The 115,343-nt window shown below is 63.7% G+C and carries 102 protein-coding genes, 2 tRNA genes and 1 pseudogene (2 of these 105 cut by a window edge); 50 read left to right on the forward strand and 55 right to left on the reverse strand.

Features of this window, described 5'->3' with window-relative positions; translation table 11 throughout:
* The 8 genes from KFF05_01380 to KFF05_01415 all read left to right on the forward strand — a co-directional run.
* Window positions 1–280, forward strand: partial view of an ABC transporter substrate-binding protein gene (locus KFF05_01380; GenBank protein UTW53528.1) — the final stretch only. Its footprint begins 1,103 nt before the window's first position; 280 of the gene's 1,383 nt are visible here — the last part of the coding sequence; its start codon lies off the left edge, out of view; its stop codon occupies window positions 278–280.
* Between the two features lie 11 nt (window positions 281–291).
* Window positions 292–1,131, forward strand: a complete 840-nt coding sequence (gene ntrB / locus KFF05_01385; GenBank protein UTW52074.1) for a nitrate ABC transporter permease — start codon at window positions 292–294, stop codon at window positions 1,129–1,131.
* Between the two features lie 34 nt (window positions 1,132–1,165).
* Window positions 1,166–2,080, forward strand: coding sequence for an ABC transporter ATP-binding protein (locus KFF05_01390; protein ID UTW52075.1), 915 nt, complete (start codon window positions 1,166–1,168; stop codon window positions 2,078–2,080).
* A gap of 42 nt (window positions 2,081–2,122) precedes the next feature.
* On the forward strand, window positions 2,123–2,572 hold the full coding sequence (gene cynS, locus KFF05_01395; protein ID UTW52076.1) for a cyanase: 450 nt from the start codon (window positions 2,123–2,125) through the stop codon (window positions 2,570–2,572).
* Between the two features lie 78 nt (window positions 2,573–2,650).
* Window positions 2,651–3,319: a HupE/UreJ family protein gene (locus tag KFF05_01400; protein ID UTW52077.1), complete on the forward strand. Its 669-nt coding sequence runs from the start codon at window positions 2,651–2,653 to the stop codon at window positions 3,317–3,319.
* A gap of 125 nt (window positions 3,320–3,444) precedes the next feature.
* A complete protein-coding gene (locus tag KFF05_01405; GenBank protein UTW52078.1) occupies window positions 3,445–4,413 on the forward strand; it encodes a GTP-binding protein in 969 nt (322 codons plus the stop codon).
* The gene (locus KFF05_01410) at window positions 4,410–5,516 is read left to right on the forward strand and encodes a WD40 repeat domain-containing protein (protein ID UTW52079.1); all 1,107 of its coding nucleotides are present in this window, start codon (window positions 4,410–4,412) and stop codon (window positions 5,514–5,516) included. Before KFF05_01405 ends, KFF05_01410 begins: the two co-directional genes overlap by 4 nt.
* A gap of 48 nt (window positions 5,517–5,564) precedes the next feature.
* Entirely contained in the window at window positions 5,565–5,834 is a 270-nt protein-coding gene (locus KFF05_01415; GenBank protein UTW52080.1) for a hypothetical protein, read from the forward strand.
* 231 nt (window positions 5,835–6,065) lie between these two features.
* Here the strand turns inward: KFF05_01415 and KFF05_01420 are convergent, their stop codons facing one another.
* Window positions 6,066–6,656 carry an ANTAR domain-containing protein gene (locus tag KFF05_01420; GenBank protein ID UTW52081.1) on the reverse strand — a complete coding sequence of 197 codons (591 nt, stop codon included), beginning with the start codon at window positions 6,654–6,656 and terminating at the stop codon, window positions 6,066–6,068.
* A 392-nt stretch (window positions 6,657–7,048) separates the two neighbouring features.
* Here KFF05_01420 and KFF05_01425 point away from each other — a divergent pair, with 392 nt between their 5' ends.
* Window positions 7,049–8,758, forward strand: coding sequence for a sensor histidine kinase (locus tag KFF05_01425; GenBank protein ID UTW52082.1), 1,710 nt, complete (start codon window positions 7,049–7,051; stop codon window positions 8,756–8,758).
* 9 nt (window positions 8,759–8,767) lie between these two features.
* On the opposite strand, the gene KFF05_01430 is transcribed toward KFF05_01425, so the two are convergent.
* Window positions 8,768–9,670, reverse strand: a complete 903-nt coding sequence (locus KFF05_01430) for an NAD(P)-dependent oxidoreductase (GenBank protein ID UTW52083.1) — start codon at window positions 9,668–9,670, stop codon at window positions 8,768–8,770.
* Window positions 9,671–9,761: 91 nt separating this feature from the next.
* Between KFF05_01430 and KFF05_01435 the strand changes: the two genes are divergently transcribed.
* Entirely contained in the window at window positions 9,762–10,721 is a 960-nt protein-coding gene (locus KFF05_01435; protein ID UTW52084.1) for an AEC family transporter, read from the forward strand.
* On the opposite strand, the gene KFF05_01440 is transcribed toward KFF05_01435, so the two are convergent.
* The 4 genes from KFF05_01440 to KFF05_01455 all read right to left on the reverse strand — a co-directional run bounded on the left by KFF05_01440 (window position 10,718) and on the right by KFF05_01455 (window position 19,306).
* Window positions 10,718–13,495: an ATP-dependent DNA helicase gene (locus KFF05_01440; protein UTW52085.1), complete on the reverse strand. Its 2,778-nt coding sequence runs from the start codon at window positions 13,493–13,495 to the stop codon at window positions 10,718–10,720. The genes KFF05_01435 and KFF05_01440 overlap by 4 nt on opposite strands.
* 105 nt (window positions 13,496–13,600) lie before the next feature.
* Window positions 13,601–17,308 (reverse strand): methionine synthase, encoded by a 3,708-nt coding sequence (gene metH, locus KFF05_01445; protein ID UTW53529.1) that lies wholly within the window; start codon window positions 17,306–17,308, stop codon window positions 13,601–13,603.
* Between the two features lie 13 nt (window positions 17,309–17,321).
* A complete protein-coding gene (gene metF / locus KFF05_01450; protein ID UTW52086.1) occupies window positions 17,322–18,308 on the reverse strand; it encodes a methylenetetrahydrofolate reductase [NAD(P)H] in 987 nt (328 codons plus the stop codon).
* Complete coding sequence (locus KFF05_01455; GenBank protein ID UTW53530.1) at window positions 18,308–19,306, reverse strand: metalloregulator ArsR/SmtB family transcription factor; 999 nt, start codon at window positions 19,304–19,306, stop codon at window positions 18,308–18,310. The genes metF and KFF05_01455 overlap by 1 nt, the downstream gene beginning before the upstream one ends.
* Before the next feature lie 1,490 nt (window positions 19,307–20,796).
* Between KFF05_01455 and KFF05_01460 the strand changes: the two genes are divergently transcribed.
* Both KFF05_01460 and KFF05_01465 read left to right on the forward strand, forming a co-directional pair.
* Window positions 20,797–22,089 carry a hypothetical protein gene (locus KFF05_01460; protein UTW53531.1) on the forward strand — a complete coding sequence of 431 codons (1,293 nt, stop codon included), beginning with the start codon at window positions 20,797–20,799 and terminating at the stop codon, window positions 22,087–22,089.
* Window positions 22,090–22,364: 275 nt separating this feature from the next.
* A pseudogene (locus KFF05_01465) lies at window positions 22,365–23,203 on the forward strand (DMT family transporter).
* A gap of 51 nt (window positions 23,204–23,254) precedes the next feature.
* Here the strand turns inward: KFF05_01465 and ettA are convergent.
* On the reverse strand, window positions 23,255–24,934 hold the full coding sequence (ettA, locus tag KFF05_01470) for an energy-dependent translational throttle protein EttA (protein ID UTW52087.1): 1,680 nt from the start codon (window positions 24,932–24,934) through the stop codon (window positions 23,255–23,257).
* 203 nt (window positions 24,935–25,137) lie between these two features.
* Between ettA and KFF05_01475 the strand changes: the two genes are divergently transcribed.
* Window positions 25,138–26,034, forward strand: coding sequence for a hypothetical protein (locus tag KFF05_01475; GenBank protein ID UTW53532.1), 897 nt, complete (start codon window positions 25,138–25,140; stop codon window positions 26,032–26,034).
* A gap of 46 nt (window positions 26,035–26,080) precedes the next feature.
* On the opposite strand, the gene KFF05_01480 is transcribed toward KFF05_01475, so the two are convergent.
* Complete coding sequence (locus KFF05_01480; GenBank protein UTW52088.1) at window positions 26,081–26,992, reverse strand: aldo/keto reductase; 912 nt, start codon at window positions 26,990–26,992, stop codon at window positions 26,081–26,083.
* A 5-nt stretch (window positions 26,993–26,997) separates the two neighbouring features.
* Window positions 26,998–28,467, reverse strand: a complete 1,470-nt coding sequence (locus KFF05_01485) for a CBS domain-containing protein (GenBank protein UTW52089.1) — start codon at window positions 28,465–28,467, stop codon at window positions 26,998–27,000.
* 767 nt (window positions 28,468–29,234) lie between these two features.
* Here KFF05_01485 and KFF05_01490 point away from each other — a divergent pair.
* The 3 genes from KFF05_01490 to KFF05_01500 all read left to right on the forward strand — a co-directional run bounded on the left by KFF05_01490 (window position 29,235) and on the right by KFF05_01500 (window position 32,322).
* Window positions 29,235–31,211, forward strand: a complete 1,977-nt coding sequence (locus tag KFF05_01490; GenBank protein ID UTW52090.1) for a sodium:solute symporter — start codon at window positions 29,235–29,237, stop codon at window positions 31,209–31,211.
* Between the two features lie 161 nt (window positions 31,212–31,372).
* Window positions 31,373–31,690 carry a hypothetical protein gene (locus tag KFF05_01495; protein ID UTW52091.1) on the forward strand — a complete coding sequence of 106 codons (318 nt, stop codon included), beginning with the start codon at window positions 31,373–31,375 and terminating at the stop codon, window positions 31,688–31,690.
* 8 nt (window positions 31,691–31,698) lie between these two features.
* Window positions 31,699–32,322, forward strand: coding sequence for a tetratricopeptide repeat protein (locus tag KFF05_01500; GenBank protein UTW52092.1), 624 nt, complete (start codon window positions 31,699–31,701; stop codon window positions 32,320–32,322).
* 57 nt (window positions 32,323–32,379) lie between these two features.
* On the opposite strand, the gene KFF05_01505 is transcribed toward KFF05_01500, so the two are convergent.
* Both KFF05_01505 and KFF05_01510 read right to left on the reverse strand, forming a co-directional pair.
* On the reverse strand, window positions 32,380–32,580 hold the full coding sequence (locus KFF05_01505) for a hypothetical protein (GenBank protein UTW52093.1): 201 nt from the start codon (window positions 32,578–32,580) through the stop codon (window positions 32,380–32,382).
* A gap of 116 nt (window positions 32,581–32,696) precedes the next feature.
* The gene (locus KFF05_01510; protein ID UTW52094.1) at window positions 32,697–33,212 is read right to left on the reverse strand and encodes a hypothetical protein; all 516 of its coding nucleotides are present in this window, start codon (window positions 33,210–33,212) and stop codon (window positions 32,697–32,699) included.
* Between the two features lie 169 nt (window positions 33,213–33,381).
* Here KFF05_01510 and KFF05_01515 point away from each other — a divergent pair, with 169 nt between their 5' ends.
* The gene (locus KFF05_01515; protein ID UTW52095.1) at window positions 33,382–34,158 is read left to right on the forward strand and encodes an SDR family oxidoreductase; all 777 of its coding nucleotides are present in this window, start codon (window positions 33,382–33,384) and stop codon (window positions 34,156–34,158) included.
* Between the two features lie 12 nt (window positions 34,159–34,170).
* On the opposite strand, the gene KFF05_01520 is transcribed toward KFF05_01515, so the two are convergent.
* Together KFF05_01520 and KFF05_01525 are read right to left on the reverse strand one after the other, a co-directional pair.
* Entirely contained in the window at window positions 34,171–35,181 is a 1,011-nt protein-coding gene (locus KFF05_01520) for a D-2-hydroxyacid dehydrogenase family protein (GenBank protein ID UTW52096.1), read from the reverse strand.
* Window positions 35,182–35,219: 38 nt separating this feature from the next.
* Window positions 35,220–37,553 (reverse strand): aconitate hydratase, encoded by a 2,334-nt coding sequence (locus tag KFF05_01525; GenBank protein ID UTW52097.1) that lies wholly within the window; start codon window positions 37,551–37,553, stop codon window positions 35,220–35,222.
* A 170-nt stretch (window positions 37,554–37,723) separates the two neighbouring features.
* Between KFF05_01525 and KFF05_01530 the strand changes: the two genes are divergently transcribed.
* A complete protein-coding gene (locus KFF05_01530) occupies window positions 37,724–38,659 on the forward strand; it encodes a LysR family transcriptional regulator (GenBank protein UTW53533.1) in 936 nt (311 codons plus the stop codon).
* Here the strand turns inward: KFF05_01530 and KFF05_01535 are convergent.
* Window positions 38,640–40,058 carry an L-serine ammonia-lyase gene (locus tag KFF05_01535; protein UTW52098.1) on the reverse strand — a complete coding sequence of 473 codons (1,419 nt, stop codon included), beginning with the start codon at window positions 40,056–40,058 and terminating at the stop codon, window positions 38,640–38,642. The two genes, KFF05_01530 and KFF05_01535, sit on opposite strands and share 20 nt — an antisense overlap.
* A 54-nt stretch (window positions 40,059–40,112) precedes the next feature.
* Window positions 40,113–41,036, reverse strand: coding sequence for a LysR family transcriptional regulator (locus KFF05_01540; protein UTW52099.1), 924 nt, complete (start codon window positions 41,034–41,036; stop codon window positions 40,113–40,115).
* 166 nt (window positions 41,037–41,202) lie between these two features.
* On the opposite strand from KFF05_01540, the gene KFF05_01545 reads away from it, so the two are divergent.
* The gene (locus tag KFF05_01545) at window positions 41,203–42,087 is read left to right on the forward strand and encodes a CoA ester lyase (GenBank protein ID UTW52100.1); all 885 of its coding nucleotides are present in this window, start codon (window positions 41,203–41,205) and stop codon (window positions 42,085–42,087) included.
* Window positions 42,077–43,306 carry a CoA transferase gene (locus KFF05_01550; protein ID UTW52101.1) on the forward strand — a complete coding sequence of 410 codons (1,230 nt, stop codon included), beginning with the start codon at window positions 42,077–42,079 and terminating at the stop codon, window positions 43,304–43,306. The genes KFF05_01545 and KFF05_01550 overlap by 11 nt, the downstream gene beginning before the upstream one ends.
* 6 nt (window positions 43,307–43,312) lie before the next feature.
* On the opposite strand, the gene KFF05_01555 is transcribed toward KFF05_01550, so the two are convergent.
* Window positions 43,313–44,338, reverse strand: coding sequence for a lipid A deacylase LpxR family protein (locus KFF05_01555; protein ID UTW52102.1), 1,026 nt, complete (start codon window positions 44,336–44,338; stop codon window positions 43,313–43,315).
* Between the two features lie 337 nt (window positions 44,339–44,675).
* On the opposite strand from KFF05_01555, the gene KFF05_01560 reads away from it, so the two are divergent.
* The 4 genes from KFF05_01560 (at window position 44,676) to KFF05_01575 (ending at window position 48,972) form a co-directional block, all read left to right on the forward strand.
* On the forward strand, window positions 44,676–45,137 hold the full coding sequence (locus KFF05_01560; protein ID UTW52103.1) for a hypothetical protein: 462 nt from the start codon (window positions 44,676–44,678) through the stop codon (window positions 45,135–45,137).
* A 59-nt stretch (window positions 45,138–45,196) separates the two neighbouring features.
* The gene (locus tag KFF05_01565; protein UTW52104.1) at window positions 45,197–45,646 is read left to right on the forward strand and encodes a YaiI/YqxD family protein; all 450 of its coding nucleotides are present in this window, start codon (window positions 45,197–45,199) and stop codon (window positions 45,644–45,646) included.
* Between the two features lie 117 nt (window positions 45,647–45,763).
* Complete coding sequence (locus KFF05_01570; protein ID UTW52105.1) at window positions 45,764–47,731, forward strand: metallophosphoesterase; 1,968 nt, start codon at window positions 45,764–45,766, stop codon at window positions 47,729–47,731.
* On the forward strand, window positions 47,728–48,972 hold the full coding sequence (locus KFF05_01575; protein ID UTW52106.1) for a CoA transferase: 1,245 nt from the start codon (window positions 47,728–47,730) through the stop codon (window positions 48,970–48,972). The genes KFF05_01570 and KFF05_01575 overlap by 4 nt, the downstream gene beginning before the upstream one ends.
* Here the strand turns inward: KFF05_01575 and KFF05_01580 are convergent.
* Complete coding sequence (locus tag KFF05_01580) at window positions 48,969–49,919, reverse strand: 3-hydroxyacyl-CoA dehydrogenase (protein UTW52107.1); 951 nt, start codon at window positions 49,917–49,919, stop codon at window positions 48,969–48,971. The genes KFF05_01575 and KFF05_01580 overlap by 4 nt on opposite strands.
* 133 nt (window positions 49,920–50,052) lie before the next feature.
* On the reverse strand, window positions 50,053–50,790 hold the full coding sequence (locus KFF05_01585) for a FadR family transcriptional regulator (protein UTW53534.1): 738 nt from the start codon (window positions 50,788–50,790) through the stop codon (window positions 50,053–50,055).
* A 260-nt stretch (window positions 50,791–51,050) separates the two neighbouring features.
* Here KFF05_01585 and KFF05_01590 point away from each other — a divergent pair, with 260 nt between their 5' ends.
* The 5 genes from KFF05_01590 (at window position 51,051) to KFF05_01610 (ending at window position 56,448) form a co-directional block, all read left to right on the forward strand.
* Window positions 51,051–52,010, forward strand: coding sequence for a TAXI family TRAP transporter solute-binding subunit (locus tag KFF05_01590; protein ID UTW52108.1), 960 nt, complete (start codon window positions 51,051–51,053; stop codon window positions 52,008–52,010).
* A gap of 141 nt (window positions 52,011–52,151) precedes the next feature.
* Complete coding sequence (locus KFF05_01595) at window positions 52,152–54,149, forward strand: TRAP transporter permease (GenBank protein UTW52109.1); 1,998 nt, start codon at window positions 52,152–52,154, stop codon at window positions 54,147–54,149.
* Complete coding sequence (locus tag KFF05_01600) at window positions 54,149–54,379, forward strand: hypothetical protein (protein ID UTW52110.1); 231 nt, start codon at window positions 54,149–54,151, stop codon at window positions 54,377–54,379. The genes KFF05_01595 and KFF05_01600 overlap by 1 nt, the downstream gene beginning before the upstream one ends.
* Before the next feature lie 12 nt (window positions 54,380–54,391).
* Window positions 54,392–55,354 carry a hypothetical protein gene (locus tag KFF05_01605; GenBank protein UTW52111.1) on the forward strand — a complete coding sequence of 321 codons (963 nt, stop codon included), beginning with the start codon at window positions 54,392–54,394 and terminating at the stop codon, window positions 55,352–55,354.
* Window positions 55,351–56,448 carry a malate/lactate/ureidoglycolate dehydrogenase gene (locus KFF05_01610; GenBank protein ID UTW52112.1) on the forward strand — a complete coding sequence of 366 codons (1,098 nt, stop codon included), beginning with the start codon at window positions 55,351–55,353 and terminating at the stop codon, window positions 56,446–56,448. Before KFF05_01605 ends, KFF05_01610 begins: the two co-directional genes overlap by 4 nt.
* A gap of 9 nt (window positions 56,449–56,457) precedes the next feature.
* Here the strand turns inward: KFF05_01610 and KFF05_01615 are convergent, their stop codons facing one another.
* The 14 genes from KFF05_01615 to KFF05_01680 all read right to left on the reverse strand — a co-directional run bounded on the left by KFF05_01615 (window position 56,458) and on the right by KFF05_01680 (window position 68,220).
* Window positions 56,458–57,180: a Crp/Fnr family transcriptional regulator gene (locus KFF05_01615; protein UTW53535.1), complete on the reverse strand. Its 723-nt coding sequence runs from the start codon at window positions 57,178–57,180 to the stop codon at window positions 56,458–56,460.
* Between the two features lie 57 nt (window positions 57,181–57,237).
* Window positions 57,238–57,864: a c-type cytochrome gene (locus KFF05_01620; protein ID UTW52113.1), complete on the reverse strand. Its 627-nt coding sequence runs from the start codon at window positions 57,862–57,864 to the stop codon at window positions 57,238–57,240.
* A 22-nt stretch (window positions 57,865–57,886) separates the two neighbouring features.
* Window positions 57,887–58,441: a copper chaperone PCu(A)C gene (locus KFF05_01625; protein ID UTW52114.1), complete on the reverse strand. Its 555-nt coding sequence runs from the start codon at window positions 58,439–58,441 to the stop codon at window positions 57,887–57,889.
* Window positions 58,442–59,059 (reverse strand): SCO family protein, encoded by a 618-nt coding sequence (locus KFF05_01630; protein UTW52115.1) that lies wholly within the window; start codon window positions 59,057–59,059, stop codon window positions 58,442–58,444.
* Window positions 59,060–59,082: 23 nt separating this feature from the next.
* Window positions 59,083–59,940, reverse strand: a complete 858-nt coding sequence (locus KFF05_01635; GenBank protein UTW52116.1) for an ABC transporter ATP-binding protein — start codon at window positions 59,938–59,940, stop codon at window positions 59,083–59,085.
* A complete protein-coding gene (locus KFF05_01640) occupies window positions 59,937–60,635 on the reverse strand; it encodes a hypothetical protein (GenBank protein ID UTW52117.1) in 699 nt (232 codons plus the stop codon). The genes KFF05_01635 and KFF05_01640 overlap by 4 nt, the downstream gene beginning before the upstream one ends.
* On the reverse strand, window positions 60,632–61,552 hold the full coding sequence (locus tag KFF05_01645) for an ABC transporter permease (protein UTW53536.1): 921 nt from the start codon (window positions 61,550–61,552) through the stop codon (window positions 60,632–60,634). The genes KFF05_01640 and KFF05_01645 overlap by 4 nt, the downstream gene beginning before the upstream one ends.
* A 141-nt stretch (window positions 61,553–61,693) precedes the next feature.
* Window positions 61,694–63,058 (reverse strand): ABC transporter substrate-binding protein, encoded by a 1,365-nt coding sequence (locus KFF05_01650; GenBank protein ID UTW52118.1) that lies wholly within the window; start codon window positions 63,056–63,058, stop codon window positions 61,694–61,696.
* A 341-nt stretch (window positions 63,059–63,399) separates the two neighbouring features.
* Window positions 63,400–63,951 carry a TlpA family protein disulfide reductase gene (locus KFF05_01655; protein ID UTW52119.1) on the reverse strand — a complete coding sequence of 184 codons (552 nt, stop codon included), beginning with the start codon at window positions 63,949–63,951 and terminating at the stop codon, window positions 63,400–63,402.
* A gap of 11 nt (window positions 63,952–63,962) precedes the next feature.
* Window positions 63,963–64,706, reverse strand: coding sequence for a GntR family transcriptional regulator (locus KFF05_01660; protein UTW52120.1), 744 nt, complete (start codon window positions 64,704–64,706; stop codon window positions 63,963–63,965).
* A 53-nt stretch (window positions 64,707–64,759) separates the two neighbouring features.
* Window positions 64,760–65,722 (reverse strand): HEAT repeat domain-containing protein, encoded by a 963-nt coding sequence (locus tag KFF05_01665; GenBank protein ID UTW52121.1) that lies wholly within the window; start codon window positions 65,720–65,722, stop codon window positions 64,760–64,762.
* 17 nt (window positions 65,723–65,739) lie between these two features.
* A complete protein-coding gene (locus KFF05_01670; protein ID UTW52122.1) occupies window positions 65,740–65,973 on the reverse strand; it encodes a ferredoxin family protein in 234 nt (77 codons plus the stop codon).
* A 44-nt stretch (window positions 65,974–66,017) separates the two neighbouring features.
* Window positions 66,018–67,757, reverse strand: a complete 1,740-nt coding sequence (locus tag KFF05_01675) for a fumarate reductase/succinate dehydrogenase flavoprotein subunit (protein ID UTW52123.1) — start codon at window positions 67,755–67,757, stop codon at window positions 66,018–66,020.
* Between the two features lie 121 nt (window positions 67,758–67,878).
* Entirely contained in the window at window positions 67,879–68,220 is a 342-nt protein-coding gene (locus KFF05_01680; protein ID UTW52124.1) for a DUF971 domain-containing protein, read from the reverse strand.
* Between the two features lie 227 nt (window positions 68,221–68,447).
* Here KFF05_01680 and KFF05_01685 point away from each other — a divergent pair, with 227 nt between their 5' ends.
* Window positions 68,448–70,316, forward strand: a complete 1,869-nt coding sequence (locus KFF05_01685; GenBank protein UTW52125.1) for a 2-oxoacid:acceptor oxidoreductase subunit alpha — start codon at window positions 68,448–68,450, stop codon at window positions 70,314–70,316.
* A complete protein-coding gene (locus tag KFF05_01690) occupies window positions 70,313–71,368 on the forward strand; it encodes a 2-oxoacid:ferredoxin oxidoreductase subunit beta (protein ID UTW52126.1) in 1,056 nt (351 codons plus the stop codon). The genes KFF05_01685 and KFF05_01690 overlap by 4 nt, the downstream gene beginning before the upstream one ends.
* Before the next feature lie 106 nt (window positions 71,369–71,474).
* On the opposite strand, the gene KFF05_01695 is transcribed toward KFF05_01690, so the two are convergent.
* Complete coding sequence (locus KFF05_01695) at window positions 71,475–72,026, reverse strand: HupE/UreJ family protein (protein UTW53537.1); 552 nt, start codon at window positions 72,024–72,026, stop codon at window positions 71,475–71,477.
* 133 nt (window positions 72,027–72,159) lie between these two features.
* On the opposite strand from KFF05_01695, the gene nikR reads away from it, so the two are divergent.
* Complete coding sequence (nikR, locus tag KFF05_01700; protein ID UTW52127.1) at window positions 72,160–72,564, forward strand: nickel-responsive transcriptional regulator NikR; 405 nt, start codon at window positions 72,160–72,162, stop codon at window positions 72,562–72,564.
* Between the two features lie 19 nt (window positions 72,565–72,583).
* Here nikR and KFF05_01705 read toward each other — a convergent pair whose 3' ends face one another.
* Window positions 72,584–73,303, reverse strand: a complete 720-nt coding sequence (locus KFF05_01705) for an SDR family oxidoreductase (protein UTW52128.1) — start codon at window positions 73,301–73,303, stop codon at window positions 72,584–72,586.
* A gap of 203 nt (window positions 73,304–73,506) precedes the next feature.
* Here KFF05_01705 and KFF05_01710 point away from each other — a divergent pair, with 203 nt between their 5' ends.
* Window positions 73,507–74,487 (forward strand): AraC family transcriptional regulator, encoded by a 981-nt coding sequence (locus KFF05_01710; protein ID UTW52129.1) that lies wholly within the window; start codon window positions 73,507–73,509, stop codon window positions 74,485–74,487.
* A gap of 165 nt (window positions 74,488–74,652) precedes the next feature.
* Window positions 74,653–76,992 carry a ricin-type beta-trefoil lectin domain protein gene (locus KFF05_01715; protein ID UTW52130.1) on the forward strand — a complete coding sequence of 780 codons (2,340 nt, stop codon included), beginning with the start codon at window positions 74,653–74,655 and terminating at the stop codon, window positions 76,990–76,992.
* A 15-nt stretch (window positions 76,993–77,007) separates the two neighbouring features.
* Here the strand turns inward: KFF05_01715 and KFF05_01720 are convergent, their stop codons facing one another.
* Genes KFF05_01720 through KFF05_01735 form a run of 4 tightly spaced genes read right to left on the reverse strand, consistent with a single transcriptional unit; the run spans window position 77,008 to window position 80,536 of the window.
* Window positions 77,008–77,874, reverse strand: coding sequence for an alpha/beta hydrolase (locus tag KFF05_01720; protein UTW52131.1), 867 nt, complete (start codon window positions 77,872–77,874; stop codon window positions 77,008–77,010).
* Window position 77,875: 1 nt separating this feature from the next.
* Entirely contained in the window at window positions 77,876–78,697 is an 822-nt protein-coding gene (locus tag KFF05_01725) for an ABC transporter ATP-binding protein (GenBank protein ID UTW52132.1), read from the reverse strand.
* Window positions 78,690–79,550 carry an ABC transporter permease gene (locus KFF05_01730; GenBank protein ID UTW53538.1) on the reverse strand — a complete coding sequence of 287 codons (861 nt, stop codon included), beginning with the start codon at window positions 79,548–79,550 and terminating at the stop codon, window positions 78,690–78,692. Before KFF05_01730 ends, KFF05_01725 begins: the two co-directional genes overlap by 8 nt.
* Window positions 79,551–79,570: 20 nt before the next feature.
* A complete protein-coding gene (locus KFF05_01735; GenBank protein ID UTW52133.1) occupies window positions 79,571–80,536 on the reverse strand; it encodes an NrtA/SsuA/CpmA family ABC transporter substrate-binding protein in 966 nt (321 codons plus the stop codon).
* Window positions 80,537–80,662: 126 nt separating this feature from the next.
* Here KFF05_01735 and KFF05_01740 point away from each other — a divergent pair, with 126 nt between their 5' ends.
* Window positions 80,663–81,577 (forward strand): LysR family transcriptional regulator, encoded by a 915-nt coding sequence (locus KFF05_01740; protein ID UTW52134.1) that lies wholly within the window; start codon window positions 80,663–80,665, stop codon window positions 81,575–81,577.
* 17 nt (window positions 81,578–81,594) lie between these two features.
* On the opposite strand, the gene KFF05_01745 is transcribed toward KFF05_01740, so the two are convergent.
* The 4 genes from KFF05_01745 to KFF05_01760 form a co-directional block, all read right to left on the reverse strand.
* Window positions 81,595–81,671 (reverse strand) — tRNA-Ile (locus KFF05_01745).
* A gap of 87 nt (window positions 81,672–81,758) precedes the next feature.
* Window positions 81,759–83,768, reverse strand: a complete 2,010-nt coding sequence (rpoD, locus tag KFF05_01750) for an RNA polymerase sigma factor RpoD (GenBank protein UTW53539.1) — start codon at window positions 83,766–83,768, stop codon at window positions 81,759–81,761.
* A gap of 248 nt (window positions 83,769–84,016) precedes the next feature.
* The gene (dnaG, locus tag KFF05_01755) at window positions 84,017–85,858 is read right to left on the reverse strand and encodes a DNA primase (protein UTW52135.1); all 1,842 of its coding nucleotides are present in this window, start codon (window positions 85,856–85,858) and stop codon (window positions 84,017–84,019) included.
* A 184-nt stretch (window positions 85,859–86,042) separates the two neighbouring features.
* On the reverse strand, window positions 86,043–86,498 hold the full coding sequence (locus KFF05_01760) for a GatB/YqeY domain-containing protein (protein ID UTW52136.1): 456 nt from the start codon (window positions 86,496–86,498) through the stop codon (window positions 86,043–86,045).
* A gap of 224 nt (window positions 86,499–86,722) precedes the next feature.
* Between KFF05_01760 and carA the strand changes: the two genes are divergently transcribed.
* The 3 genes from carA to greA all read left to right on the forward strand — a co-directional run bounded on the left by carA (window position 86,723) and on the right by greA (window position 91,757).
* Entirely contained in the window at window positions 86,723–87,907 is a 1,185-nt protein-coding gene (gene carA, locus KFF05_01765; protein UTW52137.1) for a glutamine-hydrolyzing carbamoyl-phosphate synthase small subunit, read from the forward strand.
* 6 nt (window positions 87,908–87,913) lie between these two features.
* Window positions 87,914–91,180, forward strand: a complete 3,267-nt coding sequence (carB, locus tag KFF05_01770) for a carbamoyl-phosphate synthase large subunit (GenBank protein ID UTW52138.1) — start codon at window positions 87,914–87,916, stop codon at window positions 91,178–91,180.
* 103 nt (window positions 91,181–91,283) lie between these two features.
* On the forward strand, window positions 91,284–91,757 hold the full coding sequence (gene greA / locus KFF05_01775) for a transcription elongation factor GreA (protein ID UTW52139.1): 474 nt from the start codon (window positions 91,284–91,286) through the stop codon (window positions 91,755–91,757).
* Between the two features lie 11 nt (window positions 91,758–91,768).
* Here greA and KFF05_01780 read toward each other — a convergent pair whose 3' ends face one another.
* Together KFF05_01780 and KFF05_01785 are read right to left on the reverse strand one after the other, a co-directional pair.
* Window positions 91,769–92,656, reverse strand: a complete 888-nt coding sequence (locus KFF05_01780; protein ID UTW52140.1) for a metallophosphoesterase family protein — start codon at window positions 92,654–92,656, stop codon at window positions 91,769–91,771.
* Between the two features lie 3 nt (window positions 92,657–92,659).
* Window positions 92,660–93,622, reverse strand: a complete 963-nt coding sequence (locus KFF05_01785; GenBank protein UTW53540.1) for a radical SAM protein — start codon at window positions 93,620–93,622, stop codon at window positions 92,660–92,662.
* Between the two features lie 241 nt (window positions 93,623–93,863).
* Between KFF05_01785 and KFF05_01790 the strand changes: the two genes are divergently transcribed.
* Window positions 93,864–93,937: transfer RNA gene (locus KFF05_01790), tRNA-Gly, on the forward strand.
* A gap of 368 nt (window positions 93,938–94,305) precedes the next feature.
* Here KFF05_01790 and fghA read toward each other — a convergent pair.
* The 4 genes from fghA to KFF05_01810 all read right to left on the reverse strand — a co-directional run bounded on the left by fghA (window position 94,306) and on the right by KFF05_01810 (window position 97,560).
* Window positions 94,306–95,160, reverse strand: coding sequence for an S-formylglutathione hydrolase (gene fghA / locus KFF05_01795; GenBank protein ID UTW52141.1), 855 nt, complete (start codon window positions 95,158–95,160; stop codon window positions 94,306–94,308).
* Between the two features lie 61 nt (window positions 95,161–95,221).
* Complete coding sequence (locus KFF05_01800) at window positions 95,222–95,689, reverse strand: MaoC family dehydratase (GenBank protein ID UTW52142.1); 468 nt, start codon at window positions 95,687–95,689, stop codon at window positions 95,222–95,224.
* A 126-nt stretch (window positions 95,690–95,815) separates the two neighbouring features.
* Window positions 95,816–96,454: a tetratricopeptide repeat protein gene (locus tag KFF05_01805; protein UTW52143.1), complete on the reverse strand. Its 639-nt coding sequence runs from the start codon at window positions 96,452–96,454 to the stop codon at window positions 95,816–95,818.
* Entirely contained in the window at window positions 96,451–97,560 is a 1,110-nt protein-coding gene (locus tag KFF05_01810; GenBank protein UTW52144.1) for an S-(hydroxymethyl)glutathione dehydrogenase/class III alcohol dehydrogenase, read from the reverse strand. Before KFF05_01810 ends, KFF05_01805 begins: the two co-directional genes overlap by 4 nt.
* A 686-nt stretch (window positions 97,561–98,246) precedes the next feature.
* Here KFF05_01810 and KFF05_01815 point away from each other — a divergent pair.
* The 7 genes from KFF05_01815 (at window position 98,247) to KFF05_01845 (ending at window position 108,455) form a co-directional block, all read left to right on the forward strand.
* Window positions 98,247–101,594, forward strand: coding sequence for a cadherin-like domain-containing protein (locus KFF05_01815; protein UTW52145.1), 3,348 nt, complete (start codon window positions 98,247–98,249; stop codon window positions 101,592–101,594).
* Window positions 101,595–101,761: 167 nt separating this feature from the next.
* Entirely contained in the window at window positions 101,762–102,616 is an 855-nt protein-coding gene (locus KFF05_01820) for a phytanoyl-CoA dioxygenase family protein (protein ID UTW52146.1), read from the forward strand.
* Window positions 102,617–102,722: 106 nt separating this feature from the next.
* Complete coding sequence (locus tag KFF05_01825) at window positions 102,723–103,961, forward strand: CoA transferase (protein ID UTW52147.1); 1,239 nt, start codon at window positions 102,723–102,725, stop codon at window positions 103,959–103,961.
* 18 nt (window positions 103,962–103,979) lie between these two features.
* The gene (locus tag KFF05_01830) at window positions 103,980–105,182 is read left to right on the forward strand and encodes an acyl-CoA dehydrogenase family protein (GenBank protein ID UTW52148.1); all 1,203 of its coding nucleotides are present in this window, start codon (window positions 103,980–103,982) and stop codon (window positions 105,180–105,182) included.
* 97 nt (window positions 105,183–105,279) lie between these two features.
* A complete protein-coding gene (msrB, locus tag KFF05_01835; protein UTW52149.1) occupies window positions 105,280–105,750 on the forward strand; it encodes a peptide-methionine (R)-S-oxide reductase MsrB in 471 nt (156 codons plus the stop codon).
* A gap of 36 nt (window positions 105,751–105,786) precedes the next feature.
* Complete coding sequence (locus KFF05_01840) at window positions 105,787–106,971, forward strand: GNAT family N-acetyltransferase/peptidase C39 family protein (GenBank protein UTW52150.1); 1,185 nt, start codon at window positions 105,787–105,789, stop codon at window positions 106,969–106,971.
* Window positions 106,971–108,455 carry a RimK family protein gene (locus tag KFF05_01845; GenBank protein UTW52151.1) on the forward strand — a complete coding sequence of 495 codons (1,485 nt, stop codon included), beginning with the start codon at window positions 106,971–106,973 and terminating at the stop codon, window positions 108,453–108,455. Before KFF05_01840 ends, KFF05_01845 begins: the two co-directional genes overlap by 1 nt.
* Window positions 108,456–108,480: 25 nt before the next feature.
* Here the strand turns inward: KFF05_01845 and KFF05_01850 are convergent, their stop codons facing one another.
* The 3 genes from KFF05_01850 to KFF05_01860 all read right to left on the reverse strand — a co-directional run bounded on the left by KFF05_01850 (window position 108,481) and on the right by KFF05_01860 (window position 110,471).
* A complete protein-coding gene (locus KFF05_01850) occupies window positions 108,481–109,263 on the reverse strand; it encodes a glutathione S-transferase family protein (protein ID UTW52152.1) in 783 nt (260 codons plus the stop codon).
* Between the two features lie 42 nt (window positions 109,264–109,305).
* Entirely contained in the window at window positions 109,306–109,743 is a 438-nt protein-coding gene (locus KFF05_01855) for a CBS domain-containing protein (protein ID UTW52153.1), read from the reverse strand.
* A 104-nt stretch (window positions 109,744–109,847) separates the two neighbouring features.
* Window positions 109,848–110,471: a glutathione S-transferase family protein gene (locus KFF05_01860; protein ID UTW52154.1), complete on the reverse strand. Its 624-nt coding sequence runs from the start codon at window positions 110,469–110,471 to the stop codon at window positions 109,848–109,850.
* Between the two features lie 48 nt (window positions 110,472–110,519).
* Here KFF05_01860 and KFF05_01865 point away from each other — a divergent pair, with 48 nt between their 5' ends.
* Window positions 110,520–111,017 carry an ankyrin repeat domain-containing protein gene (locus KFF05_01865; protein ID UTW52155.1) on the forward strand — a complete coding sequence of 166 codons (498 nt, stop codon included), beginning with the start codon at window positions 110,520–110,522 and terminating at the stop codon, window positions 111,015–111,017.
* A gap of 35 nt (window positions 111,018–111,052) precedes the next feature.
* On the forward strand, window positions 111,053–111,925 hold the full coding sequence (locus KFF05_01870) for a TauD/TfdA family dioxygenase (GenBank protein UTW52156.1): 873 nt from the start codon (window positions 111,053–111,055) through the stop codon (window positions 111,923–111,925).
* A gap of 28 nt (window positions 111,926–111,953) precedes the next feature.
* On the opposite strand, the gene KFF05_01875 is transcribed toward KFF05_01870, so the two are convergent.
* Complete coding sequence (locus KFF05_01875) at window positions 111,954–112,514, reverse strand: hypothetical protein (protein ID UTW52157.1); 561 nt, start codon at window positions 112,512–112,514, stop codon at window positions 111,954–111,956.
* 343 nt (window positions 112,515–112,857) lie between these two features.
* Here KFF05_01875 and KFF05_01880 point away from each other — a divergent pair, with 343 nt between their 5' ends.
* On the forward strand, window positions 112,858–113,091 hold the full coding sequence (locus tag KFF05_01880) for a hypothetical protein (protein ID UTW52158.1): 234 nt from the start codon (window positions 112,858–112,860) through the stop codon (window positions 113,089–113,091).
* Window positions 113,092–113,105: 14 nt separating this feature from the next.
* Here KFF05_01880 and KFF05_01885 read toward each other — a convergent pair whose 3' ends face one another.
* On the reverse strand, window positions 113,106–113,609 hold the full coding sequence (locus tag KFF05_01885; protein UTW52159.1) for a hypothetical protein: 504 nt from the start codon (window positions 113,607–113,609) through the stop codon (window positions 113,106–113,108).
* A 98-nt stretch (window positions 113,610–113,707) separates the two neighbouring features.
* Between KFF05_01885 and KFF05_01890 the strand changes: the two genes are divergently transcribed.
* On the forward strand, window positions 113,708–114,487 hold the full coding sequence (locus KFF05_01890) for an SDR family oxidoreductase (protein ID UTW52160.1): 780 nt from the start codon (window positions 113,708–113,710) through the stop codon (window positions 114,485–114,487).
* Between the two features lie 7 nt (window positions 114,488–114,494).
* Here the strand turns inward: KFF05_01890 and KFF05_01895 are convergent, their stop codons facing one another.
* Both KFF05_01895 and KFF05_01900 read right to left on the reverse strand, forming a co-directional pair.
* Window positions 114,495–115,019: a superoxide dismutase family protein gene (locus KFF05_01895; GenBank protein ID UTW52161.1), complete on the reverse strand. Its 525-nt coding sequence runs from the start codon at window positions 115,017–115,019 to the stop codon at window positions 114,495–114,497.
* 113 nt (window positions 115,020–115,132) lie between these two features.
* On the reverse strand, window positions 115,133–115,343 hold the 3' end of the coding sequence (locus tag KFF05_01900) for an SDR family NAD(P)-dependent oxidoreductase (protein ID UTW53541.1). It continues 620 nt past the right edge of the window; only the last 211 of its 831 coding nucleotides appear in the window; the start codon falls outside the window, past its right edge — the gene reads right to left on this strand; its stop codon occupies window positions 115,133–115,135.

Raw genomic sequence — 115,343 nt, forward strand, 5'->3', positions numbered from 1 at the left:
GATCGATTTCGATCCGTTCCCGTGGCACTCCATGGGGGTGTGGATCCTGACGCAGATGAAGCGCTGGGGCTACATCAAGGGCGACGTCGACTACAAGCAGGTCGCCGAAGAGGTCTATCTCGCCACCGATGCGCAGAAGCTGATGGCCGAGATGAAACTGACCGGGCCGTACGGCACGCCGCCGAAAACGACCTACGAAACCTACAACATCATGGGCAAGACGTTCGATGCCGCGAAAGCGGAAGAATACGTCGAGTCCTTCGCCATCAAGAGAACGTAAGGGGCTTATCCATGTCCATGTCGCTGCAATCCCGTGCCATCGTCCTGTCGATCGCGTCGTTTTTCGCCTTCGCCGGTCTGTGGCAACTGTTACTGCCCGCCGGCACGGGATCGGCGGCGGACATGGATCCCGCTTACGCCGCCTTGATGGGGGCTACGGCCAAGGGGGCCTCGGCAATGCCGGGGCCCCTCGAGGTCGGCAAGCAGATCTGGGAGCACGTCCTCAATCCCTTCTACGACGCCGGTCCCAACGACAAGGGCATCGGCATTCAGCTGGGCTATTCCATCCTGCGCGTTCTGGTCGGCTTCGGCTTCGCCGTGGTGGTGGCCATTCCGCTCGGCTTCCTGATCGGCATGTCGCCGCTGTTCTACAAGGCGCTCGATCCGTTCATTCAGATCATGAAGCCGGTCTCGCCATTGGCCTGGATGCCGCTCGCCCTCTACACGATCAAGGATTCCATTATTTCCTCCGTGTTCGTGATCTTCATCTGTTCGGTCTGGCCGATGTTGACCAACACGGCTTTCGGCGTCGCCAGCGTGCGCAAGGAATGGCTGAACGTGGCCAAGACGCTCGAGGTCGGCCATCTGCGTACGGCCTTCCGCGTGATCCTGCCGGCGGCGGCACCCACGATCATGACCGGCATGCGGATTTCCGTCGGCATCGCCTGGCTGGTCATCGTCGCGGCCGAGATGCTCGTAGGCGGTACGGGCATCGGCTACTTCGTGTGGAACGAATGGAACAACCTGTCGATCACCAACGTGATCGCCGCGATCTTCTTCATCGGCCTGATCGGCATGGTGCTGGACCTGATGCTGTCCTACCTGGCGCGTCTCGTCACCTACACCGAATAAAAGAAATAACGGAGCCAAGATGATGTCCGATAGCATGAGCAAATCCCCCCAGCCCCGCATCCGTGTCGAAGGTCTGGCGCAGCGCTTCCCGGCGCCGGACGGATCGGGTGAAACCACCGTCTTCGAGGACATCTGGTTCTCTGTCGAACCCGGCGAATTCGTCTGCCTGATCGGTCATTCCGGCTGCGGCAAGACGACCCTGCTGAACATCCTTGCGGGCTTGGCAACGGCAAGTTCCGGCAACGTCATCGTGTCGGGCCAGGAAGTCACCGGCACGTCGCTTGAGCGCGCGGTGGTATTCCAGAGCCACGCCCTGATGCCCTGGATGACGGTGATGGGCAACATCGCCTTCGCCGTGCGTTCGAAATGGCCGCGCATGGCCAAGGCGGAGATGCTCAAGCATTGCCAGAAATTCATCGACCTGGTGCATCTGACCGGCTCGGAGAATAAGAAGCCGTCACAGCTGTCTGGCGGCATGAAACAACGCGTCGGCATCGCCCGCGCCATGGCGATCGAGCCGCAGATCATGCTGTTGGACGAACCGTTTTCGGCGCTCGATGCGCTGACCCGCGGCTCCCTGCAGGACGAGCTTCTCAGCATCTGCGCCGAGACCGAGCAGACCGTGTTCATGATCACCCATGACATCGACGAGGCGATCCTGTTGGCCGACAAGATCATTCTGATGACCAACGGGCCGGATGCGCGGATCTGCGAGATCGTCGAAAACTCGCTGCCGCGCGACCGCACCCGCGCCAACATGCACACCCAGGCCAATTACTATCCCGTCCGCAACCATCTGATCGAATTCCTGGTCAACCGGTCCGTCGGTTTCAAGGACGAACTGGCCTCCCCCGATTACGACCCCCGGCATCCGCCCGTCGTGCGCCCCACCGTCATCACCGACGAAGCCGGTGAAACCGGCACGGGTGTGCTGCGCGCGCAGGCTTGAACCCAACATACCCAAACGTCATCAACGAAGGAGACCCCTTAAATGACCCGCGCCGAACTGACCGAAAAGATCGTCACCCACAAAATCATGAAAGGCATCAAGTGGGCCGACGTCGCAGAAAAGGTCGGCCATTCCAAGGAATGGGTGACCGCCGCACTGCTGGGCCAAATGTCCATGACCAAGGATCAGGCAACCGCGGCGGCCAACGCCATGGGCTTGAACCTGTCGGAAGAGGAAATCGCCATGCTGATGACTGTGCCGTCGCGCGGTTCGCTCGAAAGCGCGGTTCCGACCGATCCCCTGATCTATCGCCTCTATGAACTGGTCAGCGTCTACGGGACCACGTTCAAGGCCCTGATCGAGGAAGAATTCGGTGACGGCATCATGTCGGCCATCGACTTCGAAATGGACATCGACCGCAAGGCCGACCCCAAAGGAGATCGCGTGGTCATCACCCTGAACGGCAAATTCCTGCCTTACAAAGTCTACTAGAAAACCTGAATAGGCCTCCAACGGCGGAGCCCGTCCGTCACGCAATGAAAATTCATCAGTACAGAGAGGTACCTACACATGATCCGCACCAAACTCACGAACCTGGTTCCGCCGCTGGCGCTCGGCACGGCGGCAGTTCTCGCGGCTGACCCGGCGCTCGCCCACCACCCGCTGGGCGGAGCACCCATGACCACTTTCGCCCATGGCGTGCTGTCCGGCATCGGCCATCCGCTTCTCGGCTTCGACCATTTGTTCTTCGTGCTGCTGGTCGGCATCGCGGCGCTCTATACCGGTCACCGTTTCACGGCCCCCGCCGCCTACATCGCCGCCATGCTGGCGGGTTGTCTGATGATGAGCCTTGGCGTCGGCCTGCCGGCCAAGGAAACCGTCATTGGCTTGTCGCTGCTGGTGCTGGGTACGGTGGTGCTGTCGGGCCGGTCGCTCGGCATCGTCGCGGCGGCCTGCGTGTTCGCGGCCTTCGGCCTGTTCCACGGTTCGGCCGTCGGGGACGCGATGGCAACCCAGGAAGCGGGCGTGGGCGCCCAGGTTCTGGTCGGCTATCTGATCGGCCTCGGCGTGGTGCAGTACGGCATCGCCGTTGCCGCCGGCACGGTTGCCTTGAAGTTGTGGAAGGCAACGGAATCGACGGCCGTCGAAGCCCGCCTGACGGGTGCCGTGGTCGCCGGCATCGGCATGTTCCTGACGTTGGAACATATCGAAGGCGTTCTCGTCGAAGCCCTTCTCTAAGACCAAACCTGAAAGACCGGGGTGCGGCGTGACGGGACAACGCGCCGCCCCGGCCACGGACTGAAATGGAAACGCGGTTCGCCCAAGGGCGGGCGAACCGCTTAGCACAAGGGAGCGCGACCCACATGGAACAGGCAAAGGTGCCCGTGACGCTGATTACCGGATATCTGGGGGCGGGGAAAACCACCCTGCTGAACCGGATCCTCACGGAACAGCACGGCAAGAAATACGCCGTCATCGTCAATGAATTCGGCGAGGAAGGCATCGACAACGAACTGGTCGTCGACGCCGACGAGGAAATCTTCGAAATGAACAACGGCTGCATCTGCTGCACCGTGCGCGGAGACCTGATCCGCATCATTTCGACGCTGATGAAACGCGCGCAGGATTTCGACGGCATGATCATCGAAACCACGGGCCTGGCTGATCCGGCGCCGGTGGTGCAGACTTTCTTCGTGGACGAGGACGTCCAGGCCAAGGTCGCGCTCGACGCCGTGGTCACGGTGGTCGACGCTTGCCATTTCCTGGATGCCGTCGATGAGGAGCACGAGCTGGCCGAACAGGTCGCTTTCGCCGACATCATCCTTTTGAACAAGACCGACCTGGTCGACGCCGACAAGCTGAATGCCGTGAAGGCGAAGATTTCCAGTCTCAACCGGATGGCCAAGGTCATCGAGACGGTGAAAAGCCAGGTGCCGATCACCGACGTGCTCGACCGCGGCGCGTTCGACCTTTCCCGGGTGCTGGAATTCGAGCCGGGCCTGCTGGACGAAGAGGACGACCACGAGCACGACGAGAACATCATCTCGATCAGCCTGAAGACCGACAACCCCATCGAGCCCGAAAAATTTTCCAACTGGATCCGGGGCTTCATCACGGATCGCGGTGTCGACGTGCTGCGCACCAAAGGCATTCTGAACCTGTCCGGCCAGGAAAATCGCTACGTGTTCCAGGGCGTGCATATGGTCATGGACTCCGCCTGGGGTGCCCCCTGGGGCGGCGACGCGCGGTCGTCGCGTCTGGTCTTCATCGGCCGCAACCTGGACGAGGCCGAATTGCGCACGGCGTTCGATAGCTGCACGGTGGCGGCATGATGGGCGCCACCGGGTTTGATCCGGCTGTCCTGGGGATTGCCGGGGCCGGCAATCCGGATGTGGGGGCCCGGATCATTTCACCCTCGGTCAAACTCAGCGAAAGCCAGGCCGTGGGCGTGCATCCGACCTTCACGGTTATCGAGCCGGCGGAAGCCCGTGCCGTTATCGGCTATGGCGACGGCACGATCCGGGGCATCGGGCTGATGCTGGGCGGCGTCCAGCCGTCGGTGCTGGCCCAGGTTTCGGCAACGCCCATCACCGCCGCCGTCGACATCGGCGGCGCGGGCGTGCTGATCGGCACGGACGGGGGCGACCTGTTGCGCCTGGACGGTTCCGACGTCGTCAAACTGGCGGAAACGGGCGGCCCCTGGATCGGTGAGGTTGCCGTGCATTCGGGCAGGGGATTGCGGGCTTTCGCCGCCGCCAAGGCCTTGACCGTTCTGGATGCCGGGGGGGCGGTGGTGTTCGAAGCGGCCGACCACCCTTCGACCGTCGCGGGCCTCTCCTTCTCGCCCGACGGCACGCGGATTGCCGCCGCCCATTACGGCGGAGTCAGCGTGTGGAAATTGACAGAGCCTGGTCAGAAGCCCGTGCGGCTCGACTGGCACGGCTCGCACACGGCCGTTGCCTGGTCGCCGAACGGTCAGTTCATCGTCTCGGCCATGCAGGACAAGGAAATGCATTGCTGGCGCTGGAAGGACAGAACCGGCATGCGGATGTCGGGATATCCGTCCAAGATCCGCGCCATTGCCTGGACCGCCGACGGCCAGTATGTGGCGGCATCGGGCGCCGATACGGTGACGTCCTGGGATTGTTCCGGCAAGGGGCCGTCCGGCAAACCGCCGTTGGAATTCGGCTATGTCTATGACGGTGTGGTGCGTCAGGTCGCGGCCCATCCGGCGGACCACGTGGTCGCCGGCGGCTATTCCGACGGCACGGTTTTGATCGGTGCCATCGAACAGGAGACGGCGATGATCGCCCGGCCCGCCAGCGGCCATGCGGTCACCGGCCTGGCCTGGACCGCCGACGGCGGGATCCTGGTCGCCACGGATGAATCCGGGGCGGTCGCGGTCATGCGCATACTCGAACCGGTGGTGTCCTGATCAAGTGCGATCAGGCGCCTTCCGTTCATGAAACAGGGAGGCACGATCATGGATGACATTCTCGGCCTGTCGCGGGCCAAGCCCGACGGCAGCGGCCAGCGCATCAAGGAGCTTGTCCGCAAGCGCTTCGGCCTGGACGAGGCGGCGACGCTCATGGTGTCCGAACTGCGCTGCCATGAAGACGGCTGCCCCGCCGTGGAGACGGTGATCGCCGTCATGGGGGGTGCCCAGACCAGCCTGACCTGGAAGATCGGCAAGCCCATGGCCCAGGTCGATGCCGGTGACGTTGCCGCGTTGTCGGTGTCCGCGCCGGCCTAGCGGCCCCGCACCGCGGGGACGCGCCACCCAAACTGTCTGCCGCCGATGCCAATCGTCGGTGCCAGTCGTCGATGCCAGTTATCGATGATTGTGGGGAAAAGAGGGGAGGAAGGCGGCGGGTCCCGAGGAGAGTGGCTGTCGATACCGACCCGCCGCCTTCGCTAAGTCCGTCCTTGGGAGGAGGTGGACTTAGAAATCCGTATATCCGGGAAAATCAAAATCGCGCGCGCGTCATCCTTTGCACATCACCAGGTTTTCCGTATCGATGATCTGCTCCGCGACGACCCGCATGGGTTGGGACCGCTTCATGGCCAGTTTTCGAATCTCGTGGTAGGCCGCGTCTTCCTCAAGGCTCCGCAATTTCATGACGATGCCCTTGGCCCGCTCGATGGTAATGCGGTCGGCAAGCTTGTCTTCCTTTTCCTTCAGCCGCTTCTTCAACTCGCGGATGGTCAGGAACTGCGCCCGGGTCCATTCGGCCAGGGTCGGAAAGGATTTCAGCCCCGCGTCCACGGGCAGGTAGGCGTTGACCCCGGCGTGTGATGCCTGGGCCATGATGTCCGGCCGTGCGTCGTCGGCCAGGAACATGACCGGTAGCGGGGCTGATTCGCTTAGGCTCTTCAGGTTTGCGAAGGGGTATTCCTCGGGCTTGGCGACATGTACCACGATCACGTCCGGGGCCGAGTCGCGGGCCTTGTCGGCAAGGGGTTCATTGGGGGCGGCAAGGGCGACCACTTCGTGCATCGCGCCACCTGATCCCTGGGCGTGGGCCACGATGGCCTCCAGCGCGTCGGGGATATCCGTTACCAGCATCACACGCATTGTCGTTTTCTTACTTGCCATTGTTGTTGTTTGTGTCGGGCGTCGGCAGATGTTTGGGCCCGCACTTCGCACATGCAAAAAGCAAGTCCTGTGCCAATTTGACACGGAGACGAATTATCATATTGACGCAATCACTTAGGGGAATTCATCCATATGCGGACAGCGCAGCAGGCTTGTCATTTTTGAATAAAAAATAGGCTGTTATTTTTTGGTGATAAAAAAAAATGCATTAAACGGCAAGATCTATCGTGCGCGGGGGCGCCTGCAAATGGCCCGTAGCTTGCATGATAAGGTGGCATCCTGCCTTGACCGCTGACATTAAGTGTCTCTGTGCAGCCTGCACTTTCGGTCTAGTTAATAATATTTCTCATTTAGGGTAGGTTGATCGAATAATGGTCGCAGAATTTTCCAAAGCGGCCTCGTTGCTGCTGTCGCTTTGCCTACTCTATGCCTTCATCGCGCAACGATGGCCAAACGAAGAGCTGACCGGAAAGATACTTTCCGGATTGCTGTTCGGCGTGATCTGCGTGATCGGCATGGAAGCCCCCGTGACCATCGCCCCGGGCATCATCTTCGATCCGCGTTCCGTCATCATCAGTCTGTCCGGCGTGTTCGGCGGTCCGGTCGGCGGCGCCATCGCGGCGGTTATTGCCGGCGGCTACCGCGCTTATCTGGGCGGCGGCGGCGCACCCGTCGGGGTCGCGGTCGTCGTGACCTGTGTCGCCTTGGGTATCGGCTATCGCGCCGCGTACAAGTCTGGCCGCGTGCCGCTTAACTGGCTGACGCTGCTGGTCTTCGGGCTGATCGTCCATGTCGTCGTCATCGGCCTGTTCACCCAATTGCCGGCGCCCGTTGCCGAAAAGGTCATGCGGACCGTCGCCCTGCCTTTCGTGGTCGCCTTCACGCCGGCGACGATGGTTCTTGGCATGATCCTCGCCTACATCGACGACCGGATCGAGACCCGCAGGGCGCTTGCCGTCAGCGAGGCCCGCCTGCAGTCCGTTATCGACAACGGACCAAACGCCATGACTCTCAAGGACAAGGACGGCAAAATCCTGTTGGCCAATTCGGCCTATGCCGATTGGGTCGGTTTGAAGCCGGCGGCGCTGATAGGAAAGACCATGCGGGACATTTTTCCCGCGGACGAAGCCCGCGTCTTCATGGAAATAGATCGTGAGGTCTTGGCTTCGGGCGAAATCAGCATTCAGGAGGTCGCGCGGACGTTTCCCAAGGCCGGGCTGAGGCAGCTCAGGAACCATAAAATTCCGATCTTGCTCGACGCCGAGAACGACCACGCGTTGATCACCATCATGGTCGACATTACCGAGGAAAGGGCCGTTCAGCAGGAACTGCGCCACGCGTTGGCGCTGGCCGAGGATGCCAACATGGCCAAGACCCAGTTCCTCGCGACCATGAGTCACGAACTGCGGACGCCGTTGAACGCGATTATCGGGTTTTCTGAAATTCTCTACCGGCAATATTTCGGCCCGCCCAATTCCGATAAATATCGCGAGTACGCCAAGGATATCAACGCAAGCGCCGCTTACCTTTTGTCTTTGGTCGAGGACTTGTTGGATATTTCGGCGATCGAAGCGGGGGCGGGATTGCATGACCTGACCGCAGTCAGTATTCCCGACATCGCGGGGGAATGTGTCGATGCGGCCCGTGACCGGGCCTATGAAAAAGACATCGACATCGACATTACCGTGCCGGACGGTTTGCCGATGGTATGGGCCGATGCCCGCGCGGTGAAGCAGGTTTTCCTCAATCTGCTGGTCAACGCGATCAAGTTCACGCCGGCGTCGGGCCGTATCACGATTTCCGCGGCACAACTGGACGGCATGATCGCGGTCATGGTCACGGACACTGGCCCGGGGATCGATGCCGCCCTGATCGACCGTCTTTTGGAACCTTTCTCGACACGCAATCAGAATCCCTTTACCACCGAAAAGGGTTGGGGATTGGGGCTTTCCATCACCAAGTCCTTGGTTGAACAGCTGGGCGGCACCATCCGCATCAACAGCGCCCTGGGCCAGGGCACGACGGTGACCTTCACCCTGCCACTGGCGACCACGGCGAAAGCGGCGATCGGCGCCGCCTAGGGCGTTTCCTTACTTTTCGTTCACCGGCCAGTCCGGGCGGATGGCGCGGATCAGGCCCGCGTGGTCCAGGTCGCCGTCGCCGGCGGCGATCACCCGGTCGTAGAGATCACGGCTGAGCGCCGTCGCCGGCAGTTCGATTCCCAGGTGTTCGGCCAGTTCCATGGCCTGGTCCATGTCCTTGCGCTGGATCGGGCAGCGCGCGCCCGGGGTGAACTTGCCCTCGACCATGCGCAGGCCGTGGACCTCGAGAATGCGCGAGTCGGCGAACCCACCGCCCAGCGCTTCCCGGACCTTGCCCGGATCGACCCCCGCCGCCTGGGCCAGGGACAGGGCCTCGGCCACGGCGCCGATGTTCAGGCCGACGATGACCTGATTGGCGGCCTTGGCGACCTGCCCGGCCCCGGTCGGGCCGACATGAGTGATCTTTCCGCCCAGGACCTGAAGGATCGGCAGGGCGCGGGCGAAGGCATCGTCCGTGCCGCCGGCCATGATGGTCAGGTTTCCGGCCTCGGCCCCCAGGGTGCCGCCGGATACGGGCGCATCCACATAATCCGCCCCCAGTTCTTGCGCCTTGGCCGCCAGCATGCGGGTGACCAGCAGCTTCGATGTGCCCATGTCGACCACCAGCTTGCCCTGCAGGGAGGCCGCGTTGAACACGCCGTCCTCGCCCAGCAGGACCTGTTCCAGGGCCGGGGTGTCCGACAGCATGCAGATGACGACGTCGGATGCCTCCGCCGCGGCGCGGGGGTTGGCCGCCGGGGCCATGCCTTCCCGGGAAAGTTCCTCGATGACGCCTTGCGAGCGGTTGGTGATGACCAGTTTGGCTCCGGCCTGCATCAGGTTTCGCGCCATGGGCTTGCCCATCAGGCCCAAACCGATGAAGCCGATGGTCGTTCCCGCAAGATTGGTCATCCGTAACTCTCCCCTTTATAAATAAAGCCGCACCCGTTATGGGAGGGGCGCCGTTCGCCGGTCAAGCCCCTGCATCCTTTTCGGAGCCTTCATGGAACCCGTCCTCAACGTCGTCCTGCCCGTGTTCGCCATCATCCTGTCGGGATATCTGGCCGGCCGCGCGGGCGTCATGGGGCCGTCCTCGACCGATGCACTCAACCGGTTCGTCTATTACGTGGCGTTGCCGGTTTTGCTCGGCCATTCCATGGCCCGGGTCGATGCCGCGACGATTTTCGACTGGCCCTTCATCCTGGCCTATCTGGGCGGCAACGGGGTGACCTTCGCGGGCGCCTATTTCCTGTCGCGACACGCATTCAAGAACGACATGTCGCAGTCGTCCCTGTTCGCCATGGTCTCCGTCTTCGCCAACACGGGCTACATGGGGATTCCCCTGGCCATCGTCGCCTTCGGGCCTGATGCGGCCCTGCCGGCGGCCATCGCGACCGTGTTCCAGACCCTGGTGTTCATTACCGTGACCGAGGTTCTGATCGCCGCGGGCAAAAGCAAGGGCACGGGCCAGGCTCTGGCGAAAGTGTTCGTCGATTCCCTGTGGGGCCTGATCAAAAGCCCGCTGTTCATCGGCTGCGCCATCGGCATGGCTTGGTCGCTCGGCGGGCTCAAACTGCCGGTGCCGGTCGATACCTACGCCACGGTGCTGGGGGCGGCGGCTGGGCCGGGGGCGTTGTTCGCGCTCGGCCTGTTCCTGGTCGGCAAGCCGATTTCAGAAGGTATGGGCGAGGTTTCGGTCATGGTCGTGATCAAGCTTTTGATCCATCCGGTGGTGACCTGGATGCTCGGCGCCTATGTGTTCGACGTGCGGTTGGATTGGCTGGTCGTGCTGGTCATGCTGGCGGCTCTGCCGACGGGGGCCAGCTGCTTCGTCCTGGCCCAGCAGCAGAACATCTATATCCGCCGGACCTCCGCGGCGACCCTGTTCTCGACCCTCATCGCGGTCGTCACCATCGGCGCGTTCTTCGCCCTGCCGCAGGTCGCGGACATTCTCCAGCCCTAGCCTTGGTCCTGATCCGGCGTATCCGAAAGAAACGCCTTCACCTGCTGCACCGCCTCGCTCAGGCCCAGGCGCTGGATTTCCACGCCGGCAGGAAAGGCGGCGGCCAGGCGCGTCGGCAGGGCGCGGTCCAACATCACGAAAATGCCCCGGTCCCCGGCCCGGCGGATCAATCGCCCGAACGCCTGTTTCAGCTTGAGCCGCGTCAGCGCCTCGTCGAAATCGCGCCCGCCGAAGGCATTGCGCCGCGCCTTGTGCAGGATGTCAGGGCGCGGCCAGGGCACTCTGTCAAAAACAATAAGCCGGAGCGAGCGGCCCGGCACGTCGACTCCGTCACGCACTGCGTCCGTTCCCAAAAGGCAGGCGTTTTCCTCGGCCCGGAAGATGTCGATCAGCGTGCCGGTGTCCAGCGGCTCCACATGCTGGGCGTATAGGGGGATGTCCAGATCCTCAAGCGGCCCGGCAATGCGCTGATGCACGGCACGCAGGCGGTTGATGGCGGTGAACAGGCCGAGCGCCCCGCCGCCGGACGCGATGAACAGTTCGCGGTAGGCGGCGGAAACCTGATCGGCCGAATTGCGGTTCACGTCGCCGACCACCAGCACGCGGGTCTGCTTGCCGTAATCGAAGGGCGAGGGCACGGTCACATGCTGCGCCGGGCGGGTCATGTGAACGGCCCCCGTGCGGGCCGATGCCTGGGGCCAGCCGTCACCGTCCGGGTCGCGGTCGTCGTTGGTGATGTCGCGCAAGGTGGCCGAGGTCACCAAGACGCCGTGGGCTTCCGAGGCCACGTCACGGGTGAAGGGCAAGGTCGGGTCCACGTAATGGCGATGGAAGGCGACATCGACTTCGCGCCCGAATTGACGTTCGACCGCGAACCAGTCGACGAAGGTCTCCGGCGTTTCGCTTTTGAGCGCCTTCAGCATGTCGCGCCAGGCCGCGATCTGGGCCAGGCCCCGGCGTTCCAGGGACTTGGCCACGGCCTCGATTCGGTTGCGGGTTTGGCTGTCCAGGCTGTCGGCCTCGTCGTCCAGCTTACCGGCCAGGCGCTCGATCAGCTCGCCCATGGGCTTGCCCATCTTGGCCAGCGCGCCCTCCAGTTCCCCGGCCGCAGCCAGCAGGCCGTCCGTCGCCGGATGGGGTTCGCACTCCAGGGAATAGCCGGCGTCGGCGTCCTCCGCCCGGGCTAGGACCTGGGCGCGAAGGCGGGCCAGGAAATCCTCCGACGGGCCGCGCGGCCCGGCTTCGATGCGTTGCCGCCAGCCGGGGCCGGGCAGGCAGCGGGCGGCGGCCAAAACGGCGTCCAGGGCGTCCTGGGCCTTGTCGTCGTCGGAAATTAGGTCCTCGATGCGGGCCCGCAGGCCGCGCGATCGCGACCGCTGGCCTTCCTCCGCCCCGACCAGCCAGCGCCTGAGGTCCGCCGTCTCGAACCCGGACAGATGGGCGGAAAAGGCGCCGTCGGCGGCGTTGAACAGATGATGGCCTTCGTCGAACACATAACGCAGCGGCAGGCCGCCGCCGTCGTCGGACCCGATGCCGCCCATGGCCGCCTGGATCATCACCAGGGCATGGTTGGCGACCACGATCTCCGCATGCTTGGCCCGGCGTTGCGATCGTTCGATGAAGCATTTTCCGTAATGGGCGCAGGCGGCATAGACGCATTCACCCCGGGTGTCCGTCAAATCCGTGGTCAGGCCCGTACCCATGAGGTCCGCCAGCCAGGCCGGGAAGTCGCCGCCCACCATGTCGCCGTCGCGGGTCGCCAACGCCCAGCGGGCCAACAGGCCGAGGGCGATTGAGGCCGGACCCGGCATCTGTAGGGAGCGGTTCAACGCTTCCTCGTAATTCAGGATGCAGAAATAGTTTTCCCGCCCCTTGCGCACGACGACCTTCTGTTCCTTCTCCACCGCGTCGGGGTAGAGCCGATCGAGCTCCGCATCCAATTGCCTTTGCAGGTTACGGGTGAAGGTCGAGATCCACACCGTGCCCTGGTTCTTTTTCGCCCAGACACTGGCGGGCGCGATATAGCCCAGCGTCTTACCCACGCCCGTGCCGGCCTCGGCCAAGACGAAGCGCGGCTCCCCCGCCCGGTCGCGGGGCAGGAAGGCGGCGGTGGCGCCGGCGGCGTAATCGGCCTGTTGGGGGCGCTGCTCCGACCCGCGGCCCAACAGGACCGCCAGTTGCGCGCGGGCTTCCGCGGCCGCCACGGGCTGATTGCCGGCCGGCGGCGGCGGGGCCTCGTCCTCCCAATCGGGCAGGCGCTGCCAGATCATCAGGCCCCGGCGGGTCGACGCCGAATGGGGTTCTTCCCCGGCCCCGAGCGCCGCCAGCACGGCGGATGTCCAGGGCCAGCCACCCCGGCCCATGGACCAGGCGATGGCGGCGGTGTCGCCCCGCCCTTCCTGGCCAAGTTCGGTCAGCAGTCGATGGGCGGCCAGGGCCAGCACCTCGGCCTCCGCCTCGTGGCTGGCGGGCAGGGCCAGATTCAGGGCCTCGGCCAGGCCCCGCGGCGTCGGCAGGCAGAACTTGGCCGGGCGGCAGAAGGCGAACAGTTCCAGCAGGTCGAGGGCAGGGATGCTTTGAAGGTTCAGCCGCCTGGCCGTCGCCTTGGCATGGCAGACCATGACGCGGTCGATCTTGCGTACCCGGCGGGATGCTTCGGCCGGTGTCAGGGTCTCGATCTCGCCCTCGGGCGTCAGCCAGGCGGCATGGCGCACGCCGACCACCAGGGCGGGCACGTCGCGAAGCTGCGGAAAGGGGCCGCCGGACGCGGTCACGGTCGGGGCACGCCTTGGGGGCGGGGCGGGGGGTTCATGGCGGGGCGAATCATCGCGCCATGATGCGCCAGGGGCCGATGAAATCCAAGCGGCGGAGACGTCGAATTAGCGGTCGTAGACCAGGTTCGGCGCCAGCCAGCGTTCCGTGGTTTCCAAGTCTTGACCCTTACGCTTGGCATAGTCCTCGACCTGGTCCTTGGAAATCCGCCCGATGCCGAAATATTGGCTGTCCGGATGGGCGAAATAGAAGCCCGAGACGGCGGCCGTCGGCGTCATGGCGAAACTTTCCGTCAGCTCGATCCCGGTGTTCTTTTCCACCTGCAGCAGGTCGAACAGCTTGCGCTTTTCCGTATGGTCGGGGCAGGCGGGATAGCCGGGTGCCGGGCGAATGCCGCGGTATTTTTCGTGGATCAGGTCGTCGTTAGCCAAATCCTCGCCGGGGGCATAGGCCCAGAATTCCTTGCGCACGCGCTCGTGCATGCGCTCGGCGAAGGCTTCGGCCAGACGGTCGGCCAGCGCCTTCAGCAGGATGTCCGAATAGTCGTCGTGATTGGCCTTGAACTCGGCCAGTTTCTTTTCGATGCCGATGCCCGCCGTGACGGCGAAGCCGCCGACGTAATCGGCCTTGCCGCTGTCCTTTGGTGCGACGAAATCGGCGAGGCAGAAGTTGGGCCGCTTGGCGTCCTTCGTCATCTGCTGGCGCAGGAAATTGAGGGTCGTCACGGTCTTTCCGTCGTCACCGTAGACCTCGACGTCGTCGCCGACGGAATTGGCCGGGAAGAAGCCGATCACCGCGCGGGCGGACAGCCACTTTTCGCCGACGATCTTCTGCAGCATGGCGTCGGCGTCGGCCTTCAGATTGCGCGCGGCTTCCCCGACCTTGGGGTCGTCCATGATGGTCGGATAGGTGCCGGCCAACTCCCACGTGCGGAAGAACGGCGTCCAGTCGATGCGCGTGACCAGTTCGGCCAGGTCGTAGTCCTCGAACACCTTAAGGCCGGTGAGGGTCGGTTCGGCCGGCCCGTAGGTCGCCCAATCGCCCTTGAAGGCATTGGCGCGGGCCGCCGCGATGGTGGCCTGATTATCGGCCTTCTTACGGTTGGCGTGTTTGTCGCGGAGCACGTCGTATTCGTCGGAAATCTGTGTGACGAAATCGTCCTTCAGGGTGTCCGACAGCAGGTTGGAGGCAACGCCCACGGCGCGCGACGCATCCAACACATGAATGACCGGCCCGTCGTAGTTGGGCGCGACCTTCACGGCTGTATGGACCTTGGACGTAGTGGCGCCGCCGATCAGCAACGGCAAGGTCAGCCCCTGGCGTTTCATCTCGCGGGCGACGGTGGTCATTTCCTCAAGCGACGGCGTGATCAGGCCGCTGAGGCCGATGATGTCCGCGTTCTCTTCCTTGGCCGTATCGAGAATTTTCTGATAGGGCACCATGACGCCCAGATCGACGACGTCGTAGCTGTTGCACTGAAGCACCACGCCGACGATGTTCTTGCCGATGTCGTGGACGTCGCCCTTGACGGTCGCCATGACGATCTTGCCCTTGGCCCGGGTGTCGCCGGCGGCGGCTTTTTCTTTCTCAAGGTACGGCGTCAGATAGGCCACGGCCTTTTTCATCACGCGCGCCGATTTCACCACCTGGGGCAGGAACATCTGGCCCGATCCGAACAGGTCGCCAACCACGTTCATGCCGTCCATCAGCGGCCCTTCGATGACCTCAAGCGGCTTGTCGAACAGCTGACGGGCTTCCTCGGTGTCCTCGTCGATGTAGTCGGCGATGCCGTTGACCAGGGCATGGGTCATGCGCTCGACCACGGGCTTCTCGCGCCACGATAGGTCTTCCTTCTTGGTCTTGGCCTGGCCCTTCACCTGATCGGCGATTTCGACCAGTTCTTCCTGCGCTTCCTTGCGCCGGTTCAGCACCACGTCCTCGACCAGATTGCGCAGGTCCTCGGGAATGTCCGCATAGACCGTGAGCTGACCCGCGTTGACGATGGCCATGTCCAGGCCGGCCTTGATCGCGTGATACAGGAACACGGAATGCATGGCCTCGCGCACGGCGTTGTTGCCACGGAACGAGAACGACATGTTGGACAGCCCGCCAGACGTATGCGCGTGGGGCAGGGTTTCCTTGATGGTCTTCACCGCGGCGATGTAGTCCTTAGAGAAGTTGTCATGGGCGTCGATCCCCGTGGCGATGGGGAAGATGTTGGCGTCGAAGATGATGTCCGACGGTGGGAAGCCGACCTCTTCCGTCAGGATCTTGTAGCTGCGGGTGCAGATCTCGACCATGCGGTCGTAATTTTCCGCCTGACCCGTCTCGTCGAAGGCCATGACCACCACGGCGGCGCCGAAGCGCATGATCTCCTTGGCCTGTTCGATGAACGGCTCGGGCCCTTCCTTGAGGCTGATGGAATTCACCACCCCCTTGCCCTGCATGCAGCGCAGGCCCGCCTGCAGGATCGTCCATTTCGAGGAGTCGACCATGATCGGCACGCGTGCGATATCCGGCTCGGCAGCGATCAGGTTGAGGTACTTGGTCATCGCCTGCTCGCCCTCAAGCATGGCGTCGTCCATGTTGACGTCGATGATCTGGGCGCCGTTCAGGACCTGCTGGCGGGCGACTTCCAGGGCGTCGGCGAAATTGCCGTCGCGGATCAGCCCGGCGAACTTGGGCGAGCCGGCGACGTTGGTGCGTTCGCCGACGTTGACGAAGCCGGTGACCGCATCAAAGGTCAGCGGCTCCAGACCGGACAGGCGCAACTGGTTATCGTTCTTGATCGGGGTGCGGGGCGTGATGCCCTGGACCGCCTCGGCGATGGCTTGGATGTGGCTCGGTGTGGTGCCGCAGCAGCCGCCGACTACGTTGATCAGGCCCGCGCGGGCGAAATCCGCCAGATGTTCGGCCATATGTTCGGGCGTGTCGTCGTATTCACCGAATTCGTTGGGCAGGCCCGCATTGGGATAGACGCTGACGTAGGTCGACGCGGCGGTCGCGACGGCCTGCACGTGGGGGCGCAGTTCCTCGACGCCGAGCGCGCAGTTGAAGCCGATGGAAATCGGATTGGCATGGGCGATGGAGGTATAGAAGGCCTCCGCCGTCTGGCCCGACAAGGTGCGGCCCGAGGCATCGGTGATGGTGCCGGAAATCATCAAGGGCCAGCGCCGTCCGGTGTCGTCGAAGAACTTCAGGATGGCGTAGATCGCCGCCTTGGCGTTCAGGGTGTCGAAGATGGTTTCCAGCAACAGAATGTCGGCGCCGCCGTCGGTTAGGCCGCGCACGGCTTCCGTATAGGCTTCGACCAGGGCGTCGAAGGTTACGTTGCGGAAGCCGGGGTCGTTGACGTCGGGCGAGATCGAGGCCGTGCGGTTGGTCGGCCCGAGCGCGCCGGCGACCATGCGGGGTTTGTCCGGGGTTTTCGCGGTCCAGGCATCGGCGGCGGCGCGGGCCAGGCGGGCCCCCTGATAGTTCAACTCATACACCAAGGCCTCGGTGCCGTAGTCGGCTTGGGCGATGGAGGTCGCGTTGAAGGTATTGGTTTCCGTGACATCGGCGCCGGCGGCCAGGAACTGGTCATGGATGTCCGTCACCACGTCGGGGCGGGACAGGATCAGAAGGTCGTTGTTGCCCTTCAGATCATGGCCGTGGTCCTTGAAGCGCTCGCCGCGGAAATCTTCTTCCTCCAGCTTGTGGCGCTGGATCATGGTGCCCCAGGCGCCGTCCAACACCAGGATGCGTTCGTTCAGGATATCGCGCAATTCATCGCTGCGGTCCCCGGCCAGATGCCTGGGGAAGCGGTCGGACATGTCGTTCATGGAATCAGCCTGTTTGTTTCTTGTTTGTTTGGTCACCGGCGTCGCTCCCCATCGGATGCTTGGGGCGCACGCCCAGCATGTGACAGATGGCGTAGGTCAGATCCGCCTGGTTCAGGGTATAGAAGTGGAACTGCTTGTCGCCGAAGGCGTGCAGGGTGCGGCACTGTTCGGCGACCAGGGAGGCGGCGACCAGCTTGTGTGTGTCGGGGTCGTTCTCAAGCCCGTCGAATAGATCGCCCAGCCAGCGCGGGATCGTCGCCCCGCAGCGCTTGGAGAAATTCGCGACCTTGGTGAAATTGTGGATCGGCATGATGCCGGGGATGATCGGCACCCAGATGCCGGCGGCCCGCGCCTGATCGACGAAGCGCAGATAGACATCGGTGTCGAAGAAGTACTGGGTGATCGCCTGATCGGCGCCGGCGTCGATCTTGCGCTTCAGGTTGTCCATGTCGGCCTTGGCGCTGCGCGCCTCGGGGTGGACTTCCGGATAGGCACCGACGGAAATGTTGAAATCGCCGATCTGGCGCAGTCCGGCAACCAGATCGCAGGCGAAGGCATAGCCGCCGGCGTGCGGCGTGTAATGGCCGGATGAATCCTGCGGGTCGCCGCGCAAGGCCACGATATGGCGCACGCCCATGTCCCAATAGTCCTGGGCGACGGTGTCGATTTCCTGGGTCGTTGCATCGACGCAGGTCAGATGCGCCGCTGGCAGAAGGTCGGTTTCGTCAAGCAGGCGCTTGACCGTGGCGTGGGTGCGCTCACGGGTCGAGCCACCGGCGCCATAGGTCACGGAAACGTATTTGGGGTTGAGCGGCGCCAGACGCTGGATGCTGTCCCACAGATTGGCCTCGGCGCGCTCGCTCGACGGCGGAAAGAACTCGAACGAAACCTCGACGTCGTCGGGCAGGGCGGCGGCGACGGACCCGCCGGCAACGGCGGCGCGGCCGAAGGCGGCAACCTGGCGCAGGGTATCAGTGGGCGGTTTGGGCATCAGGCTGTATTCTCCAGGGTGCGGCCCGCGGCGGGCTTTGTCAGAACCGGCGCGGCATCGGTGTTGGCGGCGGCGGGGATCTTGACCGCGGACCACAGGGTCACGGTCAGGGGATCGCCGGAAAGATGGCGGATGGCGCGCGGCGTCAGGCCGGCGCTCTTTAACCAGGCTTCGGCCTGGGTATCAGGAAAGCCCAGGCGGCGGTGCTGGTGGTCGCGGCGCAGGGTTTCTTCTTCATGGGGGGCGAAATCGACGATCAAAAGTGTCCCGCCGGGGCGGACCATGGCGGTCGCCGCCTCGATGGCGCGCACCGGATCATCGAGGTAGTGCAGCACCTGATGCAGGGTTACCAGGTCGAAGGTTTCGGCCGGGAACGGCAATTGGGTGATGTCCGCCTGGCGGACCTGACAGTGGCTCAGCCCGGCACTGTCCAGGTTGGCGCGGGCCACGGCCAGCATCTCGCGGGATAGATCGACCCCCTGGGCATGTTCCGTGCGTCCGGCCAACAGTTCAAGAATACGGCCGGTGCCGGTGCCTAGGTCCAGGTGGCGTTCGATGGTTTCGGGGGCAAGGTCGAGGATTGCCTTTTCGACCACGGCGTCATCGACGTGGAGCGAGCGCAACCGGTCCCATTGTCCGGCGTTTTCGCGGAAGTAACGGGCGGCCTCTTCGGCCCGTTCGCGCTTGATCTGCACCAGGCGCTGACGGTCGCGGGCCAGAACCTCGTCGTCAAGCGGGGCAAGATCGACCAGGCGGGCAGCCAAGTCCGTCTGCGGGCCGTCCTGGGCGAGGCGATGGAACACCCAGCTGCCTTCCGGCACGCGGGCCAACAGCCCGGCAGCGGTCAGCACCTTCAGGTGGCGGGAAATGCGCGGCTGGCTTTGGCCCAGGATGCGGACCAGTTCGGATACCGTCAATTCGCCGTCGGCACAAAGCGCCAGAATGCGAAGGCGGGTCGGTTCCGCCGCCGCGCGCATGCCGGCCATGGTGTCATCCAAGGTTCTCATAAGTCGTCATATACATATAAAGATATCTTTATGTCAATTGGAAAACTTGACGTCGTCATCTTTCGTGTGCGGCAGGCGATGGGCGTCGGAAGCCGCCCACGGCGATTCCGCGTTGCGGAATACTCCGTGGTAGGCGTCGGACTCTTTAGTTTGGTATAGTTTTGACGCGGTCGATGATCCGGGGCGGAACCTCGGGCATTGCCTAACAAAACCGCGAGAAGTCGTGGGAGGGCTCGTTCTGGGAGGACAGCCATCACCTTTAGACGATCGGCGGACGCCTGTTGACGGCGGACCGTTACGCGCGCGCGTGGCCCAAGGGCCGGGCCGGGCGGCTGCTGACCTATGGGCCATTCCGGTTTTTGCGGGGCAGCCAACGACCACAAATCACCGAATAAAAACAAACGCGTCGAATACCCAGCACAGGGGGAATCATGAACAATTTACGGATCAGCACGGCGAGCCGGCTGCTGCTCATCGCCATCGTGGTGACGGGCATCATCCAGGTCGCCAACGTGCTCCGAATCACCAATAACGTCGAAACCATCGACGATGCCTGGGTCGAATTTCAGGAAGCACAAAACGAAAAAGTCCGCCTTCTCGGCGATCTTCGCTCGGCCATGGGGTATGGCGGCCTGATCGAGAACTTCAAGGACTACATGCTGCGCCAGACGGACGAGTATCTGGAGAACATCAAGAAGTTCACCGACAAGTCCATGAGCATCATCAAGACCTACGAAGGCCTGGGGCTGAACGACACGGAAACGTCGGCGCTCAGCACGCTCGAGGAAATCGTCACGGTCTATGGCGCGCAGGCGGGCGAGATTGAAACGCTGACTTTCGACGCCGTCGGGGCCGAGGAGATCGACGTCAAGATCCAGATCGACCCGATGCCGGCGCTGGAGGCGCTGAAGGTTCTTGCCCAGGCGGCCGAAGGTAAAAAGAAGAAGGGCGCGAAGAAGACCAAGTCGCAGCTTCTGAATTCGATCCGCGCCCATCTGGGATTCGGTGGCCTGATCCACAATTTCAAGAATCTGGTGATCCGCCGCGATGCGGCCATTGCCGACAAGGTCAAGGCCGACGTCACGGCCATCGCCGCCGACGCGGCGTCCTACAAGGCCCTTGGCGTGTCGGAAAACGAAGGCAAGCTGCTGGACGGCCTGCTCGGCGTCATCGCCGGTTACGGCACGGCGGCCGAGACGGTGCTGGCCCAGGCCGGGCAGGGAAAATCGCCCCAGGAGATCGATCAGGCGTTGAGCATCGACGACAGCGCCCTGACCGGGGCGCTTGAAGGCCTGAAAGCCGAAATCAAGAATCAGCTCGATGCCAAGTCACAAGCGGTCGAGGACACCCTCGAGGGAGTGCGCAGCCTGGTTCAGATCAGCGTGTGGGTCACGGTGGTGATGCTGACCCTGTTGGTCATCGGCAGTTATTGGCTGCTGAATTACCGCGTGCGCGCGCCCATCATGGCGATCACCGGCGCCATGAACGACCTGGCCGGCGGCAATCTGGAAGCCAAAATTCCAGGCCTCGGCGAAAAGACCGAGGTCGGGGAAATGGCCGGCGCCGTGCAGGTGTTCAAGGAGAATGCCCAGGAAGTGAACCGCATGACGGCGGAACGCGAGACCGAGGACCGCCGCAACCGCCGGCGGCTGCGCGGCGAAGTTCTGGCGCTCAACTCGGCGCTGGAAGAAGAGGTCGCCAAGGCGGTCGAACTGGTCAAGGACCGGGTCAACACGGTCGAGAACTCGGCACGGGCGGCGGCGGACCTGTCGCAGTCGGCCCATACCCAGGCCTCGACCGTGGCATCGGCGGCTGAGGAAGCGACGATCAACGTGCAGACCGTCGCGTCGGCGGCGGAGGAACTCTCGGCCTCGATCAACGAGATTTCCTCTCAGGTCGGTCAGTCGTCGCAGATCGCGCGGCAGGCGACCGAGGAAGCCGACCGCACCAACGCCCAGATCCAGGGCCTGGCCCAGGCGGCGGAGAAGATCGGCGAGGTCGTCAGTTTGATCACCGACATCGCCGAGCAGACCAACCTTCTGGCCCTCAACGCGACCATCGAGGCGGCCCGCGCCGGCGACGCCGGCAAGGGCTTCGCCGTGGTCGCAAGCGAGGTCAAGAACCTGGCCAATCAGACCGCCAAGGCGACGGAGGAAATCGGCAAGCAGATCGGCGACATTCAGTCGGCGACGCAGAACAGTGTCGAGGCCATCGCCGGCATCACCAAGACGATCTCGGACATCAACGAGATTTCATCGTCGGTGGCGGCGGCGGTCGAACAGCAGGGCATGGCGACCCAGGAGATCGCCCGCAACGTAGAGCAGGCGGCATCGGGCACCCAGGAAGTGTCGTCGAACATCATCCAGGTGACGGAGGTCGCGGGCCAGTCCGGCGACGCGGCGTCGCAGCAGCTGGAGGCGGCGGCCCAGGTCAAGTCGGGCATCGACCACATGAACGAACGCCTGCTGGAGATTATCCGCGACAGCCAGGATCCGGAATGGGCGGGCCGTCATCCGGTGGGCACCAAGGTCAAGGCGACCGTGGCCGGGGTGGAGCGGGAAACGACGCTGCACAGCCTGTCGAAGGGCGGCGGGATCGTGATCGACCGCGGGCTCCAGGTCGCCGAGGGCGAGATGTTCACCATCGAACTTCCGGGTGTGGGCGCGGTCAAGGCGGCGATCATCGCCAAGACCGAAGATCATACCCATGCGCGGCTTGAATTGGACGAGGACCAGACGGACAGGTTCCGAATATACGTCGACGGTCTGGCGTAGCCGGTTTCTTTTGGCGGGCGTGGGGAGGGTCGCCACGGCCATCATCGACCAGACCGATGTCCACGCTCACCAGCGGCCGGACCCGGACAAGGCCGGGATGGAGAAGCTTACTTCGTTTCTCGCCGAAGTATCCTGGTGGGTTCGTTCTTGCGTTGACGTCGGATCGGGGGGATTGATGGTCGGGAGACCGTGGCGCATCCGCCGCCGCGGGAATTCCCGGAGGATGCGTCATTCCCTATCCAGTCCCCGCGCCGTCGCCGCTTCGCATCGTGCTGATGACGGCCCTGGCCATCACGGCCTTCGCATCGAACTCGCTGATCTGCCGGGCCGCCTTGGGCCGGGGTTGATCGATCCCGCGACCTTCACCACCGTGCGCCTGGTTTCGGCGGCGGCGGTTCTGGCTGTGGTCGTGTTCGTCCGGCGTGGCCATCTGCCGCAACTGGCCTTCGGGGACTGGCGCGCGGCCGGGGCCTTGTTCGCCTACGCGGTGTTCTTTTCCTTCGGCTATGTCCTGCTGACCACGGGCACGGGGGCGCTGATCCTGTTCGGCTCGGTGCAGCTGACCATGTTCGCCTGGGCGTTTTACGAAGGGGAACGGTTCACCGCCTTCGCCTGGGGTGGGCTGGCGCTGGCCGCCGGCGGGTTGGTCTGGCTGGTGTTACCGGGCCTGGAAGCCCCCGATCCCTTGGGCGCGTTGTTCCACACCATCTCGGGCGCGGCCTGGGGCGTGTTCTCGCTGCTGATCCGGGGGGCCAAGCATCCCGTGGAATCGAACGCCGCCAATTTCCTGATCTGCGTGCCGCTGACCCTGGTGGTCAGCGCGCTGTTCTGGGCCGACCTGGACGCCACGGCGCCGGGCTTGGCGCTTGCCGTGCTATCGGGCGGCCTGGCGTCGGGCTGCGGCTATGTCATCTGGTATTGGGTGCTGCGCTATCTGCCGGCGGCCCGCGCCTCGGCGACACAGTTGTCCGCCCCGGCCATCGCGGCCTTGGGCGGCGTGGTGCTGCTGGGCGAGGACCTGACGCTCCGCCTGATCATCGCTTTGGCGGCCATGCTGGGCGGGGTGTTCATTGTTTTGGCGCAAAAAGCACGAGCAGTCCCGCCGGCGGAATGAACGGCGGGGTAATGATCGCGCCAAGCTACTTCCAGCCCGCAGGTTTTGCGGCTAACGCGTCAGCGGCTTGTACTTGATGCGGTGGGGTTCCAGGGCGGCGTCGCCGAGGCGGCGCTTCTTGTCGTCCTCATAGGCCTGGTAGTTGCCTTCGAACCACACCACCTGACTGTTGCCTTCGAAGGCGATGATATGGGTCGCCAGGCGGTCGAGGAACCAGCGATCGTGCGAGGTGATGAGCACGCAGCCGGCGAAATCGCCCAGGCTTTCTTCCAGCGCCATGAGGGTGTCGACGTCCAGATCGTTGGTCGGCTCGTCAAGCAGCAGCACGTTGGCGCCGGACAGCAGCATCTTGGCCAGGTGGACGCGGTTGCGTTCCCCGCCCGACAGCTGGCCGACCTTTTTCTGCTGGTCGCCGCCCTTGAAATTGAACTGCGCGACATAGGCGCGGGACTGCATGGCGCGCTTGCCGAGAATGATCTCGTCGTTGCCGCCGGAAATTTCCTGCCACACGGTCTTGTCGGCGCCGAGGCTGTCGCGGCTTTGGTCGACATAGCCGAGGACCACCGTCTCGCCGACGCGGAGCTCGCCGCCGTCGGGTTTTTCCTGATCGGTGATCATGCGGAACAGGGTGGTCTTGCCGGCCCCGTTGGCGCCGATGATGCCGACGATGGCGCCCGGCGGAATCTTGAACGACAGGTCCTCGACCAGCATGCGGTTGCCATAACCCTTGCGCAGGTGTTCGGCCTGGATCACCAGATCGCCCAGGCGGGGGGCGGGCGGGATGATGATCGACGCCGTGCCCATGGTCTTTTCCTCGGACTTGGCGACCAGATCGTCATAGCGGGCGATACGGGCCTTGGACTTGTCCTGGCGGGCGCGCGGGGACTGGCGGATCCATTCCAGTTCCTGCTTCAGGGTGCGCTGGCGGGCCGATTCCTCGCGTTCTTCCTGGGCCAGGCGCTTCTGTTTCTGTTCCAGCCAGCTGGAATAGTTGCCTTCGTAGGGAATGCCCTGGCCGCGGTCGATTTCGAGAATCCAGCCGGTGACGTTGTCGAGGAAGTAGCGGTCGTGGGTGACGATCATCACCGTGCCGTCGTAATCGGCGAGGAAGCGTTCCAGCCAAGCCACGCTTTCGGCATCCAGGTGGTTGGTCGGCTCATCGAGCAGCAGGATTTCCGGCTTTTGCAGCAGCAGACGGCACAGCGCCACGCGGCGCCGCTCGCCGCCCGACAGCTTGGTCACGTCGGCGTCGCCCGGGGGGCAGCGCAGCGCGTCCATAGCGATCTCGATGGTGCGATCCAGCTCCCATCCGTTCACGGCGTCGATCTTTTCCTGCAGTTCGCCCTGTTCGGCGAGCAGCGCGTTCATCTCGTCGTCGTCCATGGGCTCGGCGAACTTGGCGGACAGTTCATTGAAGCGGTCGACCAGATCCTTGACCTCGCCCAGGCCTGCGGTGACGTTTTCCTCGACCGTCAGTTTGGGGTCGAGTTCCGGCTCCTGCTCCAGATAGCCGACGCGGGCCCCCTCGGCGGCCCAGGCTTCGCCCGAATAATCCTTGTCCTTGCCGGCCATGATCTTCAGCAGGGTCGATTTCCCGGCGCCGTTGGCGCCCAGTACGCCGATCTTGGCGGTCGGCAGGAACGACAGGGTCAGGCCCTTGAGAATCTCGCGCCCGCCGGGATAGACCTTGCGGACGTCTTTCATGACATAGGAATACTGATAACTGGCCATTTTCGGGGCTTTCAAAGGTACAGGGCAACGGGGCGAGACGGATGGTTCCGGCGCGCTGTTTAGCGGATCGCAAGGGGTCTGACAACTGGACTCACGGGAACTTGACCCTACGCAATCCCGTTTCGCCTCCGGCGTGCTAAGCTTTTCCTGGAATCACCGTTGGGAGGTGCCGTTCCGTGGACCGTTTCGAGATCATCCGCGCCATGAGCATGCGGCGGCTGGCGGGCTGGGCCTTGGGCCTGTTGACCGTCGCCGCCATGGCTGTCTTGGCGGCCGTTGTCTGGCGCCTCAAGGACGGTGGTGGGACCGCCGATTTCCTATGGACTTGGGGATCGGGTGTTGCGGTCCTGGTCCTGGTGTTCGCCGCCATCTGGGCGCAGCTGGATCACCTGTTGCACGTCCGCGAATTCGACAAGAGCGCTCTGCCCGCGCGGCCAGAACTCTATGACTTCGATCAGCTCAACCCGCCCATGCACCTTGAGGAACTGGGCGGCAAGAATCTGAAGGATCTGACCTTCGTCGTGTTCGATACGGAGACCACGGGTCTCAAGCCGTCCAAAGGGGACGAGATCATCTCCATCGCTGGCGTGCGCGTGACGGGCGGGCGCATCGAGGAAGACGCGCCGTTTTCCCGCCTGGTTCACCCGGGCAAGAAAATCCCCAAGGCGTCCATCCGTTTTCACGGCATCACCGATGACATGGTCAAGGGGGAGCCGCCGATCGACAAGGTTCTGCCCGCGTTCAAGGCCTTCGTGGGCGAGGCGGTCCTGGTCGCCCATAACGCGGCCTTCGATGTCCGCTTTCTCAAGCTGAAGGAAGGGGCGACGGGGGTGGTGTTCGACAACATGGTGCTGGATTCCCTGCTGCTGTCCGTGTTCCTCGACGCCGAAAGCCGCAACCATTCGCTGGACGCCATCGCCGAACGCATGGGCGTCGAGGTCGAAGGCCGCCACACCGCATTGGGCGACAGCATCGTCACCGCCAAGGTGTTCCTAAGAATGTTGGAGATGCTGGAAGCCCGCGGCATCACCACCCTGCGCCAGGCCGTCGATGCCTCCATCAAGATGGAACACGTGCGCGAGATGCAGAAGCAGTTCTAAAAACGCAGGGCGCGCGGGGCTGGTTGGCTTGGCCGCGCGGCCGTCTTCAAAGGGACTCCACGTAGGCCGAAATTTTCTTCCGCAGTTTGGCATCCGGCATCCGCCCCCGGCCCGCTTCCATGTTCTCCGTCATGTGATCGACCCGCGTGGTTGCCGGGATGGCGCAGGTCACGGCCGGGTGGGCGACGATCCATTTCAACAGGACCTGGGCCCAGTTGGCGGCCCCGATCTCGGCGGCGAACGGCGGCAGGGGCCGGCCTTGCAGGCGGTCGATCAGGGCCCCCCGCTGGAACGGCCGGTTGACGATCACGGCGATGCCCTTGTCCTTGGCCAGCGGCAGCAGCCGGGCCTCGGCCTCGCGGTCGTCGATGTTGTAGGTCAGCTGCACGAAATCGACGGGTTGCGTCTTCATGATGGCCGCAAGCTCATCATGACGTCGCCCGTGGGAGGTGGTGATGCCGATGTGCCGTACGCGGCCACCGGCTTTCCATTGCGTCAGCGTTTCCAGATGGCCTTCCCAGCCGAGCAGGTTGTGGACCTGCAACAGGTCGAAGGGTTTGACGCCCCACAGCCGTTCCGATTCCGCCATCTGGCGAATGCCGTGGTCCCGGCCCGGCGTCCACACCTTGGTCGCGGCGAACAGGGTCCTGGGCTTTCCCAGGGCGGCCAGGCCGTGGCCGATGACCGCTTCCGACGATCCGTACATGGGCGAGGAATCGATCATGCCGCCACCCATTTCGAAGAACGTGGCAAGGACCTGCGCGCGCTGGGCACGGGCCGCTGGGTCGTCGCCGACGTCGAAGGTCAGCCAGCTGCCCATGCCGATGACGGGCACGGCGGCGCCGGTCCGGGGGATGGTCTTCGTGATCGCGGCAGGGTTGGCGGAAACGCCGCCGGGCAAGCCAGCTGCGAGGCCTGCAAGAACGGTACTTTCCAGAAAACGTCGGCGCGTCAGCATAGGGCTTATTGTAGCACGTCGCCGGTGAATTCGCCCCGCATACGGTCCCGCAGGCGGCGGATGGCCTCAAAGGAATCCTTCAACATGTCCGCCTCGCGGCGGGTCAGGCTGCGTGGGTGGACAAAGTTGGTGACAGGACGGTCCGCCTGAAAATCCTTGATCTGCTGGCGCAGCAGCAGGTGCGAGATATGCCGATAAGCGCCGCGCAGGTAATCGGCTTCGTCCTTGGCCAGGATGCCTCGGTCCTTAAGGGCTTGCATGCGTTCCAGCGTCGGGTTGATTGCCAGGCCCTCGCGCAGGCACAAAAGCCGCATGGCCTCGACCAGCGGCAGGGTGCCGGAATGCTTCAGGTTGAGGTAGCCTTTGTAGCCGGGGGCGTCGCTGTCCTTCATGGTGATGAAGCGGCCGAACCAGCCGATCGCCGGGCCATGATCCTGGTCGTCCTCGAACATCTCGCGAAGGAACATGTGATTGCCCCGGGCCGTCTCGGCGACATGGCGGCGCAGGTCATCGGCCAGATCGTCGCGGCCCCGGGCCGATTTGAAATCGAAGAAAATATCGCAGAGGCGCAGCATGGTCGTGCCGCGCTTGCGGCTCCACAGGCTGATTTGCGCCTTCCACTGGCTGAGGGTCTTGCGCCACAGCGGGTTGGTCGCCATGACGAAGCCCTTGCACAGCGGCAGGCCGATGGCGTCCAGGTCCCGTGTCATGCGTTCACCGAGGTCGATGAACCAGGCGTCGATTCTTCGGTGCTCCGAATCCGGGTAATCATCGAGAATGAAGCCGTTGTCCTGATCGGGGAACAGGAAGCTTTCGCCGCGCCCGCCCGATCCCATGACGATGACCGAGAAGTCGACCGGCGGCGGGCCCAGACCCTCGGCGGCCATGGCGGCAAGCGCGCCGTCGACCACGCGGCGGTAGATATCAAGATTGATGTTGCTGAGCAGAGCCTGAATTTCCGGTGCCGGCAGGTTGTCCCGGAACAGCTGATCGGCGAGCGTGACCTGTGCCCGCTTGACCTGGGTCAGGCCGGCCACGTCGCCGCCCTGGGTCAGGCTGTCGATCTGCGCCATCAGGGTGCGTGACGCCACCGCAAGGGTGTCGTCCAGGTTCAGCATGCCGGTCAGGCGGCCGGCGGGATCGACCACGGGCATGTGGCGCAGGCCCGTGCGGCGCATGACGGCGATCGCCTGGTAAAGGTATTCGGTCTCTCCGATCACGCGGAGCGGCCGTGTCATGACCTGGGACGCCGGGGTGTCGGCGGTGGCCTGGAACAGGACGCGCCGGGTGATGTCGTGTTCCGTGATGATGCCCTGGGGCCGCCCGTCCGGCCCCGTGACGACGACGCCCGAGGCCCCCGAATCGGCCATCACCCGCACGGCCTCACCCAACAGGGCGTCCGCGGCCAGGCTGGGCGGTGTCGCGGCCATGGCCTCGCGCACCAGCATGCGGAATATGGCGGTCCGGGGTTCCATGGTATGGCTGCCGTTCTCCCCACTTGTTCCGGTCGCGTCCCGATCAAGGTCGTTGTGGCGCTTGAATCGGTGCGCGGACAGGAGCCCGCGCCGGGATGACGGAAAAACCCTAACCGAGCGCGACGGCGGAAACAAACGGCTTGCGCGCCATGCTCGCGAAAATGACGCGATCATTAAATATATAAGTGTGTATTTTTCACAAAAGATGAATTTGAAATAGAAAATATTGTGAAATAATTAGTCACCCTCCGATTACTTGCCCGTTGACAGTGTGCGGTGCAGCAAAATAGGCCCTGCAAGGGTGTCCTTTATTTTACATAAGAGCCTTTGTCTCTATGAGTTGTGCGCATTAGCAGAAAATGTTATTAGGATTCTAACTCCGCGGACCGGACGAGGAGAGTCAGTCGGTCGGCGGAGGAAACGGAAACGATAACAATAAAATTCCGCAGGGATGCACATGCGCCGGAAAGGCGTGGGAGGCGTAATATCCTACACCAAATCTCCAGAGTTTGTGTGTCTGGCATCGAGAGGGTGAGTTCGATCCGAGCTTCCTTCGCCTTGACCGAGGCCTAACGGCGGCATTTCGTTGTTGTGAATTTTGGGTGGCCATCGGGTTCCGGCATGTCCTGATTTTCAGTCGTTTCGCCACATTCGACATTTGGGGGTGGTCCCCGGGTGTCGTCTGTTTCGGTATCCGCTTAGGCGTTGGACAACGGGTTAACGACCGCACGGCGCCAAGGATCCGAACAGAAGGGGAGAAATGAATCTTGTCAGCTAAAGTAGTGTGGCTGTTCATATTCGTTGCGCTGTATTGGGCCTATTGCATTTATTGGGGCATCAAAGGCGCGCGGATGTCGAAAACGGCCAGCGATTACTTCATCTCGGGCCGTCAGCTCGCGATGTGGGTCTTCGTGCTGGCCGCCACGGCAACATCGTTCTCGGGTTGGACCTTTATGGGCCATCCGGGGCTGATCTACCGTGACGGTTTCCAGTACGCATATGCGTCGTTCTACGCGATCACCATTCCGTTTACCGGCGTGATGTTCCTGAAACGCCAGTGGATGATTGGCAAACGCTTCGGTTTCGTGACACCGGGCGAGATGCTGGCCACCTATTTCCAGGGGGATGCGATCCGTATCCTCGTGGTCATCGTGGCTTTGCTGTTCTCGATCCCGTATCTCGGGCTACAGCTGCGCGCATCGGGCCTTCTGTTCAACGCTTTGACCGACGGCTTGGTCGGTGTTGAATTCGGCATGTGGCTGTTGTCTGCGGTCGTGTTCATCTACGTGGCGTCCGGCGGTCTTCGCGCCGTGGCCTATGTGGACACCGTGCAGTGCATCCTGCTGGCCTTCGGCATCATCGCCATCGGCATCATCGCCTACAGCGAGCTGGGCGGCTGGACCGCCTTTGGCCAGGAACTGGCCAAAATGGGTCAGACGGACATCGGCAAATGGAAGACCACCCAGGGTTGGGGTGGGGGCGATTACAACGCCTACCTCGCCATTCCGGGCGTCATCCAGTTCACCGCCGGTCTTGGCAAGGAAACCCCGGGGGGGGGGCTTTGGACAGGCATCATGGTGCTGACCTACATGTTCGCGCTCATGGGCATTCACTCCGCTCCGGCGTTCACCATGTGGTCGTTCTCCAACACCAACCCGCGGCCGTTCGCGCCGCAGCAGGTGTGGGCGTCGGCCTTCGGCATCGGTGCGATCCTGTTCTTCTTCACCGCGGCTCAGGGCATGGGTGCCCACTTCCTCGGTGCCACGCCCGCCTTCAACGATGCGGGCATTGGGATCTCCAAGGTACTTCCGGATCTGACCGCCAACAAGCAGGGCGGGATCGTCGGACATTACATCAACCTGGTGGGCGACTCGGCCCCATGGCTGGTCGGCCTTCTCGCCGTCTGCGCCCTGGCCGCCATGCAGTCCACCGGCGCGGCGTATATGTCCACCGCCGGCGGCATGCTGACGCGTGACTTGTACAAACGCTACCTGAATCCGGGTGCGGACCATGCCACGCAGAAGTTGTTCGGCCGTATCGGCGTCTTGATCATCGTTCTCTCGGCTCTGGTCGTTGCCACGTTCTCAGCTGACGCGCTGGTGCTGTTGGGTGGTCTGGCCGTTGCCTTCGGCTTCCAGATGTGGCCGTCCCTGGCCGCCATCTGCTGGTTCCCGTGGATCACCCGTCAGGGTGCGACGCTGGGTCTGGCGGCTGGCTGTCTGGCGGTCATCTTTACCGAAAACTTCGGCGCCTCCATTGCCGGCTTCTTCGGTATCGACCTGGGCTGGGGCCGTTGGCCCTGGACGATCCACTCGGCCGGTTGGGGGATTCTCTTCAACGCGACCATCTGTGTGATCGTCTCCGCCATGACCCAGGACGAAGGGGCCATGCAGCACCGCATGAAGTATCACAACTTCCTGCGTGAGCATGCTTCCCTGCCGGAATCCAAGAAAAGCCTGGTCCCCGTTGCTTGGGGTATCACGCTGATCTGGCTGTTCTTCGGCATCGGCCCGGGCGCCGTTATCGGTAACGATATCTTCGGTGCTCCGAATGCCGGTTACGAAGCCTGGACCTTCGGCATCCCGTCCATCTGGGCCTGGCAGATCATCTGGTGGATCCTTGGTGTCTTCATGATGTGGTTCTTGGCCTACAAGATGGAGATGTCCACGGTTCCCGATCGCGAGATCGAAGCCTTGGTGGATGACATCGGCGACGCCGCACCCGCACAGGGCGGCGACGACTAAGCCGATATCACTATCGGAACCCAATCGGGGGGGAGGGCTTCGGCTCTTCCCCCGATTTCTTTCCGGCATTCGCTTTCCGCATTTTCCGCGTGTTGATCGCCGCCCGCGAAAAGATCCCGCCTTTTTGCGCCACCGCCAACTTGTTGCCGTAAAAAACTTGGATGATCGCGACCGTTCCTTGTTATGATCCAAACACGCAGAAAGTGAAAAAACGGCAACATTCCAAGCCCCTAATCAATATGCAAAGCCTCTTCACCCCTGAATACCGATGGCTGTGGACGATCGTCTTGATGGCTGCCTTGTTCCTGCCTGTGCGCCGGTTCATATGGATTCTGACCGTGCGCCGGGCCATCGAAAAAGCAGGAGAGGAAACGGTCGACGATGCCGAACGCGGGCGCCTGTTACGCCGCGCCGGCATTTCCGCAGGCCTGCTGTGTTTCGTGTTCTCTTACTTTTATGTTCACACCCTGTTTAAGTGACCCCGCCCATGTCAGCTTTGTCCAATCCCCGCGTCCTCAAACGCTTCATCATCTACCTGGCCATGCTGACCTTCGTCATGTTCGGGGTGTGGTCGTTCTGGGGGGCCTTCGTTGAGACACCGGCCGGTGACTTCGAGGTACGGGAAGGTGACATCAAGCTGTCCAGCGGCGAGTACGAGGGGGCGGTCGCCGACTTTGACCGTGCGCTGGCCGTGCAACCCAATCACCGTGGCGCCCTGTTGGGAAAGGCGGCGGCGCTGGTCCAGTTGAAGCGCTATGACGCGGCGGAAAAGGTCCTGACCCAGGCCATCGATTTCCTAAAGCGCAACTTGGATCCCGACGACCCCACGGGGCGCGGCGCCCTGGCGGCGGCCTACGGAAACCGGGGCATCGTGCATGATACCCAGGGGCGGTACGAACAGGCCCTGGCGGACTATATCGACTCTTTGAAGATCGACGCCGAAGCTGTCGAAGGACCGGGCTTTATCGATCGGCTGCTGTACCACGACGACACGCCGTCCTCGATCCGTGACCGTGCGGAATATCTCTACAAGCAGCTTCAATTGCCGGAGGAAAAGCGTCTTCTGCGCCTTCCGGAGAAGGACGAATTGCAGCGCATGCACAAGCCGTAAGGCGCGCTGCCGCGCTGACTCTATTCAGCGATATTCTGGAAAGTCTTGGCGGCGGGATCAGCCGAACTTGACGACACCGAGAACGTCCTGGAACAACACCAGGAAGAAGAACACGGCGGCGATGGAGCCGAACAGCAGACGCACGAAGTCCTGCTTTCCCTCTTCATCGCGGTAGCGGATGCTGTGCAGCGTGATCGCCCCTGTCACGAACAGGAAGACGATGTTGACGAGCGGCTCCAGCTCCGCCGGTAATCCCAAATCCAATAACATGGCGGGAAGGTAAAGGCGCTTGTCCGATTAGGCAAGCACACAGAACGGGCTTTCCCACCCGCCGCCCGAGAGCGGCGGCGGGATGGAAGACCTGCACCGGCCGGTCAGGGGATCGGCGTACGGATGGGTGTCTGTTGGGTCAGCTCGTCGGGCGTTGCCGCACGGATGTCCTTGGTTGAGACATAGGGCGGGAACTGGGTTGCCCCCGGCCCCGTCGACATGATTGCGCCCGCCATGCCGCTGCCGAAAATCAGCATGACGATACCGGCCGCCACGAAGAATCGCTTAATCCCGTGCGGCGGTGCCTGAGGGCCATAATCGTTGTCATAGCGGTGATAGCGGTAATCGTCCGTAATCTCGCCGGATTTATCCAGGCGAAGAATCTTGCGGGCATAATGGCGGGCCCAGGGGGGCCCGTCGTTGTGGATCATGTAGTCGTGGAACAGACGGTCGACCATGAATTCAGGCAGGTCTTCGTCGTGCCAGTCGCGGTAGGCGAGCTGCAGCAGCTGGAATTCCCCGACCTGCAGAACGTTGGCCGCTCGGCCGACTTCCCGCCGGTCCATGTTGTCCAGCTCTTCCTTGTCCGGTCGGATTAGGGTTTCAAAAAATCCGGTCATTTGTTGGGGCGTCTCCTATGAAAAGGGTGATCGTCCCCGCCCAACGAACTTATGCTTCATAGCTTGGGTGTAAAATCCGACCATTGCAAGGGTAAGCAGGCTCACAATTTGGTCATCCATGGAGTAGTCTGCCCGGCAATCCGACGCCATTTTCCGCTGAGGTTCCGTGATGTCCGACCCTGTTCAACCCTTCAATCTTTCCGGCCGCACCGCCTTGGTCGCCGGCGCCAGCCGGGGCCTGGGCCTGGAAATCGCCAAGTCTTTGGGGCAGGGCGGGGCGCTGGTCTATCTCGGCGGGCGTGACCTGCCGGCGCTGGACGCGGCTTGCGATGCCGTCGCCGCAGCGGGCGGACGGGCCCGGCCGCTGCCCTTCGACGTAACCGACGAGGGGGCCGTTCTGGCCGCCGTCGACGACCTGGACGATGGCGACGGGCGGGGTCTCGACATTCTGGTCAACTGCGCCGGGGCTCGCGACCGCCGGCCCCTCGACGACCTGGACGCCCGGGCCGTGCGCGACTTGTTGGAGGTCAATCTGGTCGCCGGCTTCACCCTCACCCGGGCCGCGGCGCCCCAGATGCGGGCCAAGGGGCGCGGGCGGATCGTCCACGTCACCTCCATCGCGGGCCATGTCGCCCGCGCGGGCGATGCCGCCTATACGGCGTCCAAGGCCGGGCTGACCGGCTTGGTGCGGGCCTCGGCCGCCGAATTGGGGGCGGACGGCATCACGGTCAACGCGGTCGCCCCCGGCTACTTCGCGACGGACGCCAACCGCGCCATGGTCGACGATCCCCAGGTCACCGGCTGGCTTGCCCAGCGCACGTCCCTGGGCCGTTGGGGCCAGCCCGGGGAAATCGCCGGCGCCGTGCGCTTTCTGGTGTCGGACGAAGCGGCCTATGTGACCGGCCAGGTGATTGCGGTCGACGGCGGTTTCCTGGCCCGGTTTTGACCTCTCCCGATCTTAAGTGACGTCGCCGGGCGCCGTGTCGACCAGGGGCGCGTCGGGCAGGTAGGGCACCTCCGGCGTGATCGTGCGGATCGGCGCGCCGTCCAGATAGGCCTGCAAGTTCTCGAAGCTTTGGCGGAAAAAGACCTCGTAATTCTCCTGCGTGACGAAGCCGATATGCGGCGTCGCCAGTACGTTGGGCATGGTGCGATAGATATGCCCGGCCGGCAGGGGCTCCATGGTGAACACGTCCATCCCGGCGCCGGCGATGCGGCTGCTTTGCAAGGCGGCGACCAGGGCGTCCTCGTCGACCAGCTGCGGGCGAGAGGTATTGACCAAAAAGGCCGTCGGCTTCATGCGGCCGATATCATCGGCCCCGACCACGCCGATGGTGCGGTCCGACAGCGGCATGTGGATGGTCACCGCGTCGGCGCGACGGAACAGGTCTTCCTTGGAAACAGCCTCGACGCCGAAGGGGGCAGCGCGCTCGGCCGTCAGATTGGGGCTCCAGGCGATCACGTTCATGGCGAAGGCCTGGGCGACCTTGGCCACGGGCTGTCCCATATGGCCCAGGCCGACGATGCCCAAGGTCTTGCCTTCCAGGCCGAGGCCCAGGCCGTTTTGCCAGCCGCCGGCGCGCAGCGACGCGACTTCCCCGGTAAAGCCCCGGAACAGGGACAGCAGCAACAGCCACACGACCTCGACCGTGGAATCATGATGCCGGATCGTCGTTGCGCAGACGGTGATGCCCTGATCTTCCGCCGCCTTCAGGTCGATGGACCGGGCGTTGCGCATGCCCGTGGCCAACAGCAGCTTCAGGCGGGGTAGGCCTTCCAATACGTGGCGCGGAAATTCCGTGCGTTCCCGGATTCTCAGGACGGCGTCAAAATCGCTGAGGCGTGCGATCAGCTCGGCCTCCTCGAACACATGGTCGCGGAAGGGCACGACGGTCACGCCCTTCAAAGTGTTCCAATCCACGAACCGGTCCCAGACCGATTGATAGTCGTCGATGATTGCCAAGCGCATGTTGATGTCTCCTGCTGGTTTTTTATTAAAGATCCGGCTTATGCCGCACCCGCCGTGGGCCGCAGTATGGCTGTGTCCGTCTGCGCGCGCATCAGGTTTAGCGCCGATCCCGCGCGGAACCACTCGATCTGCGACGCCGTATAGGTGTGGTTGAGCCACAGGGTATCCTCCGTCCCGTCCGGTCGTCGGAGGCGGCATTCCACGGGCTTGCCCGGCGCGAGCGCCGTCAGGTTGAGCAGGCTCAGGCGGTCGCGCTCGCCAACGCGGTCGTAATCTGCCGGGTCGGAAAAGGTCAGGGCAAGCAACCCCTGCTTTTTCAGATTGGTTTCGTGGATGCGGGCGAAACTGCGGGCGATGACCGCTGCGCCGCCGAGAAGCCGGGGCGACAGGGCCGCATGTTCGCGGCTCGATCCTTCGCCGTAGTTGTGATCGCCGACGATCACCCAGGACAAGCCGGCCGCGCGGTAGACGCGGGCGGCGTCGGAGAACGGTACATCCGTCTTCCCGGAAAGCTGTTCAACCCCGCGGCCGCGGTTCCCGGTGAAGGCATTGACCGCTCCCATCAGCATATTGTCCGAAAACCTGTCGAGATGACCGCGCAGGCTCAGCCAGGGCCCGGCGGGAGAGATCGCATCCGTCGTCGTCTTGCCCAAGGTCTTGGCAAGGATCACCGCGTCGGTCACATCCAACCCGTCCCAGGCGGGCCAGGGTTGGAGTGCCTGCAGGCGCCGGCTGTCTGGCGCGATGCGGATCTCGACGTGGCGGCCGTCTTCGGGCGGCGCGTGGAAGGCGGCGTCGCCCTGGGCCATGCCTGCGGCGGGAACGTCATCGACAGGGCCGGGGGGCTGCAGCATGAACGGCGTGCCGTCGGGGGCCGTCAGGTTGTCCGTCGCCGGGTTGAAGCGAAGCGTGCCGGCCAGCGCGAAGGCGGTTGCCAGTTCGGGGCTGGTGATGAAGTTCATGGTCGTCGGCCGCCCGTCCGTTCGTGCGGGAAAGTTGCGGTTGAAAGAGGTGACGATGGAGTTGGGTTCATCCGCCGCCGCTTGCCCGCGCCGCCACTGACCGATGCAGGGCCCGCAAGCATTGGCCAGGACCACCGCGCCGATGTTTTCCAGGGACTTAAGCTGCCCTTCCCGCGCGATGGTCGCCAACACCTTGGCCGATCCGGGGGAGACGAAGAACGGCATGGCCGCCGTCATGCCCCGGGCCGTGGCCTGGTCGGCGACGCGGGCGGCACGTCCCATGTCTTCGTAGGAAGAATTGGTGCAGCTACCGATCAGCACGGCGCTGACCTGTTCCTGTATGTCGTTATCCGCGGCATCCAGTTCGCGGATCAGGTCCGACAGGGGGCGTGCCCGGTCCGGCGAATGGGGCCCGGCGACATGGGGCTCCAGGGTGCTGAGATTGATCTCGATGACCCGGTCGTAATGGGCCTGGGGGTCGGCTTCGGCCAAGGCGTCCGGCTCCAGAAGGTGGCGGTAGCGCTCCGCGACACGGGCGATGACGCCCCGCCCCGTGGCATCCAGATAGCGGACCATGCTGTCGTCGAAAGGGAAGATGGAGGTCGTCGCGCCGACCTCCGCCCCCATGTTGGTGATGGTGGCCTTGCCCGTGGCGCTGATCGTGCGGGCGCCCGGGCCGATGTATTCGATGATGGCGTTGGTGCCGCCGGAAACGGTCAATTCCCGCGCGGCGGCCAGGATCACGTCCTTGGGCGCGGTCCAGCCGCTTAAATTGCCGGTCAGATAGACTGCGATGCGTTTGGGATAGAGCAGTTCCCACGGCAGACCCGCGAGAACTTCGGTTGCATCCGCACCTCCCACACCGACGGCGCAGGCGCCCAGCCCGCCGCCGTTGGGTGTGTGGGAATCGGTGCCGATGATCATGGTGCCGGGAAAGGCATAGTTCTCCAGCACGACCTGATGGATGATCCCGGCGCCCGGCGCCCAAAAGCCCAGGCCGAAGCGGGCGGCGGCGGATTTCAGAAAGCCGTAAACCTCGTCGTTTTCGTTGAGCGATTCCGACAGGTCCCGCCCCGCGTCGGTACGGGCCTCGATCAGGTGGTCGCAGTGAATCGTCGCCGCCACGGCGACGCGGTCGCGCCCGGTCTGCATGAACTGCAACATGCCGCTCTGACCCAGAACGTCCTGGAACACGACGCGGTCGGGGCGCAGGTTGAGGAACGATGTGCCCGGCTCCAGGTCCTGGGTTTCCGGATTGTCCAGATGACCCAGGACGATCTTCTCGGCCAAGGTCAGGGGCCGGCCCAGGCGGCGGCGGACGACGGCAAGATTGCGCTCGATGGTCCGGTAGAGGCGGTCGGCGACCTCGGGCGTCAGCGCGATGACGGGGGCTGTTTCGGCAGGGCTCATGGTGGCGGTCTCCTCGGCTCTGGCCCAGGCGGGCGGCATTGGTGGGTAAATGGGGTGCCGCGTGGACCGGTACGGGCAGACGCGGCTTGAGGAGAACGGTAGCCATCGCCGTAACCTATGTCTAATATATGGAAAAAGTATTATTCATATTATTTATATATGTATATGGACTGACCCACATGGACTTACGCCATCTGCGCTATTTCGTTGCCGTTGCCGAAGAAGGCAACGTCACCCGCGCCGCCGAGCGCCTGGGCATCCAGCAGCCGCCGCTCAGCCAGCAAATCCAGGCCCTGGAACGGGAATTGGATACCCAGCTTCTACGCCGCAAGCCGCGCGGGGTGGAGATGACCGAAGCCGGGCGCGCGCTCCTCGCCGACGCGCGGGAAATTCTGGAGCGGGTCGAGCGCACCGTGCAGCGGGTCAAGCGTCGCGGGCGCGGCGAGGAAGGATCGCTCGCCATCGGGTTCACCAGCTCGGCGTCGTTCCATCCCTTCGTGCTGGACGCCATCCGCGCTTTCGGCGAAGACCACGGCCGTGTCTCGCTGGCATTGGAGGAATCGAACACCGGCGAACTGGTCGCCGCCATCCATGCGGAGCAGATGGACGTGGCCTTTATCCGCTCGCCCGTCAGTCTGGTGCGTGGTCTGACCGTCCACCGTCTGCTGGACGAGGACATGGCTGTTGCCGTTCCGGTCGACCACCCCCTGGGCCGGGAGGCCGGCGCGCTGCCGCTGACCGCGCTTGAGGACGAGCCGATGATCCTCTACCGCCGACGGTCCGGTCCCGGATTGTATGACACCATCATCGCCGCCTGCCATGCCGCAGGGTTCAGCCCCCGGGTCGAGCAGGAGGCGCCCCGCGTGGTTTCCACCCTGAACCTGGTCGCGGCGGGGGTCGGTATTTCCCTGGTCCCGGCGTCACTCGACAAGCTGCATCTGGAAGGGGTCCGGTTCCGTCCCCTGACGTCCGGGTCGGGTCTGACCGCCCCCTTGAACCTGACCTGCCAGACGTCCGGCCTGTCCGTGGTCGCCACCCGCTTCGTCGATCATGTGCGCCGGGCGGCGCGGCGCCTGAACCAGGATATCAGCAAGCCGTCAGGTTGACCGCCAGGCCGCCTTCCGACGTTTCCTTGTATTTGGAATGCATGTCGGCGCCCGTCTGGCGCATGGTTTCGATGGCAGCGTCGAGCGGCACGAAGTGGGTGCCGTCGCCCTTGAGCGCCAGCGAGGCCGCGTTGATCGCCTTCACCGCGCCCATGGCGTTGCGTTCGATACAGGGCACCTGCACCAGCCCGCCCACCGGGTCGCAGGTCATGCCCAGGTGGTGTTCCATGGCGATTTCGGCGGCGTTTTCGACCTGCGCGTTGCTGCCGCCCAGGATCGCGGCCAGGCCCGCCGCCGCCATGGCGCTGGCCGATCCGACCTCGCCCTGGCAGCCGACCTCGGCGCCGGAGATCGAGGCATTGGATTTGACGATGCCGCCGATGGCAGCCGCGGTCAGCAGATAGTCGCGGATACCGGCCATGGAGGCGTCGGGGCAGAAATCCAGGTAGTAGCGCCCGACCGCGGGCACGATCCCGGCCGCCCCGTTGGTCGGCGCCGTGACCACGCGCCCGCCGCCGGCGTTTTCCTCATTCACCGCCAGGGCATAGACGCTGATCCAGTCCATGACCGTATGTTCCAGGCGGAAATTGCGTTTCTTGTCCGCCTGCAGGCCGTCCCAGATCGCCTTGGCCCGGCGTTTGACGTTAAGCCCGCCTGGCAGGATGCCCTCCTGGGTCACGCCGCGTTCGATGCAGGCGTTCATGGCGGCCCAGATGCGGTCGAGGCCGGCGTCCAGGTCCGCCGCGCTCATCTGCGTCAGCTCGTTGGCGCGCTTCATGGCGGCGATGCTGAGCTTGGCCCGTTCGCCCATCGCCAGCATCTCGGCCGCCGAGGCGAAGGGATAAGGCACGGTTTCGGGCTCCGATCCGGCGACGTCGGCGGTCTCCGTCGCGGCGGCGAATTCGTCGTCCGTGGCGATGAAGCCGCCGCCGATGGAATAATAGGCGCGTTCCTTGTCGGGCGGGCGGTCGCTGTCTTCGGAGCTTTCACCACCGCCCATCCAGGCGGCCATGATCATGCCGTTGGCATGGCCCGGCAGGGCGGGGCCATAATCGAAAACGATGTCCCGGTCCGGGTCGAAATCGATTTTCGGCCCGCCGCCCAGTTTCAGGCGCTTGGTCTTAACGATCTCGGCAATCAGGCCGTCGACTGCGTCGGGATCGACCGTATCGGGCGTTTCGCCCAACAGGCCCAGGATCACCGCCCGGTCGGTGGCGTGGCCTTTGCCGGTGAAGGCGAGGGAGCCGTAGAGCGTCGCCCGCATGCGGGTTACGGTCATCAGGGTGTCCTGACGTTCCATGCGCCGGACGAAGCGGGCGGCGGCCAGCATGGGGCCGACCGTATGGCTCGACGACGGGCCGATGCCGACCTTGAAGATATCGAAGACGCTGAGGAACATGGGATCTCCCGACCAGGGCGTGATGGTGTCAGAAACCGGCGTGGAATGAAATGGCTACGCTGCCCGGCGCATGCCCAGGTTGCGGCTCGTGGCAAGGGCCTCGGCGGCGATGGCGCGGATGGTCGTCGCGACCCTGTCGCGGGCGGGGCTCGGCGGTACGGCGTCGGGCGTGCACAGGGCGACTGTACGGTGAAGCGGCGCGGCGTCGAATGAGGCGACGGCCAGCAGGCCTTTTTCAACCTCCTCCGCCACCGCGGGCCAGGGCAGGATCGTATGCCCCATGCCCTGATGAACGGCTTTCTTCAAGGTCACCAGGGAATCCGCCTGCAAGACGACGTTGGCCGAAAGGCCCCGTTCGCCCAGGCATTTATCAAGGGCGATGCGGGTGCTGTTGACCGGGCTCGGGACAATCATGGGAACGCGGGCGACGGTGTCCAGCGGCACGCGGTCGCCCAGCGCTGCTCCCGGCGGGCTGACCAGCAGCAGGTCTTCAATCCATAGTCCCATGGCCGCCATGCCGGGCGGCGGGGTTTCCTGATAGAGCACGGACATGTCGAGCTGCCCTTTCTCCGCCATGTCGGTCAGCACGGCGCTGTAGCCTTCCGTGATCTGCAGTTCGATCTGCGGGTGTTCGGCGTTCAGGCGGGCGATTAGGGGCAGGCAAAGGATCGCCGCCGCACTGTTGGGAAAGCCGACGGAAACGGTCCCGGCCAGGCTCTCCTCCGCCGCCGTGACGAGCGAGCGCGCCTCCGCCACCTGGCGCAGGATGATCTGCGCCTGGCGGTAGAACTGGCGCCCGGCGGCCGTGGGTGTCACGCCCTGGCGCGAGCGGTGCAGCAATTGCGCCTTTACGTCCTGCTCCAGGATCGCCAACTGCTGGCTCAGCGCCGGCTGGGCCAGGCCCAGGTCCTGGGCGGCGCGGGAAATACTGCCGGCGTCGACGATGCGGACGAAATATTCCAGGCGGCGGGTTTCCATGGGCGATGCCTTGTTAAGGGTGCGGGGGCATTGTCATCCGCCGGCCCGCCCAGGGCCATAAGAAAATCATATATGCCTATCCGGCCTTCCTGTTTCACCGCCCCGCGGCGACCTGATAGCAACGGGGCAACGGCGCCGATCCAGGCCGCGCCGATCGGAGGAAACCATGCCGGAAACCGCCCGCCGAACCTTCCTATTGCTGCCGGGCCACGAACCCCGCAAGACCGCCAAGGCGGCGACCCTGGCCATTGACGCCGTGATCTTCGACATGGAAGACGGCGTGCCGCCGACCCATAAGCAGGCGGCGCGCGACGGCATCCACGCCGCCCTGGCGACTGTTGATTACGGTCGCCGGGAACGCATGGTGCGCATCAACGGCATCGACACGGACCTGTGGCAAGAAGACTTGGACGCTCTGGCCGGCCTGCCCATCAACGGTCTGTACATCCCCAAGGTCGAAGACCCGGCACAGATCACCGAGCTTCGCCGGTATCTGGACGGCACGGACGGGCCGCTTGTCCGGGCGGCCCTGTTCGCGACGGTGGAGACGGCGTTGGGCCTAACGCGGGTTGAAGACATCGCCGCCGCCGCGGGCCTGACGGGATTGTTCTTCGGATCGGGCGATTACAGCCTGTCCACGGGGATCGAGATTTCCCGGGATTCACTTTTGTACCCCCGCTCCCGCATCGCCGTGGCCGCCGCCGCCAACGGGCTGCAGGCGGTCGACGTCGCCTATTTCAAGGATGTGAAGGACGGCGCCCGCGCCCGCGAGGATGCCCTGGATGCCCGCGCCCTCGGCTTCACCGGCAAGGTCGTGTTCCATCCTAATCAGATCGACCCGGTGAACGACGTCTTCACCCCGGGCGACGGCGAGATCGCCCATGCGGAAAAAATCCTGGCCGCCTTCGAGGCGTCGAAGGGATCGGGCCGGGGCGTGTTCATGGTCGACGGCGATTTCGTCGCCGTCGACATCGCCTTGATGGCGGAAAAGGTCCTGCGGCGGGCCGGGCGGCTGGCGACGCCGATTACCAAAGGAAACGATGATGACTGATCAGAACGAAGACGCGCGCGCGGGCCTGCCGCTTTCCGGGGTGCGGGTGCTGGACATCGCGACCATGGGGGCCGGGCCCCTGGCGGCGACCTTCCTGGCCGACTTCGGGGCCGACGTGATCAAGGTCGAACATCCGGAAAACGGCGACCATATCCGCGCCTTCGGCATGAAAAAGGACGGCATCTCGCTGTACTGGAAGACCATAAGCCGCAACAAGCGGGCAGTGACCCTGAACCTGAAACATGCGGACGGTCAGGACCTGTTGAAGGAACTGGTCAAATCAGCGGATGTGGTGGTCGAGAATTTCCGCCCCGGCACGCTGGAAAAATGGAACATCGGTTATGAGGACCTGGCCAAGGTTAACCCGTCCCTGGTCATGCTGCGCACCACCGGCTTCGGGCAGACCGGTCCCTATTCCAGCCTGCCCGGGTTCGGCACCCTGGCCGAGGCCATGAGCGGCTTTGCGTCGATCACCGGCACGCCGGACACGCCGCCCCTGCTGCCGCAACTGGCGCTGGCCGACGGGGTCTGCGGTGCCTTCGGCGCCTATGGGGTGATGGTCGCCCTGCACGCCCGCGACCGTGATCCGGAAAAGCGCGGCCAGGTCGTCGATGCCAGCATCTGCGAATCCATGTCGCGGCTGATGGAAAGCGTCTACCTGGAATACGACCAGCTGGGCGCGGTGCGTCAGCGCCACGGCAACCGCCTGCCCGACGCCGCGCCGCGCGGCGCCTATGAAAGTGCCGAGAAGGGTAAATACGTCGCGCTCTCGGGCAGTGCCCAGCCCGTGGCCATGCGCCTGCTCGAGGTCATCGGCGGGCCGGACCTGGCCGCCGATCTCCGGTTCGCGACCAATGCGGGCCGGATCGAGAATATCGAGGAACTGGACGGCCTCATCGCATCCTGGATGAAGCAGCACCCCCGCGACGAAGCGGTGGACATCCTGCGCCGCCATCAGGTCGCGGCGGGCCCGGTCTACGACGTTGCCGACCTGTTCGCCGACCCGCACTACAAGGCGCGAGAGGCTCTGGTTTCCATCCCCGACCCGGACCTGGGGCAGTTGACGGTGCACAACGTTATGCCGCGCCTGTCGCGCACGGACGGCAAGGTGCTGTTCACCGGCCGCGACAAAGGGGCCGACAACGGCGATATTTACGGGCGGGAACTGGGATTGGATGCGGCGCGGCTCGACACCCTGCGCAAGGCGGGCGCCATCTGACCGCGGTCAGAAGATGGCCGACAGAGAGATCGAGCCGAACTGGCTCGGCACCCGTTGGCCTTCGAATTCGCGGGTCCGGTAGATCTGCGTGAATGACAGGCGGGCATAGCCCAGGGTGAATTCGATGCCGCCCTGGAAATCCAGAACGAAGTTCTTCTTATCGACGCTGCGGCTGTCGCCAATGGTGTTGCCGTCGAGGAAGATGTTGCGCGCCACGGCGCGGCCTTCGATGCCGGCGAACAGGTTCCAGCCGAATTGCCCCTTGGCGCGGACGATGGCGGCGGCGGGCAGGGACGGGCGGATGAACGGCGCGCCGTAAGTCAGGCCCAGGTTCTGACCCAGGCGGACGGAGGCGCCGACCGATGCCTGGGTCAGCACGTTGCCGAGCGCGACGCCGGCGTTGGGCGTCACGTCCAGTTCGACGAAATGGTCAGGGCCCAAAATCGGTTGGCGCAGGCGTGCCTGATAGCTGAGCATGACCCCCGGCTCGTTATGCAGCTGCTTGCCCCAGCCGCGCGGCAGGCCGACGCCGATCAGCGAGTGCCAGCGGCGCTGGGTATAGCCGCCGAGCGAGGCCGGACCAACGATGCCGAGGTCGAGCGACACGTTCTGCAACAGGTTGGAATCGGGTTTTTCCACGATCGCTCCGACGGAGCCGAACAGCCAGCCTGCATAGGGGCGGTCCGTGGGATCAGGATTGGGGCGGGTGGTATCCTCGGGCGTGAACATCTGCTGACCCAAGGCGACGACGAAGGTCGAATTGCCGTCCGGGTCGACCCCCGGGATCATGCCCATGAGGTCCTTGAACCATTCCGGTTCCCACTTGTCCTTGGGCACGAAGGTGATCTGCACGCCCTGGGTGTAGTACTGGTCCGTGCCGGCACCGAATAGATCGTTCTCGACCTGCAGCACAAAGGTGCCGGGGCGTTCGTCGTCGCCGTCCGCCGCCCGGACGTCGTCGGTCACGGCCAATGCCAGCGTTGCCGCCAGCACCGCCGAAAGCCCGACTCGTGAATAAATTCCGCCCGTCATGGCGCCAACTTAGCAGACTGTTGATGGCAAACCGAAGGCAGGATTTCACTCTCAAGTTCGTGGCTAAGGGCGGCAGCGAATATGAATTTCATGCCCTGAAGTGTTTGTATACACTTCCGCCGCCGCGGAGCCATTGGAGCAAGCTGGGATGTTTAGAGTTGCCGAATCCATTTCTTTGTTTCCGACTCAGGTCTGGTCCTTCGATGTCGAGCCGGAAAGGTGGCGGCCCATCAATGGGGCGGTAATGGGCCGAGTCCACGAAGTCCTTGAGGAATTGCCACGGTCCTCTGAAAGCTATTCATCTCAAAGCGAACCGACCCTGCACGAGAACGCGGATATGTATGATCTGAATGAGATCGTCATCGCCGCCGGCAACGAGGTATGCCGCGAGATGGAGATCATCTACGAGCGGCTTCTCATAACAAGTTGCTGGGTCAATATCGGTAGGCCCGGCGTGGTCCACAAGGAACACGCCCACCCCAACAATTTCCTGAGCGTCGTCTTTTACGTGAATGTGCCTGTAGGCGGCAGTTCCATCACGTTTTCCGACCCCCGGGTTCAGGCGAACGTGATCGTACCGCGCACCCGGCGTGTTACGCCTCTGACGGCGAAAAGCGTGTCGCTCGAAGCGGTTACTGGGCGTCTTTTGATCTTTCCGGCTTGGCTGCGTCATTCGGTCAAGGCGAACGACAGCAACGAACTCCGCGTCAGCATCTCCTATGATCTGCAGTTTGACAACTACACCTTGTCCATGGCGCCGGCCATGTTCCCGGGAAATTTCCGCTACAATCGTACCTGAGGGCACAGCAGCCCTATGGCGGGATTGGCCTCCCGCGAGGCAGCCGGTAGGATGGGGTCATGGTCGAAATCTATATCGATGCGGACGCCTGCCCGGTCAAGGACGAGGTCTTGCGCGTCGCCGCGCGCCACGGCATCCGCACCCGCATGGTGTCCGACGGCGGCATTCGCCCGTCCCGCGATCCCTTGGTCGAGGTCATTATCGTGACCCGGGGAGCGGACGCGGCCGATGACTGGATCGCCGACCGTATCGGCTCCAAGGACATCTGCGTGACCAACGATATCCCGCTTGCCGCGCGCTGTCTGGAAAAGGGGGCGCAGGCGATCAAGCCCACCGGCGACCCTTTCACCGAGGACGGCATCGGCATGGCCCTGGCCAACCGGGAGTTGATGCAGACGCTGCGCGAAACGGGGCAGGTCACCGGCGGCCCCCGTCCCTTCGCCAAGTCCGACCGATCGCGCTTTCTCGACCGTTTGGAGGTCATGGTCCAGGCCGCCAAGCGGCAGTGACCCGGACCGGCTAAGGACAATCCGTCTTCGGAAATTGGCTCTGGGATGGAAGGCTTCCCATTGCCATGATCGCATTCAAGACCCGAGTATGAGGGAATGACAGGAGATTCGACGACGATGACGACCGAGACGCTGGGCCGACGGCTTTTTACCTATGCGGTGATCACCGACACGCACCTGAACCAGGGTGAAGAGGAATGCAATTCGCCGTTCGAGGTCAACAAGCTTGCCAATGGCCGCATGCGCCACGTGGTGCGCGACCTGAACACGCGCGAGGTCGATTTCGTCCTCCACCTGGGTGATCTGTTGCACCCCGTCCCCCACATCCCGCATCTTTATGAGCAGGCGGCGCAGTGTTTCAAGGACCAGGTCAAGGATCTGCGCCACAAGCTCTACGTTATTCCCGGCAACCACGATGTCGGCGACAAGCCCGTGGATTGGTGTCCGGCGGGTATGGTGCGGCCCGAATTCCTGGAGCTGTGGGATCAGCATTTCGGCCCCAATTACCAGGCCTTCGATCACGGCAAGGTCCGCTTCATTCTGATTGATGCACAGATCATCAATTCGGGACTGGCGGCGGAAGCCGAGCAGAGAGCCTGGTTGGAGGCGGAACTGGCGGCGGCGGAAGCCGCGGGCCAGCGTGTCTTCCTCAACACCCACTACCCGCCCTATCTGACCTATCCGGACGAGGACGAGCATTACGACAACATCGGCGAGCCGGGCCGGTCGTGGTTCTTGGAACTTCTGGAAAAGCACAAGGTGGAGGCCCTGTTCGCGGGCCATGTCCATAATTTCTGGTACCACCGGCATGGGGCGACGCAATGCTGGCTGCTGCCGTCCACGGCCTTCGTCCGTCAGGACTATTCGGAAATGTACCGCGCGGCCCCCCCGCCCGAGTTCGAGGCCGGGCGCAACGATTGGAACAAGCTGGGCTATTTCATCGTCCACGTGCACGAGAACGGCCATCTCTGCGATATCGTGCGGACCTACGGCACCAGTGTGGAGCCGGATGCCCCCGTGGCGGCCGTGCCCGATACCGTGACGCCGGTCCATCCGTTGATGAGCCCGGTCACCCGGTTCGGCTTCGACATGCGTCAGAACTGGCTTGAGGTCATCGAGATTCCGCCCTCCGGCGGCCTGGATGAATTCGACCGTAAGCGCACGCGCAACGATTATGCCCTGATGGCGCTGATGGAAATGGGCGTGCGCCGCCTGCGCATTCCCGCCCGTGATCTGCTCGACCCGGGCCACCGGGCGCGCCTGGACGTGCTGTCGGACCTGGGCTTCCTGTTCACCCTGTTTTCCTTCGACGCACCGGATGCGGAGCTTGCGGCAGCGGTCAAAGGCGCCAAGGGCCTGATCGATATCTGGGAGGTCGCGCAGAACCTTGCGGACCTGCCCGACGTCGCCGCCGCGGCACTGCCGGTGGCCGAGGCCGCGGGCGTCGACCTTTATCTCTCCAAGCTGCGATCCAAGGACGAGATGGAGCGGGGCGGTGAGAAGTATTTTCACATGATCAACCACGGCTTCACCCCGGACGAGGACGACCAGATCGCCCGCGCGGCGGCGATCCCGGGGGTCAAGGGCATCGTGTTCCGTGTCGCCGGGGAAACCCCGCCCGCGGAAGCAACGGCGGCGGCGCTCAAGGCGGCGTCCCCCCATGGGCTCAAGGTCTCTCTGCATATCCGCATGTCGATCGGCAGCCCGGGCACGGCACAGGCGGATGAACCCTGGGTCGCGGCGCGCGTGGCCGAGGCCCTGGCGGCGGCCCATGCCAATGCCGATGCCCATGTTTATTGCGACACCTTCTCCGACGTCGACCGCGGCTATTTCGCGCGGCAAGGCGTGGTCGACCGGCTGTACAACCCGCGCCCGGCCTTCCATGTCCTGCGCCATCTGACCGGCGCCCTGGCGGCGGCGGGCGGCGGCGTCTGGGCGGTCAAGGCCGGGGCCGCGACGGTCACCGGCGGCTCGGCCGACGGGGCCGGTACGCTCATCGATCTGGCGACCGGCCAGGTGCAGCCGGGAGGTGCCGACGCCCTTGCCAAGGCCTCCGGGCCGGCAGCCTGGATTGCGGGCCAGTGACCAAGGGCGCCTTGCCGCTTTCGGGCGTGCGCGTGCTGGACGCCAGCCACGTCCTGGCAGGGCCTTTCGCGACCTATCAACTCTGCCTCATGGGGGCGGACGCGATCCGGGTGGAACGCATCGGCGGCGACGACTTCGTGCGCCGCCATGGCGGCTCGGCCGACCTGCGCGCCCAGGGCATGGGCGGGTCCTTCTCGGCCCAGAATGCGGGCAAGGCCTGCATCCTCATGGACCTCAAGGTGCCGGGTGGCCGGGATCTGTTTCTCAAACTGGCGGCAACCTGCGACGTGGTCATGGAAAACTACCGGCCCGGCGTCATGGACCGCCTGGGCGTGGGCTATGACGACGTCAAGGCCGTGAAGCGGGACATCGTCTATTGCTCGCTCACGGGCTATGGGCCCGAGGGGCCGCTTTCCGGCGTGCCCGCTTACGACCATATCGTGCAGGGCATGTCCGGCCTGATGAGCATGACCGGAACGGAACAATCCGGCCCGCAGCGGGTCGGCCTGCCGATCACCGATTACATCGCCGGGCTGACGGCGGCGCTGGCGGTTTCGGGCGCCCTGCACCAGTTGCGCCAGACCGGTGAGGGACAGCATCTTTACGTGCCCATGCTGTCTTCGGTCCTGGCCATGATGGGCTCCTTCGCCATCGACGTGCAGACCGACGGCCGCGAACGGGGCCTGATGGGCAACACGCCGTTCAGCGGCAGCCCCTTCGCCGGGCGCTTCGATACGGCCGACGGGCACCTGGTCATCACCGCCAATACCTCGGCCCAGGCGGTGCGCATGGTGGCCGCACTCGGCCTGGACGATCTAGCGCCGCTTGCCGGCAGCACCGCGCCCGACGCCCTAAACGACGCCGACCGCGCGCGGGTGGCGGCGGCGTTGGACCGCGTGTTCCGCACGCGCCCGGCGACAGAATGGGAAACGATCCTGGCCGATGCCGCCGTGCCCGCGGGCAAGGTGCGGGGGCTGGGTGAGATTCTGAATCACCCGCAGACGGCGGCGTCGGGCTGTCTCGACGATCTGCCCCTGCCGGGGCTGGATGCGCCGGTGAAGGTGCCGGGCCTGGGCTTTACCTCCGACGCCTGGTCGCGTCGTCCCCTGACACAGCCCGAAGGCGAGGGCGAAAGCACCCGCCGGGTGCTGGCGGACCTGGGGCTGACCGACAAGGAAATTGACGATCTTGCCCGCGCGGGGGCCGTCGCCGGGCCGGACCTGCCGCCCCGGAATTCCTAGCTCAACACATCCTTGCGCGCCCGAAGGATGGTCATCACCGCCCGGTCGCGCCAGGCGGCGCGGGCGTCCTTCTGGTCCAGCGGCAGGGCGGCGCGCCGTTCCGCCGCGACCATGGCGACCATCTCATCCGTCCAGGGATCGTTCTGGCCTCGCTCCGCACCCAACCGTGCATAGGACGGGCCCATGCGTTTGGCGTGGGCTTCGATACCGCCCTGGGCGTTAAGGTCGGCGTTTTCAAACGGCCCGGTCACGGCCAGGCGGATGCCCATGCCGTCGCGCACGATGCGGTCGATGTCGGCCGCCGTGGTTACTCCGTCACGGACCAGGCAATAGGCCTCGCGCAAAAGCGCGCCCTGCAGGCGATTGAACACGAAACCTTCGACTTCCTTGTTGACCGCGATCGGCGCCATGGCGGCGCGCTCCAGCAGCGCGTTGCAGCGGGCGACCGCGCCGGGGGTGGTGAAGGGCGCGGGCACGACCTCAACCACCCGGATCAGGAACGGCGGGTTGCCAGGATGCAGGACCAGACAGCGTTCGCGACCCTGGACGTGGTCGAACAGGCGCGACGGTTCGATGAACGAGGTTGAACTGGCGATGGTGCAGGTCGCGGGCGCGATCTCGGCGATGCGGGCCAGCAGGTCGCGTTTGAGGGTCAGATCTTCCGGGGCGTTTTCCTGCACATGATCGGCGCCGTCCAGTGCCGCGTCCAATTCCGCCGCCGGGGTGATGCGGGTCATGATGTCGTCCACGTCGCCGTCGATCAGGCCGTAAGCCGCCAGATCGCTTAGCCGTGCCCGCGCCATGTCCAGGGCGGCGGGCAGGCGTGCGGCGTCAGCATCATATAACCGCACCGACATGCCGGCAGCGGCGAACACCACGGCCCAGGCGGTGCCGATGGTGCCGGCGCCGATCAGGGTGATGATGGGGGAGGGAACTGCGGTGGTCATGATTATGATTTCCTTTGGCCGTGAATGGGGCCGTGTCATGCCCGGAAAACCGGGATCGTCGGAAAAGTTGTAATGTAAAATAACAAATGTATTGGGCGAGTTATGAGGGCGACCTGAACTTTCGAGACGTTCTTTAGGTATCTTGGGCGCGGTCGGTGACGCGGCGGCGCGACCGTTCGATGTGGAATTGCATGGCGACCTGCGCTGCCTCCGGTTCCTGGCCCTGGATGGCCTCAAGGATCAGGGTATGTTCGTTGAGAACCTGTAGAATGCGCTCGCGGGACCCCGTGCGCGTCAGGTTGAGGGACACGTTCATGAACCCGACGATGGAATTATGGATGGGGGCGAACACCTGGGCGAAAAATTCATTGCCGGTCGCGTCGGCGATTGCGGCATGAAACGACAGGTCGTTCTGTGGCGTGATGTGGCCGGTTGACACGTCATCGATCAGGCGCTGATGAGCGGCCTCGATCTTGGTCAACTGTGCGGAGGTTCGGCGTTCTGCGGCAAGCCGTGCCGCCGCTGCCTCAAGCGGCATCCGTACCTCGAGGCAGCGCAGAAAGCGCGCCAGATCGGCGGACTTGGTGAATTCCTTGATGCGGTCTACCGGGCGGCGCATGACGAAGGTGCCGCTGCCCTGCCTGGCGCGCAGCAGGCCGTCGGCGCGCAGTCTCAACAGGGCGTCGCGGACGACCGGACGGGACACCCCGAACATTTTGCAGATTTCCTTTTCCGGCGGCAGCCGATCACCTTCGTTGAGCACGCCGGCCACGATCTGGTCAAGGATTTGGCCGTACAACTGGTCGCTCAGCAACTGGCGGCGACCGGGCACCAGGATCAGTCCGGCGCCCGGGTCCAGATCGGCCGCAATGTCGGGTTCCTGCAACGATTGTGGTAATGTCTTCAACCACTTCTCCCGTTTTTCCGGGCGCGTGCTCTGGAGCGCTCAGCGCCGGCATCTTGGCGGGTTCGCGGGGCCAAGTCAAAATTTGTCCTTTAAATTGACATGTTGTCGTCGGGACACTAACAATTTTGTCTGGTGCATTCTTTAGGCCGATGCGCCCGATAAAAATACGCTACCCCAGAAAACATCCGGCCGAAGACGTCTTTGATCCTTTTGGGAGGACTCCAATGAAAAAGTTTGTGAAGGTTGTATTGCTCGCGGCACCTCTGGTGATGGCGGGGCATATTTCGGCCAAGGCCGATGAATTCGTCCGCATCGTTTCCGGCCCGTCCGGCGGCAGCTGGTATCCGCTGGGCGCCAAGATGGCGGAAATCTTCGGCAAGATCGGCGGCCTGTCCGTGTCCAACGGCCCGGGCGGCGGCGTCAGCAATGTGCTCGACGTCAACAAGAAAGAAGCGGAACTGGGCTGGACCTACGGCCATACCGCGTTCGACGGCTACAAGGGCAATGCCCCGGTGTTCAAGTCGAAGAACCCGAACATTCGCCATATCGCGACCCTTTACCCGGCCGGTGTGCAGACCGCCGTTCCGGCCAATTCCAAGATCATGTCCTATGCCGATCTGAAGGATAAGAACCTCAGCCCCGGCAAGCTGAAATGGTCCGGCTATGCCGCGGCGCAGCTGATCTTCGGCAAGTACGGCTTCACCGTCGACGACGTGAAGAAGAACGGCGGCACGGTCCACCACGTCGGTTATTCCGATTCCGTCTCACTGATGAAGGACGGCCACATCGACGCATTCACGGCGGTGACCAGCGTGCCGCAGGCGTCGTTCCTTGATCTGGAATTCTCGCCGGGCATCCGCTTCATTGGCGTCGACGACAAGATCCTGGCCGACATCCTTTCGGAAAACCCGGGCTACATCAAAATCACCATGACCAAGGATCACTACAAGAGCATCGAAAAGCCGACCCCGATCCTGGGCGCGGTGACGATCATGGTGGCCAACAAGGACGTGTCGGAAGACACGGTCTACAAGATGACCAAGGCGCTGTGGGAACATCATGGCGATCTGGTTCAGGTCAAGAAGGTGTGGGAGTCCGTGAAGCTGGAAAACGCGCTTCTCGGCGCGGCGCTTCCGATCCATCCGGGCGCCAAGAAGTATTACGACGAAAAAGGCGTTAAGTAACGGCCCCTAGGGGATAGTGGATGTCATCGGCGCGGCGGACTGGTTTCCGCCGCGCCAGCATTCATCGTGCGGCGGGTCTGCCTGTCTTCGTTCTTGCCGCGTGGTTTTATCCCCTAAGGCCCGTGCTGATCCGGCACACCCATGACAGATAAACAAACCGATTTGCCCGAAGCCCTGCACTACGACGAAGTGCGGGAATTCTCCGTTCTTGAACATGCGCTGATGCGCCGCGGCTACGATCTGGTGACTTGGATCGCGCTGACCGTCGCGACCATCGCCATCGCGCTGGCCCTGTTTCATCTTTACGTCGCCGTTTTCGGCACGCCGCAATCGCGGGCTTTCCGTTCCACGCATCTGACCGGAATGATGGTGCTGGCGGTGCTGCTGTTCCCGCTCGGCCGAAAATCCTGGCGCGATCACCCGTCCACGCCCTTGCAATGGGGCGGTTTCGGAATTGACGCGCTTCTGGTGTTCGCGGTCCTTGCGGTGCAGGTCTACACGCTGTGGGACCTGGACGCATTTTCCCAGCGCGAAGGGGAATTGATCGATTCCGATCTGTGGATGGGCTTTTTGCTGATCTTCCTGGTCATGGAAACGACGCGCCGCTCCGTCGGTTTGCCCATGGTCATTGTGACCTCGTTCTTCGTCGTTCATTCGCTCTACGCGGATAAGTTCGGCGGCTTCCTTTACGGCCCGCCGACGTCGGTCACCAAATATATCGACATTCTGTTCATTCGCTCCGAAGGTATGTTCGGCATCCCGATATCCGTCGCCGCGACCTATATCGTGCTGTTCATCATTTTCGGCGCCATCCTGATCCGCACGGGTGCGGGGCGCATGCTCATCGACCTTGCCATCGCGCTGACCGGCCATCGCCGGGGCGGGCCGGCCAAGGCGTCGGTGGTGGCGAGTGCCTTCCTCGGCACCGTGTCCGGGTCCGCCGTTGCCAACGTGGTGACGACCGGGTCGTTCACCATTCCCCTGATGCGCAAGCTCGGCTACCGGCCCAAGTTCGCCGCCGCGGTCGAGGCCTGTGCGTCGTCGGGCGGGCAGATCACGCCGCCGATCATGGGGGCTGCCGCCTTCATCATCGCCGAATTCATGCACGTCAGCTATCTCACGGTGATCATCGCCGCGATCATTCCGACGCTGCTGTACTTCGCGACCATCTATTTCATGGTCGACATCGAGGCCGAAAAGGACGGCATCAAACGCCTGGACAAGCGCACCCTGCCGCGCGCCATGAACGTGCTGAAACACGGTTGGCATCAGTTGCTGACTCTCGGTGTCCTGGTCGGCCTGTTGGCCTGGGGCTATTCGCCCATGCTGTCGGCGTTCTGGGCCATCGTGACCCTGATCGTCCTCAGCTTCCGTGACCCGCTTACCCGGATGAGCCCCGTTGATCTGCTGTCGGCGCTGGAATCCGGCGTGCGCGCGGCGATGCCGGTGACCGTGGCTTGCGCCTGCGCCGGGATCATCATCGGCTCCATCTTCGTGTCGGGTCTGGGCCTCAAGTTCACCAACGAAGTGATCAACATGGCCGACGGCAGCCTGTTCATTCTGCTGGCGTTGACCGGTGTTGCGGCCATCATCCTCGGCATGGGGATGACGACCACCGCCGTCTACATCACTGTGGCGGCGCTGATCGTGCCGTCGCTAATTCATCTCAAGGTCGAACCCATGGCGGCGCATATGTTCGCCTTCTATTACGGCGTGGTGTCGACCATCACGCCGCCGGTGGCGCTGGCGTCCTTCGCGGCGGCGGCCATTGCCGGATCAAGTCCCATGGGGACGGCTGTGGAATCGGCGCGCATCGGCATCGCAAAATATCTGGTGCCGTTTGCGTTCGTCTATAACCCGGCCCTGCTGTTCGAAGGCCCGCTTTGGCTGACCTGCCTGTCGGCGGTATCCGCCTTCATCAGCCTGTGGGGCCTGTCGGTGGTGCTCGAAGGCTGGTTCAAGGGCCCGCTCAACCCCGCCATGCGGGCGATCATCGGGGTACTGTCGATCATGGCCTTGTTGCCGCCGATGGAACCGCTGATCGATGGCGTGTCCAGCTTCATTCTGCCCGTGGCGGGTGCGCTTGGCATCGTTCTGTTCGCGGTCACGCGCCGCCGTCTTACTCCGGAGACCGCATAATGAAGATGTCCGATCTGTTCATCGGCCGGCCCGTCTATTGGGGGCTTGCCGCCGCCATTATCGGGGTGCTGGCGTTCTTGGGCCTGCGTCAGGAACACGTAAAGGATTTCGTGCCGTTCCAGTTCGCTGTCCTGGCGGTCGCCCTGATCGCCGTCGGGGCCGTCATGGCGCTCTATCGTCCTGGTGAACGGGTGACCCGCGATCCGCTCGATTTCGACGACGCGTCCTAAGGCCGGCATATCATGGCGACCATATTTGTCGAAGGCCCCATGCATGCGCGGGGGATGGAACTGCTGTCCCTGCGTGATGGTCTGGACGTTCGCCTTGAACAGGGCCTGACCCCGGACAGCCTGATGGAGGCCATCAAGGACGCCGACGCGGTCATCCTGCGGCTGACGCCGTTGACTGCCCAGGCCATCGCGGGGGCGGCCAATCTCAAGGTCGTCTCACGCCTGGGCGTCGGCTATGACCATGTCGACGTTGCGGCGCTCAGCGCGCGGGGCATTCCGCTGGCCATCGTCGGCGACGCGCTGGCGGCTTCCGTGGCCGAGCACACGGTGCTGCTGATGCTGGGCCTCGGCCGCCAGATCGCGGTCATGGACCGCTACACACGCACGGGCCGATATGCGGAACGGTTCAAAAGCCAGACCCATGAACTGCTGGATAAATCCGTGCTGGTCATCGGACTTGGCGGCATCGGCGGCGAAGCGGCCAAACGCTGCGCCGCCTTCGGCATGCGGGTTGTCGCCTGCGGCCGGGAGGCGACGCGGAAAGAGGCCCAGCGCCTGGGCTATGATTACGTCGCCGATTTCCACGACGCCTTGGGTGATGTCGATTTCGTCAGCCTGCACCTGCCGGCTAACAGCGACGGCACGCCCCTTTTGGGGGCGGCCGAATTCGCAGCCATGAAACCTGGGGCCTATGTCATCAACACGGCCCGGGGCTCGTTGATCGACGAGGATGCGCTCCATGCGGCCCTGGTTTCGGGCCATCTGGGTGGGGCGGGGCTCGACGTCACCAAGGACGAGCCGCCAAAGGACGATTGCCCCCTTCTGTCCCTCGGTAACGTTCTGTTCACGCCCCACAATTCGGCCCTGACGGTCGAGACGGGTCGCCGCGTCGCGGAAACCGCCGCGCGCAACGTGCTGTCCGCATTGGACGGCACGCTTGATCCCGTCTTTGTCGTCAACAAGGACGTGCTGTGAGCGGCGCCGCGGCTCCGGTCCGCATTAAGGCGGCGGCCCTGACCGCCTTCCTGGCGGACGTCTTCCGCACCGCCGGCTGTTCGGCGGCCGAAGGCATGCGTATCGCCGAAAATTTGGTTGGCGCCAATCTGTCCGGACATGACAGTCACGGCGTCATCCGCACGCCGCGATATTTGGGTTGGCTGAAATCCGGCAACCTGGTCGCCGACCGCGAGGTTTCCGTGGTCAGCGATACGGGGGCCCTGATGATCCTCGACGGTCAGTTCGGCTTCGGCCAGACCGTGGGGCCGCAGGCCGTGGCCCGGGGCATTGACCGGGCCAAGGATTTGGGCGTCGCCGTGGTCGCTCTGCGCCATGCCGGGCATCTCGGGCGCATCGGCGCCTTTGCCGAGGTGGCGGCGGCGGAAAACCAGGTTTCGGTCCATTTCGTCAATGTCGCCGGCAGCGTTCTGGTCGCGCCCTTCGGCGGCGCCGAGCGACGCATGTCCACGGCCCCGGTCGCCATCGGCGTGCCGGGGGCGGGGGGTGCGCCGGTAATCTTGGATTTCGCGACCTCTTTGGTTGCCGAGGGCAAGGTGCTGGTCGCGTCGAAGGGCGGCAAGCCGTTGCCGGAAGGCAGCCTGATCGGGCCTGACGGCCAACCCAGCGCCGACCCGGTCATGCTCTACGGTCCCAGCGACCCGGCGGTGCAACCCAATTCGCGCAACGGCGCCGGGGCATTGGTCGCCATGGGGGGGCACAAGGGATCGGGCCTCGCCCTGATGTGCGAATTGCTGGCGGGGGCGCTCACGGGCTCGGGCGCCACCGGGCCCGGTTACGACAAGATCTATAACGGGATGCTGTCGATCTACATGTCCCGCGACCGTTTCGGCGCGGAGGACGATTATGCCCGCGAACTCCGCCGCTACATCGACTATGTGAAAAGCGCCAAGCCCGTCGCCGGCGGCAGCGAAGTTCTGGTTCCCGGCGAGCCCGAAGCCCGTATGCGCGACGCCCGGCTTTCGGGCGGCATTCCCCTGGCCCCCGATGCCTGGGACGCCATTGCCGGCGCCGGGCGGGACCTTGGGGTCAGCCCGCCGGCACCCCTTTCCTAGGGACGTTCGTCAGGAATCGGCGAGGTCTTCCAGCGTATCCGGCTTGCGGATCACGATCATGCGGCCGCGGATCAGGATCACCTTGTCCTTCTGCCAGCGGTCGAGGGTCGTCGTCACCCATTGCCGGGTCGAGCCGACGATATCCGCCAACTGATCGTGGGTGACCCGACGGTCGATCAGTATGCCTTCGACGTCATCCCGGCCGTGAACCTGCCCCATGATTTTCAGCAATTGGGCCAGGCGCTGCGCGACGGAACGGGTGCCCAGCATCTGCACCAGTTGGGAATAGCATTTTCCTTTGGCGACCAGGGCGTCGATCAGGCAGAGCGCGAAGATCGGCATGCGTTCGATCAGGTCGCGGACCACGGCCCCTGACAGCGCCATGACGCGGGAATCCTCCATGGCCTCGCCGGACCATAGATGGATGCCGCCGCCGAACACCTCGGGCCCGCCGATGAAATGCCCCGGCGTCCAATAGGCGAGCGTCAACTCGCGCCCCGACGGCCCGGTGCAGAAGGTGCGCACGCGCCCGCTTTCGATTAGATAGATGCCTTCGTGCCGATCGCCCTGATGGAAGATGCCCTCGCCGCGCCGGGCCTTGATGGTGGACCCGCGCGAACGGATGAAAGTGACTTCCTCCATGCTCAAACGGTCAAGAAAGGTCGATCCCTCGTTCAGGTCCGACATGCTTTCCGACAAGAACAGGGCAGAAAGGGGTTCGTCCGTGGCCATATCCTTGGTCTCGATCACGCGTAGCCGGGGCGGGATTTTGGTCATCACGCCCTTGTCCTAGTTTCTCGGCACGGCGGCGAGATAGCTGCCGACGGCCCGAATATCCGCATCGCTCAGTTTCGCCGCGACCCCGGCCATGACGCCGCCGGGATCGTTCGCGCGGTCGCCCGAGCGGAAATCCGTCAACTGTTTTATCACATAGTCGGCGTGTTGCGCCTCAAGCCTGGGGGCGCCCGATTGCGCCACCTTGTCCTTACCGTGACAGGACGTGCAGGCGGGTAGGCCGCGCACCGCGTCACCCGTGAGGTACAGCGCCCGCCCGGCCTTGCGGTCGCGGTCCGGCGGCGGGTCGGCGGGTGGTGGCGGGGGCAGGACGCCGAAGTATTTGGCGACCACGGGAATGTCCTTTTCCGCGATCAGGCCGGCCATGCCCTGCATCTGTTCGCCGTCGTTGGTCCGCTTGGCGACGCGGAAATCCCGGATCTGCTTTTCGATATAGGCCGGCACCTGCCCCGCAAGCTTGGGGAACTTGGCCATGCGCGACACGCCGTCCAGGGAATGGCAGAGGGCGCAATTTTCCCACGGCTTCAGGCTGCTCTCGTCAATCATCCCGGCCCGCGCGGAGGGGGTGCAGAGCATCACGGCAAGGACGGCGGTAAGGCCGAGAGAGAAAACGCGGATCACGCGAAATGCCCCAATCTGCCGGTCATGACCCTTTGTGATCGTGGTCCATATGGTCGTGGTTCATGGGGGCCGCCCCGCGCTTGCGAACCTCGGCCTTGACCGTGACGGCCGTACCGTCGTCCAGAGTCAGCGTCAGATCGACCGTATCGCCCTGGGCCATGGGCTTTTTGGGCCCCATCAGCATGATGTGCAGGCCGTGGGGCTTGAACGCCACGGATGATTCCGCCGGTAATTCGACTTGCGCCAGGTGCTGCATGATATTGACGCCGTCCTTCACTTGGCTGGCGTGCATGGCCGCCGAGGCATACTGGGGACTGTGCACCGCCGTTACCGCGCGAAGATCCGCGCCGTGGTTCATCAGCACCAGATAGGCCGCATGGGCCTTCACCCCCGGCGGGGCGACGGGCACCCAGGCGTCCATGGCCATGACCGGGCCCTGATGGGATGTGGTCTTGGCTTCCGCCGTCTGGGTTTTGAGAAAGGCATGGGCTTCGCAGGCCTGAACCGTCTGGGCAGCAAGGGTCATGGCCGCGCCGGTCAGGCAGCCGAGGCATGTTTTATACAGGTTCAATGTCATTCAATTGCTCCTTTGCGCACGGACATAGGCGATCTGCTTGCGGGCCAGGTATTCGGCGACCTCGCCGGGGTCCAGCGGCGGCGACAGCTTGGCATGGACGCGCCCGTCCGGCCCGGTGACGATGACGCTGGCGCTGTGCTGCACCTCGTAGTCGCCGTCTTTCTTGGCCTTACCGATGCGGTAGAATCCGTCGATGCCTTTGACCAGCTTGGCGAGTTCCTCATGGCTGCCGGTCACGCCGACGAAGTTCGGATCGAAATGGGCCACGTAGTCGGCCATCACCGGCGTGTCGCGCCCGGGGTCGACGCCGACGAACACGACCTGGGGTAGGTTGTCCGGGCGCACGCGGAGCGTCATCTGGTTGATGACTTCGACGATGTTGGACAGCACGAAGGGACAGACATCCGGACAGGACGTGAAGCCGATGGTGGTCAGCGACCAATGGCCTTTGTAGCTTTCGGCCGTGAATGGCTGGCTCTTGTGATCAGACAGGGCAAAAGCCGGCAGCGTTTCGGGCTTGTCCGGTTCGACCACACGGATTTCCGCCCACCCTGGTGAGGCGCCGAGGCCGAAGGCGAGGGCGGACGCAGCGAGGGAGAGGATGCGGCGGCGGACCATGGGTAAGGGCTCCTTGCTCCGGGTCAGTGGTTCTGCTGGTCGAAGGCGCGCAGGCTTTCGCTGCGGATGCGTTCCATGCAGCGGCGTTTCAACGCGACGAAGGTTTCGTCGGTGTAGATTTCCGGTGTGCGCGGGCGCGCGATATCGACCTTGAAATCGTCGATGATGCGCCCGGGGGCCGCACTCATCACGACCACCCGGTCGGCCAGGAATACGGCCTCGTCCACATCGTGGGTCACGAACATGACCGTGGTGCCGAAGTCCTCCCAGATGCGCAGAAGGTTTTCCTGCATCATCAGCCGGGTCTGTGCGTCCAGCGCACCGAACGGTTCGTCCATCAGCAGGACGGAAGGATAGTTGGCGAGGGCACGGGCAATGCCCACGCGCTGCTGCATGCCGCCTGACAGTTCCGACGGGTAATGCTTCGCGAAGCGCGACAGCCCGACCATGTTGAGGAAGGTATAGGCGATGGATTGTGCTTCTGATCGAGTGTGGCCGGCAAGCAGCGGACCGAAGGCGACGTTGTCGCGCACGGTCTTCCACGGCATCAGGGAATATTGCTGGAACACCATGCCGCGATCGGGGCCAGGCTGGGTCACGGCCTTGCCATCGACCTTGACCGCGCCGGCTGTCGGCTGAACGAAGCCCGCGACGGAATTCAGCAAGGTCGACTTGCCGCAGCCCGAAGGACCCAGGATACAGAGGAATTCGCCCGGTTGTACGTCCAGGGTCGTGCGTTCCACGGCCGTATGGGCATCGGCGCCGGATCCAAACACCACCGCCACGTCATCAATGGTGACGTGGCCTTTGCCTTCACTGGATCGGCGGGCATCGGCTTCCGTATCCCTGTCGCGGGTCAGGCTGATGATATTGGCGATCATTGGGGGGCTCCCATGGCTGATTTCGGGTAGGGGGTTTCATTTGTGTTCGCGGCGGCCTTGGCATCGCCCGAAAGAACGTAAAGAGAGGCCAGCAGCAGCACGAAACCGGCGTATTCGATCCACCAGCCGAACTGTTCCAGCCACAGGGAGGACGACACGCCCAACCCCAGGATCGCCAGCCCGACGACCCAGCTGGGCGTGGCGCAGCAGACGACCCAGGCCAGGGTGACGTTGGTCATGGCGACCAGTGCGGCCCCCAGGCCGCCGGCAGCCCCAGCACCGCCCAGGCGGGCCGATGAGCATTGCGCTCGGCGCCCGGCCACCAGCGTCGTCAGAGTGGCGACCAAGCCGCCCAGCAGACAGACGACCAGAACCTTGGCCGGGTTGATGTTCAGGCTCCATTCGGAAATGCCGTTGCCGAAGTCGTAATTCATGCGCCCGACCTCGAACAGCCATTCCTGCGCGATGATCGTGCCGATGTCGGAAAGCGACGGGGTTGCGCGGATGATCTCGGCGACGTTGCCCAGCCAGTCATAGGTGACGGTATAGTTGGGCCAGGCCTGGAAACGGGTGACCAGGGCAATGAACATCACAAGGTAATAGACGACGGGAAAGCCCAGCGTGACGGCCAGCCACAGACGCGGACGCGCGGCGACCGCGCCCCTGATGCGTCGTGCCCGGCCGGCGGCCGTCATCGCGACCGCCGCTGCCAGCCGAGCAGCGGCCGGGTCGCCAGCCGCACGGCATAGGTCGAGAGTGTTCCCAGGCCGCCGATCATCAGCATGCCGACGACGATGTCCGGATAGTTGATCAGCGAGTAGGCGTTCCAGGTGAAATAGCCGATGCCATACTGGCCCGAGATGATTTCCCCGGCCAGCAGAGAGAACCAGGAAACCCCCATGCCGATGGCAAGGCCGGCGGTGATGGAGGGCAGGGCCGCGGGAATGACCACATGCCAGAAGATTTCGCGCCGGTTGGCGCCAAGGGACTTGGCCGCGCGGATCAGCACGTCCGGCGTCAGCTCGGCCCCATGCGCCGTGTTCAGGATGATGGGAAACAGGGCACCTAAGAAGGTGATGTAGATGATCGAGCTTTCCTCGGTCGGCCACATCAGGATGGCCAGCGGAATCCAGGCCACGGCCGGGATCGGGCGCAGAATTTCGATATAGGGGGAGATCACGTCGCGGGCCAGGCGCGAGCGGCCGATCATGAGACCCAGCAGAATGCCGAGCCCGACGGCGCTCATGTAGCCGATGACGATGCGCTGCATCGACACCGCGATGTGGATGTAGAATTCGGTGGAATGGACATGCGCGACGAAGGCGGTCCAGACTTTGAGCGGCGAGGGAACGTTTTCGAAGTTGATGAAATAATTGAATTTTGTTTCCGTCGCGACATGCCAGACCAGAACGCCCAGGGCCAGCGCCGCCAGCCGGATCGACCAGGATCTGGCAAAGGGCATTAAGGCTTTGGGTTTCAGCACGGCGGCGATCAGGACGCCGACGGCTTCCTTGGGCGTGACGGGCTGACGGGCTTCGGCGTCGCGGGTGGCAAGGGCGGCGTCTGCGCCGGCCTGGGCGTCAGCTTGCGGTTCTGGAATGGGAGCGTTCATCGCACCGGTATCTCCGTGGTTTCGGTCGTCGTCTTGCTGGATGCTCATCGCCGTCTTCGGGCTTTCTCGGGGGCCGACCAGGGGCCGGGAAAAACGGCGGGACGAAGGCCTGGGCCTCCGTCCCGCCGGTCAGGCGTGTGATCAGCTGGATTTCATGCCGATCGCGTCTTCGAAGGTGATGACCTTGCCGTCGATGGTGCCGGCGTACTTTTCGGCTTCGCCGCGGCGCAGGAATGTCGCGAACTCACCCTTCGGCGTGACGACCCAGAAGGCGGTCTTGCCGAACAGCTTCAGCCCGGTTTCCTTATCGTAGACGTAGGTGGAATTGATCTTCGCACCCGTGGCGCGGAACTTGGCGATGGCGCCCAGGAATTCGGGCAGGGTCGCGTATGCCTTGATCCCGTCGCGGGCATGCCAGATCTCGTTGGGCAGGCCGGCGTTCGCTTCGACCGGATCGACGACCGCGGCCTTGTCCTTGTCGTAATCCACGCCCATGTCCTTATAGGCAGCGCGGATGTACTTCTCGGTGATCCAGTCACCGAAATCGAGCGGCGGAATCGCCTTTTCCTTGACCAGAACCGTGTGATCGAACTTCAGCGCTTCGGTCCAGGCGGGTTTGATGGTCGGATCGAGGGACAGATGCCCCCCCTTCGAGAAGTAGATGTAGAGCACTTCCTTCTCGACACCCGTCCATTTTTCCATCAGGTCGGTGGCGCGGATGGGATCTTCCTTGATCCACTTGCCGGCGTCGTAGACGGCCTTGATGAAGGCCTGAACCACTTCCGGATAATCGTCGGCCAGATCCTTGCGCACGACGACGCCGTGCAGATACGGCACGCCGGCTTCCGAGCCGTCATAGATCTTGCGGCCGGTGCCACGGAATTCCATGATTTCCGACCAGGGACAGAAGTCCGAATGGGCGTCGATCTTGCCCGCGGCGATGTTGGCCGCACCCACGGCGGGGCTCTGGTTCTTCAACTGGAACTTGATGTTGTTGTCCTGGGCGGCCTTCAGCAGCATGCCCCAGGCGGCGGAGCCCACGGGCGTGGACACTTCCTTGCCTTCAAGATCGCCGATCTTGTAGAGGTCCGACTTCACGGGCACCACGATGGCGTTGCCCGATCCCTTCAGGTTGTAGCCGGTGCCCGCGACATAGTAGGTGCGCAGGCTATCCGTGGCCTGGAATTTGGCGCCGTTGACGATCAGGGGATAGTCGCCCATCACGCCGATGTTCAGCTTGTTGGCCATCATCTGATTGGTGATGGGGCCGCCGGAAGAATAGTCGGCCCAGCTGATGTCGTAGTCGACGTCCTTGTACTTGCCGGTCTTGGGCAGGTGTTTTTCAAGAAGCTTCAGCTCCTTGACGACGATGCCCGCCGTATAGGTGTCGGTACACATGCTTTGATGGCCGATGGCCACCTTGATGGTCTTGGCCTGGGCCGGTGCCGCCGCTGTCACCGCCAATAAGGCCCCTAATGCCAATCCCTGCGTTACGTGCCTGAGCATTGTTGAATTCTCCTTTGCTCTGCATCAAAGTTGTCTCGTTACGGCCTCTATAGGTGCAATTAGCTTGCCAGATTTCGCATCTGCAAAATAAAATTAACTAATTGAAATAAAACGATAAATTGTCGATATTGCGTCGCATTTGCTGCATTGTGGGCAGGTTATGATTATTTTTTAATCGATGTCATATTTCTGTGTAATTTTTAATCATTTACGTCTCCGCCGAAATGATACAAGTTATTGGAATTCTGGCGTTTCCGGGCCGCCTGGGGGCCTTCGGATAGGCCGTAGATGGGGGGCGTTTCGAGAACTGTGTTTGGCGTGAATCCGTATCCCGAAAAGGGTCAGCGGACAGCGTTCGCGATCCGGTTTTCGAACCACTGGACAACCGGTCGCGCGGCCCATTCGCGGGCGCCGATCGCCGCATGGGTAATGGTGCCGTCGGGGCCGACTAGGAACGTCGCGGGCAGCGCCTGAACATGCCATGCACGACCGACGGCGGATTGGCGATCCATGACAATGGTCAGTTCGCCCACATCCACTTGCTTCAGGAACCGCGCGACGGCGTCCGGTTTGTCGCCCAGGTTCACGGCGACAACGTCGAGCCCCTGCCCCGCCATCTGTTTTTTCAGCCGGGCCAGCGCCGGCATTTCGGTGCGGCAAGGTGCGCACCACAGCGCCCAGAAGTTGATCAGCGTGAACTTGCCCTTGCGGTCGCTCAGGGAAAACGGGGTTCCGTCAAGCCGCGGCAGGTTGATGGCCGGGGCGGCAATGGGGGTCGGCGCCGCCGCCAGGGGAGCGGCGCCATCGGCGATTGCCGGAAGCCCGAAAAGAAAGGCCGCCGCGAAGATCGCGGCGGCAAGTCGGTGGCTGTGCGGAAAGGTGTGAGGGCGCATGGTGCCGAGAGCTACCAGCGGCCGATCCGGGTGCGGTATCGAAAGGCCTCGGCGACGGCGTGGCGGATGCAGAAATCGATGGCGACGCCGTTGACGTCGACGTTGATCTGTTCCGTGCGCACGACCGTGGCGCCCGGTTCGATCTCAAGATGTTGGGCCAGCTTGGGCGCCGCCTTGACCATGTCCATGACGACGTCGCCGAAGGCTATCGACACGCCGCGCGATTGTTCCAGAAGGGTGCAGACGTCGCTTGATTCAAGGTCGCGGTCGGAAAGCAGGCGGCCGACCTCGGGCAGAAGGTAGCGTTCCTCGAAACAGATGGGGGCCGCGTTGGCCAGGCGCAGACGGCGAACCAGGGTGACAAGGCTCGACGGCGGCAAGGCCAGTGCCTGACGGACCTGACTGTTGGCCTTGATCTCGGCCCGTTCGAGCAATTGCGCTGTGGCCTGAAGACCGTTCGGGCCAAGCGCTTCGCCCAATCCGCGCAGTCGGCGCATGTCCAGCTCGGCCTTGATGCCGCGCACGAAATGGCCCTGGCCCTGATGGCTTTCGACCATGCCCGATTTCTTGAGCGCGTCGAGGGCATGACGCACGGTGACCCGCGACACGCCAAACCTGGCGACCAGGGAATGTTCCGACGGCAGCCGCCCCCCCGGCTGAAAGTCGCCGGTGTTGATCCGCCGCGCCAGCCAATCACGGACCACCACGTATTTCGGAAGCGCGGTTGTTTCCTGGGTCACGATGTTCTGGGTCACGTGGTTCATAACGGGGAACGGGCCGGTTGCGGGTGACGGGGACGGGCGGTGTTTTATTCGGCGCGGATCTGGCCGAGCGCCCAGCGGATATTCTTGCGGACGTCCGGGTCGGGATCGTCGAGATGCGCTTCGAGGGCGGGAACGGCCTTGGGCGAGGCGATCTCGCCCATCGCGGCGGCGGCTTCCTTGCGCAGGTTGGAAATGTCGTGGTCGAGCGACGGCGCGATGTCGTCGATCGCTTCCGCCGCGCCCAGCTTGCCGAGAGAGCGGATGGCCTTCTGCCGAACCTGCCAGTAATCGTCGGCGAGCGCCTTGCGCAGGGCCGGAATGGCGCCCGGCGACTGCACCTTGCACAGCGTTTCGGCGGCAACCTCGCGGACCTGCCAGTCCGTATCGCTCAGCGCCTGGGCCAGGGTATCGGCGGCGGCGGCGGTCACGGAAAAGCCCAAGGCTCCCGCGGCCGTGCGGCGCACGCCGGCGTCAACGTCCTTCAGCATCGCCATCAGGGCGGGCAGGGCGTCTTCGGTTTTCAGATAACCGACGACGCTGACCGCTTCGGAGCGAACGGTGGCTTCCGGATCACCGAGGGCATCCAGTGCCGGTTTCAGGCTTTCCGGGCGTTTCAATTCGCGCAATGCCCGCAGGGCGCCGGCGCGCACGAAGGCTGATTCATGGGCGACGAACGGCAGGATCGGGTCGGCAGCCGCCGGGTCCTTCAGTTCGGCCATGCTGTCGGCGGCGGCCTGGGCCACGCCGCTGTCGGAATCGGTCAGCGCGATCAGCAGCGCTTCGGCGGTCTCCGGGCCGTCGAATTCACCCAAGGCCAGGGCGATCTGCAACCGTACTTCGCGGGCGTCGTCGGCCAGGGCCTTTTTCAGGTGTGCCACGGCGGCGGGATCGGCTGAATCGGCCAGATCCATGATGGCGACGCGGCGTGTGCCGGGATCGGGGTCTTCCAGGCGGTCGATGATATCTTCGACTTCGTCGAATTGCTCAAAGGGCTCGAATGCGGACATGGGTCGGGCTCCTTGGGTCAGCGCAGCAGGAAGGGGATGTTGACGGTGACGGCACCCGTCGGGCAATCGGCCTCGCAGGGCATGCAGTACCAGCACTCGTCGTACTTCATGAAGGCTTTGCCGGTGGCGTCCGAGATGCGCAGCACGTCCAGCGGGCAGACGTCGACGCAAACGGTGCAGCCCTTGTCGGCGATGCATTTTCCTTCGTCGACGACGACGGGGACGGATGAGGGTTGTTCAGCGAGGGGCATCGGATTTCTCCTTGGGTATGGTCTTGGTGCGGGTCCGGCGGGGGTTAGGCCTGCGCCTTGATCCGCTGCTTGTCATAGGCGTCTTTCTCTTCCTCATCGATGGGAATGATGTAGGGATCGACGTCCTTTTTCTTGATCGTCATCTGGCCGGCATCGTCCTTGGACAGGATCGAGTGGCAGAACCAGTTTTCGTTGTCGCGCTCCGGATAGTCGGCGCGGTTGTGATACAGGCCCCAGCGGCTTTCCGTGCGGAACAGGGACGCGAAGGCGGCCATGTCGGCGCAGTCCATGATCGACGAGACCTCGAGCGAGCGCATCAGCTCATGGGCGTTGCGCGCGACCATCTCGTTTTCCATGACCTCGCGGGTTTCGGCGAAGCGGTCCTGGGCGAGCTGCATCTTGCGCGTGACCTTGGGCGGCTGCAGGTAGTCGTTGACCAGACGGCGGGTCTTGTATTCGACCTGGTTGGGCGGGATGCCGTCTTCGCGCGTGGTCGGCGCCAGCACGCGTTTCTTTTCGGCGAAGATGAAGTCTTCGTCGATGTCGGCGAAATCGACCTCGTTGACGTAGTCGATGGCGTGCTCGCCGGCGACGGCGCCGTTGGTGAAGGCGCCCAGCATGTAGTTGTGCGGCACGCTGGCCATGTCGCCCGCGGCGTACAGGCCGGGGACGGTGGTGCAGGCATTGTCGTCGACATAGACGCCCGAGGCCGAATGGCCGGAACAGAAGCCGATCTCCGAGATATGCATCTCGATCATGCCGTTGCGGTAATCGTTGTTGCGGTTGACCTGGAAGCGGCCGCGGGTGGGGCGTTCGACCTCGTGCAGGATGGTTTCGATCTCGCCGATGGTCTCGTCCGCCAGGTGGTTGAGCTTGAGGAACACCGGCCCCTTGCCCGACTGCAGTTCGTTGTAGAACTCCTGCATCATCTGGCCCGACCAGTAATCGCATTCGATGAAGCGCATGCCTTCGTTGTTGGCGGTATAGCCGCCGAAGGGCCCGGCCACATAGGCGCAGGCGGGGCCGTTGTAATCCTTGATCAAGGGGTTGATCTGGAAGCATTCCAGGTTCGCGAGCCCGGCGCCGGCGTGGTACGCCATGGCGTAACCATCACCCGAGTTGGCGGCGTTCTCGTAGGTGCCGAACAGGTAGCCCGAGGTCGGCAGGCCAAGCCGCCCGGCCGCCCCCATGCACAGGATCACGGCCTTGGCGCGGACCACCAGGAATTCGGCGGTGCGCGTGTTGACGGCGATGGCGCCGGCGATGCGGCCGTCCTTGCCGGTCAGCAGGCGGGTCGCCATGTAGCGGTTGGAAATCAGCAGGCGGGCCCGCTTCAATTGGCGATACAGGGCTTTCTTCACCGTGTCGCCATTGGGCATGGGCAGCACGTAGGTGCCGATGTGGTGGACCTTCTTGACGTCGAAGTCGCCGTTCTCGTCCTTCTGGAAGCGGATGCCGAAGCCGTCAAGTTCCTGAATGATCTCGTAACAGTTCTGCGCGTACTTATAAACGGCGGCCTGGTCGACGATGCCGTCGTTGGCGACGGTGATTTCCTTCACATATTGTTCCGGCGTGGAATGGCCGGGAATGACCGCGTTGTTCAGGCCGTCCATGCCCATGGAGATGGCGCCCGACCGCTTCACGTTGGCCTTTTCCAGCAGAATGACCTTGGCGTTGGGGTTCTTTTTCTTCGCGCGGTAGGCGGCCATGGGGCCGGCCGTGCCGCCGCCGATGACCAGAATGTCGCAATCGACCTGCGATGTGCCTTCCGTGATTTCGTCCATGGGTCTGTCCTTTCGGTTTCGTTTGTTCTTGGTGCCGACGGGGCCTTTAAGGCGCGCCTGTCGGCGGGAAACTTGTCTGTAACAACCATGCTGCGCCGCAGCAGGGCGATCTGTCTGTCAACTAATTGCCAAGGCCGGAAATCGCCTCGGCTTGGGCCGTGCTCAGGCCTTGAAACGCCAGCGCGCCGATGGCGCCGCGCAGCATGTCCCAGGGATAAATGCCTTTGGCATAGCCGTCGGAGAAGGTGATGTTGATGGCATAGATGCCGACCGCTTCGACGGCGGTGATGGTCAGGCCGTCGTCGGCCGGGACGTCCCACCCTTTCAGGCGGGCACTTTCCGAACGGGCGGAGCGGCTCATCTGGCGCAGGGTGGGCGCGGTCAGGGTCTGACACACGCCGTCGGGCCAGGTGATGGCCAGCGCGGCGCGGTCGGCGGCGACGGAAATTTCTGTAGGCTGCATGGCGGGGCCTCCGGAAAAGGAGCGGATCAAGTCCGCCCGAGGGGTCGCCTGATCCAAACCCGACATGTCCCGCCATAAAAGCAATTCGTTGACCGAACCCGTTTTATTTATTCCCGGCAATTAATTGACCGACCGCAATGGGTACGCGCGGGCATAGTCCGGCCACTGTCGCCGGACCCTTCGGCGGCACTGCAATATGACCCGGCGCTGAACAAGGATTTCCGGCCATGCTCGACCAACCCATCGCCTCCAGACCGTCAGAAACCGATGCGGCCCAGGGCCCCGCCGTCGTCCGCTTCGCCGGCGATTCCGGTGATGGCATTCAGACATTGGGGTCCGAGTTCACCAAGTCCTCGGCCCTTTCCGGCCACGGTTTCATGACCTTCCCGGACTTTCCGGCGGAAATTCGCGCCCCCGCCGGCACCACCTTCGGCGTGTCGGCCTTCCAGATTCAGATCGGCGGCGACCGGGTGAAAACCCATGGCGATGCGGTCGACGTGCTGGTCGCCCTCAACCCGGCGGCGCTGAAGACCAATCTTGCGGCGCTGCGCCCGGGCGGGCTTTTGATCGCCGATCGGGACGCCTTCGCCAAGCGAGGGTTGGAGAAGGCCGGCTATGCCGCCAATCCGCTGGAGGACGGCAGCCTGGACGGCTTTCGCCTGGAAGCCATCGAGATTTCCCGACTGACCCGCGAAGCCGCCCTGCCGGAAGGCGTCACCAAGAAAGAGGCCGAGACGGCGCGCAACTTTTGGGCCTTGGGTCTGGTCTATTGGATGTTTTCCCAGGACCGCGCCCCCACGGCGGCTTGGCTGAAATCGAAATTCGCCAAGCGGCCGGAGATCGCCGCCGCCAACATGGCGGCCATGGACGCGGGCCATACCTATGGCGACGTGACCGACATGGCGCCGCCGCCCCGCCTGCGCGTGGTGACGCCGTCCAGCCCGCGCCCCGGTACCTATCGCACGCTGACCGGCATCGACGGCATGGTGCTGGGTCTGGCCGCCGCCTCGGCCCTGTCCGGTCTACGCCTGCATTATTGCTCCTACCCCATCACTCCGGCCTCGGCGATCCTGCACGGGTTGGCCAAGCTGGGCGGCGACGGCGTCGCGACCTTTCAGGCGGAAGACGAAATCGCCGCGGCCACTGCGGCCATCGGTGCCTCCTTCGCGGGGGGGCTCGGCGTCACCGGGACCTCCGGCCCCGGCATGGCGCTGAAGGCCGAGGCCCTGGGTCTCGCCACGGCGGCGGAACTGCCGCTGATCGTCATCGACGTGCAGCGCGCGGGGCCGTCCACGGGCATGCCGACCAAGGTCGAGCAGGCGGATCTGAACCTGGCCCTGCACGGCCGTCACGGTGAAGCGCCCTTGCCGGTGTTCGCCGCCTCCGGCCCTGGGGATTCGTTCGAGACGGTGATCGAGGCAGCGCGCACGGCCGTGACCTATATGACGCCGGTGATCGTGCTGTCCGACGCCTATACGGCCAACGCGGCGGAGCCCTGGCGCCTGCCGGACGTCGACGCCTTGGCGGATATCGCCGTTGATCGTGACATCGACCCGGAGGGGTTCCATCCATTCCGCCGCGACGCGGAGACCCTGTCCCGGTCCTGGGCCGTGCCGGGCATGACCGGGCTGGCGCATCGGTTGGGCGGGATCGAACGGTCTTCAGGCTCGGGTCATATCTCCTACGACCCTGATAATCATCAGGAAATGACCGACCTGCGGGCCGCCAAGTTGACCCGCATTCAGGCGGCCCTGCCGCCGGCGAAGGTTACCGCCGGCGCGGATGCGGGCCGGGTGCTGGCCCTTGGCTGGGGCTCGACACAGGGGGCGCTGAAGACGGCGGTCGAGGATCTGGCCGCCGAGGGTCATGCCGTCGGCCATCTGCATCTACGCCACCTGTCACCGTTGCCCCGGGGCCTTGCCGAGATTTTCGCACTCTACGATCGTGTCGTGGTGGCGGAACTTAATTCCGGCCAACTGCGCGCCCACCTGCAGGGCCTGTTCCCCCATGTTTCCTTCCGCGGCCTGAACAAGATCACCGGCCAGCCCTTTACCGTGGCCGAGATCGACGCCGCCCTTAGAGAGGACCTGTCATGAATGTCATCAACCCAGACCTCGCCGCCCCTGATACGGACGCGGCCACCGAACTGACCGCCCGCGATTTCACCACCGACCAGGAAGTGCGCTGGTGCCCCGGCTGTGGAGATTATGCGATCCTCAAGGCCGTGCGCGGGGTGCTGGCCGAGGCCGGGCGCCGTCCCGACGACGTGGTCTTCATTTCCGGCATCGGCTGCGCCGCGCGCTTTCCCTACTATTTGGCCAGCTACGGCTTCCATACCATCCACGGCCGCGCCCCCGCCGTGGCGACCGGCGTCAAGATGGCCAATCCGGACCTCGACGTCTGGGTCGTCGGTGGCGACGGGGATTTCTTGTCGATCGGGGGAAATCATCTGATGCACGCACTCCGGCGCAACGTCGACCTCAACCTGATCATGCCCAACAATGCGGTCTACGGCCTGACTAAGGGGCAGTATTCCCCGGCCTCGGCCACGGGCATGCGCTCACCCTCGTCGCCCGCTGGCTCGGTCGAGGCCCCGGTCAACGCGGCCCTGTTGGCCTTGGGGGCGGGGGCGCGGTTCATTGCGCGTTCCGCCGATACCTTGCAGGACCACCTGCCGGGGGTGCTGAAAGCGGCGCAGGCCAACAAGGGAGCATCCTTCGTAGAAATTCTACAGAACTGCGTGGTGTTCAACGACGGCGCCTTCGAAGCCGTGCGCGACAAGGGCCTGACCGCCGACCGTACCCTGCGGCTTGAACACGGCCAGCCCATGATCTTCGGTAAGGACCGGGACAAGGGCATCGCCGTTGATTGGCAGACGGGCACGGCCCGCGTGGTGCCGGTGGGGGATGGCGGGCCGGTCTATGACGTTACCGACCATGATCAGACCAACCTGGCCCTGGCGACCATCCTGGCGCGCATGGACGCGCCGGACCTGCCGCTTGCCCTTGGTGTGCTCTACCACGCCCCGGCAGACGATTTCACGGTCCAGCGCGGCGATGCCCCGGGGCGGGTGATCGGCCGTGCGGACCTTACCGGCCTGTTGGCGGCGGGCAAGACCTGGACGGTCGGTGACGCCGACGTGGCTTAGGCGCGGCCGACAAGAATCGGGCGGTCTCCTCCGTCAGGCCGCGGAAGCCAAGGGCGGGCATGGACCCGTCCCGACGCCGGTTGCGGTTACCCGTATGGGTAGGCGGTCAGGACACGAACAGCGCCATCCCGGCCAGGGCGATGCTGGCGCCGCCGGCGCGCAGCGCCACCGGGGCGGCATGAGCCGCCGCGATCCGCAGGGTGGTGACAGACCCGATCCCGGCCATATGCAGGGCCGCCGTCGCGGCCATGAAGCCGATACCGTATTCCAGGCCGCTGGCCGTCACCGGCATTTCCATGCCGTGGGCATGGCCGTGGAACAGGGCCAGGGCGCCGACCAGCACCATGGCCAGGGCTGCGGGCAATTGGCGGCCGGCGGCGATGACCGCGCCCAGCACGACGACGGAGCCGACGATACCGATCTCGACGAAGGGCAGGGCCAGGGCGGCGACGCCCATCAGGCCGCCGACCGCCATCATGGCGACGAAGGCGGCGGGCACCAGCCACAGGGATCGTCCGCCCATCTGGGCAGCCAGAATGCCGACGGCGACCATCGCCAGGACATGGTCCAGGCCCAGAACGGGATGGGCGAACCCGGCGGCGAAGCCGGACCCAGCCGCCACGCCCGTATGGGCCAGGGCGGGGGCGGCGGTCAGCATCAAGGCGGCGAGGGCGGCAAAGAAGGATCGAAACACGTGTTTTCCCCTGTATGATTTAAGAAGCAAAAAGTATGATGAAACCTGAAAAGATCATACCCGAGACAGCATTCATTTCAACACCGAAAGGCCGGCCATGGAGAGAATTACCGTCACGATCGACGATGATTTGTTGGATAAGTTCGACAGCCTGATTGAAAAAAAGGGCTATGCGAACCGCTCCGAAGGCGTGCGCGACGCGGTGCGCCAACTTTTGGCCGAGGAACAGACCACCGCCAACGACACGGCCAAATGCGTCGGCTGCGTGGTCTATGTCTACAATCACAAGGAACGCAGCCTGTCGTCGCGCCTGATCGAGACTCAGCACCACCACCACGACGTGCCGCAGGCGACCCTGCATCTGCATATCGACGCGGAAAATTGCCTGGAGGCCACGGTGCTGACCGGCTCGATCAAACAGGTCCGTCACTTGGCGGATCAGATCACGTCCCAGCGCGGCGTGCGCCACGGCCGCCTGCACCTGATTCCCGTTGACGACTGACCCCCCGAGGGCGTTGCGTCTATTGCGCGCCGCCGACGGTCAGCCCGCCGCAAACGAACAGGGTTTGTCCGGTGACGAAGCCGCTTTCCTTTTTCAAAAAGAACATCACGGCGTTGGCGATGTCTTCCGGCTCACCCAGGCGCTTGACCGGCACGCCGTCGATGATTTTCTGGGTTCTGGGAGTGCCCGGCGGGTTGACCTCCTTGAACAGGGGCGTGGCGATGGGGCCGGGGGCGATGGTGTTGACGGTGATGCCGTCGGCCGCCAATTCCAGGGCCCAGACCTTGGCCATGGCGGCGATGCCGCCCTTGGTCGCGGCATAGGTCGTGCGCAGTTCCTTGCCCAGGATGACGCGGCTGGACATGTTGACGATGCGGCCCCAGCCGACGCGTTTCATGGCCTCGGCGGCGTATTTCGCGCAAAGGGCGGGGGCGACCATGTTGAGGGGAACCACCTTGGCGAAATCCTCGGCCTCGGTCTCGGCCAGGGTTTTGGCAAGCGACATGCCGGCGTTGTTGACCAGGCCGACGATGTCGAAGGTCTGGGCGATGTCGGCGAACACGTCACGGATTCTGTCGTGGTCATAAAGGTCGAGTTCGATGAAGGTCTCACCCGGAATGAGTTCGGCCGGATTGCGGTCCAGATTGACGACCTTGGTGCCGGTCGCGGCCACGGCTTCGACGCAGGCGCGCCCGATGCCGCTGCTGCCGCCGGTCACGACAACGCATTGTTCCCCCATTGGATGGATCTCCCTGAATAGGCGTGGTTGAAGGCAAGCATCCGTTTAGCGGATTTGCGCCATTCTGAACAGGTTTCCGGCGGTTGGGGGCGGGGCAACGGCTGGGACTTAAATTGAAAAATGGAACGGCAGTGTGATGGTGGTCGCAGTCGACGGGCCAGCTATAATATACAGGTGTCCATCGGAAGGATCGGCGCCCTCTCATGACGTATTTGGAGAACTATGAAGTTCTGTCGTCCAAGGACCTGCATGAAATGCGGGATATTCTGACGCGGCTGACCAGCACGGATGAAGTCGACGTCATCGGGCGGGGGCGTGAAATCGACGCGTCCCTGCGCTGTGTCGACCTTGGCGGTCAGAGCCTCCTGCACATCACCTATGGTAACGTGCCGACCCGGGTCCAGACGCAGGCGAACGACGATGATTCGCTATTTCTATTTATCCTGACGGGCGGAATTGCCGATGTTCAGCATCAGGGACAGACGTTCGGTATTTCGCCGAAAACCGGCCTGATGCGGGACAAGCGCACTCCCCTGACCGCGCGCCAGGACGCTTTTGAAAGCTTCGTGATTCCGCTGTCGGTTGATGGCCTGAAACAGCATGCGCGCAGGCTTCTTGGCGAGGAAGCCCGCCTGGCGGATATCCAATTCGATGCCGAACTGGACCTGACCACGCCGGGCGGACAGCACCTGCGAAATACGGTGACCTATATCGCCGAGGCCTTGGATGGCCCCCTGTACGGGAATGGCAATCCGATCATCTTGGCAGGCCTCAAGGACCTGTTGCTGACCAGTGTGCTGTCGCTGCTGCCCAATTCCGCCACAGAGGCCTTGCAGGGCCGCCCGAAGGCCGTTGCCGTCCCCTATTACGTCAAACGGGCCCGCGATTATATCCACGCCCATGCGGATACGGCGATTACGCTGGAAACCCTGGCTCATCACGCGGGTTGCGGCTACCGCACGTTGCAGATCGCCTTCAATGACGCCTTCGGCATGTCGCCGATCGCCTATGTCAAATCCGTGCGGCTGACCTTGGCTCACGACGACCTATGCCGGGCCGGCAACGGCGTTTCCGTCCGCGACGTCGCCGCAAGGTGGGGGTTCACTCACATGGGCTGGTTTTCCAAATGCTATGTCGAGCAATACGGCGTCCTGCCGTCGCAGACCTTGCGGTCGCGCGCTTGATGAATGCTTTGATTGCGCAATCACTGTCTCCGGCGCGCAGCTTAATTTTCAGGCTGGCTTAATACCAAAAAATAAGCATGAATTCGGTTCGCCGAAGTGATTAAAAACAAAATACATCGAAATTTATGACTTCGGCGGACCTGACGCCGCGAGGAGGATTTATCTATGGCATCGCTTGTCGCAAAGTTTCTGCCGAAGTACTTGGGTATTCTGTTCCTCGGCCTATTGATCTTGGGGGGCAACAGTGAGGACGTGCAGGCGAATTCGAGCTGGAAACAGTTGCGGGGCCATTCCGCCTGCGGCGGCGTCGATCAGCGGGGCAACCTGCAGGAACCCTGCGGATTCGACAGGGCCAAGTTTGAATCGAAGGCGGTCGGCAAATGCCCCAAGGGGTCGTTCTTCGACATCGGCACCTGGGCCTGTTTTTCATGCCCCAAGGGCTTCAACCGCAACGCCCGACCGGTGACCAGCCCGAAGGCCTGCGACAAGCCGATCAAGGGCAGCGCGACGAAAGCCGTGTACCTGGGCAAGGTCTCCTGCCCGTCCGGCGCGTTCCTTGATCCGCGCAATGGCGGCGAATGCTGGAAATGTCCCTCGGGCTATGGCCGCACGGCAGCTGCGGTCAATCAATGGAACGCCTGCGGAATGATCGGTAAGAAGGCCGTCAGCGCCGAATTCAAGGGCAAGGCCTGCAACGCGGAAGGCGCCTTCCGCGACCCGCGCAACGGTGGTGAATGCTGGAAATGCCCGGAAGACCATCTTCGCACGGCGGCCGCCGTGACGGCGGGCAACGCCTGCCATACCAATCTGGATTTCGAGCCGGCGACGAAGACGGCGGCCCTGACCTGCCCGGCCGGCCAGCATTTCGATTTCATCGACGGCGGCACCTGCTGGTCCTGCCCGCAGGACACGACGCGCTCGACCAGCGGCGTCAAGAGCGACAAGGCCTGCCGCATCAAGAAGATGCGCTGGGTGGTGCCGGTACGCGGCAAATACGGCCTGTTCGGCCTGGGCAATGGCGCCGACGACATCCTGGCCAAGCTGATCGCCGAGCGCACGCGGATCGACGCGGCCGCCAAGGCCGCCGCGAAAGCTTCCGGCGAGCCGGAGGCGCAGGCCATCGCTAATACCTGGAAGCAGATCGACAGCAAGCCGTGGGAAAGCCCGATCCTGTCGGCTCTGCTGGGGCAGATCGTCATGGAGGCGGCCGTCAAACCGGTCGCCCAGCGGACGGCATCCGAAAAGAGCCTGCTGGACATCGTCGCCAAGCTGATCCAGTGGAACCGGCAGTTCGTCGCCTATCAGTCCAAGCAGGCCTTCGATACCTATTTTGCGGCGGCGAACAAGGCCAACGAGATCGCCCTGTCGAAGATGGGGGCCGCGTCGATCTATGCCGGCGGCGTGATCGCGCCGCCCGATTACAACGAGATCGTCGCCGGGGCCATTCAAGTGGGTGCCGCCGTCGCCGGCCCCGCGGGTGCCCTCCTGATCACGTTGTTTGCCAGTCCGGTGCATGCGGCGCTGCTGCCGCACAGAGCCCTGCAGGCGGCAAAAGCGGCGGGGGACGCCGCCAAGGTCGCGGCGATCAGCACCAGTTGGACGGGCGCCTCCGCCGCCATGGCTGCCGCCGCACCGATGCTGATCGCCGCGGGCGCGGCGGTCGTCGTGACCATGGAAATGGACAAGCTGATGAAGACGGAGGAAATGGAGGGCAAGATCCGCCAGGCGATCACCATCGCCAATCGTCCCGTCGATATCGGCTTGTTGCTGCAGATGAAGGAAGGGCCGGACGAATTCCTGTTCCACTGGGCGGCAACGATCGGCGGCGACGCGCAGCCCAGCACCAACTTCAAGACCAAACTGGCCGCCTACAAGTCGGGCAAGACCCCGGGTGATCTGTCGTCCATCGACCCGTCGAAGATCACGATCACCTCAACGACCGTCCCCGGCCAACCCAACCCCAACACGACCACCATCGATCCGAGTTCGATCAAGATCGAACCCATCCAGTCGACCACGGTGGTTGTGGGCAATACGAACGCGGCGCCAGCGCCGACGGCGGAAAAGGCCCTGATCGCCGCGATCAAAAGGCAGAAGACCCAGCCGCCGGGCACCCTGCGGTTCGAGTTGACCAATGCGCCGGGTCTGTGTCTGAGCAAAAGCGAGGGGCCGACGGAAGCCATGGCCCTGGCCGACTGTAATCAGCAGGACACCCTGTGGATCAGGCCGAACGAGAAGCCGAACGCCCTGGTTTTCGACAGCAAATATTGCGTCGGGGTCGGTGACGCCAAGCTCCAGGACCGCACGAAGGTGCTGATTTCCAAGTGCCAGAATTCCCCCAACATGCAGTGGGAACTGCAGGCGGACGGCCATGTGAAAATGGTGAAATTCGATTTCTGCATGACCGTGATCGACAAGGCGGTCAAGGGGGCGGAGGTTCTCCTGCAGAAGTGCAGCGGTAACCGCCCCCGGCAGATCTGGCGGCCCTGGACGGCGGCGCAGTAGCGCCGGATCCTTTCGTCAGACGGTCTTCGCTGCGGAAACCTGCCTGACAAGGCGGATCAGGCCGCGCATCAGGACGCCGTCCTCCGATGCCAGTTCGTCGACGATGGTGAAGTGATTCTGGCCGGGGACGACTTCCAGCGCGGCGGGAATGCCGTCGCCGCTGGCGGCGGCGGCATAGGCCGTGGATTGCCGCTGAAGTTCCGGCAGCTCGTCGCCGCCGACGAACAGCAGGTGCGGAATTTTCCGCCGAGGCAGATTGAACAGCGGGCTCAAGGTGGCGATCTCGTCTGCCGTCAGGGACAGCGCGTCGTTGATGTAGCTGAGCGCGATCGGAGTCAGGTCGAAAATGCCGCTGATGGGCAGGACGCCGGCGACGTCCGGGTGACTGGCGGCAAGTGCCGTGAGATGCCCGCCGGCCGACCATCCGCCGACGGTGACGGCGGTGCGATCGAACCCCAGGTCATCGGCGGAACTCACCAGATAATCAATCGCCTGGCTGATCTCCTGGACGATCTGACTGAGCCCCGCATCGGGCGCCAGGGTGTAGCCGACGGTCGCGACATTGATGCCGTTGGCGCAGGGGCCGTCGGCGACGAAGGCGAAGATTTCCTTGGTGTTGCGAAACCAATAACCGCCGTGAATGAAGATGAACAGCGGCGCCGAGGGTATGTTCGCCGGAAAATAATCGATGCGGTTGTTGGCTTCGGGCCCGTATCGAAGGTCAAGCCGGACCCCCTGCCGGGCGCGGGTTTCCTCGCTGCGGCGGCGCCATTTTTCCACGCGTTCGGCGCTGTCCGTGACGGCGGCGGAGTTGTTGTAGGCGGCGTCGATCGCGGCCGGCTCCATGCCGCGATAGGTGTTTGCGGTCTGGTCGGTGGGCATGTCAGGCGGCATCTCCGGTTGCAAGCCGGCGACCCGGCGCAAGGTTGCTGCTGAGCCGCTGCGCCACGGTGCGGCGGACGGCGTTGAACGGTTCCGACGACACGTCCCGGGGGCGCGGCAGGTCAACCGTCATGTCGCAATCGACCCGGCCGGGGCCGGCGCTCATGACGACGATCCTGTCGGCCAGCACCACGGCCTCTTCGACTGAATGGGTGACGAAGATGACGGTCAGCTTCGTCTGCCTCCAGATGTCGAGCAGTTCTTCCTGCAGTTTCGCCCGGGTCAGCGCGTCCAGCGCGCCGAACGGTTCGTCCATCAACAGAATGTCGGTATCGTTGGCGAGAACACGGGCGATGGCCACGCGCTGTTTCATGCCGCCGGACAGTTGTGCCGGGTAATGGTTGGTGAAGGCGGTCAGACCGACCATCTCCGTGAACTTGTCGGCGATCCGTTTCACTTCCTTGGCGCTCATCCCGGCGTGTTTGGGGCCGAAGGCGATGTTCTCATGGACGGTCAGCCAGGGAAATAGGGCATAGTCTTGAAACACGATGCCGCGGTCCGGGCCCGGTTCGTGGACGGGGCGGCCGAACACGCTGGCGGTTCCTTCGCTGGCCGTCTCGAAGCCGGCGATGATCCGCAGCAGGGTCGACTTGCCGCAGCCGGACGCCCCCAGCAGGCAGACGAATTCGCCCTTGTCGATGTCGAGGTTGATCCCGCTGAGGGCCAGGGTCCGGCCGGTGTCGGAATCGAAGGACTTGTTCAACCCGGCGATGCGGATGATGGGCGGCGCGCCGGCCGCCTGTATGTTCTGGGGATCAGACATGATGTTGGGGGCTCCAACGCAGCAGGCGGTTGTTAAGCAGGACGATCAGGCGGTCCGACAGGAACCCGGTGACCCCGATCACGATCATGCCGGTGATCACCAGGTCGGTGCGCGACAGGGTCCGCCCGTCCATGATCACCGCACCCAAGCCTTCGGGCACGCCGGTCATTTCGCCGACCACGATGAGGATCCAGGCGAACCCGTGGCCGAGGCGCAGGCCGTTGAAGATGTTGGGGGTGGCCGCCGGCAGCACGACCGAGCGGAACAGCTGGGAGCCCTTGCAGCCCAGCATGGCGGCGGCTTCGAGCAGGCGCGCGTCGACCGATTTCACCCCGAACACGGTGTTCAGCAGAATCGGGTAGAAGGCGCCGAGAAACACGAGAAACACCGTCGACTTGGGGCCGAGCCCGAAAAAGATCATCGACAGCGGCAGCCAGGCGGTGACAGGGACGGGGCGCAGCAGTGACAGGGTCGGGTCGAGCATGTCGCGCAGCAGGGGGGAGCGGCCGAGCGCCACGCCCAGGGGAATGCCGACCAGGGCCGCGACCAGGAACCCGCCGTAGACGCGCTGCAGGGACACCCACAGATGGATCGGCAGGCTGGCGCTGAAGCCATCGTCGTAGATGCCGCCGAAGGCGAAATCCCACATCATGATGAGGACGTCCGCCGGCGGCGGGATCAGCCGAGTTCCGGTCCAGCGGACCATCAAGTCCCAGAACGCGATCAGGGTCAGGGGCACGATCAGCCCCAGGCCGATCTTCCGCAGCCGCCTGAGGAAGGCCCGGCTCAAAGCAGGTTGCGCGGGGGATATGTCCCTGGGCGCAACCGTTTGGCTTTGGGCGGTGATGTTCATGTCGCTGGCCATGTTGACGATTACATGCCCGCGATTTTCTGGACGAAGGTCGGGTTGATGAAGGTCGCGTAATCCGGCAGCTGGCGGATCTGCTTTTTGTTGAGCATCTGGGTGCCGTAGTAGTTGGCCTGCTTAAGGAACAGATCGTCGATCTTCCAGGTCAGCTCCACGTTGGGTGCGGCCTTTTCGATTGAGGGTTTCTGCTGACCCAGCTTCTGCATGGCGATGGCGACGAATTCGGCGCGGGTTTTCATGGCGTATTCGGCGGCCTTGCTGTGAATGGTCAGCAGGGTCATCACCAGTTCCGGATCCTTGTCGATCTTTTCCTGGCTGGTGGTCAGCACCATGTTGAGGGACCCGGTCGGCGTCGAATAGGGATATTCGACAATTTTACCGACTCCCTTGGCGAGGCTGATGCCGGGGCCCGGCTCGGCCCCCACATAGGCGTCGAGGTCGCCGCGCTCCAGCGCCGGGGCCATGTCGCTGAAGGAAACGCGGATCGGCTTGATGTCCTTGATGGTCATGCCTTCGGCGCTCAAACGGTCGAGGATCACGACTTCCTGGGTCGAGCCGGGCCAGATGCCGACCTTCTTGCCCTTCAGGTCCTTGATCGTGTTGAGCCCGGATTTGGCACCGGAAACCACGGCCATGCCACGGTTGCAGGCGGCGGCGACGACGACCACGGGCTCACCGGCGGCGGCCCCCAGGGTGGCGGCGGCAAGGCCGTAAATGCCGAAATCGACGGTCCCGGTCACCACGGCGTTCTTGCCGTCCGTCGGGCTTTCGAAGGGGATGACTTCGATCTTGTATCCCGCAGGTGCGAACTTCTCGTAGAAATAGGGCGTGATGCCGTGGATCAGCTTGAGCGTACCGACCTTGATCACCCGGTCGGCGGCGGCCGCGGGCGTGGAGGCCGCGGCGGTAAAGGCGCAGAGCGCACCGGCAAGGGCGGCGTGGATAAATTTCCGGCGTGTGGTGCCTGACATGATGATCTCCTGTTGTGGCGGGAAAGGTCCCGCTTGTATGACGCAACGAAGACGTTAGGGTGCAGTGCACAATTTACAAAATTTATTCTTTAAATAATTTCCATAAATATATTTAATGATTAAATCATGAAGCAGCCCCTGGATCTGCGCCTGCTGCAGGCGTTCATTTTGCTGGTGGAAACGGGCAGCGTGTCGGAAACGGCGCGCCGCCTTGGGCGCACCCAACCGGCCGTCAGCCTGCAGATGCGGCGGCTGGAGGAAACGGTCCATGCCAAGCTGTTCACCACGGTCAACCGCAAGCTGGTGCTGACCCCCGATGGGGAGCTTCTGCTCGGCTATGCGCGCACGATCATGAACCTGCAGGAAGAGGTCAAGGTGCGCCTGACCGCGCCCAAGCTCAGCGGCAAGGTGGTTCTGGGCGTGCCCGACCTTTATGCGGCCTATCTCCTGCCGCCGATCCTGTCCAGCTTCACCAACGCCTTTCCCGACATCGAGGTCGAACTACGCACCATGCTGTCGAGCCCGCTGGTCACCCAGCTGAAGCGCGGCGAGATCGACCTTGCCCTGGTGACCGACATGCGGGCCTTCGACGAAGGCGACGTGGTCGCCCGCGAGCCCCTGGTCTGGGTCACGGGGGAGGCCCGCTCCCTGCACAACAACAACCCGGTGCCGCTGGCGGTCCTGCCGCCGGGCAACGTGTTCCGCGACCTTGCGCTCGCGGGCTTGGCGACCATGGGGCGGAAATGGAAGATCGCTTTCGTCAGCGCCGGTATCAGCGGCCTGCAGGCGGCGGTGCTCAGCGGCAGCGCGGTCAGCGTCGTGGCCAAAAGCTCGGTCATGCCGGGGATGCGGGTGATCGGTGCGGCGGAAAGCTTCCCGGCCCTGCAAGGCGTCGATCTGGTGCTTTACCGCGCCGGCAAGCGCAACAACGCGGCCGCCGACGTGATGGGCGATCTCATCACCGAATATTTCGCGCGCTCCAGCATCGCGCCGGTCACGGGCGCGGCCAAGACGCAGGCCGGCAGCGGATCTCACGAATAGGACGTGGGGGCGGGGAATGGTGGGCCAGGCAGGACTCGAACCTGCAACCAGACGGTTATGAGCCGTCGGCTCTAACCAGTTGAGCTACTGGCCCTTGATCACGTGGATATTCCCCCTTTAACGAAAAGGCCGGAAGCGATGGTGCTCCCGGCCTGTCGTTTGGTCCGTTTGGCCCTGGCGTTTAGTAGTCCAGGAAGCTTCTGAGTTTCCGCGACCGGGACGGATGTTTCAGCTTCCTGAGCGCCTTGGCTTCGATCTGACGTATTCGCTCGCGGGTGACCGAGAACTGCTGGCCGACTTCTTCCAGCGTGTGGTCCGTGTTCATGCCGATGCCGAAGCGCATGCGCAGCACGCGTTCCTCACGGGCCGTGAGGCTGGCCAAGACCCGCGTGGTGGTTTCGCGCAGGTTGCCCTGAATGGCGGCGTCCAGCGGCTGCACCGCGTTCTTGTCCTCGATGAAGTCGCCGAGGTGTGAATCTTCCTCGTCGCCGATGGGCGTTTCGAGGGAGATCGGCTCCTTCGCGATCTTCAGCACCTTGCGCACCTTTTCCAGCGGCATGGACAGCCGCCCGGCCAGTTCTTCCGGCGTCGGCTCGCGGCCGATCTCGTGCAGCATCTGGCGCGAGGTGCGGACCAGCTTGTTGATCGTCTCGATCATGTGCACGGGAATACGGATGGTGCGCGCCTGGTCGGCGATGGATCGGGTGATGGCCTGGCGAATCCACCAGGTCGCGTAGGTCGAGAACTTGTAGCCGCGGCGGTATTCGAACTTATCGACCGCCTTCATCAGGCCGATGTTGCCTTCCTGAATCAGATCAAGGAACTGCAGACCGCGGTTGGTGTATTTCTTGGCGATGGAGATGACGAGCCGCAGGTTGGCCTCGATCATTTCCTTCTTGGCCTTGGCGGCCTCGCGCTCGCCCTTCTGCACCGTCGAAACGATGCGGCGGAATTCGAGGATCGGCAGGCCCGCCGTCTGGGACACCTCGGCGACCTGGGCGCGCATTTCTTCGATGTCGTCCTTGTTGCGCGACGCGAACCGCTGCCAGCCCTTGGCGGGCAGCTTTTCGACCCGCTTCAGCCAACCCGGATCAAGCTCATGGCCCTGGTAGGCCTGCAGGAATTCTTCGCGGTTGATGCGTGCCGTGGTGGCGAGCCGCAGGATCTTGCCCTCCAGCCCGACCAGCCGGCGGTTGAGGCCGTAAAGCTGGTCCAGCAGTTGCTCAACCCGGTTGTTGTTGAGATGGACGTCCTCCATCCACTCGATCAATTCCTTGCGCAGCTTCTGGAACCGCTTTTCCTGGCTCGGCTTGGGCTGTTCGCCCGAGGTCAGGGCCTCGAGGCGCTGCATCTGCACCCGGTGAAGCTTCTTGTAGGTCTTGGCGATGTTCTCGAAGGTCTCGATGACCTCGGGCTTCAGCTTGGCTTCAAGGGCGGCGAGGGACAGGTTGTTTTCGCCGTCGTCCTCGTCGTCATCATCGTCGTCGTTGCTCTTGCTTTCGCCATCCTCGCCCGAGGTTTCGGTCGCGTCGTCGTCCGACGGGGCGGCCTTCTTGGCGTCCTTGGCGGTTTCGGCGGCGCCTTCCTTGGCGTTTTCCGCGGGGGCGGCTTCGGCCGTGTTGCCATCCGCGTCCCCGTCGTCGTCCCCGCCATTCGTGTTGGCGGGCACCGCGCCCGGTTGGCCCGGACCGCCGCCGTGGGTGGCTTCCAGGTCGATGATGTCACGCAGCAGCATGTCCTCGGCGATCAGCGCGTCATGCCACACGGTGATGGCCTTGATGGTCAGCGGGCTTTCCATCAGGCCGCCGATCATCATCTCGCGCCCGGCTTCGATGCGCTTGGCGATGGCGATTTCGCCTTCGCGGGACAGCAGTTCAACCGATCCCATCTCGCGCAGATACATGCGCACCGGGTCGTCCGTGCGGCCCAGGTCGTTCTCGTCGACGTTCCCGGCGGTCGAGGTGGTCTTTTCCTCGCCGTCGCCGTCGCCGTCACCGTCGCTTTCGGCCGGGGTGTCGTCGGTCTCTTCGTTTTCGACCACGTTGATGCCCATTTCGGACAACATCGCCATGGTGTCTTCGATTTGCTCCGAAGATACCTTTTCCGGGGGCAGGGCGCCGTTCAGGTCGTCATAGGTGACGTACCCGCGTTCCTTGCCCTTGGCGACCATCTTCTTGACGGCCGCGCCCATGGTATCGAGAAGGGGGCTGTCGCCGCCTTCTTCCTGGGTATCGCCGCCTTCTTGATCTTTCGCTTGTGCTTTTGCCACGCTCGACCTCTAAATCCGTTGTTCGGGGACCCCGCCCCCTCCGGTCCTTCCGCCCTTGGCGTCCGGTCCGGCACAAACCTCAATGGGGTCCCGATGCCATGTCCCAGTCTGAAAAAAACGCGTCTCGTCAAACTGCCCGTTGATTTAACCACTTGCCGTCCGGCTGCCTCCTAGTCGAAGGCCGCTTCCGGTTGTTCGCCTTCGTCCATCATCCGCCGAACCCGAACAACCCAATTCATGTTTGCTTCCGACGGGTCGCGCCGGACGGCATCCTGGGCTGCTTGGAGTTCGGACTCCAGGTCCTCTCCGCGCAAGTGGCTAATGGTCGCTTCCCAACCTTGTCTGGCCTCTGCATGTCCCGCATTGGGTCGGGCGAATCTAGCGTGGTCGTAGGTTCGCGCGCTTAATAGCTGGCTCAGCGCCTGGGAATAACCCTGCTCTGACAAGTGGTTTACAAGCCCCTCGGTGTCAAGGGGTAAACCACCCGCGTGGGTGATTAATATCGCCTGACGCAGATTGTCAAGGTTCTGGTCATTGATGGCGACCTGGCCGAGCTCTTCCTCGACCTCGGCCAGCAGTTCCGGATGATTGATCGCGGTGGCCAAAAGGATGGCCCAGCGCAGGCGGGCACTCTCCACCGGGCGGGTGTCGGCGGTATCGGCGCGCAGGCGCTCGGACGGCCCGGTCCAGGCGTTGACGCCCCATTTCCCACGGCCGAACCCGCGCCCTTGCCGTGGCCCACCCTGCCGGCCGGGGCCATCGGGCCACAGGCGGGTTTTGAAGAAATCCTGGAAATAGCGCCGCACGGTGGGGTCGGGGATGTCGCGGATGCGCTGGTCGAGGCGCTTGTTCAAATCCGCCCGGCCTTCCGGCGTCGGCGGCAGGCGGCCGCCCGATTCAACCCGCCAGATCAGCTCGGACAACGCCGTCGCGCCGGCCAGCAGCGCGTCGAAGGCCTGGCGGCCCTGGCCTTGGACCAGGCTGTCCGGATCTTCGCCCGGCGGCAGCAGGGCGAAGCGCAGCCCGAACCCGGCCTTGAGCAACGGCAGGGCCCGTTCCGCCGCCCGGGCGGCGGCGCGCTGGCCGGCCGTATCGCCGTCGAAGCACAGCACCGGTTCCGGCGCCAATCGCCACAGCAGGGCGATCTGCTCTTCCGTCAGGGCCGTGCCCAAGGGCGCAACGGCCTGGCCGATCCCGGCCTGGGCCAGGGCGATGACGTCCGTATAGCCTTCGCAGACGATGACCGTGCCGGCGCTTCGGATGGCATCCTTGGCCTGGGCCAGGCCGTACAGGTTGCGGCCTTTGTGGAACGGGGGGGTTTCCGGTGAATTCAGGTATTTGGGCCCGTCGCCCGCCAGCAACCGCGCGCCGAAGGCGATGACCTGGCCCTGGCGGTCGGTGATCGGGAACATGACGCGGCCACGAAACCGGTCGTAAGGCTCGCGCCCCGCGTCCTCGGGCTGAACCAGCAGCCCAGCGGCGACCATCAGGCCCTCTTCGACGCCCTCCGCCGCCAACATGGATTTCAGCTTACCGCGCCCGTCGGGGGAGAATCCTAAGCGGAACCGGCGGATCGTCTCGTCCGTCAGGCCGCGCCCGCGCAGATAATCCAGGGCCGGGCGGCCTTCGGGCATGCGCAGGCATTTCTCGAAGAACGCGGCCGCCATCTCCACGACCTCGGCCAGGGTGCGGTTGCGGGCCCGGCGCTCGCGGTCTTCCGGCGTTTCCTCGGGCATGGGCAGCCCGGCCTCGCCGGCCAGACGCTGGACCGCCTCGCGGAATTCCAGGCCTTCGCTTTCCATCACGAAATCGATGACCGACCCATGGGCGCCGCAGCCGAAGCAGTGGTAATGGTCGTCGTAGACGTGGAAGCTCGGCGTCTTTTCCTTATGGAAGGGGCAGCAGCCCTTGGTGTCCCGGCCCGAACGGATAAGCTTGATCCGCCGACCCACGACATCCGTCGCGGGCAGCCGCGCCTTCAGTTCTTCCAGGAATTCCGGGGGGATCGCCATCGGGGATGGGTCGCCTGTCTGTGGTTTAAGGGCAGGATTGGAGCCTGCGACCATACCCATAATAAGGGTACCGGCGCAGCAGTGGAGTCACGGGGGTTATCCCCGTGATTCTCAAGTCATCCACAGCGGGTTCGCTTGGATATCGCTGGTGAAATGCCGAGCGAATCGACGGGCAAGCCCCAAGCTAGCAGAGCTTGTCCTTGACCAGGGCGCTGGCCTTGGAAAAGTCCATGCGGCCGGCGTACTTCTGCTTCAAGGCGGCCATGCACTTGCCCATGTCCTTGATGCAATCGGCGCCGGTGTCCTTGATCGCGCCCTCGACCGCCGCGACGACCTCGTCCGCCGACATCTGGGCCGGCAGGAAGCGTTCGATGACGGTGATTTCCTCGCGCTCGCGGGCGGCCAGATCCTGGCGGTCGCCCTTATCATAGATATCGGCGCTTTCGACGCGCTGCTTGATCATGGATTGCAGCAGGCTCAGGATTTCGTCGTCGGAAATGCCCTCCTGGTTGCCCTTGTCCCGGGCGGCGATGTCCCGGTCCTTGATGGCCGCACTGATCAGGCGCAGCGTCGCCGTGGCGCAGGCTTCCTTGGACTTGATGGAGGTCTTCAGCGCAGCCGAAATCTGCTCGCGTAGCATGGGTATGTCCCGGTTGTGGCGGAAGATGCGGACCCTAGCTCAAATTAACCCCCAAGGCAAACGTGTTCCGATTCTTTAATTACTTGAAATATAAAGATATTTTTTCTGAAACGAGTCTTGACCTGATGCCGGGACACGCGTAGAAGCTTGTTTCCAACGCATGCAGGGTCGTCGCCGACGGCGAGGCCCGGGCGCCTTGGTCCAACCTCAGCCCGAAAAGTCATATGTCCGAAGCCTCCAAGCCCGCGACCACGACCGTGGTCGCCCAACCGCCAAACGCAAACGCGGCCCTGGTGCTGGCGTCCGGCGAAGTTTTCTGGGGCCGCGGCGCAGGCGCGCCGGGGGCCTCCGTGGGCGAGGTCTGTTTCAACACCTCGATCACCGGTTATCAGGAAATCCTCACCGATCCGTCCTACGCCGGTCAGGTCATCACCTTTACCTTCCCGCATATCGGCAACGTCGGCGCCAATCCGGAAGACATGGAAACCGTCACCCCGCCGGCCGGGGGGGCGGTCATGCGCGTCCACATCACCGATCCGGCCAGTTGGCGCGCGGCCCAGCACCTGGACGCCTGGCTGAAATCCCACGGCCTGACGGCGGTCACCGGGGTCGACACCCGGCGTCTGACCCGGCTGATCCGCGACGGCGGGGCGCCCAACGGCGTCGTCGCCTATAAAGACGACGGTCCCCTCGACATTCCGGCCCTCATTGCCATGGCCCAGGGCTTTCCCGGGCTTGAAGGCCTGGACCTGGCCAAGGACGTGTCCTGCGCCCAGACCTATTCCTGGGACACCACGATGTGGAAGCTGGGCCAAGGCTACGGTAAGCAGACGGCGCCCAAACACCATGTCGTCGCCGTCGATTTCGGGGCCAAGCAGAACATCCTGCGTTGCCTCGCGGCAGAGGGGTGCAAGGTCACCGTGGTGCCGGCAACGGCCACCGCCGAGGAAATCCTGGCCCATCGTCCCGATGGGCTTTTTCTTAGCAACGGTCCGGGCGACCCGGCGGCCACCGGCGAATACGCCGTGCCCATGGTCAAGGACGTGATGGCCACGGGCCTGCCCGTGTTCGGCATCTGCCTGGGCCATCAGATCCTGGCCCTGGCGCTCGGCGCCAAGACGTCGAAGATGCACCTGGGGCACCGCGGCGCCAACCAGCCCGTGAAGGACCTGGAAACCGGCAAGGTCGAGATCACCTCGCAGAACCACGGCTTCGTGGTCGAACGCGACAGCCTGCCCGCCGGCGTGGTGGAGACCCACCGCTCCCTGTTCGACGGCGCCCTCGAAGGCATCCGGGTCGACGGCAAGCCCGTGTTCTCCGTGCAGTACCACCCGGAAGCGAGCCCGGGCCCGCAGGACAGCCATTACCTATTCAAGCGGTTCGTCGCGCTGATGGACGAGAAAGCCTAGACCGCCATGCCCAAAAGAACAGACATCTCCTCTATCCTCATCATCGGCGCCGGGCCCATCGTCATCGGGCAGGCCTGTGAGTTCGATTATTCGGGTGCCCAAGCCTGCAAGGCCCTGCGCGAGGAAGGCTACCGGGTCATCCTGGTCAATTCGAACCCGGCCACCATCATGACCGACCCGAGCATGGCCGACGCGACCTATATCGAGCCGATCACGCCGGAAATGGTCGAGAAGATCATCGCCAAGGAACGGCCCGACGCGCTGCTGCCGACCATGGGCGGACAGACGGGCCTGAACACGGGCATCGCGCTGTTCGAGAACGGCGTGCTGGAGAAATACGGGGTCGAGATGATCGGCGCCGACGCCGAGGTCATCGCCAAGGCCGAGGACCGCCAGAAGTTCCGCGACGCCATGGACAAGATCGGCCTGGAAAGCCCGAAATCGACGGTCGTCAATTCCATGGCCGAAGCCCTTGCGGCGCTGGAGATAACGGGCCTGCCCGCCATCATCCGCCCGTCCTTCACCATGGGCGGCATCGGCGGCGGCATCGCTTATACCCGGCCCGAGTTCGAGAAGATCGTCGCCGGCGGCCTGGCCGCCAGCCCGGTCACCGAAGTCCTGGTCGAGGAAAGCGTTCTGGGCTGGAAGGAATACGAGATGGAGGTCGTGCGCGACAGCGCCGACAACTGCATCATCATCTGTTCCATCGAAAACATCGATCCCATGGGCGTGCATACGGGCGACAGCATCACCGTGGCGCCGGCGCTGACCCTGACGGACAAGGAATACCAGATCATGCGCAACGCCTCGATCGCGGTGCTGCGCGAAATCGGGGTCGATACGGGCGGATCCAACGTGCAGTTCGCCGTCAACCCGGCGGACGGCCGCCTGGTGGTCATCGAAATGAACCCGCGGGTGTCGCGGTCGTCGGCCCTGGCGTCCAAGGCGACGGGCTTCCCCATCGCCAAGATCGCGGCCAAACTGGCCTGCGGCTACACGCTCGACGAGCTGGACAACGACATCACCGGCGTCACGCCCGCGAGCTTCGAGCCGACCATCGACTACGTGGTCACCAAGATCCCGCGCTTCACCTTCGAGAAATTCCCGGGGGCGGAGCCGCTGTTGACCACGGCCATGAAGTCCGTGGGCGAGGCCATGGCCATCGGCCGCTGTTTCGCGGAAAGCCTGCAGAAGGGCCTGCGCTCCATGGAAACGGGCCTGACGGGCCTGAACGACGTGGAGATCGAGGGCCTGGACCCGGACGCCGGGTTCGAGGCCAACCGCGACGTCCTGCGCGCCGCCATTTCGCGGCCCACGCCGGACCGCATCCTGGCCATCGCCGAGGCCCTGCGCCAGGGCATGCCCGTGGACGAGGCCGCCGCCGTCACCAAGTACGATTCCTGGTTCCTGGAACAGATGAAGGCGATCATCGACGTCGAGGCGCGGGTCAAGGAACAGGGCTTGCCGACGGACGCCGCCGGTTGGCTTGAATTGAAGAAGATGGGTTTCTGCGATGCGCGCCTGGCGGAACTGACGGGGGCGACCGCCCTCGACGCCTCGGAAGCCCGCCGCGCCCTGGGCGTCACCCCGGTCTACAAGCGGGTCGATACCTGCGCCGCCGAATTCCCGGCCAAGACCTCCTACATGTATTCGGCCTATGAAGGCGACGGGTCGCGTCCGCCGGAAAACGAGGCCGAGCCGACAGACCGCAAGAAGGTCGCGATCCTGGGCGGCGGACCCAACCGCATCGGCCAGGGCATCGAATTCGATTACTGCTGTGTCCATGCGGCCTATGCGCTGAAGGAAACCGGGTACGAGGCCATCATGGTCAACTGCAACCCGGAAACGGTCTCGACCGATTACGACACCTCGGACCGTTTGTTCTTCGAACCCTTGACCGCCGAAGACGTGATCGAGCTGATCCGGGGAGAGCAGTCGAAAGGCGATTTCCGCGGCGTCATCGTGCAGCTGGGCGGGCAGACGCCGTTGAAGTTGTCCCTGGCGCTGGAAAGTGCGGGTATCCCCATTCTCGGCACCTCGCCCGACGCCATCGACCTGGCCGAGGATCGGGAGCGGTTCCAGAAACTGCTGACTGACCTCAACCTGCGCCAGCCGGCCAACGGTTTGGCGCGGTCCCAGGCCGAGGCCGAAGCCGTGGCCGAACGCATCGGCTATCCGCTGGTCATCCGGCCGTCCTATGTGCTGGGCGGCCGCGCCATGGAAATCGTCCATGACCTGACGGCGCTGCGCCGTTACATGACCGATGCCGTGAAGGTGTCGGGTGATTCACCGGTGCTGCTCGACAGCTATCTGCAGGACGCCATCGAGGTCGATGTCGACGCCCTGTCCGACGGCACCGACGTGTTCGTCGCCGGCATCATGCAGCACATCGAGGAAGCGGGCATCCATTCCGGCGACAGTGCCTGTTCGCTGCCGCCGTTCTCGCTCGGCCCCGACATCATCGCCGAACTGGAACGCCAGTCCCATGCCCTGGCCAAGGGTCTTGGCGTGGTCGGCCTGATGAACGTGCAGTTCGCGGTCAAGGACGGCGACATCTACATCCTGGAGGTCAATCCCCGGGCGTCGCGCACCGTGCCCTTCGTCGCCAAGGCGACGGGCATCCCGGTGGCCAAGATCGCGGCCCGCCTGATGTGCGGCGAGAAACTGGCCGATATGGACCTGACTTCGCGCGCCGTCGGCGGCCATGTCGCGGTGAAGGAAGCGGTGTTCCCGTTCTCGCGGTTCCCCGGCGTCGATACGGTGCTGGGCCCGGAAATGAAATCGACGGGCGAGGTCATGGGCCTGGACCGCGACTTCCCCCGCGCCTTCGCCAAGTCACAGCTGGCGGCGGGCATGAGCCTGCCGACCTCGGGCACGGTGTTCATTTCGGTCAAGGACCGGGACAAGACCGGCATGGCGGCGTTGGCCGCGCGGCTTACGGCGATCGGCTTCCAGCTGGTGGCCACGGGCGGCACGCAGCGCTTCCTGGCCGATCAAGGCCTGGAGGTGGCGCGCATCAACAAGGTTCTCGAAGGCCGCCCGCATTGCGAGGACGCCATCGTCAACGGCGACATCCATCTGGTCATCAACACGACCGAGGGCGCGCAGGCGATCGAGGACTCGCGCTCCATCCGCCGTGCGGCCCTGGAACACGGGGTGCCCCACTACACCACCCTGACCGCCGCCGCCGCCGCCGTTGCGGCCATGGAGGCGATGGCCCACGGGACGCTTGAAGTGGCGCCGCTTCAAGATTATTTTTCTAAGACGTACTAGACCAATCCAGCATGATCCGGTGATAGACGGGCCCTTACCGATAAGGGCCGGCACCATGATTTTGTGTTTTGATACGCCCGGATCGGGGCAGGAGAGCGGTGAGATGGATAAACTTCCGATGACGCGCGAAGGCCTTCAGGCCCTCGAGGACGAACTCAAGCGCCTGAAGTCCGTGGACCGCCCTGCGGTCATCCAGGCGATTGCCGAGGCGCGGGCCCATGGCGACCTGTCGGAAAACGCCGAGTACGACGCCGCGCGTGACAAGCAGGGCTTCATCGAAGGCCGCATCGCCGAGCTGGAGGCCGCGATCAGCCTGGCCGAGGTCATTGACACCTCGGCCATGGCCGGCGACACCGTGCGGTTCGGCGCCTGGGTGGTTCTTGCCGACGAGGACACGGGCAAGGAAGTCACCTACCGCATCGTCGGGCAGCACGAGGCCGACCTGGAAAAGGGCAAGATTTCCGTGACCTCGCCCCTGGCCCGGGCCTTGATCGGCAAGTCGGCCGAGGATTCTGTCGAGGTTGCCGCCCCCGGCGGCTCCAAAGCCTACGAAATCTGCGAAATCCGCTACAAGTAGCGAACCCGCCGTCAGGCGACCTTGCCGACGCGCGGCTCCGGCAAGGCCCAGGTGACCGGGTCGAACGCCAGCGCCTTGTCGGTCAGGGCCGCTTCGGCCGTCGGCAGAACGTCCAGATTGGGCCATAGCCCATCCTTCAGCGCCTGGCGATAGGCATCGGGCAGGGCTTCCCGCGCCATGCTGGCCCGCGCCCCTTCATAATCGTAATCCAATGCCAGATGGCGGATGGTGATCCTGCCCGGGGCCGGGTCCAGCACGGAATACCAGACCCGGGGCGTGCCGTCATTGGCGGGCACGCCGATGACGCCCGGGTTGTGCCACAGGCGCCCATCGGAAAGGACATGGGTGAACGGCAGGCCGGAATGACCGGCGATCACACTGTCCACGCCCAGGTCGTCGAGGGCGACGCGCTTTTCGGCTTCCGGGGTCGAGGCGAACACCCATTCGGAAATGTCCCGCGAATGGCCGTGCACCACGGCGAATTTGGCACCGCCCAATTCGAAGGTGATGGGATGGGGCAGGGCGGCCATCCAGGCCTTATGGGATGGGGTCACGCGGCTGCTGGCATGGGCGAACCAGCGCACAGACAGAAGGTCGCACTGCGATCCTTTTTCGAAGCCGCAGCGGCAATCGTCGCCGCCTTCGCCCAGGGCTTCCTCGCAGTTGCCCATGGCGACATGACAGCCCCAATCAATGATTTCATCAAGGGTTCCGTCCGGGTCGCCGCAGTAGGCGACCACGTCGCCGGTGCAGATCACCCGGCCCGCCGGGATTCCCAGGCGGGCCGCTTCGGCGCGCAGTGCCCGGGTTGACTGCAGGTTGGAATAGGGGCCGCCGAACAGCAGGACCGGGCCGTCAAGACGACCGAGGTCGAGGGCGGGGCGTTGGGTCGCGGCCATGGCTTAGTCGCCTCCGGAACAGTTGGCACCGCCGAGCACGCAGAAGGTGGCGCAATGGGGATGGTTCAGATGCACAGGTCCTCCGGCGTCGGACAGGGTCGGGCCCATTTCGAACCGGCGGTCATAAGGCAGCAGGGTGCAGGGCAGGACGACGGGAGCGTCGGCGCCCTTGCGCTTCACCACCATGCGGGCGGTGGCGCACATGATGCTTGCCGGGTCGACACCCAGGATGCCCCAGCAGGCAGTGGTGATTTCCGGCACGTCACGGGCCGCGTCCATGTCGGGGAAGACAACCAGATCGCGGGGTGAGTGGGCGTCCAGGTCGATGCCCTCGGCGGTGAACAGGCGGGCGAATCCCGTGCGGGTTTGATCTTCCGTCTCGCCGGTCGGCTGGCGGGCGGCGACGGACAGGGTGATGCCCAGGTCGGCCAGCCATTTCAGGCCGCGCATCATCGGCGCCCAGCTGTTCGCCCCTCGGACCGCTTCGTGGCCGGCCGGGGTGAAATGGTCGATGGACACGCGCAATGCCAGGGCTTTTCCGTGGCGCCGGGCAAGGTCGGCGACGGCCGCCCGTTTTTGCCACATGGGCGCCATGGCGTTGGTCAGGATCAACACGCGGAAGCCCCGCGCCAGGGCATCCCCGGCCATGGCGGCCATATCCTTGTTCATGAAGGGCTCGCCACCGGTGAAGCCGATTTTCTGGGTGCCCAGGCCGTCCCGGGCGATCTCGTCCAGGAAGGCGGCAGTCTCGTCCCGGGTGATATAGGCGAGGCGGTCGTTCTTCGGCCCGCTTTCGATGTAGCAGCCGTCGCATTCGATATTGCAGAGCGATCCCGTGTTGATCCAAAGCGTACGCAGGCTGGCAAGCGCCACGGCGGCGCGGGCTTCACCCTTGGCCGTGACCTCCGGGTTCTGGAATTTTTTCGTATCAAGGGCCGGCCGTTCGGCCAGCATCGCCTGAATCATGGTCATTTTCCTGGCGGCTTTGGGCCGCGATGGTCCCGGTGGGTGTGGGCCGGGACGGATTTTTCGAACACAAGCAATGGAAAGCTGTAACCGAACCGCCGGTATCCCGACCATAAACATTTTTGTGAGCGTGCCGTGTGTGCGGTCTTGAATCGCCGGCCATCGGGCCCGCTTGCGTCCAACAAAGCAATGACCTATAGACTGCGCCTAGGGTCAGCGCGCAACGGCCGCGTTCCCGAATGCGGGTGTAGCTCAATGGTAGAGCTTTTGCTTCCCAAGCAAGTGACGAGGGTTCGATTCCCTTCACCCGCTCCAATTCCCCCGGAAAATCCCTGTTTTCAGTCCTAATTCCGCCGCTGCCCCCGCGACAAGCGGATGTTTGGCGCCGATCGCGACCTATTACCTATGGTCATATGACTTAAGGTCATCTTGTTTTTGTATACGGGAATGATAATTTTTGATCTTGGCGCTTGTGGATTTCGCTGCTGGGACAACAGCTTAGGCGCAGAGATAAAATCTTCGCGCCGTCCACGAGTAAGCCATTGCCAGTGACCGGGCCCACCGTTCGGTCCACCGGCTTCCCTCCTCCCTGAAACTCGGGCCGGTCCCTTTGGGCGGGCCTTCTTCTTTTCTGCATCCGGGGTTGAATCCGGGGCCGGTGATCTGCCGTGCCGGGTCTGCGGCTATTTATTCAACGCCTTGGCGTGATGGGCGATGTGATCGGCCATGAAGGTCGCGATGAAGAAGTAGGAATGGTCGTAGCCGTCCTGCAGGCGCAGCGTGCAGGGCTGGTCCACGGCGGCGCAGGCGTCGGCGAACACCTGCGGCTTCAACTGGGCGTCCAGGAACGGATCGTCGGTGCCTTGGTCGATCAGGATGTCACCGGCGAAGAAATGGCCGGATTTGACCAGTTCGGTCGCGTCGTATTCCTGCCATCGCTCCTTGTCGCCGCCAAGATAACCGGCAAAGGCCTTCTCGCCCCACGGCACGACGGACGGCGCCACGATGGGGGCAAAGGCCGACAGCGACGTATAGGTTCGCCGTTCGCGCAATGCGATGACCAACGCGCCATGGCCACCCATGGAATGACCGAAAATGCCCTGGCGGTCGCGGTCGCCGCCGCCGATGCCGTTGAACACGACGTCGGGCAGTTCCTCGGTCACGTAGCTGTACATGTTGTAGTGCTGAGACCACGGATCGCGGGTCGCGTTCACGTAGAACCCGGCGCCCGATCCGAAATCGTAATCGTCATGTTCGCCGGGCAGGTCGGTGCCGCGCGGGCTGGTGTCGGGGGCAATGACCATCAGGCCGTGTTCGGCGGCGTGCTTCTGGAACCCGGATTTGACGGTAAAGTTCTCTTCCGTGCAGGTCAGGCCCGACAGCCACCACAATACCGGCACCGGCCCCTCGGCCGTGCCCTCGACAACGGCCGGTGGCGTGTAGACCGCGAACCGCATGGGACAGGCGCAGATGTCGGAACGGTGTTCCCAGACCGTCTGCAGCCCGCCAAACGACTTGTTTTCAGATATCTTTTCCATGATCCGGATGATGGCTTGCGCGGCGAAAAAATTCAAACGCCGTATCGGCGCAAGGGGAGAATCAGATGCGCCGGTCGTCGCCGGCCGGGTGGCGGGCGAAGATATGGTTGGCGACATAGGTCATCACCGTGTCGCCCTTGTGGGTGACGACGGCGTATTTGATCTTGGTATAGCCGCGGTCGGGTTTCGAATCGGATGCGCGGGATTCAAGCACTTCGGCCTCGACATGTAGGGTGTCGCCCGGGCGCACCGGCAAAAGCCAGCGGATTTCGTCCAGTCCCGGCGATCCCATGGAACATTCGTTCATGATGTTTTCCTGGAACCACAGGCGGAAGGCGACCAGCAGGGTCTGAAATCCGGAGCCGATGATGCCGCCGAACTGGCTCGCGCTGGCGGCTTCGGCGTCGACATGGAAGGGCTGGGGATCCCATTGCCAGGCGAATTCCATAATCTGGGCCTCGGTCAGGGTCATGCCGCGGGTGTGGAACTTGCGGCCGGGCATGAAATCCTCGAAGTAGAGCGCGTCCATTGTCGGTTTCTTCCGTTCTTCAGGTTGGTCGGATAATCGATTGCCAGCGGTTTAGCGGAATCCAAGACGCAAGGAAAGCCATGGATTGATACCGGCGAAGGGGGGAACTCGTCCGGTGGGCGGTTGTCAGTCTTCCTGCCAGACCGGCAGGGGGGGCGTGCTGTCCTCGGTATTCGCATCGTCCGTCAGAAGACCGTAGGCCTTCAACTGGCGGGCGACGCTGGGAAAGGTTTCAAGCCCCTTGGGCATGCGGGCTTGCGACGCCGTGAAATCGACCAGCGCCAGATTGCGTTCGCGGCGTGCTTCCCGCAGCAGGCCGCGGGTGAACCAGCCGCGCCAATCTTCGGGCGCGAGTTCGACCGCCCGGTCGCAGTCGCTGAGGGCCCCCGGCAGATCGCCTTTCAGGGTCAGGGTCCGGCAGCGCACGCGCAGTGCCTTGACGTTTTTCGGCCAAAAGGCGACCGCCTGGGTGAAATCGGCGAGGGCGAGTTCGGGGCGTTGGGTTCGGACTAGGGCGCGGCCGCGGAAGTAATAGGCGTCGGACAGCCGTTCAGGCTCCAATGCGTGGGCCCGGATCGCCTCCGTCAGATGCACGATGGCACGGGGATAGTCCCGAGCCTTCATGAAATGCAGGCCGTAGGCAAGCTGCTTCGGCCCGTCTGCCGCGGTACCGGCATCCGCATCGGTGGCGGTCGCCGGGCCCGCCATTAGGCCGACGGCCAGACAGCCGGCCAGACAGCCGGCAGCAATCAGGCGGCGCGTCAAAAAGTGACGACGCTTCGGATGCTCTTGCCTTCGTGCATGAGGTCGAAGCCCTTGTTGATGTCTTCCAACGGCATGACGTGGGTGATCAGATCGTCGATGTTGATCTTGCCGTCCATGTACCAGTCGACGATTTTCGGAACGTCCGTGCGTCCGCGCGCCCCGCCGAAGGCGGTGCCGCGCCACGACCGGCCAGTGACCAACTGGAACGGGCGGGTCGAAATTTCCTGACCGGCACCGGCGACGCCGATGATGATGCTTTCGCCCCAGCCCTTGTGGCAGCATTCGAGCGCCTGGCGCATGACGGTGGTGTTGCCGATGCATTCGAAGGAATAATCGGCCCCACCCTTGGTCAGTTCAACCAGATGGTTGACCAGGTCGTCGCCATGGTCCTTGGGATTGACGAAATGGGTCATGCCGAACTTGCGGGCCAGTTCCTCGCGCGCCGGGTTCAGATCGACGCCGACGATCATGTCCGCGCCGACCAGTTTGGCGCCCTGCAGCACGTTCAGCCCGATACCGCCCAACCCGAACACGACCACGTTTGATCCCGGTTCCACCTGGGCCGTGTTGATAACGGCGCCGATGCCCGTGGTCACGCCACAGCCGATGTAGCAGACCTTATCGAAGGGGGCGTCTTCGCGAATCTTGGCCAGGGCGATTTCCGGCACCACGGTGAAGTTGGAAAAGGTCGAGGTGCCCATGTAGTGGAACACGTCCTCGCCGTTCAGCTTGAACCGCGAAGTGCCGTCGGGCATCAGACCCTGGCCCTGGGTCGAGCGAATCGCCTGGCACAGGTTGGTCTTGGGGTTCAGGCAGTATTCGCACTGTCGGCATTCGGGCGTGTAGAGGGGGATAACATGATCGCCCTTCTTCAGGGACGAGACGCCGGGGCCGACATCGACCACCACGCCGGCACCCTCATGGCCCAGGATGGCCGGGAAAATACCTTCCGGATCGGCGCCCGACAGGGTGAATTCGTCCGTGTGGCAGATGCCCGTGGCCTTGATTTCGACCAGGCATTCGCCCTCCTTGGGGCCGTCCAATTCGACGGTTTCGATAGAAAGGGGGGAGCCGGCCTCGAGGGCGACGGCGGCGCGGGTCTGCATTTCTGAACTCCCTTCGGTTTCGTTTCTTAAAACGTTTTTGTGTCTCGTTGGACGCCAGACTAGGCGTTTTTAAGCTTAAAGAAAATTAAGTTTGATTCAGAAATCGTTAATGACTCCTCCCTAATGTTGGCCTTGGGACGACTTGACTTTAAGTGCAGGAGGCTATGGCAGGAGAAGCTGCCATGCCTGCAAACCTCAAGAACTGGAGGTGCGACGATGCAGCGCATTCACGCTTCAGCAAAAGCGACATCACTCACCGTGACCGGCATCATCCTCGGCTTCGCGGTAGCGACCGCCGTCATTGCCTCTGCCGCTTTTGGCTGAGCCTTTCCCATTACGTTTGCCCTAATACCCCGCAGAAGAGGCCCGGCGGCCACTCCCCAACTCCCCAACCTTCCCCCCCAGCCGCCGGGCCTTTCCCTAACGACCGATTAAGGTCACTCTGCTTAAGGCCTCCGGGTTCCCCACCCGGAGGCCTTTTGCCGTACCCGATTGATTTCTAAGCAGTCAACTTGCTGTCAGCATCGGCTGTTAGTATCCGCCGCAAATCATGTTGAGCACCTAACAAGGGTGCCTTGAGGGAAAACTGAAAATCAACGCGGCGGCGCCTCTGCGTCGGGCGCATCCCTGCATGAAGACCGAAATCGAGCACCCCCATGTTTTTTATGAAACTTATCGCAGCCTTTTTGGCGAGATTCTCTCCGCCGGCCACCAATCACGGAGGCCGTGGCGATGACGTCATCACGGGCGGCGACGGCCGCGACAAGATTTATGGCCGTGATGGGGACGATACGCTCGACGGCGCCGGCGGCGACGACAAAATCTATGGTGGCAACGGCAACGACGTGATCAAGGGCGGGTCCGGCAATGACCATGTCCATGGCGACCGTGGCGACGACATCGTGTCTGGCGGGGCGGGCAACGATCATGTCGATGGCGGTAGCGGCGATGACGTGCTGTCCGGTGGCGCCGGCAATGACCATATCGACGGCGGCAGCGGCAACGACGACATCAATGGCGGCGACGGACGCGATTTGGTGCATGCCGGCAGCGGCAATGATGTGGTCAACGGCGGCAGCGGCGACGACCACCTGCACGGTGACAGCGGCAACGACGTCGTCAACGGCGGCGACGGACGGGATTTCGTCGATGGCGACCGTGGCGACGATATCGTGTCAGGCGGTGCCGGCAGTGACCACGTGAAGGGTGGCAAGGGCGACGACACCGCCGTCTACGTGATGGGCGACAACGCCGGAAGCCGCGACACCTACGAAGGCGGCAAGGGCGTGGACACCCTGCGCCTGGACCTGACCCAGGCCGAATGGTTGCGCGCCGATGTGCAGCAGGATATCCGGGATTATCTGGAATTCATCGACGACCACACGGGCCGCCGGGGCGAAGCCGACGGCAAGTGGTTCACGTTCTCGGCCTTCGGTCTGAAGGCCAAGCAATTCGAAAATCTGAAGGTCGTTGTCGACGGGGTTGAAATTGATCCCAAGGACCAAGGCGTGATCGCCAACGACGATGCCTTCGTGACGGCGGGCGAGGATATTGCGGTGTCCGGCTCGGTCCTGGACAACGACCTGGTGCCCGATCTGGTGGCATCGGTCACGCTGATCAGCGGTCCGGCCCAGGGCAGCCTGACCTTCAACGCCGATGGCACTTTCACCTATGATCCGGGCAATGCCTTCAACCATCTGGGTGATGGCGAAACGGCCGTCGAAACATTTACCTACCGCGTTACCGACGCGGATGGTGACGCCGACGAAGGCCTGGTCACCATCACCATCACCGGCACCAACGACGGCCCCGTGGCCGCCGCCGACGTAATCGCGGGTGGTGTCGAGGATACGGCCCTGGTGATTTCCGCAGGCGATCTTTTAGCCAACGACACGGATGCGGATGCCAATGATGTGTTGAGCATCGGCGCCGTCGGCACGCCCCAAGGCGGCACGGTCGCGCTGAACGCCAACGGCGATGTGGTGTTCACGCCCGCCCCGAACTATTCCGGACCGGCCAGCTTTTCCTATACCGTGGTTGACGGCGCAGGTGCACAGTCCACTGCCACCGTTACCTTCGAGATCGAGGCCACCGCCGACCAGCCCGTTCTGACGGTTCAGGACGTGACCGGCCAGGCGGGCCAGCCCGTGGCGCTCGACATTGCCGCGGCCCTGACCGACACGGATGGCTCGGAAGTTCTCAGCCTGACCTTGTCCGGTCTGCCGGCAGGCAGCCTGCTTTCCGCCGGCACAGCCAACGCCAACGGCACCTTTACCCTGGCGCCCGGCGATCTGGTCGGCCTGACGCTGACCCCGCCCTCGGGCGTGTCCGGCAACGTCGCGGTTCAGGTCACGGCGACCGCCACGGAACAATCCAATGGCGCCAGTGCGGCCGTCTCCACGGCCTTCATCCTGACCCTGCCGATGGCCAATCAGGCGCCCGACGACATCGCGCTCGACAACAGCCATGTGCTGGAAAACGAAAAGGGCTGGGTTGTCGGTTCCCTGACCGTCAGCGATCCCGACGCGGGCGACAGCCATGTCCTGGCGGTCAGCGACGCGCGGTTTGAGATCGTCGCGGGGCAGTTGAAGCTGAAAGACGGCATCGCACTTGATTTCGAGGCGACCCCTTCGGTGTCCGTCGACGTCACAGCGATGGACGCGGGCGGGCTCAGCCGTACGGAAACCTTTGTCATCACGGTCGATGACGTGCCCGACACGGCGACCCAGGGAAGCGATCTGCTGATCGGTTCGTCCGGCGACGACGTCATCAACGGCCTTGGCGGCGACGATACGATTTATGGGCTCGGCGGCAATGACCAGCTGATCGGCGGCGCCGGCGACGACTCTCTTTACGGCGGTGCCGGCAATGACGAATTGATCGGCGGCACGGGGGACAACGTCCTCGACGGTGGCGACGGCGACGACATCCTGCGCGGCGGCAACGGCAACAACACGGTGCTGGCCGGTGCGGGTAACGACGAAGTCTTCCTGGGCGACGGCGACAACTACGTCGACGGCGGTGACGGCGACGACACCGTCGAAGCCGGGGAATTCGGCAACGGCGATAACGAACTGATCGGCGGCGCCGGGGACGACGACCTTTCCGCGGGCGACGGCGACAACCGCGTGTTCGCAGGCATCGGCAACGACATCGTCGACTTGGGCGACGGCGACAATTACGTCGAAGGCGGCGACGGCGACGACGAAATTCTGGTCGGCGATGGCGACAACGTGATCCATGGCGGCGCCGGGGACGACCTGATCGACGGGCTGAACGGCGACAACACGATCTATGGTGATGACGGCGACGATCTTGTCATTGTCGATGACGGCGACAACCGCATCTTCGGTGGGGCCGGCAATGACGATCTGGATGCCGGCGACGGCGACAATTACATCGAAGGCGGTGACGGCGACGACATCATCATCGTCGGCGACGGCGATAACGAAATCTACGGCGGCGCCGGGGATGACGATATCGAAACCGGGTACGGCGAAAACTATATCGACGCCGGTGACGGCGACGATTTCGTAACCCTGGACGACGGCGGCGCCATCGTGTTCGGCGGTGCCGGCGACGACGATATCTGGGCCTATGGCGGCGACAACGTGATCGACGCCGGAGACGGCGACGACATCGTGGAAACAGGCGACGGCGACGACACCATCACCGGCGGCCTGGGCCAGGACATTCTGATCGGCGGCGAAGGCCGGGACGTGTTCATCTACCGCTCGGCCGATGAATCCGGCGCCGGGGCGGCCCTGCGCGACGTGATCGAGGACTTTGACGCCGGTACCGCCGGGGATTCCGTCGATATTCTCGATTTCTCAAGCTTCGTGACCGGAGTGTTCGCCTTCCTGGGTGACGAGACCAATGCCTTCGACGGCGGCGGCAACACCCAGGCGCGGTTCAACGACCAGACCAAGATTCTGGAAATTGATGCCGACGGTGACGCCCAGGTCGACATGGAAATCGAACTGACGGACACCGACGGTGCGGCCCTGGACGACAGCGACTTCAACGTCACCTGATCTGCAGTTTTCCTTGTATTAGGATTTCTTGGGCGCTTGTTAAGCAAATCTCGCTTGCGACACAGGTGCGGTTGGGGCCCAATTGCGGCCTGGGACTGGCCGGAACAGGCCCGTCCGCGTAGAATTCCGGAAAACCGGAACATCCGCACGATCCTAGGGAGGAATCCATGCCGAAACTGTTGTCGGAACAACAGGTTAATCAGTTTCAAGAGGGCGGCTACGTCGCCCCCGTCCCCATCATGTCGGCAGACGAGGCGTTGTCCTATCGCCGTCGCTTCGAAGCCTATGAAGAGGCTCAGGGCGGCTGGTACGAACTGTCCAAGGGGCAAAAGCTATACCTGCTGCAGACCTGGGCGGCGGAACTGGTATCCCATCCGAAAATTCTCGATGCCGTCGAAGACGTGCTCGGCCCCGATATCCTGGCCTGGGGTTGCTCGCTGTTCGTGAAGGACGCGCACGATCCTGGCTTCGTGTCCTGGCATCAGGACGCGACCTATTGGGGGCTGTCCAAGCCCGACGTGCTGACTGCCTGGGTTGCCCTGTCCCCGGCGACGGTCGAAGCCGGTTGCATGAAGGTCGTGCCCGGCAGCCACAAATGGAGTCAGGTCGCCCACCGCGATACCCTGGACAAGCACAACCTTCTGACCCGGGGGCAGGAACTGGCGGTCGAGGTCAACGAGGACGAAGCGGCCTACATGCCGCTCAACCCCGGCGAGGTGTCGCTGCATCATGTGTTGATCGCCCATGCCTCAACCCCCAACACCACGGACGACCGGCGCATCGGCTTTGCCATCCGCTACATTCGTCCCGACGTGTCACAGGTCAATGCCGACAAGGATTGCGCCTGGTTGGTGCGTGGGCAGGACAATCACGGCAACTTCATCCATGAAACCCCGCCCGACGCGGACATGGACGAAGCGGCGTTGGCCGAATACGCGCGCATCATGAAGCTGCGCCAGAGCATCCTGTACAAGGGTGTTCAAGGCAAACCGGCCCATACGGACCTGACTGCCGCAGGGTAATCGCTGGTTTAGCGTTTCATTTTGCCGACACGGTCTTTGCCTGTGCAGATCGGGGGTGTAGCATGCGTCACCTACAGTCCCCGCCTGCATCCCAACGGAAACATCCATGACCGAATCCACCACTCGACCCGCCGGCCCTTTGGCGGGAATTCGCATCCTCGACATGACCCGCATCCTGGCGGGCCCGACCTGCGCCCAGCTGCTGGGCGATCTGGGCGCTGACGTGATCAAGATCGAACGCCCCGGCGTCGGTGACGACACGCGCAGTTGGGGGCCGCCGTTCCTGACGGCCGAAGACGGCGGCGATTTGGATGAAAGCGCCTATTACCTGGCGGTCAATCGCAACAAGCGTTCGGTCACGGTCGATTTCTCGCGGCCCGAGGGCGTGGCCCTGATCAAGCGGCTTCTGAAACATTGCGACGTGATGGCCCATAACCTGAAGGTCGGCGGGCTGGAGAAATTCGGCCTCGGCTATGCGGACCTGAAGGATGAGTTTCCGGGCTTGGTCTACTGCCATATCTCCGGCTTCGGCGAGACGGGACCCTATGCCAAGCGGCCGGGCTATGACGCTCTGGCCCAGGCCATGGGCGGGATCATGTCCCTGACCGGCAGCCCGGATGGGGAGCCCGTGCGCGTTGGCGTTGGCATTTCCGACATCATGTGCGGCATGTATGCCTCGACCGCGATCCTGGCCGCGCTGCGCCACCGCGACAAGACAGGCCAGGGCCAGAACATCGACCTTGGCTTGCTTGATACCACGGTCGCCTGGGCATCGAACGAGGCGTTGAACTATTTCACCTCGGGCCAGTTGCCCAAGCGGCGGGGCAACCAGCACGCCAACATTGTGCCCTATCAGGTGTTCCCGACCAAGGACGGCTATTTCTATCTGGCCGCCGGCAATGACGGCCAATATTCCCGGTTCTGTGAATTCGCAGGCGTACCCGAACTGGCGACCGATCCGCGCTACGATACCAATCCGAAGCGCTTGGTTAACCGGGACGAACTGGTCGCCAAGCTGGAACAGGTCACCCCGAACAAGACCACCCAGGAATGGATCGAGGGCCTGGAACAGCGCAACGTGCCCGCCGCCCCGGTCTACAATCTGGAACAGACCTTCAGCGATCCGCAGATCAAGCATCGCGAGATGAAGATCGAGATGGAGCAGCCCTTGGCGAAAGACGGCAAGGTTGCCCTTTTGGGCAACCCCATCAAGTTGTCGGAAACACCCGTCAGCTACCGCCGCCCACCGCCGACCTTGGGCCAGCATACGGACGAAGTTCTGGCCGAGCTTCTGGACCTGAGCGACGAAGACCGCGCCAAGCTGCGCGGCGACGGGCTGATTTAACAAAGGGGGGATTTCACCATGTTCGACCTGACCGACGCCCAGAAAGACCTGCGTGACAAGGCCCGCCGACTGGCCGAAGGGCCCATCGCCGAGCGCGCCGCCGAGGTCGATCGTACCGAGGAATACCCCTGGGACAACGTGGCGTTGCTGAAGGACGCCGGGTTCATGGGCATGACCATCCCCGAAGCCTACGGCGGGCAGGGCCGGTCGTTCCTGGATGCCGTGCTGGTGGTCGAGGAAATGGCCAAGCACTGCGGTGTCACCGGACGCATCGTGGTCGAAGCCAACATGGGGGCGATTTCCTCTGTCATGCGCTATGGCTCCGAGGAACAGAAAAAACTTTGCGCTGAACATGTGCTGGCCGGTGACAAACCCGCCATCTGCATCACCGAACCCAACGCCGGCAGCGCCGCCACCGATATGACGACCCGCGCCGACAAGGTCGGGGACAAATACATCATCAACGGCACCAAGCACTGGATCACCGGCGGCGGCGTGTCCAAGGTTCACCTGATCTTCGCCCGCGTGTTCGAAAACGGCGAGGAACAGGGCATCGGCGGTTTCCTGGCCATCCGCAACGAACATCCGGGACTGGTCATCGGCACCCGCGAACCGGCCATGGGCCTGCGCGGCATCCCGGAATGCCAGGTTCACTTCAAGGACCTGGAAGTCCATGAATCCATGGCCTTGATCCCGCCCCAGGGCATCCGCCGGGGCTTCGCCGGCCTGATGACGGCCTATAACTCGCAGCGTGTGGGGGCCGGCACGGTGGCGCTGGGCATCGCCCAGGGCGCCTATGAAAAGGCTTTGGCTTACGCTCAGGAACGCGAACAGTTCGGCCGCCCCATCGCCGAATTCCAGGGCCTGCAATGGATGCTGGTCGACATGTCGACCCAGATCACGGCGGCGCAGACGCTGATCTATCGTGCCGCGGCCAGCGCGGAGACGGACCAGTCCGGCTTCCCCGACATGACGCTGGCCGCCCAGGCCAAGATCTTCACCTCGGAAATGGCCATCAAGGTGACGTCCGAGGCGCTCCAGGTGTTCGGCGCCATGGGCTATTCCCGCAACCTGCCCATGGAACGCATGTACCGTGACGCCCGCATGTTCACCATCGGCGGCGGCACAGCCCAGGTTCTGCGCAACATGGTGGCGACCCAGATTTTGGGCCGCAAACTGCCGCAGACCCGCGACGGCTATCAGAAGCTGGCGGAAAAATAGGGCCGCCACCTTCCGGTAAACTTCCCGCGAGGGCCCTCGTCAGAGGCTTCCGGCGTCCTATATGATCGGGGACGCTCTCAATAAGTGGAAACGTAAGATGACCGGCAAGATCGAAAAGTCCGACGCCGAATGGCGTCAGCAACTGACCGACGAACAGTACAAGGTGACCCGCCTGAAGGGGACGGAACGCGCCTTTACCGGCAAGTACCATGACGAGAAGGCGCCCGGCACTTATGTCTGCATCTGCTGTGGCGAGCCCCTGTTTTCCTCCGACACCAAGTTCGACAGCGGCACCGGCTGGCCCAGCTATTACCAGCCGGTGAGCAAGGACGCCGTGGTCGAGCACGAGGACGTCAGCTTCTTCATGCGCCGGGTCGAGGTCGTCTGCGCGAAATGCGACGCCCATCTGGGCCATGTGTTTCCGGACGGGCCGGAGCCCACGGGCCAGCGCTATTGCATCAACTCGGCGTCCCTGGCCCTGAAGCCCAAGGAATGGCCCCCGCGTCCCCCTGGTTTCGAGGGGCTGCCGCGCGTGGATCGCATGGCGAGAATCGATGACGGCTTATAGCCAAAAGCCGACTTTTGGAGTACCTGTTCGGGCGTAATGTCGTGTGCGGAATGCCGCCGGCCCGGGCCCGGCCCTCCGCTGATTGATACGCCCCTTGAAAGTCGTGCAGGTTCCGCCGTGATCCGCAACGCCACCTTGGAAGATGTTCCGGTCCTCGCGGATCTGGAACGGCAATGCTTCGACACCGACCGGCTGTCGCCGCGCAACTTCCGCTATCTGCTGATGCATGGTAACGCGTCCCTCATCGTCGACGAGGACGCGGGCGCCATCACCGGCTACAGTCTGGTTCTGTTCCACCGCAACACATCGATGGCGCGCCTCTATTCCTTCGCGGTTCTGCCCGACCGCCGGCGCGGCGGCATCGCACGGGCATTGCTTGTGGAATCGGAAAAGATCGCCGTGGAAAACGCCTTCGTCACCATGCGGCTGGAGGTGCGCAAGGACAACGCCCGTGCCCATGCCTTTTACGAAAAGGCCGGCTACCGCGCCTTTTCAACCTACCCCGACTATTACGAAGACCATGTCGACGCAGTGCGCATGGAAAAGGCCCTGGCCCCGCATCTGTCGGCCGAGGACGCGCCCGTCCCCTATTACGCCCAGACCCTGGAATTCACCTGCGGCCCGGCCTGCCTGATGATGGCCATGAAGGCCCAGGAACCGGACCTGGAACTGGACCGTTCGTTCGAACTGCGCCTGTGGCGCGAGGCAACGACCATCTTCATGACCTCCGGCCACGGCGGCTGCGGGCCCTTCGGCCTGGCGCTGTCGGCCTGGAAACGGGGCTTCGCCGTCAGCCTGTTCGTCAGCAAGGAACAGGCCCTGTTCGCCGACGGCGTGCGCAACGAGGAAAAGAAGGAAGTCATCCGCCTGGTGCAGGCCGATTTCCTGGAAGAGATCGGCAAAACCGATATTCAGCTCACTTACGCGCCGCCGCAGTTGTCGGACTTGCGCGAGAAGTTCAACGCCGGGTACTTCCCGATCGTTCTGGTCAGCGCCTACCGCCTGACGGGCTACAAGGCACCCCATTGGATGGCCATCACAGGCTTTGACGATCGCTTCGTTTATGTCCACGAACCTTACGTCGATACGGACGAGGGCGAGAGCGAAACGGTCTGTTTCGGGATTCCCATCCGTCTTGGCGAGTTCGACCGCATGATGCGCTACGGCGGGTCAAAGCAATATGCGGTGGTTGTCATCGGCCCGAAAAAGAGGAGTGCCTGATGGCCCGCAGCGTAATTGTCGTCGACCGGCTGTCCGATTGGCGCTGGAATCAGGAAGGCCTGAACATCCAGACGGTCGATGCCTTCATCGCGGAAAAGCGTACGCCGAACAAACGGCCCCTGCGCGTGATCAACCTGTGCCGCCGGTACAAGTATCTGTCGGCCGGATATTATTGTTCATTGCTGTCGGAATCCCGCGGCGACCTGCCCATGCCGACGGTGGTCGACATCATCGATTTGGACAAGCGGGGATCCTACGCCTACGCGGTCCCCGATCTGGAACGCATCCTGCACGCGACGATGAAGCGGCTGGCCAGCCCGCCCACGACCGGGTTCGCACTGCATGTGTTTTTCGGACGACCCGACGATGCGCGGTTCCGCCGGCTCGCCGCCGAAGTCTTCGATGCTTTCCGTTATCCGGTCCTGGAAATCCAGATCGTGCGTGACAAGCGCTGGCGGATTCAGGCGATCCATCCGCTCGGCATTAACAAGATCAACGCCGACTTGGAGGCCGTCTTCGAAGATGCGCTGCGCACCTATGTCCGCGTGCCCGCGTCGCAGCGCAAAAGCCGCCCGTCGGCGCTTTACGAACTCGCCGTTCTGGTCGATCCCAACGAGCGGCTGGCCCCGTCTGACGAGGTGGCGCTGAAGCGTCTGGCCAAGGCCGGGGCGGACCAGCGGGTCGAGGTCGAATTCATCACCGCCAAGGACATCCAGCGCATCCCCGAATTCGACGCCCTGTTCATTCGCGAGACGACGGCTCTGAACCACCATACCTTCCGCTTTTCCCGCAAGGCCGAGGTCGAAGGCATTCCGGTGATCGACGATCCGCGCTCGATCCTGCGTTGCACCAACAAGGTCTATTTGTCGGAAGCATTGAAGGCGGCCAACGTGCCGACGCCGCGCACGGAATTGCTCAACCGTTCGACCTTCAACGACAAGCGGCTGGCCGAAATCGAAGCTATGATGGGCTATCCGGTGGTCTTGAAAATTCCCGACGGCGCTTTTTCCCGCGGAGTCGAAAAGGCCGAAAACCGGGAGGATTTCCTGCGCCATGCGGAAGGCCTGTTTGAACGCTCCCGCGTGATCCTGGCCCAGGAATACATGTACACACCCTATGATTGGCGGATCGGCCTGATCGGCGGAGAGCCCCTGTTCGCCTGTCAGTACTTCATGTCGCGCTCGCACTGGCAGATTTACCGCCATGTCGACAGCCAAAAATCCGTCTCCGGCGCGTGGGAAACCATGCCGATCGACGCAGCCCCCCCCGTGGTGGTCGAAACGGCGCGCCGCGCCGCCGCCCTGATCGGCGACGGGCTCTACGGCGTGGACCTGAAGGAAACGGAAGCCGGCGTGTTCGTGATCGAAGTCAACGACAATCCCAACATCGACGGCGGGGTCGAGGACAAGATCCTGAAGGGGGCCCTTTACGAGCGCGTGATCCAGGAATTCACCCGCCGCATCGACAAAGCCAGAAGCGGTTGATGAAATGGCCGACGGGGGCGGTGGATCACGCCGCCGGCGGCATCGACCCGGACCAGCACTGGTCGTTGAAGGGTTCCATATGGGCCGCCTTGTAGGCGGGGCGTGCCTTGATCGCCGCCCACCATTTGGCGGCATGAGGGCGCTTTTCCGCTGAGACCTCGATCGGCGCCAATTCCTCCGTGCGGATCACGTAGGGGGCGGCGGCGATATCGGCCAGGGAATAGGCATCGCCGGTGACGAAGCCGGTCTTGGCGATGCGCGCCTCGATGCGGTCCATCATGTCGCGCAGGATGTCCAGCGCCGCCTCCAGCTCTTCCGCCGTATAGGGATCGCGGGCCATGCGATACCACACGTGCTTGCGGTTGGCGGTCGGGATGGCGGCAAGGCGGCGTTCCAGCTCTTCGTCCGACCATTCGCGGGCCATGGGGTGGAAGTGGTGCATCCAGTTGTGTTTTTGGATCGCCGGCAGGCAGGTGTCGTCGATGTATTTCCCCCACAGCCGCATGTCGTGCAGCAGCATCGGGTCCGTCGGCCGCAACGGTGGCGTGGGATAGGTCTCGTCCAGATATTCGTTGATGAAGTTGCTTTCGACCAACGGATGACCGTCGACCATCAGCGCCGGCACGATGCCCGACGGATTGAGTTTCTTGTACCAGTCTGAATGGTGTTCAAATTTGTTCAGGTCGACGACTGTGGCGTCGAAGGTCAGGCCTTTTTCGTAAAGGCACATGCGCACCTTGCGCGACGCGGAAGAAGCCCAGGCATGATAAAGCACGAGGCTGGGCCCCGGCGAGGTCGTGGTGGTCATGGTGTTCTGCTGGTCCTTGTGGTTGGAAAGAAGGTCGGTTGGTCAGGCGGTCATGCCGGTGATGTAGTCGCGCATGGCTGCGGCGTCGGATTCGATTTCGTCCATGCGTTCCTTGACCACGTCGCCGATGGAAATCAGGCCGGTCATCTTGCCGTTTTCGGCCACGGGCAGGTGGCGGATGCGGCGCTGGGTCATCATGCTCATCAGCACGTTGATGCGGTCTTCCGGCTTGCAGGTGATGACGTTGGCGGTCATGGCCTCGGTCACCGGGCGGGTGAGGGCGCCGGGGCCTTCCGTGCCGATGACGCGCACGATGTCGCGTTCCGACAGGATGCCGTTGATGGTGCTGCCGTCGTCGGACACGACGATGGCGCCGATCCGGGCTTCGGCCAAGGTGCGCGCGGCCTCGCCGATGGTCGCCCCGGTGGGGATGGTGGTGACGGCGCTGCCCTTGCGTTCAAGGATATGTTTCACGTTCATGGATGCGTCTCCCGTCTGGTCGCCTGGCCTTCGGCCGTGGGCGGGTTTCATCCAGTATATCGCAAATTAGAAGGTTCAGATACGCGGGCGGTCGTGCAGGGGCCTCAGGTGAAATCGCGCTGGGTGATTGGGACATAGGCGGGCAATTCGCGGAATCGGCCGATCCAGGCCGTGACGTGGGGATAAGCGTCCAGGTCATAGCCACCCTCGGGTGCCACATGGGTATAACCGTAGAGCGCGATGTCGGCGATGGTCGGTTCATCCCCGACCAGCCAGGGCCCGGCCGCCAGGCCCTGTTCCAGGACACCCAATGCCGCATGGCCCTGGTCTAGTTTGGCCGGCAATTGCGCCTGCTGGATTTCGGTCAGCGGCGTGTCCTGTTCGGTCAACCAGTACCGGCGCACGGCGATGGTGGGTTCCAGTGTGTATTGTTCGAAGAACATCCACTGCAGGACCTTGGCGCGGGCCCAGGCATCATCGGGCAGGAACGGCGTGCCTTGGGCCAGAAAATTCAAGATCGCCCCTGATTCAGAAAGACAGCGGCCGTCTTCCAATTCCAGCACCGGAATGCGGCCGTTCGGATTGAGATTGGCCAGGAAATCGGGTGTGCGGGTTTCCCCCTTGGTGACGTCGTATTCGACCAGGGTGAAGGGGCGGCCGAGAAAGCGCAGCATCAGCCGACATTTGTAGCCATTGCCCGAAGGCAGAAAATCGTGGAGCGTGATCATGGTGAAAGCCTATCCGGGGCACCTGACCCGCGCAATTGAAGAAGTGTCATGCGTCGTTTGATCTTTCTCACATGTCTTGTTGCCGCCGTGACGACGGGCGATGTGCCGCGACCGGCCCGTGCGGGGGACCTGCCGGCGACGGCGACGACCCTCGACCTGCTGCGGGCCGCCGCCGCGGGCGATCAGGTGTTACTGGCTCAACTGTTGCTGGCGGGGGCCGATCCCAACGTGGTCGGCACGGACTGGCGGGGGGGCCTTCATCATGCGGTGCTGTTGGGGCGGCTTGATATGGCGACTGTGCTTGTCCGCGCGGGGGCGCGGGTCGACTGGCAGGACGCGGACAAGGTTACGCCCTTGATTCTGGCCGCCCATGGCAATTATCCCGAGATTGCCGAATATCTGATCCTGGCAGGTGCGGACCCCCTGATTGCGGACCGCTGGGGACGCAGGGCTCTGGACTACGCGTTGATGAGGGGTAAGAATGATCCCATCGCCCGGATGTTGCGCCGGGCGGAGATCAACCGGCCCACCCATAAAAACAAATAACGGGCCGTATCGGTTCAAGCATGGGAGGCCTCTAAATGAGCCGCGACTATCCTTTCCAAGTGCAATCGCTGACCGGGGCCATGGGCGCCCGGATTTCCGGCGTCAATCTGTCCGAAGACCTCGACGCTGAAACCTTTGCCGCCGTCACCGCCGCGCTGCATGAATATTTGGTGCTGGTGTTTCCTGGTCAGGATCTGACGCCTGCGGAACAAAGCCGATTTTCCCAGCGTTTCGGGCCGGCGGAACCGCATCCTTACGGGTCCCGGGCCGGCGTGAATAACGAGCATCCCGAGGTCATCGTGCTGGAAACCAAGCCGGGCCGCCGGGGCGCGCGCAACGATTTCTGGCATTCCGACATCTCGGCCTCCGAACAGCCGCCGGCGCTATCGCTGTTGCACGCGCGTATCGTGCCCGAAGGCCGGGGCGACACCATGTTCTGCAACATGTACCGGGCGCTGGAGACCCTGTCGCCGGCCATGCAGGAGATGTTGCGCGGGCTCGACGCCATGCATTCTCCGGACGCCATCCGGCGGCGTAATCTGGCCGAACCGGACACGGATTCACCGCAGATTCCGGCGAACCTAGCTTCGTACCGCCACCCGGTGGTGCGCACCCACCCGGGCACGGGGCGCGACGCGCTTTACGTCAACACCTTCTTCACCACGAACTTCGTGGACATGACGATGGAAGAAAGCCGGCCGTTGCTGGACTTCCTGATGGCCCATGCAACGCAGCCGGAAAATATCTATCGCCACCGCTGGCAGGAAGGCGATCTGGTGATGTGGGACAACCGCGCGACCATGCATTACGCCGTGCGTGATTACGACGAAAACATGCCCCGACGCATGCACCGCACGACGGCGGGCGGTGATCGGCCGTTCCTTAAGGATCGGGCGACGGCAGCCTGATCCACAGGTGGATTAGGAACCGGGAAAGTTAGGGTAGCGAGGCGGCGTCGAGCGGTCCGAAGACTTCTTCGAAGAAGGCTGTCAGATCGGCGTCCGGATTGACGTGTTCGAACTTGTACACGCCGACGCCGTTGGCAACCGTGATGCCGTCGTCAGAACATGGTAGGCGCAGGATCACGGCGCGGCCCCGGTATCCGGCAAGCGTCTCGAACTGTTTGACTTCGCAATGGGGGGCCAGTTCGTGCGTCAACCGGCCGCAGCCGCCCGGCGCACTCAGGCCGATGGCCTTGGGCGGCACTTCGATGGGAGAGCGGCCGGTGTAATCCGCGCCGAACGCCTGGGTCAGCCCAGGCCCCCAGAAGCGATAGACCGAGGCAAGCGGTTCCGGCGTTATATCGGTGATATTCATGAAGCGGACGGTTTCCGGGGCCGGCGCGGCCATGTCGAACTCAGACAGCGCCGGCGCCGCTCTGTCGCCGCGCAGGCGTTGCCAATAATCCAGAACCTCACGATGGAAGGTCGGAAGATTATTTCCCGCCTCAAGAAACGTCGATTTGATGCGGACGGAGTTACCCACGGATGTGTTCACCAAAGTTGCCTTGTCAGAATGGAACTTCTGTCAATTCAGACGCAATCATTGTGCCAGTTCCGCCGGTCCGGATACACCAGACCTAAGATATAGAACGGGAATTTCCCGGTATAGATGAATGAAGTAATATTGGGTGAAGAAGCAAAGAAAGAGCCCGACCATTCCAGAAACCCGCCCTGGCGTTCATGGTCGTGCCCGGGATCGTTCAGCGACTCCGGTATTTTTTAGGCCATTGGCGGGTTGCGGCGGCGGGGCGGCGCGGGCAAGCTATCGACTACCGAACCGCACCAGTGTGTCATTTTGACGCGTCAGCAGCGGTTTCATGTGACTCGAGGATCAGTTGATGACAAGCACCGAAACGAAGAAGACCGTCGCCGCCATCTCGTTTCATGACAACAAGAACCTGTCCATCGATATCGAGGACGTTGTCGGCATCGACATCGGCACGCCGCAGGAACTGACACCCGGCGTGTGGTTCGTTGATCTGATCATCCGTTCCACCGTCGGCAACGTGTCATTGCAGTTGACGTCGGACAGCCTGGATAAACTGCAGGGAATCCAGTCGAGCGACCGCTAGGCCGACGGCCCGGGTTAGGCCGGCACCAGGGGCGTGCGCTTGACACCGTTCATGTTCATGCCCTCGATGCGGATCAGGCGGGTTTCGCTTTGCCGCTCCGGGCAGTGCACGTCGCCGACCTGATACACGCGGGCATCGCCAGGGACCATCTTATAGCTTTCACGCTCCTTGACCTTACCGGGCTTGTCGCCCTGGGGCGGTTCGACGATGTCGTATTCCGTCATCTTGGTCTCGCCGAAGGCCTGGCCGTAGATCGCCCAGGACGGGCCGTGATCGTGCGGGTTGCCGGTTTTGGCGCCTTTGTAAACATGGGTCAGGATGCAAAATCCCAGGTCCGGATCTTCATATACGATCTTGCGCTCACCCTCGGCGTTTTCGCCCAGATGAGCTTCGACGAATGCCGGGTCCTTCAGCGCCTTTTCCACGAGCTTGCGGCTTTCCTCAAGCTGAGCGGGGCTCTGCCCCTGGGTCAGAACCTGTTTCAGATCCTTAGCGAAGGCATCGAGTGAGTAGGTCATGGTGTCGAATCTCTCTGTTCGTCGGTGGGCGGTAGTTTATAAATCTATCACATCCCAAAAAATGATCTGCATCAAGATCTGCATCAAGGAGACATTCCATGAGCCTGCAATCCCATGTTCCCGCATCTAAGGTCGCCATCGTCACCGGCGCCGGCACCGGCGTTGGCCGGGCGGCTGCCCTGGCGCTGCTCGCCGACGACTACTCGGTGACCCTGGCCGGCCGCCGCGCCGACATGCTGGAGGAAACAAAGGCCCTTGCGGGTGATGCCGGCAGCCGAGCCCTGGTTCAGCCCACGGACGTGACCGACCCCGACGCGATACATGCCATGTTCAAGGTCACCACGGACGCTCACGGCCGGGTTGACGTAATCTTCAATAACGCGGGTGCCAACGCGCCTGGAATTTTGCTCGAGGATTTGAAGGTCGAGGACTGGAAGCGCGTCATCGACGTCAATCTGACCGGCGTGTTCCTGTGCATTCAGGAAGCCTTCCGCGTGATGAAGGCGCAATCCCCCATGGGCGGGCGGATCATCAACAACGGTTCGATCTCGGCCCACGCGCCGAGGCCCGATTCCATCCCCTATACGGCGACCAAGCACGCCGTCACGGGCCTGACCAAGACGGCGGCCCTGGACGGGCGCAAGTACGACATCGCGGTCAGCCAGGTCGACATCGGCAATGCCGTTTCGCCGATGACCGAACGCATGGCGCAGGGCCACGGCGTGAAACAGTCCGACGGCACCTTGAAGGTGGAACCGCGCATGCCGGCGGAACACGTCGGCGAGGCCGTCGTCATGATGGCCAACCTGCCCATGGATACGAATATTCAGTTCCTCACCATCCAGGCGACCAAGATGCCCTGGATCGGGCGGGGATAGGCGGCTCTTAGTAGACCACCACGCCGCAGGCGGCGCGCGCACCGCCGCCGCCGAGCGGCGCGGGGGTGTCCGAATATGTATCACCGCCGGCGTGGATCATGATCGAACGGCCGGCCAGGTCCGAGATTTTCAAGCGTGCGGCGTAGCTTTCGCGGGTCGCCGTGCCGTCGGCCGCGACATAGAGCACGGGCAGATCGCCAAGATGCCCGTCGCCGTCGGGGCCCAGGTGCTTGCCCGTGTTGGCCGGATCGTAATGGCCGCCGGCTGCCAAGCCAGGCACGTGCTTGCCGTCCTTTTCCTTGTGATCGCAACTGGGGTGTTCATGGACATGGAAGCCGTGCTGACCTTCGCTCAAGCCCGACAGGTTGGGCTGAATGAGCAAACCACGGGCCGTATCCTGGAACACCACCGTGCCGAGGATAGGGCCGACGCCCGCGGCGGCGGTTTGGTGCATGGTCACGGTGACGGAAGCCGCATGGGCGCTGCCGGCAATAACAAGCGCTGCCAATGCGGTTGCGATGAAGGTTTTCATGGATGTCTCCCAAAGATCGATGGTCCGGTCTGATCGCCGGACGATGCACATGATATGCGCCCGGTTCGGACCTTTTGCAATGGGAACCGGTGGGATCCACCGGAAAGCCGTGTTCAGGGCTCAAACGCGTCGAAGGCGGTCTTGAAATCCGAATGCCAGCGGGTCAGGGGCGGGCGGTTTTCAGTGATGTCCTGGGCTGCCCAGAGGATGCGCTTGGCGTCCATCTCCGGCGTCACCTCGCCGTCGGGGCAGAGGATGTAGAAATCACCGCGTTCCAGGGCCGCCAGCATGAAATCAACCACTTGGTCCGGCCACCAGGCGCCA

This window comes from bacterium SCSIO 12827 (assembly GCA_024397995.1).
Taxonomy (GTDB): domain Bacteria; phylum Pseudomonadota; class Alphaproteobacteria; order Rhodospirillales; family Casp-alpha2; genus UBA1479.

Coding starts and splice junctions, on each gene's coding strand:
- ntrB (UTW52074.1), top strand. CDS start 292: ATGTCCATGTCGCTGCAATCCCGTGCCATCGTCCTGTCGATCGCGTCG.
- KFF05_01390 (UTW52075.1), top strand. CDS start 1,166: ATGAGCAAATCCCCCCAGCCCCGCATCCGTGTCGAAGGTCTGGCGCAG.
- cynS (UTW52076.1), top strand. CDS start 2,123: ATGACCCGCGCCGAACTGACCGAAAAGATCGTCACCCACAAAATCATG.
- KFF05_01400 (UTW52077.1), top strand. CDS start 2,651: ATGATCCGCACCAAACTCACGAACCTGGTTCCGCCGCTGGCGCTCGGC.
- KFF05_01405 (UTW52078.1), top strand. CDS start 3,445: ATGGAACAGGCAAAGGTGCCCGTGACGCTGATTACCGGATATCTGGGG.
- KFF05_01410 (UTW52079.1), top strand. CDS start 4,410: ATGATGGGCGCCACCGGGTTTGATCCGGCTGTCCTGGGGATTGCCGGG.
- KFF05_01415 (UTW52080.1), top strand. CDS start 5,565: ATGGATGACATTCTCGGCCTGTCGCGGGCCAAGCCCGACGGCAGCGGC.
- KFF05_01420 (UTW52081.1), bottom strand. CDS start 6,656: ATGCGTGTGATGCTGGTAACGGATATCCCCGACGCGCTGGAGGCCATC.
- KFF05_01425 (UTW52082.1), top strand. CDS start 7,049: ATGGTCGCAGAATTTTCCAAAGCGGCCTCGTTGCTGCTGTCGCTTTGC.
- KFF05_01430 (UTW52083.1), bottom strand. CDS start 9,670: ATGACCAATCTTGCGGGAACGACCATCGGCTTCATCGGTTTGGGCCTG.
- KFF05_01435 (UTW52084.1), top strand. CDS start 9,762: ATGGAACCCGTCCTCAACGTCGTCCTGCCCGTGTTCGCCATCATCCTG.
- metH (UTW53529.1), bottom strand. CDS start 17,308: ATGTCCGACCGCTTCCCCAGGCATCTGGCCGGGGACCGCAGCGATGAA.
- metF (UTW52086.1), bottom strand. CDS start 18,308: ATGCCCAAACCGCCCACTGATACCCTGCGCCAGGTTGCCGCCTTCGGC.
- KFF05_01460 (UTW53531.1), top strand. CDS start 20,797: ATGAACGACCTGGCCGGCGGCAATCTGGAAGCCAAAATTCCAGGCCTC.
- ettA (UTW52087.1), bottom strand. CDS start 24,934: ATGGCCAGTTATCAGTATTCCTATGTCATGAAAGACGTCCGCAAGGTC.
- KFF05_01475 (UTW53532.1), top strand. CDS start 25,138: ATGAGCATGCGGCGGCTGGCGGGCTGGGCCTTGGGCCTGTTGACCGTC.
- KFF05_01480 (UTW52088.1), bottom strand. CDS start 26,992: ATGCTGACGCGCCGACGTTTTCTGGAAAGTACCGTTCTTGCAGGCCTC.
- KFF05_01485 (UTW52089.1), bottom strand. CDS start 28,467: ATGGAACCCCGGACCGCCATATTCCGCATGCTGGTGCGCGAGGCCATG.
- KFF05_01495 (UTW52091.1), top strand. CDS start 31,373: ATGATCGCGACCGTTCCTTGTTATGATCCAAACACGCAGAAAGTGAAA.
- KFF05_01500 (UTW52092.1), top strand. CDS start 31,699: ATGTCAGCTTTGTCCAATCCCCGCGTCCTCAAACGCTTCATCATCTAC.
- KFF05_01510 (UTW52094.1), bottom strand. CDS start 33,212: ATGACCGGATTTTTTGAAACCCTAATCCGACCGGACAAGGAAGAGCTG.
- KFF05_01515 (UTW52095.1), top strand. CDS start 33,382: ATGTCCGACCCTGTTCAACCCTTCAATCTTTCCGGCCGCACCGCCTTG.
- KFF05_01520 (UTW52096.1), bottom strand. CDS start 35,181: ATGCGCTTGGCAATCATCGACGACTATCAATCGGTCTGGGACCGGTTC.
- KFF05_01525 (UTW52097.1), bottom strand. CDS start 37,553: ATGAGCCCTGCCGAAACAGCCCCCGTCATCGCGCTGACGCCCGAGGTC.
- KFF05_01535 (UTW52098.1), bottom strand. CDS start 40,058: ATGTTCCTCAGCGTCTTCGATATCTTCAAGGTCGGCATCGGCCCGTCG.
- KFF05_01540 (UTW52099.1), bottom strand. CDS start 41,036: ATGGAAACCCGCCGCCTGGAATATTTCGTCCGCATCGTCGACGCCGGC.
- KFF05_01545 (UTW52100.1), top strand. CDS start 41,203: ATGCCGGAAACCGCCCGCCGAACCTTCCTATTGCTGCCGGGCCACGAA.
- KFF05_01550 (UTW52101.1), top strand. CDS start 42,077: ATGATGACTGATCAGAACGAAGACGCGCGCGCGGGCCTGCCGCTTTCC.
- KFF05_01555 (UTW52102.1), bottom strand. CDS start 44,338: ATGACGGGCGGAATTTATTCACGAGTCGGGCTTTCGGCGGTGCTGGCG.
- KFF05_01560 (UTW52103.1), top strand. CDS start 44,676: ATGTATGATCTGAATGAGATCGTCATCGCCGCCGGCAACGAGGTATGC.
- KFF05_01565 (UTW52104.1), top strand. CDS start 45,197: ATGGTCGAAATCTATATCGATGCGGACGCCTGCCCGGTCAAGGACGAG.
- KFF05_01570 (UTW52105.1), top strand. CDS start 45,764: ATGACGACCGAGACGCTGGGCCGACGGCTTTTTACCTATGCGGTGATC.
- KFF05_01580 (UTW52107.1), bottom strand. CDS start 49,919: ATGACCACCGCAGTTCCCTCCCCCATCATCACCCTGATCGGCGCCGGC.
- KFF05_01590 (UTW52108.1), top strand. CDS start 51,051: ATGAAAAAGTTTGTGAAGGTTGTATTGCTCGCGGCACCTCTGGTGATG.
- KFF05_01595 (UTW52109.1), top strand. CDS start 52,152: ATGACAGATAAACAAACCGATTTGCCCGAAGCCCTGCACTACGACGAA.
- KFF05_01600 (UTW52110.1), top strand. CDS start 54,149: ATGAAGATGTCCGATCTGTTCATCGGCCGGCCCGTCTATTGGGGGCTT.
- KFF05_01605 (UTW52111.1), top strand. CDS start 54,392: ATGGCGACCATATTTGTCGAAGGCCCCATGCATGCGCGGGGGATGGAA.
- KFF05_01615 (UTW53535.1), bottom strand. CDS start 57,180: ATGGCCACGGACGAACCCCTTTCTGCCCTGTTCTTGTCGGAAAGCATG.
- KFF05_01625 (UTW52114.1), bottom strand. CDS start 58,441: ATGACATTGAACCTGTATAAAACATGCCTCGGCTGCCTGACCGGCGCG.
- KFF05_01630 (UTW52115.1), bottom strand. CDS start 59,059: ATGGTCCGCCGCCGCATCCTCTCCCTCGCTGCGTCCGCCCTCGCCTTC.
- KFF05_01635 (UTW52116.1), bottom strand. CDS start 59,940: ATGATCGCCAATATCATCAGCCTGACCCGCGACAGGGATACGGAAGCC.
- KFF05_01640 (UTW52117.1), bottom strand. CDS start 60,635: ATGACGGCCGCCGGCCGGGCACGACGCATCAGGGGCGCGGTCGCCGCG.
- KFF05_01645 (UTW53536.1), bottom strand. CDS start 61,552: ATGAACGCTCCCATTCCAGAACCGCAAGCTGACGCCCAGGCCGGCGCA.
- KFF05_01650 (UTW52118.1), bottom strand. CDS start 63,058: ATGCTCAGGCACGTAACGCAGGGATTGGCATTAGGGGCCTTATTGGCG.
- KFF05_01655 (UTW52119.1), bottom strand. CDS start 63,951: ATGCGCCCTCACACCTTTCCGCACAGCCACCGACTTGCCGCCGCGATC.
- KFF05_01665 (UTW52121.1), bottom strand. CDS start 65,722: ATGTCCGCATTCGAGCCCTTTGAGCAATTCGACGAAGTCGAAGATATC.
- KFF05_01670 (UTW52122.1), bottom strand. CDS start 65,973: ATGCCCCTCGCTGAACAACCCTCATCCGTCCCCGTCGTCGTCGACGAA.
- KFF05_01675 (UTW52123.1), bottom strand. CDS start 67,757: ATGGACGAAATCACGGAAGGCACATCGCAGGTCGATTGCGACATTCTG.
- KFF05_01680 (UTW52124.1), bottom strand. CDS start 68,220: ATGCAGCCTACAGAAATTTCCGTCGCCGCCGACCGCGCCGCGCTGGCC.
- KFF05_01685 (UTW52125.1), top strand. CDS start 68,448: ATGCTCGACCAACCCATCGCCTCCAGACCGTCAGAAACCGATGCGGCC.
- KFF05_01690 (UTW52126.1), top strand. CDS start 70,313: ATGAATGTCATCAACCCAGACCTCGCCGCCCCTGATACGGACGCGGCC.
- KFF05_01695 (UTW53537.1), bottom strand. CDS start 72,026: ATGCTGACCGCCGCCCCCGCCCTGGCCCATACGGGCGTGGCGGCTGGG.
- nikR (UTW52127.1), top strand. CDS start 72,160: ATGGAGAGAATTACCGTCACGATCGACGATGATTTGTTGGATAAGTTC.
- KFF05_01705 (UTW52128.1), bottom strand. CDS start 73,303: ATGGGGGAACAATGCGTTGTCGTGACCGGCGGCAGCAGCGGCATCGGG.
- KFF05_01710 (UTW52129.1), top strand. CDS start 73,507: ATGACGTATTTGGAGAACTATGAAGTTCTGTCGTCCAAGGACCTGCAT.
- KFF05_01715 (UTW52130.1), top strand. CDS start 74,653: ATGGCATCGCTTGTCGCAAAGTTTCTGCCGAAGTACTTGGGTATTCTG.
- KFF05_01720 (UTW52131.1), bottom strand. CDS start 77,874: ATGCCCACCGACCAGACCGCAAACACCTATCGCGGCATGGAGCCGGCC.
- KFF05_01725 (UTW52132.1), bottom strand. CDS start 78,697: ATGTCTGATCCCCAGAACATACAGGCGGCCGGCGCGCCGCCCATCATC.
- KFF05_01730 (UTW53538.1), bottom strand. CDS start 79,550: ATGAACATCACCGCCCAAAGCCAAACGGTTGCGCCCAGGGACATATCC.
- KFF05_01735 (UTW52133.1), bottom strand. CDS start 80,536: ATGTCAGGCACCACACGCCGGAAATTTATCCACGCCGCCCTTGCCGGT.
- KFF05_01740 (UTW52134.1), top strand. CDS start 80,663: ATGAAGCAGCCCCTGGATCTGCGCCTGCTGCAGGCGTTCATTTTGCTG.
- rpoD (UTW53539.1), bottom strand. CDS start 83,768: ATGGGCGCGGCCGTCAAGAAGATGGTCGCCAAGGGCAAGGAACGCGGG.
- dnaG (UTW52135.1), bottom strand. CDS start 85,858: ATGGCGATCCCCCCGGAATTCCTGGAAGAACTGAAGGCGCGGCTGCCC.
- KFF05_01760 (UTW52136.1), bottom strand. CDS start 86,498: ATGCTACGCGAGCAGATTTCGGCTGCGCTGAAGACCTCCATCAAGTCC.
- carA (UTW52137.1), top strand. CDS start 86,723: ATGTCCGAAGCCTCCAAGCCCGCGACCACGACCGTGGTCGCCCAACCG.
- carB (UTW52138.1), top strand. CDS start 87,914: ATGCCCAAAAGAACAGACATCTCCTCTATCCTCATCATCGGCGCCGGG.
- greA (UTW52139.1), top strand. CDS start 91,284: ATGGATAAACTTCCGATGACGCGCGAAGGCCTTCAGGCCCTCGAGGAC.
- KFF05_01780 (UTW52140.1), bottom strand. CDS start 92,656: ATGGCCGCGACCCAACGCCCCGCCCTCGACCTCGGTCGTCTTGACGGC.
- KFF05_01785 (UTW53540.1), bottom strand. CDS start 93,622: ATGATTCAGGCGATGCTGGCCGAACGGCCGGCCCTTGATACGAAAAAA.
- fghA (UTW52141.1), bottom strand. CDS start 95,160: ATGGAAAAGATATCTGAAAACAAGTCGTTTGGCGGGCTGCAGACGGTC.
- KFF05_01800 (UTW52142.1), bottom strand. CDS start 95,689: ATGGACGCGCTCTACTTCGAGGATTTCATGCCCGGCCGCAAGTTCCAC.
- KFF05_01810 (UTW52144.1), bottom strand. CDS start 97,560: ATGCAGACCCGCGCCGCCGTCGCCCTCGAGGCCGGCTCCCCCCTTTCT.
- KFF05_01820 (UTW52146.1), top strand. CDS start 101,762: ATGCCGAAACTGTTGTCGGAACAACAGGTTAATCAGTTTCAAGAGGGC.
- KFF05_01825 (UTW52147.1), top strand. CDS start 102,723: ATGACCGAATCCACCACTCGACCCGCCGGCCCTTTGGCGGGAATTCGC.
- KFF05_01830 (UTW52148.1), top strand. CDS start 103,980: ATGTTCGACCTGACCGACGCCCAGAAAGACCTGCGTGACAAGGCCCGC.
- msrB (UTW52149.1), top strand. CDS start 105,280: ATGACCGGCAAGATCGAAAAGTCCGACGCCGAATGGCGTCAGCAACTG.
- KFF05_01840 (UTW52150.1), top strand. CDS start 105,787: ATGTCGTGTGCGGAATGCCGCCGGCCCGGGCCCGGCCCTCCGCTGATT.
- KFF05_01845 (UTW52151.1), top strand. CDS start 106,971: ATGGCCCGCAGCGTAATTGTCGTCGACCGGCTGTCCGATTGGCGCTGG.
- KFF05_01850 (UTW52152.1), bottom strand. CDS start 109,263: ATGACCACCACGACCTCGCCGGGGCCCAGCCTCGTGCTTTATCATGCC.
- KFF05_01855 (UTW52153.1), bottom strand. CDS start 109,743: ATGAACGTGAAACATATCCTTGAACGCAAGGGCAGCGCCGTCACCACC.
- KFF05_01860 (UTW52154.1), bottom strand. CDS start 110,471: ATGATCACGCTCCACGATTTTCTGCCTTCGGGCAATGGCTACAAATGT.
- KFF05_01865 (UTW52155.1), top strand. CDS start 110,520: ATGCGTCGTTTGATCTTTCTCACATGTCTTGTTGCCGCCGTGACGACG.
- KFF05_01870 (UTW52156.1), top strand. CDS start 111,053: ATGAGCCGCGACTATCCTTTCCAAGTGCAATCGCTGACCGGGGCCATG.
- KFF05_01880 (UTW52158.1), top strand. CDS start 112,858: ATGACAAGCACCGAAACGAAGAAGACCGTCGCCGCCATCTCGTTTCAT.
- KFF05_01885 (UTW52159.1), bottom strand. CDS start 113,609: ATGACCTACTCACTCGATGCCTTCGCTAAGGATCTGAAACAGGTTCTG.
- KFF05_01890 (UTW52160.1), top strand. CDS start 113,708: ATGAGCCTGCAATCCCATGTTCCCGCATCTAAGGTCGCCATCGTCACC.
- KFF05_01895 (UTW52161.1), bottom strand. CDS start 115,019: ATGAAAACCTTCATCGCAACCGCATTGGCAGCGCTTGTTATTGCCGGC.